99 protein-coding genes and 4 pseudogenes (2 of these 103 cut by a window edge) are annotated in these 113,911 nt (G+C 73.7%); 44 read left to right on the top strand and 59 right to left on the bottom strand.

What is annotated here, in order from left to right; all coding sequences use genetic code 11:
* The 5 genes in view from ACQ614_RS25730 to ACQ614_RS25710 are tightly spaced (at most 14 nt apart) and all read left to right on the top strand, a layout consistent with a single transcriptional unit that may run on beyond the window.
* Positions 1-723, top strand: partial view of a cobalamin biosynthesis protein gene (locus ACQ614_RS25730; protein WP_431681048.1) — the 3' portion only. 366 nt of this gene lie to the left of the window's left edge; only the last 723 of its 1,089 coding nucleotides appear in the window; its start codon lies beyond the left edge, outside the window; it ends in the stop codon at positions 721-723.
* Positions 720-2,216: a cobyric acid synthase gene (locus ACQ614_RS25725; RefSeq protein WP_431681047.1), complete on the top strand. Its 1,497-nt coding sequence runs from the start codon at positions 720-722 to the stop codon at positions 2,214-2,216. Before ACQ614_RS25730 ends, ACQ614_RS25725 begins: the two co-directional genes overlap by 4 nt.
* 14 nt (positions 2,217-2,230) lie before the next feature.
* On the top strand, positions 2,231-4,288 hold the full coding sequence (locus ACQ614_RS25720; RefSeq protein WP_431681045.1) for a putative cobaltochelatase: 2,058 nt from the start codon (positions 2,231-2,233) through the stop codon (positions 4,286-4,288).
* Positions 4,289-4,291: 3 nt separating this feature from the next.
* Positions 4,292-4,888 (top strand): cob(I)yrinic acid a,c-diamide adenosyltransferase, encoded by a 597-nt coding sequence (gene cobO, locus ACQ614_RS25715; protein WP_431681044.1) that lies wholly within the window; start codon positions 4,292-4,294, stop codon positions 4,886-4,888.
* A 4-nt stretch (positions 4,889-4,892) separates the two neighbouring features.
* The gene (locus tag ACQ614_RS25710; protein WP_431681043.1) at positions 4,893-6,242 is read left to right on the top strand and encodes a cobyrinate a,c-diamide synthase; all 1,350 of its coding nucleotides are present in this window, start codon (positions 4,893-4,895) and stop codon (positions 6,240-6,242) included.
* Between the two features lie 19 nt (positions 6,243-6,261).
* Here the strand turns inward: ACQ614_RS25710 and ACQ614_RS25705 are convergent, their stop codons facing one another.
* Positions 6,262-6,702: a nitroreductase family deazaflavin-dependent oxidoreductase gene (locus ACQ614_RS25705; protein ID WP_431684025.1), complete on the bottom strand. Its 441-nt coding sequence runs from the start codon at positions 6,700-6,702 to the stop codon at positions 6,262-6,264.
* Positions 6,703-6,870: 168 nt separating this feature from the next.
* On the opposite strand from ACQ614_RS25705, the gene ACQ614_RS25700 reads away from it, so the two are divergent.
* Positions 6,871-7,557, top strand: a complete 687-nt coding sequence (locus ACQ614_RS25700; RefSeq protein ID WP_431681042.1) for a TetR/AcrR family transcriptional regulator — start codon at positions 6,871-6,873, stop codon at positions 7,555-7,557.
* A 153-nt stretch (positions 7,558-7,710) separates the two neighbouring features.
* Here the strand turns inward: ACQ614_RS25700 and ACQ614_RS25695 are convergent, their stop codons facing one another.
* On the bottom strand, positions 7,711-9,204 hold the full coding sequence (locus tag ACQ614_RS25695) for a DUF4190 domain-containing protein (protein WP_431681041.1): 1,494 nt from the start codon (positions 9,202-9,204) through the stop codon (positions 7,711-7,713).
* 163 nt (positions 9,205-9,367) lie between these two features.
* On the opposite strand from ACQ614_RS25695, the gene ACQ614_RS25690 reads away from it, so the two are divergent.
* A complete protein-coding gene (locus ACQ614_RS25690) occupies positions 9,368-10,117 on the top strand; it encodes a metallophosphoesterase family protein (RefSeq protein WP_431681040.1) in 750 nt (249 codons plus the stop codon).
* Positions 10,118-10,148: 31 nt separating this feature from the next.
* Here the strand turns inward: ACQ614_RS25690 and ACQ614_RS25685 are convergent, their stop codons facing one another.
* Both ACQ614_RS25685 and ACQ614_RS25680 read right to left on the bottom strand, forming a co-directional pair.
* Complete coding sequence (locus ACQ614_RS25685; protein WP_431681038.1) at positions 10,149-11,738, bottom strand: ABC transporter permease; 1,590 nt, start codon at positions 11,736-11,738, stop codon at positions 10,149-10,151.
* Positions 11,735-12,655, bottom strand: coding sequence for an ABC transporter ATP-binding protein (locus tag ACQ614_RS25680; RefSeq protein WP_431681037.1), 921 nt, complete (start codon positions 12,653-12,655; stop codon positions 11,735-11,737). The genes ACQ614_RS25685 and ACQ614_RS25680 overlap by 4 nt, the downstream gene beginning before the upstream one ends.
* 119 nt (positions 12,656-12,774) lie before the next feature.
* Here ACQ614_RS25680 and ACQ614_RS25675 point away from each other — a divergent pair, with 119 nt between their 5' ends.
* Positions 12,775-13,293 (top strand): GbsR/MarR family transcriptional regulator, encoded by a 519-nt coding sequence (locus ACQ614_RS25675; RefSeq protein WP_431681035.1) that lies wholly within the window; start codon positions 12,775-12,777, stop codon positions 13,291-13,293.
* Here the strand turns inward: ACQ614_RS25675 and ACQ614_RS25670 are convergent.
* A complete protein-coding gene (locus ACQ614_RS25670) occupies positions 13,266-13,844 on the bottom strand; it encodes a TetR/AcrR family transcriptional regulator (RefSeq protein ID WP_431681034.1) in 579 nt (192 codons plus the stop codon). The two genes, ACQ614_RS25675 and ACQ614_RS25670, sit on opposite strands and share 28 nt — an antisense overlap.
* A 114-nt stretch (positions 13,845-13,958) precedes the next feature.
* Between ACQ614_RS25670 and ACQ614_RS25665 the strand changes: the two genes are divergently transcribed.
* The gene (locus tag ACQ614_RS25665; RefSeq protein ID WP_431681033.1) at positions 13,959-15,122 is read left to right on the top strand and encodes an FAD-dependent monooxygenase; all 1,164 of its coding nucleotides are present in this window, start codon (positions 13,959-13,961) and stop codon (positions 15,120-15,122) included.
* Positions 15,123-15,188: 66 nt separating this feature from the next.
* On the opposite strand, the gene ACQ614_RS25660 is transcribed toward ACQ614_RS25665, so the two are convergent.
* From ACQ614_RS25660 to ACQ614_RS25650, 3 genes are read right to left on the bottom strand one after another with little or no spacing between them, the layout of a single operon-like run.
* On the bottom strand, positions 15,189-16,214 hold the full coding sequence (locus ACQ614_RS25660; protein ID WP_431681031.1) for a TolB family protein: 1,026 nt from the start codon (positions 16,212-16,214) through the stop codon (positions 15,189-15,191).
* Positions 16,211-17,521: an MFS transporter gene (locus ACQ614_RS25655; protein WP_431681029.1), complete on the bottom strand. Its 1,311-nt coding sequence runs from the start codon at positions 17,519-17,521 to the stop codon at positions 16,211-16,213. Before ACQ614_RS25655 ends, ACQ614_RS25660 begins: the two co-directional genes overlap by 4 nt.
* A gap of 5 nt (positions 17,522-17,526) precedes the next feature.
* The gene (locus ACQ614_RS25650) at positions 17,527-18,423 is read right to left on the bottom strand and encodes an alkaline phosphatase family protein (RefSeq protein ID WP_431681028.1); all 897 of its coding nucleotides are present in this window, start codon (positions 18,421-18,423) and stop codon (positions 17,527-17,529) included.
* 236 nt (positions 18,424-18,659) lie between these two features.
* Here ACQ614_RS25650 and cobC point away from each other — a divergent pair, with 236 nt between their 5' ends.
* Positions 18,660-20,138, top strand: a complete 1,479-nt coding sequence (gene cobC / locus ACQ614_RS25645; RefSeq protein WP_431681027.1) for an Rv2231c family pyridoxal phosphate-dependent protein CobC — start codon at positions 18,660-18,662, stop codon at positions 20,136-20,138.
* Positions 20,139-20,147: 9 nt separating this feature from the next.
* Here the strand turns inward: cobC and ACQ614_RS25640 are convergent, their stop codons facing one another.
* From ACQ614_RS25640 to ACQ614_RS25595, 10 genes are all read right to left on the bottom strand, one after another.
* Positions 20,148-20,711, bottom strand: coding sequence for a hypothetical protein (locus ACQ614_RS25640; protein ID WP_431681025.1), 564 nt, complete (start codon positions 20,709-20,711; stop codon positions 20,148-20,150).
* 104 nt (positions 20,712-20,815) lie between these two features.
* The gene (gene dacB, locus ACQ614_RS25635; RefSeq protein WP_431681024.1) at positions 20,816-22,408 is read right to left on the bottom strand and encodes a D-alanyl-D-alanine carboxypeptidase/D-alanyl-D-alanine endopeptidase; all 1,593 of its coding nucleotides are present in this window, start codon (positions 22,406-22,408) and stop codon (positions 20,816-20,818) included.
* A 187-nt stretch (positions 22,409-22,595) separates the two neighbouring features.
* Positions 22,596-23,333, bottom strand: coding sequence for a polyprenol monophosphomannose synthase (locus ACQ614_RS25630; protein WP_431681023.1), 738 nt, complete (start codon positions 23,331-23,333; stop codon positions 22,596-22,598).
* A gap of 198 nt (positions 23,334-23,531) precedes the next feature.
* Complete coding sequence (locus ACQ614_RS25625) at positions 23,532-24,686, bottom strand: M48 family metalloprotease (protein ID WP_431681022.1); 1,155 nt, start codon at positions 24,684-24,686, stop codon at positions 23,532-23,534.
* 105 nt (positions 24,687-24,791) lie between these two features.
* Positions 24,792-25,814: a glutamine synthetase GlnII gene (glnII, locus tag ACQ614_RS25620; RefSeq protein WP_431681021.1), complete on the bottom strand. Its 1,023-nt coding sequence runs from the start codon at positions 25,812-25,814 to the stop codon at positions 24,792-24,794.
* A 183-nt stretch (positions 25,815-25,997) separates the two neighbouring features.
* Positions 25,998-26,912: an SCO1860 family LAETG-anchored protein gene (locus tag ACQ614_RS25615; protein WP_431681020.1), complete on the bottom strand. Its 915-nt coding sequence runs from the start codon at positions 26,910-26,912 to the stop codon at positions 25,998-26,000.
* 233 nt (positions 26,913-27,145) lie between these two features.
* The gene (locus ACQ614_RS25610; protein WP_431681018.1) at positions 27,146-27,823 is read right to left on the bottom strand and encodes a uracil-DNA glycosylase; all 678 of its coding nucleotides are present in this window, start codon (positions 27,821-27,823) and stop codon (positions 27,146-27,148) included.
* Positions 27,824-27,905: 82 nt separating this feature from the next.
* Positions 27,906-28,997, bottom strand: coding sequence for an amidohydrolase family protein (locus ACQ614_RS25605; protein WP_363492384.1), 1,092 nt, complete (start codon positions 28,995-28,997; stop codon positions 27,906-27,908).
* Positions 28,998-29,088: 91 nt separating this feature from the next.
* On the bottom strand, positions 29,089-30,300 hold the full coding sequence (locus ACQ614_RS25600; protein ID WP_431681016.1) for a hypothetical protein: 1,212 nt from the start codon (positions 30,298-30,300) through the stop codon (positions 29,089-29,091).
* Positions 30,301-30,483: 183 nt separating this feature from the next.
* Positions 30,484-31,251, bottom strand: a complete 768-nt coding sequence (locus tag ACQ614_RS25595) for a GntR family transcriptional regulator (protein WP_431681015.1) — start codon at positions 31,249-31,251, stop codon at positions 30,484-30,486.
* A gap of 286 nt (positions 31,252-31,537) precedes the next feature.
* Between ACQ614_RS25595 and ACQ614_RS25590 the strand changes: the two genes are divergently transcribed.
* The 8 genes from ACQ614_RS25590 to ACQ614_RS25555 all read left to right on the top strand — a co-directional run bounded on the left by ACQ614_RS25590 (position 31,538) and on the right by ACQ614_RS25555 (position 40,292).
* A complete protein-coding gene (locus tag ACQ614_RS25590; protein ID WP_431681013.1) occupies positions 31,538-32,710 on the top strand; it encodes an ABC transporter substrate-binding protein in 1,173 nt (390 codons plus the stop codon).
* 8 nt (positions 32,711-32,718) lie between these two features.
* Positions 32,719-33,690, top strand: coding sequence for an ABC transporter permease (locus ACQ614_RS25585; protein WP_431681011.1), 972 nt, complete (start codon positions 32,719-32,721; stop codon positions 33,688-33,690).
* Positions 33,678-34,523, top strand: coding sequence for an ABC transporter permease subunit (locus ACQ614_RS25580; protein WP_431681010.1), 846 nt, complete (start codon positions 33,678-33,680; stop codon positions 34,521-34,523). Before ACQ614_RS25585 ends, ACQ614_RS25580 begins: the two co-directional genes overlap by 13 nt.
* A gap of 12 nt (positions 34,524-34,535) precedes the next feature.
* Positions 34,536-35,618 carry an ABC transporter ATP-binding protein gene (locus ACQ614_RS25575; protein ID WP_431681009.1) on the top strand — a complete coding sequence of 361 codons (1,083 nt, stop codon included), beginning with the start codon at positions 34,536-34,538 and terminating at the stop codon, positions 35,616-35,618.
* Between the two features lie 169 nt (positions 35,619-35,787).
* Positions 35,788-36,453, top strand: coding sequence for an HAD family hydrolase (locus ACQ614_RS25570; protein WP_431681008.1), 666 nt, complete (start codon positions 35,788-35,790; stop codon positions 36,451-36,453).
* Entirely contained in the window at positions 36,453-36,773 is a 321-nt protein-coding gene (locus tag ACQ614_RS25565; RefSeq protein WP_431681007.1) for a DMT family transporter, read from the top strand. Before ACQ614_RS25570 ends, ACQ614_RS25565 begins: the two co-directional genes overlap by 1 nt.
* A gap of 148 nt (positions 36,774-36,921) precedes the next feature.
* Positions 36,922-38,328 carry an endonuclease/exonuclease/phosphatase family protein gene (locus ACQ614_RS25560; RefSeq protein WP_431681006.1) on the top strand — a complete coding sequence of 469 codons (1,407 nt, stop codon included), beginning with the start codon at positions 36,922-36,924 and terminating at the stop codon, positions 38,326-38,328.
* An 11-nt stretch (positions 38,329-38,339) separates the two neighbouring features.
* Positions 38,340-40,292 carry a phosphocholine-specific phospholipase C gene (locus tag ACQ614_RS25555; RefSeq protein ID WP_431681005.1) on the top strand — a complete coding sequence of 651 codons (1,953 nt, stop codon included), beginning with the start codon at positions 38,340-38,342 and terminating at the stop codon, positions 40,290-40,292.
* 87 nt (positions 40,293-40,379) lie between these two features.
* Here the strand turns inward: ACQ614_RS25555 and ACQ614_RS25550 are convergent, their stop codons facing one another.
* The 4 genes from ACQ614_RS25550 to ACQ614_RS25535 all read right to left on the bottom strand — a co-directional run bounded on the left by ACQ614_RS25550 (position 40,380) and on the right by ACQ614_RS25535 (position 44,571).
* A complete protein-coding gene (locus tag ACQ614_RS25550; RefSeq protein ID WP_431681004.1) occupies positions 40,380-41,873 on the bottom strand; it encodes a transglycosylase family protein in 1,494 nt (497 codons plus the stop codon).
* 157 nt (positions 41,874-42,030) lie between these two features.
* A complete protein-coding gene (locus ACQ614_RS25545) occupies positions 42,031-43,731 on the bottom strand; it encodes a CHAP domain-containing protein (protein ID WP_431681003.1) in 1,701 nt (566 codons plus the stop codon).
* A 352-nt stretch (positions 43,732-44,083) separates the two neighbouring features.
* Complete coding sequence (locus tag ACQ614_RS25540) at positions 44,084-44,404, bottom strand: hypothetical protein (RefSeq protein WP_431681002.1); 321 nt, start codon at positions 44,402-44,404, stop codon at positions 44,084-44,086.
* Between the two features lie 11 nt (positions 44,405-44,415).
* Entirely contained in the window at positions 44,416-44,571 is a 156-nt protein-coding gene (locus tag ACQ614_RS25535) for a hypothetical protein (RefSeq protein ID WP_431681001.1), read from the bottom strand.
* A gap of 403 nt (positions 44,572-44,974) precedes the next feature.
* Here ACQ614_RS25535 and ACQ614_RS25530 point away from each other — a divergent pair, with 403 nt between their 5' ends.
* On the top strand, positions 44,975-45,946 hold the full coding sequence (locus tag ACQ614_RS25530; protein ID WP_363498154.1) for a helix-turn-helix transcriptional regulator: 972 nt from the start codon (positions 44,975-44,977) through the stop codon (positions 45,944-45,946).
* Between the two features lie 63 nt (positions 45,947-46,009).
* Here ACQ614_RS25530 and ACQ614_RS25525 read toward each other — a convergent pair whose 3' ends face one another.
* Positions 46,010-47,242, bottom strand: coding sequence for a glycoside hydrolase family 3 N-terminal domain-containing protein (locus ACQ614_RS25525; RefSeq protein WP_431680999.1), 1,233 nt, complete (start codon positions 47,240-47,242; stop codon positions 46,010-46,012).
* Positions 47,243-47,333: 91 nt separating this feature from the next.
* On the bottom strand, positions 47,334-47,753 hold the full coding sequence (locus ACQ614_RS25520; protein WP_431680998.1) for an ATP-binding protein: 420 nt from the start codon (positions 47,751-47,753) through the stop codon (positions 47,334-47,336).
* Between the two features lie 199 nt (positions 47,754-47,952).
* Here ACQ614_RS25520 and ACQ614_RS25515 point away from each other — a divergent pair.
* The 3 genes and pseudogenes from ACQ614_RS25515 to ACQ614_RS25505 all read left to right on the top strand — a co-directional run.
* Positions 47,953-48,837, top strand: a pseudogene (locus ACQ614_RS25515) (hypothetical protein); the annotation flags it as partial.
* Between the two features lie 2 nt (positions 48,838-48,839).
* Complete coding sequence (locus ACQ614_RS25510; RefSeq protein ID WP_431680996.1) at positions 48,840-49,013, top strand: hypothetical protein; 174 nt, start codon at positions 48,840-48,842, stop codon at positions 49,011-49,013.
* Positions 48,977-49,819 (top strand): annotated as a pseudogene (locus ACQ614_RS25505) (hypothetical protein); the annotation flags it as partial. The gene ACQ614_RS25510 and the pseudogene ACQ614_RS25505, both read left to right, overlap by 37 nt.
* Before the next feature lie 16 nt (positions 49,820-49,835).
* On the opposite strand, the gene ACQ614_RS25500 reads toward ACQ614_RS25505, so the two are convergent.
* The 5 genes from ACQ614_RS25500 to ACQ614_RS25480 all read right to left on the bottom strand — a co-directional run bounded on the left by ACQ614_RS25500 (position 49,836) and on the right by ACQ614_RS25480 (position 54,464).
* Entirely contained in the window at positions 49,836-50,513 is a 678-nt protein-coding gene (locus tag ACQ614_RS25500) for a phosphonatase-like hydrolase (protein ID WP_363492368.1), read from the bottom strand.
* Between the two features lie 11 nt (positions 50,514-50,524).
* On the bottom strand, positions 50,525-51,646 hold the full coding sequence (locus tag ACQ614_RS25495) for a TIGR03364 family FAD-dependent oxidoreductase (protein WP_431680995.1): 1,122 nt from the start codon (positions 51,644-51,646) through the stop codon (positions 50,525-50,527).
* A 105-nt stretch (positions 51,647-51,751) separates the two neighbouring features.
* Positions 51,752-52,642 (bottom strand): PhzF family phenazine biosynthesis protein, encoded by an 891-nt coding sequence (locus ACQ614_RS25490; RefSeq protein ID WP_431680994.1) that lies wholly within the window; start codon positions 52,640-52,642, stop codon positions 51,752-51,754.
* A gap of 56 nt (positions 52,643-52,698) precedes the next feature.
* Positions 52,699-53,391 (bottom strand): ABC transporter ATP-binding protein, encoded by a 693-nt coding sequence (locus tag ACQ614_RS25485; RefSeq protein WP_431680993.1) that lies wholly within the window; start codon positions 53,389-53,391, stop codon positions 52,699-52,701.
* The gene (locus ACQ614_RS25480; protein WP_431680991.1) at positions 53,388-54,464 is read right to left on the bottom strand and encodes an ABC transporter permease; all 1,077 of its coding nucleotides are present in this window, start codon (positions 54,462-54,464) and stop codon (positions 53,388-53,390) included. The genes ACQ614_RS25485 and ACQ614_RS25480 overlap by 4 nt, the downstream gene beginning before the upstream one ends.
* 171 nt (positions 54,465-54,635) lie before the next feature.
* On the opposite strand from ACQ614_RS25480, the gene ACQ614_RS25475 reads away from it, so the two are divergent.
* From ACQ614_RS25475 to ACQ614_RS25465, 3 genes are all read left to right on the top strand, one after another.
* Positions 54,636-55,895: a sensor histidine kinase gene (locus ACQ614_RS25475; RefSeq protein WP_431680989.1), complete on the top strand. Its 1,260-nt coding sequence runs from the start codon at positions 54,636-54,638 to the stop codon at positions 55,893-55,895.
* Complete coding sequence (locus ACQ614_RS25470; RefSeq protein WP_363492361.1) at positions 55,892-56,524, top strand: response regulator transcription factor; 633 nt, start codon at positions 55,892-55,894, stop codon at positions 56,522-56,524. Before ACQ614_RS25475 ends, ACQ614_RS25470 begins: the two co-directional genes overlap by 4 nt.
* A 219-nt stretch (positions 56,525-56,743) precedes the next feature.
* Positions 56,744-58,060, top strand: a complete 1,317-nt coding sequence (locus tag ACQ614_RS25465) for a GAF domain-containing protein (protein ID WP_431680988.1) — start codon at positions 56,744-56,746, stop codon at positions 58,058-58,060.
* A 194-nt stretch (positions 58,061-58,254) separates the two neighbouring features.
* Here the strand turns inward: ACQ614_RS25465 and ACQ614_RS25460 are convergent, their stop codons facing one another.
* Entirely contained in the window at positions 58,255-58,749 is a 495-nt protein-coding gene (locus tag ACQ614_RS25460) for an SsgA family sporulation/cell division regulator (protein WP_363492359.1), read from the bottom strand.
* 277 nt (positions 58,750-59,026) lie between these two features.
* Between ACQ614_RS25460 and ACQ614_RS25455 the strand changes: the two genes are divergently transcribed.
* Entirely contained in the window at positions 59,027-59,965 is a 939-nt protein-coding gene (locus ACQ614_RS25455) for a hypothetical protein (protein WP_431680987.1), read from the top strand.
* 91 nt (positions 59,966-60,056) lie between these two features.
* On the opposite strand, the gene pepN is transcribed toward ACQ614_RS25455, so the two are convergent.
* Entirely contained in the window at positions 60,057-62,543 is a 2,487-nt protein-coding gene (gene pepN / locus ACQ614_RS25450) for an aminopeptidase N (RefSeq protein ID WP_431680986.1), read from the bottom strand.
* A 165-nt stretch (positions 62,544-62,708) separates the two neighbouring features.
* Between pepN and ACQ614_RS25445 the strand changes: the two genes are divergently transcribed.
* The gene (locus ACQ614_RS25445) at positions 62,709-63,902 is read left to right on the top strand and encodes a TerD family protein (RefSeq protein ID WP_431684024.1); all 1,194 of its coding nucleotides are present in this window, start codon (positions 62,709-62,711) and stop codon (positions 63,900-63,902) included.
* Positions 63,903-64,014: 112 nt separating this feature from the next.
* Here ACQ614_RS25445 and ACQ614_RS25440 read toward each other — a convergent pair whose 3' ends face one another.
* Both ACQ614_RS25440 and pruA read right to left on the bottom strand, forming a co-directional pair.
* Positions 64,015-64,944, bottom strand: a complete 930-nt coding sequence (locus ACQ614_RS25440) for a proline dehydrogenase family protein (RefSeq protein ID WP_431680985.1) — start codon at positions 64,942-64,944, stop codon at positions 64,015-64,017.
* 90 nt (positions 64,945-65,034) lie between these two features.
* Entirely contained in the window at positions 65,035-66,663 is a 1,629-nt protein-coding gene (pruA, locus tag ACQ614_RS25435; RefSeq protein WP_363492355.1) for an L-glutamate gamma-semialdehyde dehydrogenase, read from the bottom strand.
* A 213-nt stretch (positions 66,664-66,876) separates the two neighbouring features.
* On the opposite strand from pruA, the gene ACQ614_RS25430 reads away from it, so the two are divergent.
* The gene (locus ACQ614_RS25430; protein WP_431680982.1) at positions 66,877-68,490 is read left to right on the top strand and encodes a PucR family transcriptional regulator; all 1,614 of its coding nucleotides are present in this window, start codon (positions 66,877-66,879) and stop codon (positions 68,488-68,490) included.
* A 61-nt stretch (positions 68,491-68,551) separates the two neighbouring features.
* Here ACQ614_RS25430 and ACQ614_RS25425 read toward each other — a convergent pair whose 3' ends face one another.
* Entirely contained in the window at positions 68,552-70,003 is a 1,452-nt protein-coding gene (locus tag ACQ614_RS25425; protein WP_431680981.1) for an alkaline phosphatase PhoX, read from the bottom strand.
* A 191-nt stretch (positions 70,004-70,194) separates the two neighbouring features.
* A complete protein-coding gene (locus ACQ614_RS25420) occupies positions 70,195-71,319 on the bottom strand; it encodes a hypothetical protein (RefSeq protein WP_431680980.1) in 1,125 nt (374 codons plus the stop codon).
* Positions 71,320-71,499: 180 nt separating this feature from the next.
* Between ACQ614_RS25420 and ACQ614_RS25415 the strand changes: the two genes are divergently transcribed.
* Positions 71,500-71,943, top strand: a complete 444-nt coding sequence (locus ACQ614_RS25415; protein ID WP_431680979.1) for a VOC family protein — start codon at positions 71,500-71,502, stop codon at positions 71,941-71,943.
* A gap of 62 nt (positions 71,944-72,005) precedes the next feature.
* Here ACQ614_RS25415 and ACQ614_RS25410 read toward each other — a convergent pair whose 3' ends face one another.
* On the bottom strand, positions 72,006-73,637 hold the full coding sequence (locus tag ACQ614_RS25410) for a hypothetical protein (protein WP_431680977.1): 1,632 nt from the start codon (positions 73,635-73,637) through the stop codon (positions 72,006-72,008).
* A 365-nt stretch (positions 73,638-74,002) separates the two neighbouring features.
* Between ACQ614_RS25410 and ACQ614_RS25405 the strand changes: the two genes are divergently transcribed.
* A complete protein-coding gene (locus ACQ614_RS25405) occupies positions 74,003-75,340 on the top strand; it encodes an MFS transporter (RefSeq protein ID WP_431680976.1) in 1,338 nt (445 codons plus the stop codon).
* Here the strand turns inward: ACQ614_RS25405 and ACQ614_RS25400 are convergent.
* From ACQ614_RS25400 to ACQ614_RS25360, 9 genes are all read right to left on the bottom strand, one after another.
* Positions 75,235-76,092, bottom strand: a complete 858-nt coding sequence (locus tag ACQ614_RS25400) for a DUF4389 domain-containing protein (RefSeq protein WP_431680974.1) — start codon at positions 76,090-76,092, stop codon at positions 75,235-75,237. The two genes, ACQ614_RS25405 and ACQ614_RS25400, sit on opposite strands and share 106 nt — an antisense overlap.
* A 170-nt stretch (positions 76,093-76,262) precedes the next feature.
* Positions 76,263-76,649 carry a metal-sulfur cluster assembly factor gene (locus ACQ614_RS25395; protein WP_431680973.1) on the bottom strand — a complete coding sequence of 129 codons (387 nt, stop codon included), beginning with the start codon at positions 76,647-76,649 and terminating at the stop codon, positions 76,263-76,265.
* Between the two features lie 15 nt (positions 76,650-76,664).
* Positions 76,665-77,117 (bottom strand): Fe-S cluster assembly sulfur transfer protein SufU, encoded by a 453-nt coding sequence (gene sufU / locus ACQ614_RS25390; protein WP_431680972.1) that lies wholly within the window; start codon positions 77,115-77,117, stop codon positions 76,665-76,667.
* 9 nt (positions 77,118-77,126) lie between these two features.
* Positions 77,127-78,401, bottom strand: a complete 1,275-nt coding sequence (locus ACQ614_RS25385) for a cysteine desulfurase (RefSeq protein ID WP_431680971.1) — start codon at positions 78,399-78,401, stop codon at positions 77,127-77,129.
* The gene (gene sufC, locus ACQ614_RS25380) at positions 78,398-79,162 is read right to left on the bottom strand and encodes a Fe-S cluster assembly ATPase SufC (protein ID WP_431680970.1); all 765 of its coding nucleotides are present in this window, start codon (positions 79,160-79,162) and stop codon (positions 78,398-78,400) included. The genes ACQ614_RS25385 and sufC overlap by 4 nt, the downstream gene beginning before the upstream one ends.
* Positions 79,163-79,168: 6 nt before the next feature.
* Positions 79,169-79,486, bottom strand: coding sequence for a bifunctional 3-phenylpropionate/cinnamic acid dioxygenase ferredoxin subunit (locus ACQ614_RS25375; RefSeq protein ID WP_363492340.1), 318 nt, complete (start codon positions 79,484-79,486; stop codon positions 79,169-79,171).
* Positions 79,483-80,721, bottom strand: a complete 1,239-nt coding sequence (gene sufD, locus ACQ614_RS25370; protein WP_431680968.1) for a Fe-S cluster assembly protein SufD — start codon at positions 80,719-80,721, stop codon at positions 79,483-79,485. The genes ACQ614_RS25375 and sufD overlap by 4 nt, the downstream gene beginning before the upstream one ends.
* Before the next feature lie 57 nt (positions 80,722-80,778).
* Positions 80,779-82,191 carry a Fe-S cluster assembly protein SufB gene (sufB, locus tag ACQ614_RS25365; RefSeq protein WP_431680966.1) on the bottom strand — a complete coding sequence of 471 codons (1,413 nt, stop codon included), beginning with the start codon at positions 82,189-82,191 and terminating at the stop codon, positions 80,779-80,781.
* Entirely contained in the window at positions 82,184-83,038 is an 855-nt protein-coding gene (locus tag ACQ614_RS25360; RefSeq protein ID WP_263103268.1) for a helix-turn-helix transcriptional regulator, read from the bottom strand. The genes sufB and ACQ614_RS25360 overlap by 8 nt, the downstream gene beginning before the upstream one ends.
* 165 nt (positions 83,039-83,203) lie before the next feature.
* Here ACQ614_RS25360 and ACQ614_RS25355 point away from each other — a divergent pair, with 165 nt between their 5' ends.
* Positions 83,204-84,124, top strand: coding sequence for an ABC transporter ATP-binding protein (locus ACQ614_RS25355; RefSeq protein WP_431680964.1), 921 nt, complete (start codon positions 83,204-83,206; stop codon positions 84,122-84,124).
* A 41-nt stretch (positions 84,125-84,165) separates the two neighbouring features.
* Positions 84,166-84,885, top strand: coding sequence for an ABC transporter permease (locus tag ACQ614_RS25350; protein ID WP_431684023.1), 720 nt, complete (start codon positions 84,166-84,168; stop codon positions 84,883-84,885).
* A 99-nt stretch (positions 84,886-84,984) separates the two neighbouring features.
* Here ACQ614_RS25350 and ACQ614_RS25345 read toward each other — a convergent pair whose 3' ends face one another.
* Entirely contained in the window at positions 84,985-86,079 is a 1,095-nt protein-coding gene (locus ACQ614_RS25345) for a glycoside hydrolase family 26 protein (RefSeq protein WP_431684022.1), read from the bottom strand.
* Positions 86,080-86,332: 253 nt separating this feature from the next.
* Between ACQ614_RS25345 and ACQ614_RS25340 the strand changes: the two genes are divergently transcribed.
* Both ACQ614_RS25340 and ACQ614_RS25335 read left to right on the top strand, forming a co-directional pair.
* A complete protein-coding gene (locus ACQ614_RS25340; protein WP_431680963.1) occupies positions 86,333-86,806 on the top strand; it encodes a hypothetical protein in 474 nt (157 codons plus the stop codon).
* 45 nt (positions 86,807-86,851) lie between these two features.
* Positions 86,852-88,114 (top strand): annotated as a pseudogene (locus tag ACQ614_RS25335) (bifunctional polysaccharide deacetylase/glycosyltransferase family 2 protein); the annotation flags it as partial.
* Here ACQ614_RS25335 and ACQ614_RS25330 read toward each other — a convergent pair.
* A complete protein-coding gene (locus ACQ614_RS25330; protein WP_431680961.1) occupies positions 88,015-88,659 on the bottom strand; it encodes a hypothetical protein in 645 nt (214 codons plus the stop codon). The pseudogene ACQ614_RS25335 and the gene ACQ614_RS25330 overlap by 100 nt on opposite strands.
* Positions 88,660-88,661: 2 nt before the next feature.
* Between ACQ614_RS25330 and ACQ614_RS25325 the strand changes: the two are divergent.
* From ACQ614_RS25325 to ACQ614_RS25315, 3 genes and pseudogenes are all read left to right on the top strand, one after another.
* Positions 88,662-89,696: pseudogene (locus ACQ614_RS25325) on the top strand (glycosyltransferase); the annotation flags it as partial.
* Positions 89,697-90,082: 386 nt separating this feature from the next.
* A complete protein-coding gene (locus ACQ614_RS25320; protein WP_431684021.1) occupies positions 90,083-91,615 on the top strand; it encodes an acyltransferase family protein in 1,533 nt (510 codons plus the stop codon).
* A gap of 82 nt (positions 91,616-91,697) precedes the next feature.
* Complete coding sequence (locus ACQ614_RS25315; protein ID WP_431680960.1) at positions 91,698-92,651, top strand: COX15/CtaA family protein; 954 nt, start codon at positions 91,698-91,700, stop codon at positions 92,649-92,651.
* A gap of 117 nt (positions 92,652-92,768) precedes the next feature.
* Here ACQ614_RS25315 and ACQ614_RS25310 read toward each other — a convergent pair whose 3' ends face one another.
* The gene (locus ACQ614_RS25310) at positions 92,769-93,101 is read right to left on the bottom strand and encodes a hypothetical protein (protein WP_431680959.1); all 333 of its coding nucleotides are present in this window, start codon (positions 93,099-93,101) and stop codon (positions 92,769-92,771) included.
* An 85-nt stretch (positions 93,102-93,186) separates the two neighbouring features.
* Here ACQ614_RS25310 and ACQ614_RS25305 point away from each other — a divergent pair, with 85 nt between their 5' ends.
* Both ACQ614_RS25305 and ACQ614_RS25300 read left to right on the top strand, forming a co-directional pair.
* Positions 93,187-93,828 carry a DUF2461 domain-containing protein gene (locus tag ACQ614_RS25305; protein WP_431680958.1) on the top strand — a complete coding sequence of 214 codons (642 nt, stop codon included), beginning with the start codon at positions 93,187-93,189 and terminating at the stop codon, positions 93,826-93,828.
* A gap of 82 nt (positions 93,829-93,910) precedes the next feature.
* Positions 93,911-95,509: a phytoene desaturase family protein gene (locus tag ACQ614_RS25300; RefSeq protein ID WP_431680957.1), complete on the top strand. Its 1,599-nt coding sequence runs from the start codon at positions 93,911-93,913 to the stop codon at positions 95,507-95,509.
* An 83-nt stretch (positions 95,510-95,592) separates the two neighbouring features.
* On the opposite strand, the gene ACQ614_RS25295 is transcribed toward ACQ614_RS25300, so the two are convergent.
* Positions 95,593-96,534 carry a heme o synthase gene (locus tag ACQ614_RS25295; protein WP_431680956.1) on the bottom strand — a complete coding sequence of 314 codons (942 nt, stop codon included), beginning with the start codon at positions 96,532-96,534 and terminating at the stop codon, positions 95,593-95,595.
* A 457-nt stretch (positions 96,535-96,991) separates the two neighbouring features.
* Between ACQ614_RS25295 and tkt the strand changes: the two genes are divergently transcribed.
* The 5 genes from tkt to pgl all read left to right on the top strand — a co-directional run bounded on the left by tkt (position 96,992) and on the right by pgl (position 103,849).
* Positions 96,992-99,091: a transketolase gene (gene tkt / locus ACQ614_RS25290; protein ID WP_431680955.1), complete on the top strand. Its 2,100-nt coding sequence runs from the start codon at positions 96,992-96,994 to the stop codon at positions 99,089-99,091.
* A gap of 94 nt (positions 99,092-99,185) precedes the next feature.
* Positions 99,186-100,325 (top strand): transaldolase, encoded by a 1,140-nt coding sequence (gene tal, locus ACQ614_RS25285; RefSeq protein WP_363492322.1) that lies wholly within the window; start codon positions 99,186-99,188, stop codon positions 100,323-100,325.
* Between the two features lie 106 nt (positions 100,326-100,431).
* A complete protein-coding gene (gene zwf, locus ACQ614_RS25280; RefSeq protein ID WP_431684020.1) occupies positions 100,432-101,955 on the top strand; it encodes a glucose-6-phosphate dehydrogenase in 1,524 nt (507 codons plus the stop codon).
* Complete coding sequence (gene opcA / locus ACQ614_RS25275; RefSeq protein ID WP_431680954.1) at positions 101,952-103,064, top strand: glucose-6-phosphate dehydrogenase assembly protein OpcA; 1,113 nt, start codon at positions 101,952-101,954, stop codon at positions 103,062-103,064. The genes zwf and opcA overlap by 4 nt, the downstream gene beginning before the upstream one ends.
* Positions 103,061-103,849: a 6-phosphogluconolactonase gene (gene pgl / locus ACQ614_RS25270; RefSeq protein ID WP_431680952.1), complete on the top strand. Its 789-nt coding sequence runs from the start codon at positions 103,061-103,063 to the stop codon at positions 103,847-103,849. Before opcA ends, pgl begins: the two co-directional genes overlap by 4 nt.
* 133 nt (positions 103,850-103,982) lie before the next feature.
* Here pgl and ACQ614_RS25265 read toward each other — a convergent pair whose 3' ends face one another.
* From ACQ614_RS25265 to ACQ614_RS25220, 10 genes are all read right to left on the bottom strand, one after another.
* Entirely contained in the window at positions 103,983-104,270 is a 288-nt protein-coding gene (locus ACQ614_RS25265) for an RNA polymerase-binding protein RbpA (protein WP_030266405.1), read from the bottom strand.
* A 194-nt stretch (positions 104,271-104,464) separates the two neighbouring features.
* Positions 104,465-104,701: a preprotein translocase subunit SecG gene (secG, locus tag ACQ614_RS25260; RefSeq protein WP_431680951.1), complete on the bottom strand. Its 237-nt coding sequence runs from the start codon at positions 104,699-104,701 to the stop codon at positions 104,465-104,467.
* 88 nt (positions 104,702-104,789) lie between these two features.
* Positions 104,790-105,575 (bottom strand): triose-phosphate isomerase, encoded by a 786-nt coding sequence (gene tpiA, locus ACQ614_RS25255; RefSeq protein ID WP_431680949.1) that lies wholly within the window; start codon positions 105,573-105,575, stop codon positions 104,790-104,792.
* A gap of 4 nt (positions 105,576-105,579) precedes the next feature.
* Positions 105,580-106,785 (bottom strand): phosphoglycerate kinase, encoded by a 1,206-nt coding sequence (locus tag ACQ614_RS25250; RefSeq protein WP_431680948.1) that lies wholly within the window; start codon positions 106,783-106,785, stop codon positions 105,580-105,582.
* 157 nt (positions 106,786-106,942) lie between these two features.
* The gene (gene gap / locus ACQ614_RS25245; RefSeq protein ID WP_363492316.1) at positions 106,943-107,947 is read right to left on the bottom strand and encodes a type I glyceraldehyde-3-phosphate dehydrogenase; all 1,005 of its coding nucleotides are present in this window, start codon (positions 107,945-107,947) and stop codon (positions 106,943-106,945) included.
* 457 nt (positions 107,948-108,404) lie between these two features.
* Entirely contained in the window at positions 108,405-109,385 is a 981-nt protein-coding gene (whiA, locus tag ACQ614_RS25240; protein WP_431680946.1) for a DNA-binding protein WhiA, read from the bottom strand.
* Positions 109,376-110,452, bottom strand: coding sequence for a gluconeogenesis factor YvcK family protein (locus tag ACQ614_RS25235; protein ID WP_431680945.1), 1,077 nt, complete (start codon positions 110,450-110,452; stop codon positions 109,376-109,378). Before ACQ614_RS25235 ends, whiA begins: the two co-directional genes overlap by 10 nt.
* A gap of 72 nt (positions 110,453-110,524) precedes the next feature.
* Positions 110,525-111,403: an RNase adapter RapZ gene (gene rapZ, locus ACQ614_RS25230; RefSeq protein WP_431684019.1), complete on the bottom strand. Its 879-nt coding sequence runs from the start codon at positions 111,401-111,403 to the stop codon at positions 110,525-110,527.
* A gap of 124 nt (positions 111,404-111,527) precedes the next feature.
* Positions 111,528-113,564, bottom strand: coding sequence for an excinuclease ABC subunit UvrC (gene uvrC, locus ACQ614_RS25225; protein WP_431680944.1), 2,037 nt, complete (start codon positions 113,562-113,564; stop codon positions 111,528-111,530).
* Between the two features lie 65 nt (positions 113,565-113,629).
* Positions 113,630-113,911 carry the 3' portion of a Rieske (2Fe-2S) protein gene (locus ACQ614_RS25220; RefSeq protein ID WP_363492313.1) on the bottom strand. The gene runs 213 nt beyond the window's last position, so the window shows 282 of its 495 coding nt (coding positions 214-495); its start codon lies off the right edge, out of view; its stop codon occupies positions 113,630-113,632.

Here is a 113,911-nt window from a genome sequence, read left to right as displayed (position 1 = left end):
CTGCCGCACCTGTGCGGCCGCGACCCCAGCGCCCTGGACGGGCAGCAGATCGCCCGCGCCGTCGTCGAGTCCGTCGCCGAGAACACCGCCGACGCCGTGGTCAACGCCCTCACCTGGGGCGCGCTGGCCGGCACCCCCGGGCTGCTGGCCTTCCGGGCCGTCAACACCCTGGACGCGATGGTCGGCCACCGCTCGCCGCGCCACCTGCGCTTCGGCTGGGCCTCCGCCCGGCTCGACGACGTGGCCGGCTGGCCCGGTGCCCGGCTGACCGCACTGCTGACGGTCGCCGCCGCGGAGCACCCGCGGGCCGCCTGGAAGGTCTGGCGGCGCGACGGGTCGTCACACCCCAGCCCCAACGCCGGACAGGCGGAGTCGGCCTTCGCGGGCGGGCTCGGCGTGCGGCTCGGCGGCACCCTGCGGTACGGCGACGGGGTTCCCCCGGAGACGGGGGTCCCCCCGGCCGAAGGCTGGGGGAGGGTGGAGCACCGGCCCGTCCTCGGCGCCGAACTCCGGCCGGTGGACGTCCCGGACATCGAGCGCGCCTGCCGGCTCTCCCGCCGCGTGGGAATGCTGGCGCTGGCGGTGACGACGGCCGCCCACGCCCTCGGACGCACCTCACTCGGCCGGGCCGCCCCGGGGCGCACCGGTCTGATCGGAGTACGCGCCCCTGGGTGGCCCATTCCCGTCCCCGGGTTTGCACGCATGCGAAGGAGTGTCACGTGACGAAGGCTCTGCTGGTGGCGGGGACGACCTCGGATGCGGGGAAGAGCGTGGTCACGGCGGGGATCTGCCGGTGGCTGGCCCGGCAGGGGGTGCGGGTGGCGCCGTTCAAGGCGCAGAACATGTCGCTGAACTCCTTCGTCACCGCTGACGGCGCCGAGATCGGCCGCGCCCAGGCGATGCAGGCCCAGGCCGCCCGGGTGGAGCCCGAGGCGGCGATGAACCCGGTGCTGCTGAAGCCGGGGGCGGACGGCCGCAGCCAGGTGGTGCTGCTCGGCAGACCGGTGGCCGAGGTCGGGGCGCTGGACTACCGCGAGCGCAAGCCCGTCCTGCTGGAGCGGGCGCTGGAGTGCCTGGCGGACCTGCGCAGCCGGTACGAGGTGGTGGTCTGCGAGGGCGCCGGCTCCCCCGCCGAGATCAACCTGCGGGACCGGGACATCGCCAACATGGGCCTGGCCACGGCCGCGAACCTGCCGGTGGTGGTGGTCGGCGACATCGACCGCGGCGGGGTGTTCGCGGCGATGTACGGCACGCTGGCGCTGCTGTCCGCGCAGGACCAGTCGCTGGTGGCGGGCTGGTTCGTCAACAAGTTCCGCGGGGACGCGCGGCTGCTGGCGCCGGGGCTGGAGATGCTGCGGGAGCTGACGGGCCGTCCGGTGCTGGGCACGCTGCCGATGCTGCCCGGCCTGTGGCTGGACGCCGAGGACTCGCTGGACCTCTCCACCGCCGTGGAGAACCGTCCGACCGCGGCCCCGCACGGCGCGGACGTGCTGCGGGTCGCCGTGGTGCGGCTGCCGCGGCTGTCGAACTTCACCGACGTGGACGCGCTGGCCCAGGAGCCGGGCGTGCTGGTGCGCTGGGCGACCCGGCCGGAGGAACTGGCCGACGCCGACCTGGTGGTGCTGCCCGGCACCCGGGCGACCGTCGCCGACCTGGCCTGGCTGCGCGAGCGCGGCCTGGACACCGCCCTGCAGGCGCGCGCCGCGGCCGGGCTGCCCGTGCTCGGCGTGTGCGGCGGCTACCAGATGCTGTCCCGGGAGATCGTCGACGCGGTGGAGTCGAAGGCGGGCGCCGTCGAGGGCCTCGGGCTGCTGCCGACCCGGGTGGAGTTCGGCGCGGAGAAGGTGCTGGGCCGGCCGGTCGGCGAGGCGTACGGGGAACGGGTCGAGGGGTACGAGATCCACCACGGCGTGGTGTCCGTCGAGGGCGGGGAAGCCTTCCTGGACGGCTGCCGGGTCGGTGCGGTGTGGGGGACGACCTGGCACGGCGCGCTGGAGAACGACGGCTTCCGGCGGGCGCTGCTGCGCGAGGTGGCGGCGGCGGCCGGACGGGCGTTCGTGCCTGCGCCGGACACCTCGTTCGCCGCGGCGCGCGAGGAACGGCTGGACCGGCTGGGCGACCTGATCGAGGAGCATGCGGACACCGACGCGCTGTGGAAGCTGATCGAGGGCGGGGCACCGCAGGGGCTGCCGTTCGTGCCGCCGGGTGCGCCGTGAGCAAGGGAGAGCAGATGAGTGACGCCCGTTATCCGTTCACCGCGATCGTCGGCATGGCCGACCTGCGGCTCGGGCTGCTGTTGAACGCGGTCTCGCCCGCCGTCGGCGGTGTGCTGGTGCGCGGCGAGAAGGGCACCGCCAAGTCGACGATGGTGCGCGCCCTGGCGGGGCTGCTGCCGTCGATCGGCGCGGTCGCCGGCTGCCGGTTCGCCTGCGACCCGGTGGCGCCGGACCCGCAGTGCCCGGACGGCGCGCACACCGGCGCCGATTCGCTGGAGCGGCCCGCCCACCTGGTGGAGCTGCCGGTCGGCGTCTCCGAGGACCGCATCGTCGGCTCGCTGGACCTGGAGCGGGCGCTCGCCGAGGGCGTCAAGGCGTACGAGCCGGGCCTGCTGGCCAAGGCGCACCGCGGCGTGCTCTACATCGACGAGGTCAACCTGCTGCAGGACCACCTGGTCGACCTGCTGCTGGACGCGGCGGCGATGGGCCGCTCGTACGTGGAGCGGGAGGGCGTGTCGGTGCGGCACGCGGCACGCTTCCTGCTGGTGGGCACCATGAACCCGGAGGAGGGCGAGCTGCGTCCGCAGCTGCTCGACCGGTTCGGCCTGACGGTGGAGATCGCGGCGACCCGGGACCCGCAGGAGCGGGCCGAGGTGGTGCGCCGGCGGCTCGCGTACGACGCCGACCCGGCCGGCTTCGCCGAGCGGTTCGCCGGGGAGGAGCAGGCGCTCGCCGAGCGGATCACCGCCGCCCGGGAGCTGCTGCCGAAGGTGGAGCTGACCGACACGGCGCTGCGTCAGATCACCGCGGTCTGCGCCGCCTTCGAGGTCGACGGCCTGCGCGCGGACATCGTGATGGCCCGCACGGCGGTCGCGCTGGCGGCCTGGGCGGGCCGCACCGAGGTGCTGGAGGAGGACGTCCGCAAGGCCGCACAGCTGGCGCTGCCGCACCGTCGGCGCCGCAACCCCTTCGACGCGCCCGGCCTGGACGAGGAGCAGCTGGACCGCACGCTGGAGGAGCACGCGGGCTCCGAGGAGGACGGCCCGGACGACAGCGACCCGAACGGCAGCGGGCCGCAGGACGACGGCCCGGACGGCGGCGGCCCGGACGGCCCCGGCGGCGCCCCCGCGCCCGCGGACGCGCCGGACGGCTCGGCGGCCTCCGACCCCGCACAGGCCCCGGAGCAGACCCCGCCGCAGCCCCGCCAGGCGCCCGGCACCGGCCGGGAGGCCGCCCCGGTGGCCAGCGCCGCCCCGTACCGGACGCGGCTGTTCAAGGTGCCCGGCACCGGCCGGGGTGCGATGGGCCGCCGCTCGGCCGCGGAGACCGACGGCGGGCACACCGTGCGGGCGCGCCGCCCGCAGGGCCGCCTGGCCCGGCTGCACCTGACCGCGACGCTGCAGGCCGCCGCCCCGCACCAGGCCGCCCGCGGCCGGTCCGGGCGGGCCCTGGTGCTGGCCAAGGACGACCTGCGGGAGCAGGTGCGCCGCGGCCGGGAGTCCAACCTGGTGCTGTTCGTGGTGGACGCCTCCGGCTCGATGGCCGCCCGGCAGCGGATGGGCGCGGTCAAGGGCGCGGTGATGTCGCTGCTGACGGACGCCTACCAGCGGCGCGACAAGATCGGCATGATCACCTTCCGCGGTACCGGCGCCGAGCTGGCGCTGCCGCCGACCTCCTCGGTGGAGGTCGGGGCGGCCCGGCTGGAGCAGCTGCCGACCGGCGGGCGGACCCCGCTGGCCGCCGGGCTGCTGCGCGCCCACGAGGTGCTGCGGATCGAGCGGATGCGCGACCCGGACCGCCGCCCGCTGCTGGTCGTCGTCACCGACGGCCGGGCCACCGGCGGCCGGGACGCCCTGGCGCAGGCCGAGCGGGCCGCGGGCCTGCTGGCCGGGCAGGGCGTGGCGAGCGTGGTGCTGGACTGCGAGTCCGGCCATGTCCGGCTCGGTCTGGCCCGCACCCTGGCGGCCCGCCTCGGCGGCCCCGCCGTCACCCTGGACGAGCTGCGCGCCGAGGGCGTGGCGGCACTCGTCCGCGACCACCGTTCCGTCTCCACCCAGCGAAAGGCGGCCTGAGCCGTGCCCAAGGGAGTGCCCGAGAGTGTCCCCGACGACGGCCTGACGACACGTCAGCGCCGCACCCTGCCGATCACCGCGGTGCACACCGGCCCCGGCAAGGGCAAGTCGACCGCCGCCTTCGGCATGGCGCTGCGCGCCTGGAACCAGGGCTGGCCGATCGGGGTGTTCCAGTTCGTCAAGTCCGCCAAGTGGAAGGTCGGCGAGGAGAACGCGCTGCGCGTCCTCGGCGCCTCCGGCGAGGGCGGCACGGTGGCCTGGCACAAGATGGGCGAGGGCTGGTCCTGGGTGCAGCGCGGCATGGAGTCCAGCGAGGAGGCGGCCAAGGAGGGCTGGGAGCAGGTCAAGCGCGACCTCGCCGCCGAGACCTACCGCTTCTACGTGCTCGACGAGTTCACCTACCCGATGCACTGGGGCTGGGTGGACGTCGACGAGGTGGTGTCGGTGCTCAAGGACCGCCCGGGCAGCCAGCACGTGGTGATCACCGGCCGGTACGCCAAGGAGCCGCTGACCGGATTCGCCGACCTGGTCACCGAGATGACCAAGGTCAAGCACCCCATGGACGCCGGCCGCAAGGGCCAGCGCGGTATCGAGTGGTAGCCCGTTGAACATCCCCCGTCTCGTCGTCGCCGCGCCCTCCTCGGGCGCGGGCAAGACCACCGTCGCCACCGGCCTGATCGCCGCGCTCGCCGCACGCGGCCTCGCGGTCTCCCCGCACAAGGTCGGCCCGGACTACATCGACCCGGGCTACCACGCGCTGGCCGCCGGCCGCCCGGGCCGCAACCTGGACGCGTACATGTGCGGCGAGGGGCGGATCGCCCCGCTCTTCCTGCACGGCGCCGCCGGGGCCGACGTGGCGGTGGTCGAGGGCGTGATGGGGCTGTTCGACGGGGCGGCCGGACGCGGCGAGCTCGCTTCCACCGCGCAGGTCGCCAAGCTGCTCAAGGCACCGGTGGTGCTGGTGGTGGACGCCTCCTCGCAGTCCCGCTCGGTGGCGGCCCTGGTGCACGGCTTCGCCTCCTGGGACCCGCAGGTGCGCCTCGCCGGGGTGATCCTCAACCGGGTCGCCTCCGACCGGCACGAGCAACTGCTGCGCGAGGCGCTGGAGGAGGGCTCCGGGGTGCCGGTGCTCGGCTGCGTGCGGCGCGCCGCCTCGGTGGCCACCCCCTCCCGCCACCTCGGCCTGATCCCGGCGGTGGAACGCTCCGCGGATGCCCTGCGGGCCGTCCGCGACATGGGCGAACTCGTCGCCGCCTCGGTGGATCTGGACGCACTGCTGGCGCTGGCCCGCAGCGCCCCGCCGCTGGACGCCGAGCCGTGGTCCGCCGCCGCGGAGGTCTCCCCCGTCGCCGGCCGGCCGCGGATCGCCGTCGCGGGCGGCGCCGCGTTCTCCTTCTCGTACGCGGAGAACGCCGAACTGCTCACCGCGGCGGGCGCGGAGGTCGTGTCGTTCGACCCGCTGCGGGACGAGGAACTCCCCGCCGGCACACGGGGATTGGTGGTCGGCGGCGGCTTCCCCGAGATGTACGTGGGCGAGCTGAGCGCCAACGCGTCGCTGCGGACGGCGATCGCCGGGCTGGCCGCGGGCGGTGCGCCGATCGCCGCCGAGTGCGCCGGACTGCTCTACCTGGGGCGGGAGTTGGACGGCAAGGAGATGTGCGGGGTACTGCCGCACACCGCCCGGATGACCGAGCGGCTCACCCTCGGCTACCGGGAGGCGGTGGCCCTGGCGGACAGCCCGCTCGCCGCGGCCGGCACCCGGGTGCGCGGCCACGAGTTCCACCGGACGGTCTGCGAGCCGGGCGCGGGCGAGCAGCCCGCCTGGGGCTGGCGCGCGCCTTCCGGGCCCGCCGTCGAGGGCTTCGTGCAGGGCTCGGTGCACGGCTCGTACCTGCACCTGCACTGGGCCGGGGCGCCGCAGCTCGCGGAGCGCCTCGTCCGCGCGGCGCTCTGACGCCCGGGACGCGCCGCGGTCAGGCGGAGGCGAGCCGGAAGACGGGGTAGCCGGGCGCGATCCGCAGCAGGTCGGCGTCGGAGGCGTCCGCGTCGATGCCGTCGAAGAAGACGCCGACCTCGAACTTCCAGCGCTTGAGGTAGGCGCGGAGCACGGCCGGCTTCTCGGCGTCGGGGAGTTCGACCGCGCTGAAGGCCTCGGCGCGACGGCCGAGCCGGAGTTCGCCGGCGCCCGCGGCGCGCAGGTTGCGCACCCACTGGGTGTGGCCGCGCGGCGCGACCAGGTAGCGCTGCCCGCCGTGGGTGAGCAGGTTGACGGGGGTGGTGCGCCACTCGCCGCTCTTGCGGCCGCGCACCGCCAGCACCCGGGAGCCCCAGAGGCTGAGGCCCGCCTGGGTCAGAGCGGCGACGGTGCGGTTGGACAGGGCGAGCAGGGCGGCACTGAGGCGGCCGGTGGGCATCACATAGCGGCTGGCGTCGGACACGGGGACCCCCTGGAGTGCGAGCGGCGGACGCTTCGGAGAGCAGTGCTCTCACTTCTGCCCACGACTGTGCCACCGTCCTCGCGCGCGGTCAAGAGCAGTGCTCTCGTTTCGGTGCAGCGCTCGGAAATGTGGGAGGCTGTCCCCATGACCGCCATCAGGACCGCCCGCGAACGCGCCCGCGAGGAGCTCACCCGCGAGATCAAGCAGGAGGCCCGCCGGCAGCTCGCCTCCGAGGGCGCCCAGCGGCTCTCACTGCGTGCCGTCGCCCGCGAGCTCGGCATGGCCTCCTCCGCCATCTACCGGTACTTCCCGAGCCGCGACGAACTGCTCACCGCGCTGATCGTCGACGCCTACACCGATCTCGCCGACGCCGCCGACGCGGCCCTCGCCGATGCCCCCGCCGCCCCGCGGCCCCGCTGGCGGGCCCTGTGCACCGCCGTACGGGCCTGGGCGCTCGCCAACCCGCACGAGTACGCGCTGGTCTTCGGCACTCCGGTGCCCGGCTACCGCGCCCCGCAGGAGACCGTCCGGCACGCCGCCCGACTTCCCCTCGCCCTGATCGCGGTGGCGGCCGAGGGCACGCCTGCGGCCGAACTCCCGGTACCGGCCGGCCCGCTCGGCGAGCAACTGGCCCGCCTCCGCGCCGAATACGCGCCGGCACTCCCCGAACCGGTACTGGCCCGGGCCGCGATCGCCTGGACACAGCTCTTCGGCATGATCGGCTTCGAGCTGTTCGGACACCTCGTCGGCTCCTTCGACCCGGCCGACGCCTTCTTCGCCCACGCCGTCGAGGAGATGGCCGACCTCGTCGGCCTCCCGGACAGCCCATAGGGGCGCGGGGAACCGCGCAGTCCGAGTGCGGGCGTCACAACAGCATGGGCCAACCATGGTCTGTACGACGGACCGCATCCGAATGGCGCAGTTCTCCCCCAGCCTTCGGCCGGGAGGTGCCCCTCGCGCCCCTGAGGGCTTGGCCTAGTCGACCTAGGCGGGGTGCAGGTCGGAGACCGGGGCGGGGCGGTCCGTCCGGGTGCCGCCGGGCTTGTTCGGGCCGCCCTTGCCGCTGTTGCCCGGGCCGGCGCCGGTGGCCAGGCCGAGTGCGGCGCGGACGGCCTCCGGGCGCTCGAAGCCCAGGAGCTCCTCGCCCTTGGCGAGTTCCTGCTCCATCACCTTCGGGTCGGTGGCGGTCCGGGCCGCCCGCAGGTGGGTCAGGGCCTGCTTCAGCTCGTCCTTGAGCGCGCCGACCGGGCCGGAGGCCACCCCGCCCCAGTCGCGCTTCCCCAGGTCGTCGATCTCCCGGTCCACCGCGACGGACAGCGTGAGCGCCCACGCGCGGTAGGCGGCCGGGTCCTCGGCGGGCTTGGCGTCCGGCTGCTCGTCGAAGGCCCGGTCGATCCGGTGCTCGGCGCGGAGGTAGGCCAGCTGGGCCTCGCTCAGGGCGGTCCGGTCCTGGCGCGCGGAGCCCCTGGCGAAGGAGCTGGTGTCGGTCAGGAAGCAGGTGGCGTAGTGGTCGTTGTCCAGCGCCCAGGTCTCCTGGTCGGGGTAGAAGAAGTGCAGCTCCAGGTCCTCGGGGATCGCCCAGCTGTCCGGCGCGTAGTCGAAGAGGGCGTCGGCGCAGCTCTTCCTGGCGTCGGCGACCACGCGGTCCTTGCCGGGGTAGACGAAGGCCGTGAGGCGCGGGTTGGCGAACACCTCGCCGTAGTGCGGCTCCGAGCAGTCGACCGTCTCGACGTCGGTGACGTCCTCGCCCTTGCCGCTGCCCAGCTTGACGAAGCACTCGCCGGCCGCGAGGTCGTAGACCCCGGAGACCGAGGTCCGGCCGGTGTCGTCGGTCTCGTACGGGTAGTCCGCCGGGTCCCGGTCGCCGAAGACGACGCCCAGCACCATCACCACGACCAGCACCACCGCCCAGAGGCCGCCCAGCGAGATGCCGGCGATCGCCAGGCCGCGGCCGCGCTCGTTGCGGGCCTTGACGGTGCGCAGGGCCGCCACGCCGAACGCGATCGCGCCGACCCACATGCAGCACGCGAGGCCGAGGACGCCGAGCACGAACGAGGCGATGGCGTAACCGCTCCAGGCGGTCGGCGGCCCCACCGGCTGCTGCCAGCCCGGGTACCCGGGGCCGGCCTGACCCCAGCCCCCGCCGCCCCACGGGGCGACCGGGACCGCCCCGGGCGGAACCGGGCCGGGCGGGACGGCTCCCGGCAGCCCGGGCTGCGGCGGGGCGGCCGACAGCGGCGAGTTCTGCGACGGCGGCGCGAACGCCCGTGCCAGCGCCTCGTCCTGGGCCGCCACCTCCTGCGGCACCCCGAACGGCGGGACGGCGTCCTGGAACGGGGGCGGCGGCGCGTAGGGGTTCTGCGGCTGTGCGCCGTACGGCGGGTCGGCCTGCGGGGACGGCGGCGCGAAGGCCCGCGCGAACGCCTCGTCCTGGGCCGCCCGGTCGTCCGGCTGGGGGCTGTACGGGTCGGACGGCATGCGGGGCTCCCTGTGCGCTGTTCGCCACCGGACACTGGTCGTTCGACGGCGGCGCGAATATAGCGGATCACCCGGACGGCCGTCCGGGCATATCCGGGCGGTGGACGTCCGCAGCGGGCGAACACCCGCGCACGGGCCGGAGGTGCGGAGCAGAGTGGGCGTCATGATGCGACAGGTCGCCGTTCTCTCCGACATCCACGGGGTGCTCCCCGCCCTCCGCGCGGTCCTCGCCGAGCCCGAGGTCGCCGCCGCCGACCGGATCGTGCTCACCGGCGACATCGCCGCCGGACCGCAGCCCGCCGAAGTACTGGACCTGCTCACCGCCCTCGGCGAGCAGGTCGTGTGGGTCGCCGGCAACGCCGACCGGGAACTCGTCGAGCACCGGCGCGGCCTGCGTACCGAGATCCCCGACCCGATCGGGCCGTGGGCCGCGGACGCGCTGCGCGAGGACCAGGTCGAGCTGCTGGCCGGACTGCCGCCGACCGCCCGCCTCGCGGTGGAGGGCCTCGGCGAGGTGCTGTTCTGCCACGCCACCCCGCGGGACGACGAGGAGGTCGTCCTGGTCGACTCCCGCCCCGAGCGGTGGACGGAGGTGTTCGACGGCCTGGACGAGGCGGTGGGCACGGTCGTCTGCGGGCACACCCACATGCCGTACACACGGCTCGCCAACGGCCGGCTGGTCGTCAACCCGGGCAGCATCGGCATGCCGTACGGCCGCGGCGGCGCCCACTGGGCGCTGCTCGGCCCGGGAGTCCAGCTGCGGCGCACGGTCTTCGACGTCCCTGCGGCCGTCGCCGAACTGGTCCGCGACTGCGGCTGGGAGCAGATCGGCCCCTGGGCGGACCACTACCTCAACGCCCGCTCCACGGACACCGACGCGCTCCGGGTGTTCGGGCCGCGGGACGGTCGCTGAGGGCTGCACGCGCAGCACCTCGGCGGTCGGCTCAGCCGATGTCGCGGCGGTGGAGGCCGGCCAGGCCGGCCGCTGCCAGGGCGGCGGCGAGGGCGGCGAGCCAGAGGAGGGGGGTGGGGGTGAAGGCGCCGCCGGGGAGGTGCGGGGTGTGGGTGAAGGGTGAGAGGTCGAGGACCCACTGCGGGAGGCGGAGGACCGGGCCGAGCCAGCCGAGCAGGAGGAAGAGGGCCAGGGCGCCCCAGCCGGCCGTGCTCCACCGCGGTGCCAGGCCGACCAGGGCGAGGGTGACGGCTGCGGTCAGCCACACGGCGGGGAGCTGGGCGAGGGCGGCCGGCAGCAGCCGGGCCACGGCGTGGCCGGTGCCGCCCATCGCGGCACCCTGGCCGAGGCCGGTGAAGACCCCGGCGACGGCGAGCAGGACGGCGCTGCCGGCCAGCGGGAAGAGCAGGTGGCCGGCCGCCCAGCGGAGCCGGGAGACGGCGGTGGCGAGCACCGGTTCGGCCCGGCCGGAGGTCTCCTCGGCGCGCAGCCGCAGCACCGCCTGCACCGCGTACAGGGCGACGACCATGCCGAAGAGGTTGGTCATGGTGCCGAAGTAGGCGTCGAGGACGCCCTGCCGGCCGCCGAGCCGGGCGATCACGTCGGCGACCCGGGCGTTGTCGCCGACCAGGTCGACGACGCCGCGGGAGACCCCGCCGAAGACCAGGCCGGCCGCGGCGAAGCCGGCCGCCCAGCCGAGCAGGGTGCCGCGGTGCAGCCGGACGGCGAGGGCGGCGGCGGTGCGCAGCCCGGGGGCGCCGGCGGCGGGGCCGGGGCGTTGCGGCAGCAGGCCGGCGCCGAGGTCGCGGCGGGCGACCAGGGCGTACGCGGCGGCGACGGCGAGCGCGGTGCCGGCGGCGGGGAGCAGCAGCACCCACCAGCGGTTCTCGGCGAAGGGGCGGACCTGTTCGGCCCATCCGATCGGGGAGAGCCAGCCGACCCAGGCGGGGCCGGCGTCGCCGACGGCGCGCAGCACGAAGGCGGTGCCGAGCAGGGCGCCGGCCAGGCCGTTGGCGGCGCGGGCGGTTCCCGCCACCTGGGCGGTGACGGCGGCGGTGCCGGCGAAGAGCATGCCGCAGCCGGCGAGCGCGAGTCCGAAGGCGAGCGAGCCCGCGGCGGACTGGCCGGTGGCGGTGAGGCAGAGCGCGACGAGGGCGGCGAGCAGCAGGTTGGCGGTGGCGGCGGCGAGCAGGGCGGCGGTGAGCGGGGCGCGGCGGCCGACCGCGCCGGCGCCGACGAGTTCGAGGCGCCCGTCCTCCTCCTCGGCCCGGGTGTGCCGGACGACCAGCAGGGTGCTCATCAGCCCGGCCAGCACGGCGCCGAAGACGCCCATCCGCCAGGCCGTCAGCCCGCCGATGGTGGACGGGTCGTGGAGCGGGCCGTACAGGGCGCGCAGGGAGGTGTTGGCGGCGATGCCGGCGGCGAAGCGCAGGCGGGAGTCCTCGGTGTCGTAGAGGGAGCGGAAGGAGAGCGCGGTGGAGACGACGGAGGCGGCCAGCACGTAGACCCAGGCGGGCAGCGCGATGCGGTCGCGGCGCAGCGCGAGGCGGAACAGCACCGGGGTGCCGGCGAGGGTGTTCACCGGGTCACCGCCGGGTCGGGGGCCCGGTCGCCGCGGGGTGCGCCGGGCTGCTCGTAGTGGCGGAGGAAGAGTTCCTCCAGGGTGGGCGGGCGGCTGGTGAGGCTGCGGACGCCGACGGCGCTCAGGGCGCGCAGCACCTCGTCGAGCCGGTCGGCGTCGACCTGGCAGCGGACCCTGCGGCCTTCGGTGACCAGGTCGTGGACGCCGGTCAGTTCCGGTGGCGGGCCGGCGAGTTCGGCGTCGATCGAGGTGCGGGTGAGGTGGCGCAGCTCGGTGAGGGTGCCGGTCTCGACGGTGCGGCCGGCCCGGATGATGCTGACGCGGTCGCAGAGGGCCTCGACCTCGGACAGGATGTGGCTGGAGAGCAGCACGGTGCGGCCGCGGTCGCGTTCCTCGGCGATGCAGCTGCGGAAGACGTCCTCCATGAGCGGGTCGAGGCCGGAGGTGGGCTCGTCCAGGACGAGCAGTTCGGCGTCGGAGGCGAGGGCTGCGACCAGGGCGACCTTCTGCCGGTTGCCCTTGGAGTAGGCGCGGCCCTTCTTGGTGGGGTCGAGTTCGAAGCGCTCGAGGAGTTCGGCACGGCGGGCCTGGTCGAGGCCGCCGCGGAGCCGGCCGAGCAGGTCGATGGCCTCGCCGCCGGTCAGGTTGCGCCAGAGGGTGACGTCGCCGGGCACGTAGGCGAGGCGGCGGTGCAGGGCGACGGCGTCCCGCCAGGGGTCCCCGTCCAGCAGCCGGGCGGTGCCGCCGTCGGCGCGCAGCAGGCCGAGCAGGATGCGGATGGTGGTGGACTTGCCGGAGCCGTTCGGCCCGAGGAAGCCGTGCACCTCCCCGCGGGCGACGGTGAGGTCCAGCCCGTCGAGCGCGCGCGTCCGGCCGAAGTCCTTGACCAGGCCGGTCACCGTGATGGCGGTCGTCATGGCTCGACGGTACTCTCGATTCACAGATTCGTGAAGTTCGTGAATCCGGTGGATTTCCGGAAGGGCCGTTCGGTCCCCGATGATGGTCCGACAGTCGCAGCGGCACGGGAGGCAGCGCGGTGGAACGGGACGAGGCGGCCGTCGGCGCCTTCATCGAGCGCTTCGCCGCGGTCATGGCCGACGCGGGCTTCCCCCGGATGCCCGCCCGGGTGTTCACCGCCCTGCTCGCCACCGACTCGGGCCGCCTCACCGCCGCCGAACTCGCCGACTCGCTCCGGGTCAGCCCGGCCGCGGTGTCGGGCGCGGTGCGCTTCCTGAGCCAGATCAACCTGGTCACCCGCGAGCGCGAGCCCGGCTCGCGCCGCGACCGCTACCGGGTGCACGACGACGCCTGGTACGAGGCCTCGGTGCACCGCGACCGGGAGCTGGTCCGCTGGGAGGCCGGCCTGCGCGAGGGCATCGAGGCGCTCGGCGTGGAGACCCCGGCCGGGGAGCGGCTGGCGGAGTCGCTCGCCTTCTTCGGCTTCATGCGCGAGGAGCTGCCCGGCCTGCTCGGCCGCTGGCACGACCGGCGCGAACAGCTGCGCGCGGCGGCGGCCCGGGAGACGGCTCAGGGGGCGAGCAGCGCGTCCAGGTAGCGGGCGGCCTCGGCGCGCAGCTCCTGCGGCTGCGGGACACCGCCGGCCCGGCCCGCGCCCGCGGCGGTGTGGAAGATGACGCCGTCGCACCAGCGGACGAGCCTGCGGGCGTCCGCGGCGGCGTCGCGGGAGCCGGCCGCCGCCAGCAGCCCCGCCGCCACCTCCGCGAAGCCCCCGCCCAACCGGTCGTAGACGGCCCGCAGTTCGGGACGGCGGGTGGCCTCCAGGGCGAGCTCCAGCCGGGCCAGGGTGAGCGGCAGCCCGGCGGTCAGTGCGCCGTGCACGCCGGCTGCGAGCGCGTCCAGCAGCATCTCGCGCGGCGGCCGGCCGGGCTCGGGGGCCGCGGCGCCGAGCCCCGCGGTTTCCAGGTCGGCGATCCGGGTGAGCGCGGCGGCCAGCAGGGCGGCCCGGGTGCGGGCGTGGTTGGAGGTGGAGCCGGCCGGCAGCCCGGCGGCCTCGTCGACGGCGCGGTGGGTGAGCCCGCGCAGGCCGCGTTCGGCGATCAGGGCGATGGCGGTGTCGGCGATCAGGGCGGCGCGCGGCGTACTCATGGCACCGATCATCCCGCGTCCGGCAGCCCGTCCCGTGTCCGGCGGTCGCCGCGGACGGCTCACTACAGATGTAGTAGCCTGACACTACAGACGTAGTGACCGAGGAGGTCTGCGATGGAGCAGAAGGCTGTCGTCATCGGCGCGGGCATCGGCGGGCTGGCCGCCGCGCTCGCCCTGCACCGCCGCGGCTGGCAGGTCGCCGTCCACGAACGCGCCGCCTCGCTCGACCCGGTCGGCTCGGGCCTCGGCATCGCCCCCAACGCGCTGCGCGCCCTCGACGTCCTCGGTGTCGGCGACGACGTCCGCAAGCTGGCCGGGCTGCACGGCGAGGCCGCCCTGCGCCGCCCGAACGGCCGCCGGCTCGCCACCGCCGACCAGGAGGCGATCGCCCGCGCCTACGGCGACCCGGTGGTCGCCGTCCACCGCGCCGAACTCGTCGACGCCCTGCACCGGCAACTGCCGCCCGGCACCGTGCGCACCGACTCCCCCGCCGCGCTGACCGACCCCGGCAGCGCCCGCCGCCCGGCCCTGGTCGCGGCCGGCGACCGGGAGACCGGGGCCGATCTGGTGGTCGCCGCCGACGGCCTGCGCTCCGCCACCCGCACCACCCTGCTGCCCGGCCACCCCGGGCCCCGCTACTCGGGCTTCACCACCTGGCGCACCGTCGTACCCGCCCCCGGCCGGCCCGTCCCGGCCGGCGAGACCTGGGGCCACGGCGCCCTCACCGGCGTCATCCCGCTCACCGGCGACCGCGTCTACCTGTACGCCGCCGCCCTCACCCCGCCCGGCGGCAGCGCCGACGACGGCGACGAACGGGCCGAACTGCTGCGGCGGTTCGACACCTGGCACGCCGGGCTGGTCGCCCTGCTCGAGTCGGCCGACCCGGCCCGGGTGCTCCGGCACGACGTGTGGGAACTCGCCGACCCGCTGCCCGCCCTGCACCACGGGCGGGTCGCCCTGCTCGGCGACGCCGCCCACGCCATGACCCCCTTCCAGGGCCAGGGCGCCTGCCAGGCCGTCGAGGACGCCGTCGTCCTCGCGCACGCCCTCGCCGGGACGGACGTCACCGACGCCCTCGCCGCCTACACGGCGGCCCGGCTGGCCCGCACCACCACCGTGGCCACCCGCTCCCGGCAGGTCGGCCGGCTGGTCGCACTGCGAGGACCTTTCCCGGTCGCCCTCAGGGACGCATTCCTCGCGACGGTCGGCCGGCTTCCCGAGCGGACGGCCGTACGGGCGGCCGCGGCGCTGCTGGACTGGCGGCCGCCGGTGGGGTGAGGGGCCCTCCGGGCCCGACAGCGTGCAGCGACCCGCGCCCCCTGAAATGTGCCCGGCGGCGTCCGGTCAGCCGCCCAGGTAGGCGGGGGCGAGGGCGGAGCGGGTGAGGACGGCGGGGGCGCCGGTGCCGTCGGCGGGGACGGTCCAGAGGTCGGCGCCGTAGTCGCCGGCCAGGGCGTAGAGCAGGGTGTGGCCGTCGGCCCAGAGGGCCTGGTCGTCGATGTTGCGCTGCTCGGCGGTGGCTGTCTCGGTCATGGTGGCGAGGTCGAGCACGTAGAGCCGCCACGGGGCGTCCGGAGAGGCGCCGGCCACCCGCTTCTTGTAGGCGACCCGGGTGCCGTCCGGGGAGAGCGAGGGGCACTCGACGTTCTGGTGCAGGGTGGTGAGCGTCCTCGCCGCCAGGTCGCCGCGGACGAGGTACGTGCGGCCGCCGGTGGCGACGGTGGCGTAGAAGCCGTTGTCGTCGGCGAAGGTGACGCCCCAGACGTTGATGTCGGGCGCCTGCAGCGGCCTGCCGCCGTCCAGGACGGTGAAGGCCTCCAGGTTGTCCCGGAGTTCCCAGCTGCGGGTGTCGACGATCGAGGTGCGGGTGGAGAAGTCGGTGCCGGCGTAGGAGTCGCCGCTGACGAAGACCGTCCAGGCGGCGAGGTGCCCGGACGGGGAGACCCGGGCCCGGGTCGGGATGCCGGCGGCCGGGTAGCGCTTGAGCTCGTGCAGGGCGGAGTCCAGGACGACCGCGCTGTAGCGGTCGGTCAGCCCGTCCTGCTCGCCCTGCAGGCAGATGCCGGTGCCCGCCGCGGCGTGGAAGCGCAGGCACTTGACGCCGGAGGCCGTCCGCGGGCCGTCCGGGCGGTCCGCCGGGACGGCGGTGATCTCGTCGCGGTGCGGGCCCCAGGCGGTCGAGCGGAACAGCAGCCGGCGGCCACCGTCCGCGGTGAGCACGACGGCGCCGGGGGTGATCCGCGGACCGCCCGCCTGCTCCCGGTCCTTGCGGCCCGAGCGGTCGGCGGCGTGCAGCACCGCCCCGGTGCCGACCGCGCCGAGCAGGACGACGGCGGCCAGCAGGATCAGCAGGCGGGTGGTGCGCGTCATACAGGGTGCTCCTCGGTGGTGCCGGTGGTACGGGGGGAGTCGGGGGTGCGGATCAGCGGGGTCGCCGCCGCGGCGGCGACGGCTAGGGCGACGGCGGCGGCCGCCAGCACGGTCTGCCCGCCCCAGAGGGTCCAGCCGGCGCCGAACGCCAGCGAGCAGCCGAACCGGGCGAGTGCCTGCCCGGTGCCGACCAGGGCGAGTCCCGCGCCCTGCTGCTCGGCGGGCACCGTGCCGGAGGCGGCCGCGGCCAGCACCCCGTCGGTGGCCGCGTAGAAGCAGCCGTGCAGCAGCAGGACGGCGACGGCCACCCACCCGGCGTGCAGCGGGGCGAGCACCAGGCCGTACCCGGCGAGCAGCACCAGGTGGCCGAGCAGGAACAGCCGGCGGCGCCCCAGCCGGTCGGCGGCCATGCCGAACGGCACGGCCAGCAGCAGGAAGGCCGCCGCGGTGCCCAGCGGCAGCAGCGGGAAGAGGTGCGTCGGCAGGTCCAGCCTGCGCTGCAGCAGCAGGTACAGGAAGGAGTCGCTGACGGTGGTCAGGCCCAGCAGCACGGCGGCCAGCGTCAGCCGCCGCAGCGCCGGCACCTTCAGCAGGGCCAGCGAGTCCCGCAGCCCCGGGCGGGGCCCGTCGGCGGGCTCGCCCGACCGGCCGGGGACGAACAGCAGCAGCACCAGGACGCCGATCGCGGCCACGCAGGCCGAGACCGCGAACACGGCGTCGTAGCCGTCGGCCGCCGCCCGCAGCAGGGCGAAGGCGACCAGCGGGCCGAGCAGCGCGCCGGTGGTGTCCATCGCCCGGTGCACGCCGAAGGCGCGCCCGCGGTGCTCGGGTGCGGTGGCGAGCGAGATCAGGGCGTCGCGCGGAGCGGTGCGCAGGCCCTTGCCGGTGCGGTCGACGGCGAGCACGGCGCCGATCAGCGGGACGGTGTGGACGAGCAGCAGCAGCGGCTTGCAGAGCGCCGACAGGCCGTAGCCGACCGCCGCGACCGCCTTGTGCCGGCCCCGGCCGCGGTCGGCGGCGTGCCCGCCGGCCAGCCGGACGAGGGCGCCGACGCCGTTGTTGATGCCGTCCAGCAGGCCGAAGCCGAGCGGGGACAGGCCGAGGCCGGCGACCACGTACAGCGGCAGCACCGCGCTGACCATCTCCGAGGAGACATCGGTGATCAGGCTGACCGCGCCCAGCGCCAGGACGGTGCCGGGCACGGCGGCGGCGCGCCGCCCCGGGCGGGGGCCCGGGACGGCGGCAGCCTCGGTGCTGCTGCTCGCGGTGCTGCCGGCCTTGCCGGAGCGGGAGTCCGCGAGGTACACGGGCGTCAGTTCCAGATGCCGGTGATGTCGGAGGCGGTGGCGGCGTTGCCCGCGTGGGCGGACAGGCCGGCCAGGTCCTCCAGGGTGCGGAGCACGTTGTAGTGGTTGTAGGTGGTGGCGGTGGAGCTGCCGGGGGTGACGTGCTCGCCGTAGAAGATCGTCGGGATGCGGTTGCCGGAGAGGCGGTTGTCCTCGTCGAAGGTCACCACGAGCATGCTGTTGTGGGTCTTCGCCCAGGTCGCGTAGGCACCCAGCTTGTTCTGGATCCAGGTGTCGCCGGTGGAGACCGAGCAGTCGTGCATGTCGTTGCACAGGTTGGGGACGACGAACGACACCTTGGGCAGGGTCGTGTAGTCGGTCGGGAACTGGGTCATCGTCTTCGCCGTCGAGGTCGGCACGTTGGAGAAGCCGAACCACGGGTTGTGCTTCTGCGCGTACTTGCCCGCGCTGCTGCTGCAGACGGTCGAACCCTGGCTCGGCAGGCCCTCGTTGTAGCTCGCCCAGGTCTTGCCGGCGGCGATCAGCTCGGAGGCCAGGTTCGGCGCGGAGATCGAGCCGACGGGCACGCAGCTGTCGTCCGTGCGGCCCTGGTTGGAGCCGGAGAACAGCTGGTAGTAGTTGGGCTCGCTGGGGTGGGTGAGGCCGTACGACTGGGTCAGGTTCGCCCCGCCGGCCTTGAGGGTGTTGTTGATGTACGGCGCGCTGGAGCTGCCGATGACCTGCGAGTAGGCGTGGTTCTCCATCACCACGACCACCACGTGGTCCGGGGTGGGGAGCGTGGCGGCCTGGGCTGTGGCGCCGGTGACGGCCCAGAGTCCGAGTGACCCGGCGGCCATCGCCACCGCGCCCGCGAGGGCGGTGAAAGTGCGCCGAGTGCGCTTCGGGGTCCGAGCGGCGGTCATGCTGTCCTCCGTACGAGGGGGTGCAGTTGGGGGTGGAGCAGGGGGTACTGCGTGCTGCGACCGGTCGAGCGGCCAAACCCTAGGCCCGGCCCGATGGCCGGGGCCGCGCCGCGGAAATGAAGAACGGGAGAACAGCACCCGACGCCGGTACGTTCCATCTCACATCCGCCCCGATTGACCCGCCCGTCGCGCCCGTGGTGGGATTCCGGGCAGGTCACAGGGGTGCGGAGGACGCGGTGGAGGAGCTGGACGGCCCGCTGGTGGCCGGCGTCGGCGCCCGCCCCGGCACCCCCGCCGAGGAGATCCTCCGCCTGCTCGACGAGGCACTGGCCGGCGCCGGGCTGCACCGCACTGCGCTCGTCCTGCTCGCCACGGTCGAGGCCAGGGCCGCCGAACCGGGCCTGCAGGAGGCCGCCCGCGCCCTCGGCGTCCCGCTGGCCGCCCACCCCGCGGCCGCCCTCGCCGCCGTACCCGTGCCGCACCCGTCCGAGGCCGTCCGCGCCGCCGTCGGCACCCCCGGCGTGGCCGAGGCCGCCGCCTTGGCCGAGGCGCCCGGCGGGGTCCTGCTGGTGCCCAAGACGGCGTCCGCCCGGGCCACGGTCGCGATCGCGCGGCGCAGCACCGCACACCGGCGGGACGCCGGGCAGACACCGCCGACCGAGGAGAGCACCGCGATGAGCACCGAATTCGACCTGCGCCACCACGGCGACGCCGAGGTCCGCTCCGCAGGCCTGGTCGACCTCGCCGTGAACGTCCGCACCGGCACCCCGCCCGGCTGGCTGCGCGACCGCCTCGCCGCCGCCCTGGGCGACCTCGCCGCCTACCCCGACCCGTCGGCCGCCCGCGCCGCGGTCGCCGCCCGGCACGGCCGGCCGGTGCAGGAGGTGCTGCTCACCGCGGGCGCCGCCGAGGCCTTCGTGCTGCTCGCCCGGGTCCTGACGGCCCGCCACGTCTGTGTGGTGCACCCGCAGTTCACCGAACCGGAGGCCGCGCTGCGGGACGCCGGGCACACCGTGCACCGCGCCGTGCTGAGCGCCGCCGACGGCTTCCGGCTGACCCCCGGCGCCGTGCCGGAGGAGGCCGACCTGGTGGTGATCGGCAACCCCACCAACCCGACCTCGGTGCTGCACCCGGCCGAGGACGTGGCGGCGCTGGCCAGGCCCGGCCGGACGCTCGTCGTCGACGAGGCGTTCATGGACACCGTGCCCGGCGAGAGCGCCGCCCTCGCCGCCCGGCGCGACCTGCCCGGGCGGGTGGTCGTGCTGCGCAGCCTCACCAAGACCTGGGGCCTGGCCGGCCTGCGGATCGGCTACGTCCTCGGCCCCGCCGGCCTGATCGCGGAACTCGCCGCCGCCCAGCCGCTGTGGCCGGTCTCCTCCCCCGCGCTGACCGCCGCCGAGGAGTGCTCGGCGCCGGCCGCCCTGGCGGAGGCCGAGGCCGCCGCCAGGGACCTGGCCGGGCACCGGGCGCATCTGCTGGCGGGTCTGGCCCGCATCCCGGGCGTGCGGGTGCACGGCGAGCCCGCGTCCTCGTTCCTGCTGGTCGAGCTGGACGGCGCGGCGAAGGTCCGGGAGCGGCTCCGCGAGGCCGGGTTCGCCGTCCGGCGCGGCGACACCTTCCCCGGCCTGGGGCCGGACTGGCTGCGGATCGCCGTCCGCGACCCCGCCACCAGCGACCGGTTCCTCACCGCCCTGGCCTCGGTCACCGCGCCCTGACGGCGCCCGTCACCGGGTCCCTGCGGCGAGGGAGTCCGCCCAGTCCGCCAGGGCGGTGAAGTCGTCCGGGCGCAGGCCGTGGCGGTGGTCGACCAGCAGGGTCGTCGCCGGGGCGGGATGGTTCGCGGCGATCCAGGCGGTGTCCTGCGGCCCGATCTCGTCGTCCACCCAGGCGAACGGGCGGCCCGCCGCCCACTCGACCAGGTACCGGGTCTTCCAGTGCAGGTCGTCCGGGTCGCCGTGGTGCATCCGGGGCCACGGGACGTACGGCAGCCGCGGCAGCCCGATCTGCGGCGCTATCCACTCGTTGGCCTCGTCCATCCACGTGGTGCACCAGACCAGTCGGAAGGGCAGCGCGAGCAGGGCCGGGCCGTGCCCGGGGTTGAGCCACAGGCGCAGCGGCTTGACGTACGCCGCCGGTGTGCCCGGGTGGCGGGAGATCCAGGAGGCGGGCTTCACCCGGTGGGTGAGGTAGCCCTCCGGGCGGCGGTGCGGCTTCGCCCGGTACGGATTGAGCGGCCCGTCCACGTCCAGCAGCAGCAACGGCCGCCCGTCGTCCTCCGATCGGTCCATGGCCCGATTCTCCGGTGCCCGAGCGCCCGGGCCAATCGATTAACGCGCGGGCACGGAGAGGCGCGGGGCTGCGTGCAGTCCCCGCGCCTCCCGGAGGTCGTCCGTCAGTGGTGGTGGGAGTGGCGGGCGGCCTGCTGCTGGAGGGCGGCGGCGACGTCGGCGACGTCGTCGTCGATCTCCAGGAAGCCGTTGAAGTCGGCGGCCTGGGTGTTGTTGACGCCGGCGAAGAAGGTGTGGAGGCGGCCGTTGCCCGCGTCGAGGTAGCCGGCGATGGTCTCGGCGCCGACGGCGAGCTGCTGGTTGAGGTAGTCGAAGCCGGCGACGGTGCCGGTCTTGGCCCAGACCTTGCCCTTGGCGGGGCAGTCGGTGCAGTTGTCGGCGAGGGTGCCGTCCACGCCCAGGACCGGCAGGGCGTTGCGGAAGGTGTCGGCCTCGGGGGTGCGCAGCCAGTACGCCAGGATCTGGTTGACGGCGACCGGCGTGGCCCGGTCGACGGGGTCGCCGCCGCGGCCGTCCGCGAGCTGGACCTGGGCGAGGTCGACGCCGGCCCGTTCCAGGAAGGCCCGGAGGACGGGGAAGCCGTCGACGCAGTCGTGGCTGCCGGCGGCGACGGCCATCAGGCAGATGCCGAGGTTGGCGCCGAGGTTGTGGCTGACCTTGAGGATGAGCCGGGCGTACTGCTCGTACGGCGGGGAGACGAACGCGGCGACCCGGGAGCCGGCCGGGTAGGAGGCGGGCAGCAGGTCGACGGGGTTGGGGCCGGTGGCCGGGGCGGTGACGGTCACGCCGGCACGGGCCAGGGCCTCGATGAGGGCCGTGCGGGCGAAGGCGTTCGGGTCCTGGATGTGGGAGATCCGCAGCACCGGGTCGGCGTCCGCGGCGATGGTGCCGGACAGGGTGATCCGGGTGCCGTCCGGGTTGGTGGAGACCTGGATGTCGGTGGTGCCGCCGGCCGGCACCGTTCGCACCGTGGAGGTGACCTGGTACGGCGCGACCTGCGGCCGCCAGAACAGCTCGGCGGTCTGCCCGGGGGCGGTCGGGGTGGTGAGCAGGTCGATGACGTTGTCGTTGACGATCATCGGGGTGGGCAGCGGGTCGAGCGGGGGCTCGGCGGTGAACAGCCGCGGGTCGACCACCACATTGCCGCGGACCTGCCTGATGCCGGCCGAACGGACCTCCTGCGCGATGGAGTTCAGACCGGCCAGCGGGTTCTCGGGGGTGAGCGTGGCGCCCGGGATGTCGTTGGCGTAGGTGTGGTCGATGGGGGTGAAGTCGACCGTGCCGTCCGGCTCGGTGCGCCCGCCCATGGTGAGGTCGCCCTGCGCGACCATCGCCAGATTGCCGTCGAGCACGGAGCCGGAGCGGGAGCCGAGGGCGTTCACCGGGGTGGTGAAGCGGTGGTCGCCGCCCAGGGTGTCCCAGGTGCCGGAGACGCTGAACAGCTTGGCCACCGAGCCGGGGAGGAAGAACTTGTCGCCCTGCAGGTCGTGGACCGTCCGGCCGGTCTCCGGGTCCACCTCCAGCACGCCCCACTGGGAGTGCTCGTACCGCGGCTTGTCCAGGATCGCCGTGACTGCCGGGCCGAGGTCCTGGCGCGGGCCGTGGGGCGGGGCGGCCGCGCCGGTCGTCGCCGCCACGCCCAGCAGCGCCGCACCGATGCCGGCCCACACTCGCCGGCCCCGGATCTTCACTCGCATTCGCTCAACCATTCGAGAGTCGGAAGCCGGTCGTACCGGGCCTTTCCGACGCAGAATAGGAACACGGGAAGCACGTATCCGCCGACACCGCCGCAGCGGTGACGCCGTGTCACCCCGGCGGCCACGCAGGTTCCACCGATCGGCGGAACACCTGCGGGACCGCCGGGATGCCGGGGGTGCCGGGCGGTCAGCGGCCGGACTTGCCGAGCAGCAGCTTCCACGGCGCGAGCGCCGACTCCACCTGCACGCCGAAGCTCATCTTCGAGGCGCCCTTGACCCGCTCCTCGAAGCGGATCGGCACCTCCGCGATCCGCAGGCCGCGCCGGACGACACGGTGGTTCATCTCCACCTGGAACGAGTAGCCGTTGCTGTGCACCGACTCCGGGTCGATCGCCCGCAGGGCCTCCGCCTTCCACGCCTTGAACCCGGCCGTGGCGTCCTTCACCTGCAGGCGGAGGATCGTGTTGACGTAGAAGTTCGCCCACGCCGAGAGCGCCTTGCGGTGCCACGGCCACTCCTCGGCCGTCGAACCGCCCGGCACGTAGCGGGAACCGAGGACGACTGCGGCGTCCCCGCCGAGCAGGGTCTCGACCATGGTGGGGATCACCGAGGCCGGGTGCGAGAGGTCGGCGTCCATCTGGACGACGATGTCGGCGCCCTCGGCGAGGGCCCGGGTCATGCCGGCGATGTAGGCGCGGCCGAGACCGTCCTTGTCCGTGCGGTGGAGGACTCCGACGGTCTCCGGGGAGTCCGCGGCGAGCTTGTCCGCGACCTCGCCGGTGCCGTCGGGCGAGTTGTCGTCCACGACGAGCACGTGCAGGTTGGGCATCCCCAGGTCGGCGAGCAGGCCGACGATGACGGGCAGGTTCTCCCGCTCGTTGTACGTGGGTACGACGACGACGACCTTGGGGGCGGCGTCCAGCATGAATCAGTTCCTCTGGTCGGTTCGTTCCGGGACGGCACTTGCGAGTCTACGACCGCCCGCCGAACCCCCTACCGGCAGACCCACGGTGGACGGGCAAGGGGCTACTCAAGGGACAAGCGGGGGTAACCCATAGGGGCGCGTGGGGGCCCCGTCCTCGCACAGTTGGCCCCGCCCCGGGTCGCGCAGTTCTCCGCGCCCCTACGGGTCGGCCGGTCCTTCAACGGGGTGCCAGGTGCGGGCGGCGGTGATGCGGCGGGTGGCGCTGGGGTGGGTGGCGAAGAGGAGGACGAGGAGGCGGGGCGGGTCGACGTCGGAGACGTTGGTGATCGCGAGGCGGCGCTGCATGGCGATGAACTGCGCGGGGTCGTTGGTGAGTTCGAGGGCGTGGCGGTCGGCGCGGGCCTCGATGCGGCGGCTGGCCGCGGCCTGCAGGGGGCCGGTTGCGGCGGCGATCAGGGCGACCAGGGCGGCGAGCAGGGGCAGTGAGCGGGGGTCGGCGGCGCTGTCGGCGCCCGCGGCGTCCAGCAGGGGCTGCCAGGTGGCGGCGAGGCCGGTGACGGCGACGGCCGCGGCGGCCCCGAGGGCGCCGAGCAGGGTGCCGGTCAGGACGTCGCGGTGCTTGACGTGGCCGAGTTCGTGGGCGACGACGAGTTCGACCTCGCGGGGCTCGGCGGTGGCGAGCAGGGTGTCGTAGGCGACGATGCGGCGGGTCGAGCCGAGGCCGGAGACATAGGCGTTGAGGGCGGTGGTGCGCCGCGAGGCGTCCGCGACGAGGACCTCCCGCACCCGGACGCCGTCCCGCTCGGCGAGGCCGAGCAGGGCGCCCCGCAGCGGGCCCTCGGGCATGGGGGTGAAGCGGTTGAAGACCGGTTCGATCAGCAGCGGGTGGAGGAAGGAGAGGGCGGCGACCAGCAGGGCGGCGAGGGCGGCGCCGGGGATCCACCAGCGCGTCGGGGACCGGTCGGTGAGGGCGTAGAGGCCAAGTGCGGCGGGGAGGAGGAGGGCGAGGCCGAGGGCGAGGCCGCGTACGGCGTCGAGGGCCCAGCCGCCCCAGCCCTGGGTGACCAGGCCGTAGCGGGCGCGGACGGTGCGGACCCGGGCGCCGAACGGCAGCCGGACGAGCTGGCCGAGGACGGCCAGTGCGGCGGCGCCGCCGAGCACCTCGGCCGTGCGGGAGCCGCCGAAGAGGCCTCCGGCCCAGGTGACGAGTCCGGCGCCGGCCGGGGTGAGGCCGAGCACCAGGGTGAGGGCGAGCGCGGTGAGGGCGCCGCCGAGCATCCAGGGCAGCTGCTCGCGCCGCAGGGCGCGGCCGCGGGCCACCTGCTCGGGGGTGAAGTCGGGGTCGTCCGCCATGGTTCCCACCCTACGGAAGGCGGAGCACTGCGGGTACGGAAGCGCCCGCCGCTCGCCTCCGGTGCGGAGGGAGCGGCGGGCGGGAAGCTCCGGGAAGAGCGTGGATCAGACCTGGCCGGCCTTCTCCAGGGCCTCGCAGCAGGTGTTCACCAGGAGGCGGGTGACGACGTAGGGGTCGACGTTCGCGTTCGGGCGGCGGTCCTCGATGTAGCCCTTCTGCTCCACCTCGACCTGCCACGGGATGCGGACGGAGGCACCGCGGTTGGAGACGCCGTAGGAGTAGACGTTCCACGGGGCGGTCTCGTGCTTGCCGGTGAGGCGGGACTGGATGTCGTCGCCGTACTGGCTGACGTGCTCCATGACCTTCTCCTCCGAGGCGCCGAGCGACTCGCAGGCGGTGATGATGGCCTCGTAGCCCTCGCGCATCGCCCTGGTGGAGAAGTTGGTGTGGGCACCCGCGCCGTTCCAGTCGCCCCGGGCCGGCTTGGCGTCGAGGGTGGCGTCGATGCCGAACTCCTCGGCGGTGCGGTAGAGCAGGTAGCGGGCGATCCACATGTCGTCGGAGACGGTCAGCGCGTCGACCGGGCCGATCTGGAACTCCCACTGGCCGGGCATGACCTCGGCGTTGATGCCGCAGATGGCCAGGCCGGCGTCGAGGCAGCGGTCCAGGTGGAGCTCGACGATCTCGCGGCCGAAGACCTCCTCGGCACCCACGCCGCAGTAGTAGCCGCCCTGCGGGGCCGGGTAGCCGCCCTCGGGGAAGCCGAGCGGGCGGGAGCCCTTGAAGAAGGTGTACTCCTGCTCGATGCCGAAGATCGCCTCCTGGGAGGCGTACTTCTCGGCGACCTCGCGCAGCAGGGCGCGGGTGTTGGACTCGTGCGGGGTGCCGTCGATCTCGAGGACCTCGCACAGGACCAGGATGTTGTCACCACCGCGGATGGGGTCCTTGACGACCTTCACCGGCTCGAGTACGCGGTCCGAGGCGTGGCCCTCGGCCTGGTTGGTCGAGGAACCGTCGAAGCCCCAGGTGGGGATCTTGTCCGCGTTCGGCAGCACCCGAGTCTTGGAACGGAGCTTGGCGGTCGGCTTGGTGCCGTCGATCCAGATGTACTCGGCCTTGATTGCCATTGCGGTGAACCTCACTGCTTGGGTGGTGGGTGCCCGCGTAGCGTCGCAAGTCGCCGTTTCCCGGTTGTTCCTCCTATGTAACGCCCATGTGAACCAACCGTCCGCGGCGGCACGCTCACCGTCGGACAGTGCACGTCTCAGCATGCGAACGAATCAGTGGGACGGCCGGTTCACCGGAGGCGGTCAGCGGTGCCGCGCCCGGCCCCGGCGGCGCCGGCTCGCCCACACCACCGCACCCCCCGTGACCAGCAGCGTCACGGCCCCGCCGGCCATGAATCCGGTGCCGCTGCTGCCGGTGGCGGCCAGCGCGCCGGTCTGCGCGGCGGGCTCCTGCAGATTGGCCGCGGTGGGCTTCGGGGCGGCCTTGGAGGTCTGGACCACCGGGCTCGGGCCGGGCTTCTCGCAGGAAACGGAGGCCACCGTCACCTTGCCCGTGACGCGGGCCACGTTCAGGTTCAGCGGATTGACGTCCACGGTCACCTCCAGGGCGGAGGCGGCGGCCGTGGCGGAGGTGACCGTCTTCTTGGAGAACTCCACCTCCACGGTGCCCACCGCGGGCACGGTCACCCGGCTCGGGCTGTTCAGGCCGACCGCGACCGGGCGGCCGAGCACCGTCAGCTTCAGCGGGGAGGTGACCTTGGCGGAGGGCTGTCCGTCCACCGGGCAGGTCGCCTCGGCGGAGAGCGCCTGCAGGCCGAGCAGCGTGGTGGCGGGCAGGCCCGGGGCGTGCAGGTCGGCGTCGGCGAGCGTGACGGAGGCGAAGGTGCCGTGCTCGTCGACGCGCGTGACCGAACGGCCGACGTCCGCCTTGACCAGGGTGACCGGGCGCCCGCGGTCCACGCCGTCAACGGCGGCGGTGAGCATCGAGGCGTCCCGCTGCGCCGGGGTCTGCACCTTGTTGAGCGTCGCCTCGACGGGGATGTGCACCGCCTTGTCGAGGAGGGACACGTCCAGGTCGACCTCGGCGGTGACCGCCCTGGCACTGCCCGCGGACGGCGTGGGGCCGGTCGCGTGCGCTGCGGCGGCGGGCAGGGAGACGGCCAGCGCCGAGGCGGCCAGGGATGCGGCGACGGCGCGGACGGACGAACGGGACGGCATGACGGATGGACCCCCACACGTGTACTCGGAAGAGCGCGCCACCGGCATCACCCCGCGCGGGTGCAGCGATGGCGCACACCGGTCCGGGGGAAGGGGCTCGTGCTCTGGACTGACACTCAGTCTCACGCGGACGATCCGTCACATGAGCACCACAGAGCGTCAGTTCACCATTTCGAGTGAGGTTGACGCCGCAGCCTGACACGCCGGGCCGCGGCGCCCAACACTCCGCCGCCCTACGGCAGGCGCCAGTCCACCGGCTGGGCGCCCTGGCGGGTCAGCAGTTCGTTGGCCCGGCTGAACGGGCGGGAGCCGAAGAAGCCGCGGTCCGCGGACATCGGGCTCGGGTGTGCGGACTCGATCGCCGGGATCTCGCCGAGCAGCGGGCGGAGGTTGCGGGCGGCCGAGCCCCAGAGGATCGCCACCAGCGGGCCGCCGCGGGCGGCCAGCGCCCGGATCGCCTGCTCGGTGACGTCCTCCCAGCCCTTGCCCTTGTGCGCGTTGGGCGTGCGCGGCGCCACCGTCAGCACGCGGTTGAGCAGCAGCACGCCCTGCTGCGTCCACGGGGTGAGATCGCCGTTGGACGGCGGCGGGAAGCCCAGGTCCGTCCCGTACTCGCGGTAGATGTTGACCAGGCTGGCCGGGATCGGCCGGACCTCGGGCGCCACGGAGAAGCTGAGGCCGACCGCGTGCCCCGGCGTCGGGTACGGGTCCTGGCCGACGATCAGCACCCGGACCTGGTCGAAGGGCTGCTGGAAGGCGCGCAGCACGTTCGGGCCGGAGGGCAGGTAGGTGCGGCCGGCGGCCAGCTCGGCGCGCAGGAAGTCGCCCATCGCGGCGACGCGGGGGGCTGCCGGCTCCAGGGCGCGGGCCCAGCCGGGTTCGACGATCTCGTGCAGGGGACGGGGTGCCATGGTGATCACCCTAGCGGCCCCCGCCGACACGCCGCCGGGGAGCTTGACGCAGGGCCCGCGGCGGCACTCACCGACCCCGTGCTCAGGCCACCACGCGGCCGCGCAGCACCACGGCCTGCGGGTCGGCCAGCACCCGGACGTCCGCCCGCGGGTCCTCGGCGTACACCACCAGGTCGGCGGCGGCGCCCTCGGTCAGGCCGTCCCGGCCCAGCCACTCGCGGGCCGCCCAACTCGCCGCCGACAGCGCCTCGGTGGCCGACAGGCCGGCCTTCACCAGCTCGGCCACCTCGTCCGCGACCAGCCCGTGGGCGAGCGAGCCGCCGGCGTCGGTGCCGACGAAGACCGGGATGCCCGCGTCGTGCGCGGCGCCCACCGTGTCGTACCGGCGCTCGTGCAGCCGCCGCATGTGCGCGGACCAGGCCGGGAACTTCTGCTCGCCGCCCGCCGCCAGCTTCGGGAAGGTGGCGATGTTCACCAGGGTCGGCACGATGGCCACCCCGCGCTCGGCGAACTGCGGGATCAGCTCCTCGGTCAGCCCGGTGGCGTGCTCGATGCAGTCGATGCCGGCCGCGATCAGGTCCGGCAGCGACTCGGCGGCGAAGCAGTGCGCGGTGACCCGGGCGCCCTCCTCGTGCGCGGCGGCGATCGCCTCGCGCAGTGCGTCCCCGGGCCAGCAGGCGGTGAGGTCGCCCTGCTCGCGGTCGATCCAGTCGCCGACCAGCTTCACCCAGCCGTCGCCGCGGCGGGCCTCGTGCCGGACGAACGCGGCCAGGTCGCCGGGTTCGATCTCGTGCGCGTAGTTGCGGATGTAGCGGCGGGTGCGGGCGATGTGGCGGCCGGCCCGGATGATCCGGGGCAGGTCCTCGCGGTCGTCGATCCAGCGGGTGTCGGCGGCCGAGCCGGCGTCGCGGATCAGCAGGGTGCCGGCGTCCCGGTCGGTGACGGCCTGCTTCTCGCTGGTGGCCTCGTCGACGGCGCCGTGGGCGTCCAGGCCGACGTGGCAGTGCGCGTCGACCAGGCCGGGCATCGCCCAGCCGGTGACCGTCCGGACGTCGGCGGCGTGCGCGGGGCGGTCGAAGGAGACCCGCCCGTCCACCACCCACAGCTCGTCCCGGACGTCCTCGGGCCCGACCAGCACCCGGCCCTTGATGTGCAGCACCGCGCCATCGCTCATGTCCCGCACTCTACCGACGCCCCACCGCGGCCAGGGCGGGAGCGGCACGTGCCACGGCGCCGCAGGCCCGGCAGGATCCGAAAGCCGCTCCTCAGGGGGTGTAGGAGCCGATGACGGGGTGCCAGCTGTCCTCGAGGCGGGGCTGGGTGGAGCCGACCGCCCAGGCGGTGCCGGTGCCGGGCACCGGGGCGACCGAGAAGAAGGAGGCGCCGGCCGCGGACGGGGCGGCCGGGTGGTAGGTCCAGGCTCCGTCGCGGCGGCACAGGACGAAGCCCGGGGTGTCGGCGCCGGGCTGCTCGCCGGCCGCCCAGACGGTGCCGTCGGGGCCGGCCGCCACCGCGTGCAGCTGGCCCTCGGCCTCGGCCGGGGGTTCGGCGGGGCGCCAGGCGGTGCCGTCCCAGTGCAGCAGGTAGGGGTGCGGCGGACCGTCGTCCGTCGTGGTGGAGCCGACCGCCCAGACGTCGTCCGGGGCGACCGCGGCCACCGACTCCAGGGTGGTGCTGCGGCCCTCCGGCCGGGGGACGTCGACGATCCGCCAGGCGGTGCCGTCCCAGTGCTCGGCGAGCGGGCGGGCCGTGCCGTCCGGGTCGTAGGCGGCGCCGACCGCCCACACCCCGCCGGCCCCGTCGGTGGCGGCCCCCAGCAGCAGGGCGTCGCCCTCCGTCCCCGGGGTGGGGACGGTCTGCCAGGCCCTGCCGTCCCAGTGGTGGACCAGCGGGCGGGGCGCCGTCGTGCGGTCGTGGGCGGTCGCGCCGACCGCCCACAGGTCGTGCGGGCCGGCCCCGGCGAGGGCCAGCGGGTGGGAGGAGCGGTCGGCCGGCCCGGCGGGCAGCGGCACCTCGCGCCAGCTGCGGCCGTCCCAGTGCAGGGCGAGGCCGCGGTCCTCGCCGGCGGCCGGGTCGTTGCGGCTGCCGACCGCCCAGACGTCGGACGGGCCGAACGGCAGCACCGCCTCCAGGCTGCCGGTGCCGCGGTGGCCGGGGACCTGCAGCCGGCGCCAGGTGCGCCCGTCGAACCGCTCGACCAGCGGGGCGCCGCCCGCGGCGCTGTCCTCGTAGCCGACCGCCCAGGCGGCGTCCGGGCCGAGTGCGGCGACCGCGCGCAGCTCCTGGTTGCGGACGGCGGGCGGGGTGCGCCACCCGCGCCAGCCCCCGGCGGCGGGGGCCGCGGCCGGGCCGGCCGGCGTGCCGTCGACGGCCGGGAGGGGCGGGGCGGCCGCGGTGGCGGCCGCACAGGCGAGGGCCAGCATCACCGCGCGCCGGAGCAGCCGCCCCTTCCGTCCGGCCGGTGCGGTCCGTGCCATCGGTTCCCCTCCCTCGCCCGCCGGCCCGCCCGGGCCGTGCAGGACGAGTGCACCAATCCGCGGGCGGCGGGGCGAGCCACAGCGGCCGAGTCGCCGCACAGTCGACCCGATCGGGTGACACGGAGGGAGGTTTGGGGCCGCGGCGGCACGGGTCCGGATCGTTCCGGGCCGGGGCCGGGTTCCTCAGTCGCCGTCCCGGGCGTGGCGGGAAAGGGCCGAGGAGGCCAGCGAGTTGTGGATGCTGAAGGCCACGGTGCCGGGGAGGTAGCGGTCCTGCGACCACTCCACGGGGGTACCGGTGGGGTCGGTGGTGCGGCGCTTCTCGCGCAGCAGCGGGCTGCCGCGGCGGCAGCCGAGCAGACGGGCGTCCTCGGTGTTGGCGGCGACCACGTCGATGGTGTGGTCGGCGTCGGTGAACAGGATGCCGTGCTCGCGCAGCGGTTCGGTGTGGGAGACGGCGTCGGCGGGGAGTTCGGCGACGATCTCGCCGACCCGCGGCGGGTAGACGGTGCGCTCCACCATCACCGGGGTGCCGGAGAGCGTGCGCAGACGGAGCATCACGTACACCTCGGCGCCGGGCTCCAGACGGAGCAGTTCGCACTCGGCGGGGTCGGCGGGGCGGCGGACCATCGACTCCAGCCGGCCGCCGGGCTCCTCGCCCATCGAGCGCGCCCAGTGGGTGAAGCTGAGCAGTTCGGAGAAGCTCTGCACCCTGGCGGTGCCGAGCACCACCCGGCGGGTGCCGCGGCGGGAGGTGACCAGGCCGTCGGCGCGCAGCAGGGCGAGGGCCTGCCGGACGGTGCCGCGGGAGACGCCGTACTGCTCGGCGAGGGCGCCCTCCGCGGGCAGCCGGCCGGCCTCGCCGAACCGGCCGGCGGTGATGGACTCCCGAAGGTCGGCCGCCACCGTGCGGTAGAGGGCGCCGGCGGTTCGGTCGGGGTCTGCTGGCACGGCGGCGGGGTCCTCTCTGCGGGGTGTCCGGTGCTTCCGAATTCGGGCGGACGGCACCGACTGTAACCGTTGTGGATCACCGATCGGCGGGCCGGTCTCCACCGTTCCCGAAGCCGCCCCCCGGCCTGGGCCGTCCGTTCACCTTCCCGTCACCGGTCTCCGGCGTACTTACCGGCGTCGCCGAAAGTTGGCTGGCCAACTTGGCCGTCCCGGGCGGCATCACCGAGCGAATCCACGCGCACCCGCGCGAACCCCACCGCAGCACCCTCACCCTGGAGAACCTTCCGTGACCGTGCACCGCGCCCGTGCCGCCGCCCTCGCGGCCGTACTGACCGCCGCAGCGCTCTCCCTGTCCGCCTGCGGCTCCGCGGGCTCCTCCGCGGCGTCCGGCGACGCCGGCAAGGCGGCCGGCGCCAAGGCCGCCAAGGACGCCACCTCGGCGGCCGACCTCGGCGGCATGGACGCCCTCGTGGCCGCCGCCAAGAAGGAGGGGAAGCTGCACGTCATCACGCTGCCCCACGACTGGGCGAACTACGGCAAGCTCCTCGAGGGCTTCAAGGCCAAGTACGGCATCGAGATCGAGGAGGAGAACCCGGACGGCTCCAGCCAGGACGAGATCAACGCGATCACCTCCCGCAAGGGCCAGGACCGCGCCCCCGACGTGGTCGACCTGGGCAGCGCCTTCGCCCTGCAGGCCGCCAAGGACGGGCTGCTCGCCCCGTACAAGGTCGCCGCGTTCGACAAGATCGCCGACACCATGAAGGACCCGGCCGGCCTGCGGGTCAACGACTACGGCGGCTACATCTCGATCGGCTGCGACGCCAAGCGCGTCGGCACCTGCCCGAAGACCTTCGCCGACCTGCTGAAGCCCGAGTACAAGGGCAAGGTCGCGCTCAACGGCAACCCCACCAAGTCGGGTTCGGCCTTCGGCGGCGTGTACGCGGCGGCGCTGGCCAACGGCGGTTCGCTGGACAACATCCAGCCCGGCATCGACTTCTTCGCCAAGCTGAAGCAGTCCGGCAACTTCAATCCGGTCGAGTCGACCCCGGCCACCGTCGAGAAGGGCGAGACCCCGATCTCCATCGACTGGTCGTACCTCAACGCCGGCTACACCGACGAGTTCAAGGGCAAGGGCGTCGACTGGCAGGTCGCCGTCCCCTCCGACGGCTCCTACGCCCAGTTCTACAACCAGGGCGTCAACAAGTGGGCCCCGCACCCGGCGGCCGCCCGCCTCTGGCAGGAGTACCTGTTCAGCCCCGAGGGCCAGAACCTCTACCTGGGCGGCTACGCCACCCCGGCGCTGTTCGACGCCATGAAGAAGGACGGCACGCTGGACACCGCCGCGGCCGCCAAGCTGCCGGCCGTCGAGAAGCCCTTCACCACCTTCCCGAGCCAGGACCAGATCACGGCCGCCAAGAAGGTCGTGACCGAGAACTGGACCAAGGCGATCGCGGGCTGATCGACACCATGACCACGGCTCCCACCCCGGTGCCGGCCCCGGCCGCCGCTGACCCCAGCGGCGGCCCGGGCGCCGTGGCCGCCGGCCCCTCCGCTCCCCCACCCGCGGCACCCGCGCCCGCGGCGCGGGCCCGCCGCCCGCGCCGCGGCCCCTGGCTCGCCGCGCTGCCGCTGCTGGCCTTCTTCGCGGTCGGCTTCGGGCTGCCCGCGATCGCCATCGCCACCGGCGCCTTCACGCTGTCCTCGGACGCCGAGGCCGGCGCCGGCTCGTTCAGCACCGCCAACCTCACCGACTCGGTGCAGGGCGCGTACTGGACGGCCCTGCTCAGCAGCGTCAGGCTCTCCGCGCTCACCGCGCTGATCGGCACCGTCGTCGGCCTGCCGCTGGCGCAGGCGGTGGTGACCTCCCGGTTCCGCGCCGTCCGCGAGGCGGTGCTGACCGCCTCCGGCGTGCTCGCCAACTTCGGCGGTCTCCCGCTGGCCTTCGCCTTCGTCGCCACCCTCGGCAACGCCGGCGAGATCACCAAGCTGTTCCACCTCACCGACCACGGCTGGACGCTCTACGGCTTCACCGGCCTGAGCATCGCCTACCTGTACTTCCTCGTGCCGCTGATGGTCCTCACCATCACCCCGGCCCTGGACGGGCTGCGCAGGCAGTGGCGCGAGGCCGCCGCCAACAACCGGGCCACCGCCCTGCAGTACTGGCGGCACGTCGCCCTGCCGATCCTGCTGCCCTCGCTGCTCGGCGGCTACGTGCTGCTGTTCGGCAGCGCCTTCGCCGCGTACGCCACCGCCGCCGCCATGGTCGGCGCGACCGTGCCGCTGATCAGCCGGTCGATCGCCGACGCGCTCTCCGGCAACGTGCTGGTCGGCCAGGGCAACCTCGCCCTCGCCCTCAGCCTCGACATGATCGTCGTCGCCGTCCTGGTGATGGCCGTCTACCTGCCCCTCCAGCGCCGGAGCGCCCGATGGCTCAGCTGACCCCGAGGGCCCTCGCCGGCCGACGCCCGCGCCTGTGGCGCGGCGCCGTGCTGCTGGTCGCCGGCCTGTACTTCCTCGTACCGATGGCCGCCTCGGTGTGGTTCTCCGTCGACGACCCGGGCGGCGGCATCCACTTCGACGCCTACACCGGCCTGCTGGGCGCCCCCGGCTTCACCGACGCCCTGCTGCTCACCCTCGAACTCGCCGCCGCCACCGTGGTGGTGCTGCTCGTCCTGCTCGTCCCGGCGCTGATCGCCGCCAGGCTCGGCACCCCGCGGATGCGCGCCGTCCTCGAAGTGGTGTGCACCCTGCCGCTGGTGGTGCCGCCGGTCGCCTTCACCGCCGGCGTGATCGGCGTGCTGCGCTGGGGCCCGGACCACCTGATGGACACGCCGTTCTTCCAGACGATCGTCTTCGTCCAGCAGCCCGAGTTCCCGCTCGTCCTGGTCGTCGCGTACGTGCTGATGTCGCTGCCGCTCGCCTACCGGGCCCTGGACTCGGGGCTGCGCGCGGTCGACGTCCGCACCCTGGTCGAGGCCGCCCGCAGCTGCGGCGCGAGCTGGCCGCGCGCCGTCATCACCGTCGTGCTGCCCAACCTGCGCGGCGCCCTGCTGAACGCCGCCTTCCTCACCCTGGCCCTGGTGCTCGGCGAGTTCACCGCCGCCTCCATCCTCGGCTACCAGCCCTTCGCGGTCTGGGTGTACTCGGTCGGCAACAGCCAGGGCCAGATGTCCGTCGCGGTCTCCGTACTGAGCCTGCTGATCACCTGGGTGCTGCTGCTCCTGCTCGCCGCCGCCGGCCGCGAGCGCCGCCCCGCGCCCGCCCAATCCTGACCGGAGACCCGCATGAGCACCGCCACCCCGCACGCCCCGTCCGCCGAGACCGCCGTGGGCGGCGCCACCGTCGAATTCCGCGGCCTGCGCCGCGCGTTCGGCGCCACCACCGCCCTGGACGGCCTCGACCTGGACGTCCGGCCCGGTGAACTCCTCGCCCTGCTCGGCCCGTCCGGCTGCGGCAAGACCACCGCGCTGCGCATCCTGGCCGGCTTCGAGACCCACGACGCGGGCGACGTCCTGGTCGACGGGCAGCCCGTCACCGGCATCCCCGCACACCGCCGCGACGCCGGCATGGTCTTCCAGTCGTACAGCCTCTTCCCGCACCTCACCGCGCTCGACAACGTCGCCTTCGGGATGCGGATGCGCGGCACCGCCAAGGCCGAACGCCGCTCCCGCGCACAGGAGTTGCTGGAACTCGTCGGCCTGCCGCAGCACGCCGCCCGCTACCCGCACCAGCTCTCCGGCGGCCAGCAGCAGCGGATCGCGCTCGCCCGCGCCCTCGCCCTCGAGCCCCGCGTGCTGCTGCTGGACGAGCCGCTCTCCGCCCTGGACGCCAAGGTCCGGCTCACCCTGCGCGAGGAGATCCGCCGCCTGCAGCGCGAACTCGGCATCACCACCCTGTTCGTGACGCACGACCAGGAGGAGGCCCTCTCCATGGCCGACCGGGTCACCGTCCTGCGGGCCGGCCGCCTGGAGCAGTGCGCGGCCCCCGCCGAGCTGTACGCACGCCCGGCCACCGCCTTCGTCGCCGAGTTCGTCGGCACCATGAGCCGCATCCCCTGCGAGCGCTCCGGCGACGGCGTCGCCCTGCTCGGCCGGACGCACCCGGTCGACGGCACCCTGCCCGCCGACGGGCCGCTCGACGTGCTCGTCCGCCCCGAGAACGTGGCGCTGGCGCCCGCCGCCGACGGCCCCGCCCGGGTCACCGGCGCCTCCTTCCTCGGCGCCGTCACCCGGCTCACCGTCCGCCTCCCCGACGGCACCGAGGTCAAGGCCGACCTCACCACCGAGGCCGCCGCCACCCTGCCGCCCGGCAGCCGCGCCGACATCGCCCTCCCCGACCGCCCCGTCCTCGTCGACCGTCGGCGGTAGGACCACCCGACCCGGACCTGACGGGGCAGCCCCAGGGGCGCGGGGACTGCGCAATCCGGATGCGGGTCACCGTACGGATCCGGGCTCGGCCCGTGCTGTCGCGACACCCGCACCCGGACTGCGCAGTCCCCCGCGCCCCTCATTTCATCCGACTGCGTAAGGTGCACCCATGCCGCACACCCCCGCCGCCGTCCTGTTCGACATGGACGGCACACTCGTCGACACCGAGCCCCTCTGGTGGCAGGCCGCCGCCGAGACCGCGGCCGAGCTCGGCCTCTCCCTCGACGACGCCGACCTCCCGCACGTGCTCGGCCGGGCCGCCGAGCACACCGCCGCCCACCTGCACCGGGCGAGCGGCACCGACCGCGCCGAGGCCGAGCTCGTCGAGCGGCTGAACGGCGTCTTCGCCGGCAAGGTCGCCGCCGAGGTCGTCCCCCGGCCGGGCGCCCTCGACCTGCTCGCCGCGCTGCGGACCGCCGCCGTCCCGACCGCCCTGGTCTCCGCCTCGCCGCGGCGGGTCGTCGACCTGGTGCTCGGCGCGATCGGCGACCGCTGGTTCACCACCACACTGGCCGCCGAGGACACCGAACGCACCAAGCCCGAGCCCGACCCGTACCTGGCCGCGGCCGACCGTCTGGGCCTCGACCCGGCGGCCTGCGTGGCCGTCGAGGACAGCCCGGCCGGAGTGGCCTCGGCGGTGGCCGCCGGCTGCGCGGTGCTGGCCGTCCCCTCCACCGTGCCGATCGCCGCGGACGGCCGGATCACCCTGCTCGACAGCCTGGAGCACGCCGACCTGGACCTGCTGGGCAGCCTCGCCGCCGGCCGGCGGGCCTGATGCCGTACCTGCTGCTCGCACTGGCCATCGCCAGCGAGGTCTGCGCCACCAGCCTGCTCAAACTCACCGACGGGTTCAGCAGGTTGTGGCCCAGCGTGGGCGTGGCGATCGGTTATGCGCTCTCCTTCCTGCTGCTCGGCCGCGCCCTGAAACACATCCCGGTGTCGGTGGCCTACGCGGTCTGGTCCGGCGCCGGCACCGCCGCGGTGGCCGCGATCGGCGCGACCTTCTTCGCCGAACCCCTGGGCCGCCTCCAGTGGCTGGGCATCGCCCTGGTGATCGCCGGCGTCGTCGTCATCAACCTCCGCGGCGGCCACTGAGCACCGCCTGCCGCCAGGGTTCGCGGTTCTTCCGACGGGGCGTCATGTCGTGTTCACGCGCACGCCGCCGGGGGCCGGGTCAATGGTGCGAGTTGTTCAGCCAACTCGAACCAGCCGCACCAACGGCGGTGCGGCGGACAGGACTTCCGTGGCGGCAGGCTCGACGCTCGTCATTGCGACACCGGCGGACCCGACCGAGGGCGACCGGATCACCTTCCACTGGACGACCGGCTCCCCCGACCCGAAGAACTGGGTGGGGATCTACGACGGCACCCGGCTGCCCGGCAGCGGGTCCTCGCTGCTGTGGAAGTACACGCCGGGCGGCTCCGGGGACGTCCAGCTGGACACCTCGGCGCTGACCGGCGGCCCGTACACCGCGTACCTGCTGGCGAAGGACGGCTACGGCATCCTCGCGCAGACCGCACCGTTCAGCTTCCGCCCCAGGCCGGCGGCGCCCCGGCCGCACGCCGCGGTGGACGCCCTGACGGCAGCTCAAGCGGCGCCGGGGGCCGCCGTCTCGGTGCGGACGGCCGGACTGTGGATGAAGGGCACCGGCACCGCCGCGTACCGCAAGGTGTCCGGTGACGCCTGGCTGTCGGTCGCTGCCGACGGCACCGTCGGCGGCACCGCGCCGGCCGCACAGGCGCACCCGGCGGTGGTGGCCGTCGGCATCAAGGACCCGTCCGGTGCCACCGACACGGTGACCGTACAGGTCCCGGTCCGCGACCCGGCCGGCCCGCTCACCCTGAAGACCGCGACCTGGAACCTGGCCAAGGCCGGTGCCGCGTTCACCGACGCGGTGGAGAAGCAGCTGCGCGTCGTGCTCACCCAGGGCCTGGACGTCCTCGCGCTCCAGGAGACCGAGGGGACGGCCGCGCAGACCCTGGCGACCGCACTCGGCTGGTACGCCCACCAGAGCTCCGGCAGCGTCGGCATCCTCAGCCGCTGGCCGCTCACCGCGGTCACCGCACCGACCGCCTCGCTGCCCGCCGCCGGCGCCACCGTGCAGCTGCCGGGCGGCCGCACCGTGCGCTTCTGGTCGGCGCACCTGGACGAGGGCGGCTACGGCCCGTACGCGATCCAGGACGGGCAGAGCGCCGCCCAGGTGCAGGCCGCCGAGGCCGCCTCCACCCGCGGCAAGCAGGCGGCCGCACTGGCCGCCGCGGTGAAGGCCGACATCGCCGCCGGACAGCGGGTGGTGCTGGCCGCCGACCTCGCCTCGCCCTCGCACCTGGACTGGACGGGCCAGGGCGGCCGCCCGGCCCTCGCCTGGCCGGTCACGGTGGCCCTGCAGGACGCCGGCCTGACCGACGCCTACCGCAGCGCGCACCCCGACCCGGTGGCCTTCCCCGGGAACACCTGGTCGCCGACCCGGCGGGTGCGCGGCAGCAAGCCGGAGCCGCAGGACCGGATCGACCAGGTCCTCTTCGCGGGCGCGCTGACCCTCGTCGAGGCGCACACCCTCGCCACCGGCTGGCCGCTGGCCGAGCCGAACGCCGCCGCCAACGGCTGGCCGAGCGACACCGCCGCCGCCGTCGCCACCTTCACCCTCTGAGAGGCCGTGCCATGACCCCCCAGCTCAGCCGCCGCAGCTTCGTCGCTGCGACGGCGGCCACCGGCGCGGCCGCCGCCGTCGGCCTGCCCGCGTCCGCCGCCCGGGCGGCCGGTGCGGCCGGTTCGATCGCCGATGTGAAGCACGTGGTGATCCTCATGCAGGAGAACCGCTCCTTCGACCACTACTTCGGCACCCTGAACGGCGTCCGCGGCTTCGGCGACCGGCAGGCGCTGCAATTCCCGGACGGCACCGACGTGTTCCGCCAGCCCGACGCGGGCCGCAGCGACGGCGGCGCCATGCTGCCGTACCGGATGGACACCACCAGGTACAACGCGCAGAACGCCGGCGGCCTCCCGCACGACTGGGCCACCGGCCACCAGGCGATCAACAACGGCGCGATGAACAAGTGGATCGCCGCCAAGGGCGAGCGCGCCATGGGCTACTTCACCCGCGAGGACATCCCCTACCAGTACGCGCTGGCCGACGAGTTCACGCTCTGCGACGCCTACTTCTGCTCGATGGCCGGCCCGACCGACCCCAACCGCCTCTACCTGTGGACGGGCACCGCCGGCCCCGGCCGCGACGGCACCACCGGCCCGTGGATCGACAACACCCCGGTCACCGACAACCCGGTGGCCGACTGGACGACCTACGCCGAGCGGCTGCAGACCGCCGGGGTGAGCTGGCGGGTCTACCACAACCCCAGCAAGGACGACCGCACCGGCGACTACGACGACAACGCGCTCTCCTACTTCAAGCAGTTCCACAACTTCCCCGCCACCGACCCGCGGTACGTCAACGCGATGACCAAGTGGGACCAGGCCGCCTTCGACCGGCACTGCAAGGACGGCACCCTGCCGACCGTCTCCTGGCTGGTGGCGCCCTACCTGTTCTGCGAACACCCCAGCGCCAGCCCGGACTACGGCGCGCACTGGGTCAACACGGCGCTGCAGTCGCTGATGTCCAACCCGGCGGTCTGGCAGCACACCGTCTTCCTGGTGATGTACGACGAGAACGACGGCTACTTCGACCACGTCGTCCCGCCCACCCCGGAGCCCGGCACGCCCGAGGAGTACACCCAGGGCCGGGCGATCGGCCTCGGCAACCGGGTGCCGCTGTGGGTGGTCTCGCCGTGGTCGCGCGGCGGCTGGGTGAACTCGCAGGTCTTCGACCACACCTCGGTGCTGCGCTTCCTGGAGCTGGTGACGGGCGTCCAGGAGCCCAACATCTCCCCCTGGCGGCGGGCCGTCTGCGGCGACCTCACCAGCTGCCTCGACTTCACCGCACCGGACTTCAGCCTCCCCTCGCTGCCCGACACCGTCGCCCTGATGGCCAAGGCCGACGCCGGCGCCGAACTGCCCGCGGTCAGACTGCCCGCGACCGGCGCCCAGGCGATGCCCGTCCAGGAGCCGGGCAGCCGCCCGCACCGGCGGCTCCCCTACCGGCCGTGGGCGGACGCCGCGGTCGACCGCACCACCGGCGCCGTCACCTGCACGATGGCCAACTCCGGTGCAACGGGCTTCCCGTACACCGTCTACCCGAACATCCTGCTGCCCTTCGCCGGCACGCCGTTCACCGTGCCCGCGGGCGGGAGCCGGACGTACACCTGGGACGCCGCGGCCACCGACGGGCGCTACGACTTCACCGTGCACGGCCCGGACGGCTTCGTCCGCCGCTTCGCCGGCGCCGTCGTCCGCGCCCCGCAGGACGACGTCGCCGTGCCCTCGGTGACCGCCACCGCCGGCACCACCGGCATCACCCTGCGGCTCGCCAACGGCGGCCCCACCGAGTGCTCGTTCATGTTGACCCCGAACGACTTCGCCGGCACCGCCCGGACGGTCTGGGTCGCCCCCGGTACGGAGACCACCGTCGACTGGCCCCTCGACCAGGGCCGCTACGACGTCGTGGTCACCGCCGGCACCGGCACCCGCCTCCTCCACCGCTACGCCGGCACCCTGCACTGACGTTCCGCCCGCGGGGCGGCCCGGGAACCCGTGGACGACGAAGGGGCGGTGCGCACCCGGTGGTGCGCACCGCCCCTTGTCCGCGTGTCAGCCGGCGGCGGGGGTGCCGACGTAGCTGGTCATGTCGGTGGTGGCCCAGCTGGTGCCGGCGTAGGTGGCGCTGAGGTGGCCGCCGTTGGTGGAGCCGACGGTGAAGATGTAGTGCATGCCGTCGGGGGCGATGGCGTTGCTGATGCTGCCGCCGGTGACGGGCGTGCCGGCCAGGGTCGTCATGTCGGCACCCGTCCACTGCCCGCCGCTGGGCAGGTAGGTCATGTAGACGTGACCGTTGGCCGCATTCGCCGTGACGACACCGACGGTGCCGTCCTTCTGCAGGAACGCGGAGGGCGCGCCGCCGGCCGAGGCGGGGGTGCCGACGTAGCTGGTCATGTCGACGGTGGCCCAGCCGGGGGCCGCGTAGGTGGCGCTGAGGTGACCGCCGTTCATCGAGCCCCGGCTGAAGATGTAGTGCGTGCCGTCGGCGGCGTTCACGTTGCTGATGTTGCCGTCACTGACCGGGGTGCCGGCCAGGGTGGTCATGTCGTCACCCATCCACTGCCCACCGTTCGGCAGGTAGGTCATGAAGACGTGACCGTTGGCCGCATTCGCCGTCACCACACCGACCGTGCCGTCCTTCTGCACGAACGCCGAGGGCGCGCCACCGGCGGAGACGGGCGTGCCCACCGTGGCGGTCATGTCGGCCGTCGCCCACGTGCCGGCGCTGTTGAGGTAGGTCGCGCTGAGGTGGCCGCCGTCCGCGGAGCCCCGGCTGAAGATGTACAGGGTGCCGTCGGGGGCGACCGTGTTGCTGACGCCGCCTCCGGTGACGGGGGTGCCGATCTGCCCGTTGAGGTCGACCGTCGCCCAGTTGCCGCCCTTGGGCAGGTAGGTGATCCGCAGGTGGCCGTTCGCGGCGTCGGCCGTGGTGACGCCGATGGTGCCGTTCTGCTGGATGAACGTCGCCGGTGCGCCGCCGGCGGAGGCCGGAGTGCCGACCTGGTTGGTGAGGTCGGCGGTCGCCCAGTTGCCGCCCTTGGGCAGGTAGGTGACCTGCAGGTGGCCGTTGGCGGCGTCACGGGTGAAGGTGTACTGCGTGCCGTCCTCGGCCACCACCGAGCCCGTGTCGCCGAGGGAGGGAGCCGGAGCGGCGGCCGGCGGCGGGGTGGTCGACGGGTAGGGGTCGGTGTGGTCGGAGCCGAGGCCGGCCTTGGGGCCGCACGTCGGCCACGCGCCCTGCCCCTGACCGGCGAGGACCTTCTCCCCGATGAGGATCTGCTGCTGCTTGGTCGCCTGGTGCGGGTACGCGGCGTACTGGCCGCCGCCGTAGCTGAGCCAGGTGCTCCGCGAGAACTGCAGGCCGCCGTAGTACCCGTTGCCGGTGTTGATGGCCCAGTTGCCGCTGCTCTCGCAGTCGGCGACCTTGTCCCAGGTGGCCACCGAGGCGGCCGAGGCCTCGCCGGTGGCGAGAACGGGTGTGACGCAGGCGATGAGGCCGGTTGCGACCAGGGCGAGGGCGGGAATCCGGCGGCGGCGGGTGGTCACGGTCTGCTCCGTTGGGGTGGCGTGGCGGCGGTGGCGGTGGGAGGCGCCGGCCGGGGAAGGTTCCCGGCCGGCGGTTGGCAGGGCGGCAGCTCGGGGCCGCCGGCTGCTCCCCGCCCGGGCGGACGGGGGCGGGGAGCGACCTGATGGGACCGGTGTGTCAGCCGGCGGCGGGGGTGCCGACGTAGCTGGTCATGTCGGTGGTGGCCCAGCCGGGGGCGGCGTAGGTGGCGTTGAGGTGCCCGCCGTTCATCGAGCCGACGGTGAAGATGTAGTGGGTGCCGTCGGGGGCAACGGCGTTGTTGATGCTGCCGCCGGTGACGGGGGTGCCGGCCAGGGTGGTCATGTCGTCACCCATCCACTGCCCGCCGCTGGGCAGGTAGGTCATGTAGACGTGACCGTTCGCCGCGTTCGCCGTCACCACGCCGAAGGTGCCGTCCTTCTGCACGAACGCGGAGGGCGCACCACCGGCGGAGGCGGGGGTGCCGACGTAGCTGGTCATGTCGACGGTGGCCCAGCCGGGAGCGGCGTAGGTGGCGCTGAGGTGACCGCCGTTGGTCGAGCCCCGGCTGAAGATGTAGTGCGTGCCGTCGGGAGCGTTGACGTTGCTGATGTTGCCGTCACTCACGGGGGTACCGGCCAGGGTGGTCATGTCGTCACCCATCCACTGCCCGCCGCTGGGCAGGTAGGTCATGAAGACGTGACCGTTCGCAGCGTTCGCCGTCACCACACCGACCGTGCCGTCCTTCTGCACGAACGCCGAGGGCGCGCCACCGGCGGAGACGGGCGTGCCGACGTAGTCGGTCATGTCGGCGGTGGCCCAGGCCCCGGCGCTGTTGAGGTAGGTGGCGCTGAGGTGACCGCCGTCGATGGAGCCGCGGCTGAAGATGTACAGGGTGCCGTCGGGAGCGACCGTGTTGCTGACGCCGCCTCCGGTGACCGGGGTGCCGACCTGCTCGGTGAGGTCGGAGGTGGCCCACTGGCCGCCCTTGGGCAGGTAGGTGATCTGCAGGTGGCCGTCGGCCGCGTCGGCCGTGGTGACACCGATGGTGCCGTTCTGCTGGATGAACGTCGCCGGTGCGCCGCCGGCGGAGGCGGGGGTGCCGACCTGGTTGGTGAGGTCGGAGGTGGCCCACTGGCCGCCCTTGGGCAGGTAGGTGACCTGCAGGTGGCCGTTGGCGGCGTCACGGGTGAAGGTGTACTGCGTGCCGTCCTCGGCCACCACCGAGCCCGTGTCGCCGAGGGAGGGAGCCGCGGCCGGCGGCGGGGAGGAGGCCGGCGGGGTGCTGCTGCCGCCCTGCGGGGAGACGTAGCCGCTGATCTGCTGGCCGCCCCAGTAGGAGCCGACTTCGGAGCTGTGGGTGGACTGGCGGACGGAGGAGGTCGCCGACCAGTTGCCCGCGACCCCGCCCTCGTTGCCGCCCACGGTGGTGACGGTCCCCTTGCCGACCGCCGTCACGATGGCGACGTGGTTGGCGTAGCCGTCGCGGCTGTTGTAGTCGAAGAGCAGGGCGTCGCCGACCTGCGGGGTGGAGTGCAGCCCCGACCCGTACCGGCCGAAGCTGCCCGCGCCGGCGGTCAGCCCGGAGACGTTGTAGCCCGACCTGGCCCACACCCACTTGGCGAAGTCCGCGCACCACGCCTCCGGCTTGCCGTTGGCGCCGGTGCAGCTGGAGTAGTAGCCGGTCCCTCCGGCGCTGTTGGTCGAGCACGCCTTCTTGCCCAGGTTGGCGTTCGCGATGCTCACGATGGTGTTCGTGTCGGCGTGGGCGGTCGGCGTCAGCAGTCCGCCCAGCATCGCGACGGACGCGAACAGGGTGGCCGAGGACTTGGCGGCGATGCGGCGGGAACGCACGGACATGGAAGGACTCCTGATGTGTCGTGGAAGAAGAGGGGGGGTGCGCACGCTGGGGTGCGGGGCCGGCGCGCTGTGATCACGCAGGGCCGGGTGGCGCCGAGCCGGACGGGGCCGGACGCCCGGTGCACCGCACGGCGCGACGGCCGGCCAGCAGCGCCCGTCGGGGCTGTGCGGGTCGCGGCGGCATCGCGGGGCGCGAGACGGTGCTGGTGACGTTCTGAAAGAGGTGGGGCGGCCCGTGGTCGCCTGCCGGATCCCGGCAGGGGCGGGGGACGGCTGTCCTGCAGGAACAGCGGTCACGGCTACGGGTGCGCCGGGGTGGGCCCGGGAGGGCGGATGCCGGTGGCCTGCCGGTTCAGGGCAGGGCGGGCCGGCCGGTCGCCGGAGCGGGTGCCGGCGGCAGGTACCGCCGGTGCAACAGGGGTGAGGCTTGCCGGCTCCGGCTGATCAGGGCGTGGGCGCGGTCCGGGCCGGGCTCCGCGCCGACGGGGTCGGGGGTGCGGGTGAGGAGGTAGAGCAGGAGGTCGATGCGGTCGTCCTCGCTGCGGGCGGAGACGTGCTGGAGGCCGTCGTCGGGCCGGGCGTGCGCCCACAGTGCGGCGAGGACCTCCGCCGCCTCACCGGGCGGAACCGGCCCGGAGCACCTGCGACGCAGGCTGGCGTAGACGATGTCCATGGGGGTGGGGATCAGCCGCCCCAGCCGAGGCTGTCGGAGGTCCGCACGCCGGTCTGCGCGGCGGCAGTGGCGGTGGCGGCGCCGACAGCGGCGGTGGGGGCGATGACGAGAGCGGTCAGGGCGACGGCGGCGACCGCGGCGGCCTGGGCGAGACGGGTGCGCATCATGATGGAGTCCTCGGTGTTTCGAAGTGGGGTACGGAAGTCCGTTGAGGTGTCCCGCGGTTGACGCCTCGTCCGGGTGCCGCCCGGTCTGTCTTCCTGGCGGCGATCAATAGCTTCGCCGCTCGCGGAAGCGGCCGGAAGGGTTTCGGGGTGTCGCCAATCGGCCAGTCCGACTCCGGACATGCAGTCATGTCCACGTCAGTCCTGTCCCCAGGTCGACCCGCCCGGATCCCGCGTCGGCACGGCAGTCGATCGGGGGCGATGCGGCACAGGACGGAATCCGCCGACATATCCCCTGACCTGCGGCGAAAGGCCGCCAATTGATCTTGAAAGGGCGCCGTCCGGGCTGCGAGGATGCCGTTCTGCCGCCACCGCGGCGCCCGAACCATCGATCCGGGGGGATCTCATGTTGGAGGCACTGGGCCTGTCGGCCGCTGCCACCGCGGTCTACCAGACCATGCTCGACCACCCTGCCGACGGCGTGGACGAGTTGGCCGCCCGCTGCACGCTGACGGCCGTCCAGGTCCACGGCTGCCTCGACGAACTCGGCGAGCTCATGCTCGTACGCGCCTCGGCCGACCACCCGGGGCAGATGCGCGCCATCGACCCCGCGATCGGCCTCGCCGACATGGTCGCCCGCCAGGAAGCCGACCTCGCCGCCCGCCAGGCCGCTCTCGCCGCCTCCCGCGCCGCCGTCAGCCGCATGGTGGCCGAACGCGCCGAGCACCGCGCCGGACACGGCGAACGCCTCCTGGGCATGGACGCCATCCACGCCCGCCTCGAACAGATGGGCCGCGCCACCACCACCGAAGTCCTCAGCAGCCAGCCCGGCAACCAGCGCACCGAGGACCTCGACGCCTCCCGCCGCGCCGACGCCGAGGTCCTCGCACGCGGCGTCACCATGCGCACCCTCTACCAGGACGCCACCCGCCACCAGCCCCACGTCACCGCCTACGCGCACTGGCTCCTGGGCCGGGGAAGCGAGGTACGCACCGCCCCCGCCGTCCCCCAGCGTCTGATCATCACCGACCGCAGCCAGGCCCTCGTCCCCATCGACCCCGCCGACAACCGCAAGGGCGCCCTCCACATCACCGAACCCGGCATCCTCCACGCCCTGCTCGACCTGTTCGAACAGGCCTGGAACACCGCCGTCCCCCTCGGAGCCACCAACCCCACGGACCCCGCCAGCGGTCTCACCCCCACCGAACGCCACCTCCTGCGCCTGCTCGGTTCCGGACTCACCGACGACACCGCGGGCCAGCGGCTCGGCATCTCCTCGCGAACCGTCGGCCGCCACATGGCCTCCATCATGGAACGCCTCAACGCCACCAGCCGCTTCGAAGCCGGCATCAAAGCCGCCCAGAAGGGCTGGCTCTGACCCCACCCACCCGGGTCTTCAAAGGCCATGGGTGCACCACAAGGGGCGCTGGGGGCACCTGGTTCAGCCGAGCGTCCCCCGCAGGGCGTTGATGCGGGCCGTGGCTGCGGTGAAGCCGGTGCGGTCCAGGGTGCCGTCGGCCAGGGCGCGGGCGAGTGCGGCGGCCGCCTGCTCGCCCTGTGCGGTGTCCCGGGCCGAGCACAGCAGCAGGTCCATGCCCGCTGCGGCGGCCGCCACCGCCCGCTCCCCGGTGCCGCCGAAGGCGTCGAGTGCGCCGGCCTCCAGTGCGTCGGTCACGGTCACTCCGCGGAAACCGAGGCGGTCGCGGAGTTCCCCGCCCACCACCGCGGGCGACATCCCGGCGGGGCGCTCGGCGTCCAGGGCCGGGTAGACCGCCCAGGAGAGCATCACCAGCGGCACGCCGACCGCGAGGGCCGCCCGGTACGGTGCCTCGTCGACCGCGCGCAGCCGCTCCAGCGGCACCGGCAGGGTCACCGGCCCGGTGTCGGTGTTGCTGCCGGCCGGGGCGGTGCCGAGGCCGGGGAAGTGCTTGGCGGTGGCCAGCACGCCGCGCTGCCGCTGGGCGACGGCGAAGGCCGTGGCGAGGTCGGCGACGACGGCCGGGTCCTGGCCGTAGGAGCGCTGCTTGGTGTCGATGAAGTTGCCGGGGGTCTCGTACACGTCGAGCACGGGGGCGAGGTTGGTGTTCAGGCCGGCCGCGGCGATGTTGTCCCCGGCCTCGGTGCCGGTGCGGGCCGCGGTGGCGACCGCGTCGGGCGACTCGCCGACCTGGCGGGCCGACAGTTCGGGTGCTCCGGGGAGCCGCCGCACCTTGCCGCCCTCCTGATCGGTCATCAGCAGCAGTGGCGCCCGGACGGGGCTCTGCCGCCGGGCCTCGCGCAGCTGGTCGACGGCCGCCCGGAGGGTGGCGGTGTCGGGGATGTTCTCCTTGAAGAAGATCACCCCGGCGGCGCGGCCGGCCCGGACGGCCGCGAGCAGCGGCTCGGGCACGGTCGGGCCGGGGTAGGACCAGATGATCCGCTGCCCGGCGAGCTGCGCGTCGTCGGCGGGCTCGGCGCCCGGCCCCGGCTCGGTGCGCCACGAGGGCTTGGGCTCGGGCCTGCCGTTCTGCGCGTCACCGGCCGAGGGCGGCTGTGTGGGGCTCGCGGCGGTGGAGCCCCCGGACGGCACGGCCCGGGCGGCGGAGGACTGCCCGGCCCGGGTCTGCGGCGCGGTCGCGCACGCGGCCGCCAGCAGGACGAGGCAGACGATCACCCAGCGGGTATGCAACGACACCGGCGTTCTCCTCTGCCGCGACCGGACCCGACCTGTTCCTGCAGGCTAGGGCCTGTCCGACAGTTCGCGCCGCAACGGCGCGCGGCACCGGTCAACAGTCGCGCAGGTCGGCCCAGGTGACCTTGCCGTACGGGGTGGGGGCGGCGCCCCAGCGGTCGGCGAGGGTGTCGACCAGGGCGAGGCCGCGGTGGCACTCGTCGTCCTCGGCGGCGGTCAGCAGGGTGGGCGGGGTGCGGCAGGCGTCCTCGACGCTCAGCCGTACCCGGCCGTCGAAGCGGCGGCGGACGGCCACCGTGATCCGGGGGCCGCCGCAGTGCCGGACGCTGTTGCCGACGAGTTCGGAGACCAGCAGCTCGGCGTCCTCGACCAGGTCGGCGAGGCCGAGGTGGGCGAGGCGGGCCCGGACGAGCCCCCGGGCGAGCTGCGCCGAGCGCTCCTCGCACGGGAGTTCGGCGGCGGCGGGCGGCGCGTGGCCGGTCACGGCGGTCGCGGCTTTCGCGGCGGTCGTCATCGGCGCGCTCCTGCTCTCCCGGGACGGCGGGCGGAATGCGGCCCGCCGCCGGTGGGGGGGAAACCGGGGCAGGCCGCCGAGAGCCGCAGGAACCAGTCCCTCCAACGGCTCACGTTCAGTCAACGCGTTTACGCGGCAGTAGAGAACGGTCCATGCTGTGGTCAGGGTTGAACCGGTTGAACACAGTCGGGGGCCGACTATGGGACGACGCACGCGCACACCGAACGCCGCCCTTGCCGCGCTGATGCGCGAGGCGGACTGGGGCAACGACCAGCTCGCCAGAGCCGTCCGCCGCACGGGTGCGGAGGGCGGCCTGCGGCTGACCTACGACAAGACCACCGTGTCGCACTGGCTGGCCGGCTCGCGGCCGCGCCCCGAAGTGGCCGGGGTGGTGCGGGAGGCGTTCGCCCGGCGGCTCGGCCGGCCGGTGGCGGCGGAGGAGACCGGGCTGGGCGACCGGGACGGGACGGACCCGGTGACCGGGCTGGTCGCGCTCGGCCGGGCCGACATGGACCCGTCCCGTCGGAGCATCCTCACCGCCGGGCTGTACTCGGCCGCGCTGGCCGTGCCCGGTTTCGGGGAGGCCGCCGGGCGGATCGACCGGGTCACGGCCGGCCGCACCGTGCGGATCGGCGACGGCGAGGTGACCACCGTCCGGACGATGACCGACCGGCTGGCCGGCATCCTGGACGAACTGGGTGCGGCGCACGCCCGCCCGATGATGGCGAGTTTCCTGGTGAACAGCGTCGGCCCCTGGCTGCAGGCGTCCGGCACCGAGCGGGCGAAGAGCGGGATGCTCGCCGCGGCCGCCGACCTGACCTACCTGGCCGGCTGGTCCGCGGTCTACGAACTCGCCCAGGGCCTCGGCCAGTCGTACTACGTCCAGGCGCTGCGGCTGGCCGACCAGGCCGGCGACCACGCGACCTACTGCCGCACCCTGCGCGGCATGTCGCTGCAGGCGTCCAGCCTCGGGCACGGCCCGCGGGCGCTGGAGTACGCGGACTCCGCCGCCCAGGCCGCGCCCGCCGCCGGCCCCCGCCTCACCGCGTTCCTGCGCGGCCAGCAGGCGCACGGCGCGGCGATGGAATGGAATGGAATGGAATGGAATGGAATGGAATGGAATGGAATGGAATGGAATGGAATGGAATGGAATGGAATGGAATGGAATGGAATGGAATGGAATGGAATGGAATGGAATGGAATGGAATGGAATGGAATGGAAACTGGACGAACTGGGTGCGGCGCACGCCCGCCCGATGATGGCGAGTTTCCTGGTGAACAGCGTCGGCCCCTGGCTGCAGGCGTCCGGCACCGAGCGGGCGAAGAGCGGGATGCTCGCCGCGGCCGCCGACCTGACCTACCTGGCCGGCTGGTCCGCGGTCTACGAACTCGCCCAGGGCCTCGGCCAGTCGTACTACGTCCAGGCGCTGCGGCTGGCCGACCAGGCCGGCGACCACGCGACCTACTGCCGCACCCTGCGCGGCATGTCGCTGCAGGCGTCCAGCCTCGGGCACGGCCCGCGGGCGCTGGAGTACGCGGACTCCGCCGCCCAGGCCGCGCCCGCCGCCGGCCCCCGCCTCACCGCGTTCCTGCGCGGCCAGCAGGCGCACGGCGCGGCGATGGTGAAGGACCGGCGGCAGGCCTTCGCCCGGCTCTCCGAGACCGAGACGGCACTGTCCCGGGCGGACGGGCAGAACGAGGCGGTCGGCGGCTACGACCTGGCGGCGTACCAGTTCCACGTCTCGCACGTGCTGTACGAACTCGGCGACCTGTCGGGCTCGATCGCCGCGCTGCAGACCTCCAACCGGGTCCGGCCGACGACGGAGCGACAGGGCCGGGTGCACGGGCTCGGCCTGCTGGCCCGCCGTCAGATGGAGTACGGCCACGTCGAGGCGGCGGCCGCGACCTGGTCGTCCTTCCTGGACGACTACGCGGGGATCAGCAGCGTCCGCGGCGACGAGCACTTCGGTGCGCTGCGCAGCGGCATCCGCCCGCACCTGGGCAACCGGACGGTCGCCCACCTCGACCAGCGGGCCCGCGAGGTCGCCCGGCTGAAGTCCGCCTGACGCACTTGCGAGTCCGTCAGCCGGCCAGCAGATCCGGCAGCCCGGCGACCGAGGGGAGGACGTGGGTCGCCCCGTCGGCACGCAGCCGCGGCTCGTCGTGGGCGCCGGTGAGGACGCCGGCGACGACCGCGGCACCGGCCCGGGTGCCGGTGAGCATGTCGTAGCCGGTGTCGCCGGCGACGGCGATCTGCCGGACGGACTCGGTGCCGGTGCGCAGCAGCGCGGTGAGCACCATGTCCGGGTAGGGGCGGCCGCGGCCGGCGTCGGCGGGGCAGAGGGTGAGGTCGGCGAGGTCCTGCCAGCCGAGCGCCTTCAGGATGCGGTCCTGGGTGGCACGGGAGAAGCCGGTGGTGAGGACCACCCTGCGGCCGTCCGTGCGCAGCCGTTCGATCGCCTCGGCGGCGCCGGGCAGCGGGGTGCAGTGCCCGGCGTCGACGAGGTCGTGGTAGGCGGCCTCGAAGGAGCGGTTGGCCCGCTGCGCGCGGTCCTCGTCGCCGAAGAGGTGCCGGAAGACGGAGATCTTGGACTCGCCCATGGTGGCGCGGACGTGGTCGAGCATGCGGGCGTGCTCGGCACTGCCGCCGGCGACGCCGAGGTCGGCCGCGGCGGCGCGGAAGGCCTGCTCGACCAGGCCGCCGTCGGCGACGGTGGTGCCGGCCATGTCGAGGACGACGAGGCGGATGTCGGTGCTCATACGGGTGTTCCTCACAGGTCGGCGAGGTCGGCGGTGGTCTCGGCGATCGCCGGGGAGCAGGTCATGCCGCGGCCGCCGGGCCCGGTGACCAGCCAGACGGCGTCGTTCGGCCGCTCGCGGTGGACGACCCGGCCGGCGTCGAGGCACTGGGCGTACACGCCGGCCCAGCGGCGGCGGATGCGGGGCAGCGGCCGGCCGAGGAGCTGCCCGGCGACGGCGGCGAGGTGCTCGTATGGCTCCTCGACGGTGTCGAAGCCGAACGGCTGCTCGTACTCGTGGGTGTCGCCGACGGTCAGGCCGCCGTCGGTGCGCTGGACCATCAGCAGCTGCATGCGGTGCTCGGCGGCGACCGGGCCCTGCGGCTGCACGGCCTGCAGGGCGTCGAGGGCGGTGCCGGCGTAGGCCGGGTAGTAGCGGAAGCTGTCGCCGTCGGCGACGGAGGTGGTGAGCGGCTCGCCGAGCGGATCGGTCTGCATCATCTGCAGGCGGACCCGGCGGACGGGGAGTTCGGGGGCGAGTTCGCGGACGAGGCCGCCCGTCCAGGCGCCGGTGCAGAGCAGTACGAGGTCGCCGTGGTGCACCTCGCCGTGGTCGTCCCGGACGCCGGCGGTGCCGACCAGGTCGCGGACCTCGCGGCCGGGCAGGAAGGTGTACCGGCCGCTCGCCTGCAGGGCGGCGCGCAGCGCGGGCTGGGCGGTGCGGGGTTCGACGGCGGCGTCGCGGGTGCAGTGCAGGGCGCCGAGGTGGTCGCCGCGCAGGGCGGGGTTGACGGCGCGGGTCTCGGCCGCGTCCAGCAGGCGGTAGCCGCGGTCGGCGGCGTCCTCGCGCTTCACCACCTCTTCGGCGACCGCGAGTTCGGCCTCGGTGCGGAGCACGGTGAGCGAGCCGTTGGCCCGGAAGTGCAGGCCGGGGACGCGCTCGCCGATCCGCTGCCACAGGTCGCGGGCGCGCTGGGCGGCAGCGAGCTCCTCCCCCGAGGCGCGGCCGCCGACCCAGACCAGGCCGAAGTTGCGGACGGACGCGCCGCGGGCCTCCGCCTCGCGCTCCAGGTGGACGACCTCGTGGCCGCGCTCGACGGCCTGCCAGGCGTGCATGGTGCCGAGCACCCCGGCTCCTACGACGATGACTCTCATGCGGCCAGCCTGGGGCGCCCCGGTGTCCGCGGGCCGTCCGGCGGGCGGACTGCGCATGAACCGGTCGAAAAGTTGTACAGACAAGATGGTCGGGCCGGGCCTCCGTCAGCGCAGCCGGACGGTGCGTGCCACCGCTGCGGCACCGCCGACGCGGACCGGCGAACCGGGCACGTTCCCGCGTACCGCGGCCGTGACGGCGGCCGGGGCGCCGAGGGCGTCGCCCATGTCGACGGTGATACCGGGGAGGCCGGTACGGGCCAGGTGGGCGGCGAGGCAGGCGGTGCTGTTGGCGTTGGCGATGTCCTCGGGGACGCCGATGGACGGGGCGAACATCCGGGCCGCCAGGCGGCCCCCGGCCGTCGGCGCGCTGTAGACGTAGCAGCCCAGCAGTCCGAGGTGGTCGCAGGCGGCGCGGAGCCGGTCGGCGTCCGGGGCCAGGGCGGCGAGCACGGACCGTGCGGGCACGGGGACGAGCAGCCGCGGTCGCCCCGCCGAAGCGACCCGGACACCGCCGGCGAGCCCGCCCGGGGCGAGGCCGAGCGCGTCCAGGACCGCGTCGTGCTCCCCGGCCGCCGCCGGCCCGCGCACCTCGACGGCCCCGACGTCGAACGAGGCCGTGAGCGCACCGCCGGCCCGGGCGGCCCGGCCGGCGGAGACACCGCCCGCTGTCCGGACGGTGGCCCGGTACTCCCCGCCCCCTGCGTGCTCGGCCAGGAGGGCCAGCGCCGCCAGCGTCCCGTGGCCGCACGCGGGCAGCTCCCCCGCGGCGGTGAAGAAGCGCAACGACACGTCGGGGCCGCCCGGGCCGCCGCCCTCGACCGACACGAACACGGCGTGCGAGGTCCCGGTCCGGGCCGGGACGGTGCGGCACTGGTCGTCGGGCGGGGTCGCCCCGACCACCACCGCGGTCGGACTGCCGCCGCGCCCCTCCCGCAGACAGGCCTGCACGATCGCTACGGGCAGACCACGCCCGCCCCCGGCAACGGCATCGACCATCGGACCAGGACAGCACCCGCCCCCGGCCCCCGGCAAGACCGCCGACGCGCTGCGGGCTAGTGCGGTGCGCCTGATTCGGCGAGCAGCCGGAGGCGGCCGTCCGTGACTTCGGCGACGTGGTCGGCGACGGCGAGGTGGGTGCGGTCGTGGGTGACCAGCACGGTGGCGGTGGAGCGTTCACGGGTGAGTGCGGCGAGGAGGCCGATCACGGCGGCGCCGCGTTCGTGGTCGAGGGCGCTGGTGGGCTCGTCCACCAGGAGCACCGTCGGCTCGTTCATCAGCGCGCGGGCGATGTTGACGCGCTGGCGCTGGCCGCCGGAGAGCCGTCCCGGGCGGCGCCCGGCCAGGTCGGCGAGGCCGACCGCGTCGAGGAGTTCGAGGGCCCGGGTGCGGGCCGCGCGGGCGGGCCGGCCGGCGAGGTGGGCCATCACCTGGAGCTGTTCGGCGGCGGTGAGCGAGGGCAGCAGGTTGGGCTGCTGGAAGACGATGCCGATCCGGTCGCGGCGCAGCGCGGTGCGTTCGGCGGCGCCGAGGCCCGCGGTGTCGGTGCCGTCGACGAGGACCCGGCCGCTGTCCGGGGCGATCAGGGTGGCGGCGACGGCGAGCAGGCTGGACTTGCCGGAGCCGGACGGGCCGACCACGGCGGTGAGGCTGCCGCGGGGGACGTCGAGGCCGACCCGGTCGAGGGCGGTGAGGCGGCCGTCGCCGTCGGGGTAGGTGAGGGTGACGTCGGCGAGGTGCAGGCTCATCGGAGGCTCCCGAGGGCGGTCAGCGGGTCGACGGAGGTGATGCGGCGGACGGCGAGGGCGGCTCCGGCCGAGCCGAGGGCGATCATCACCAGGGCGGGCAGCAGCAGCGTCGGCGCGTCGAGGACGAACGGCACCGTGCCGGCGACCAGGGCTCCGGCGCCCGCGGCGACGGCGCTGCCGAGGGCGGTGCCGAGCACCAGCAGGACGGCGGCCTGGCCGAGGGCGTCGAGGGTGAGGCGGCGGGTGGAGGCGCCGAGCGCCTTGAGAACGGCGATGTCGCCGGTGCGCTGGATCGTCCAGACGGTGAAGAAGGCGCCGATGACCAGGGCCGAGATGGCGAACAGGAAGCCGCGCATCAGCTGCAGCGAGCCGTTCTCCGAGGTGTAGGCGCCGATCGCGGCGAGCGAGTCCTCGCGGCCGAGGGTGCGGGTGCCGATCCGGTCGTCGGCGGCGGCGAGGTCGGCGCCGGCGGTGGTGCGCAGGGCGACGACGGTGGCGTGCGGGGTGTCGCCGGCCGTGCCGGGGGCGATCCGCTGCCAGTCGGCGAGGCTCGTCCAGATCACGGGGGTGTGGTTGTAGGCGGCGTCCCCGGCGACCGCGGCGACGGCGAGGGTGCGCCGGGTCAGGGTGACGGTGTCGCCGGGGCGGACGCCGAGCTCCTCGGCCGCGGCGGCCGAGAGCACCGCGGAGCCGTCCTGCACCGGCGCGGGGGCGAGCCCGGCGCCGGGCCGGGAGCCGAAGGCGGAGACGGCGGCGGTGCGGGTGCCGGCGGCGGCCTTGGCGGGGGCGATGCCCAGCGGTTCGGCGGCGGTGACGCCGGGTGTCCGTGCCCACTCCTGCCAGGCCTGTTCGGGCAGGGCGGAGTCGCCGAAGGAGGGCTTGCGGCCGTCGGCGGGGGCGGCGAAGGCGAGGTGGTCGGCGGGCAGGCCGATGACGGCGGAGGTGTTGCCCCGGGCGAGGCCCGCGGTGAGGCCGGACAACAGCCCGACCAGCACGGTGATCAGGACGACCACCGTCCCCATGAGGGCGAACCGCCCCTTGGCGAACCGGAGGTCCCTCCAGGCGACGAACATGACGGCGCGGGCTCCTTCCGCGGTGTGCCGGCAGATGTCCTCCACTCTGGTGATCGCGCCTTGCCTTCACATCGCGCCGGGGTTCGATCCTCCGGAATCGAAGGGTGGTGACCGGAATCAACCTTTTGATCGATCGGCGGCCGGGGTGTTGCCGGGTACCGTGGGGGCACCATGAACCCCCGTGCCCTGACCCCCGTGCTGCGCGTCGTCAACCGGTGCCTGCACCTGCTGGTGGCCGGGCTGCTGGCGCTGGCCGCCGCCCGCGCGCTCGCCGGCGGCGGTCCGGGCGCCCCCGGGGTGCTGCTGGCCGCCGTGGGCTTCGGCGCGGTGTACGCGGCGGGGCCGCTGACGCCCGCGGTGGGCCGGCGTCGGGGGGCGACGGCGCTGTGGCTGGCCGCGGTGGGCGCCGTGTGGCTGGTCCTGCTGGTCCTCACCAAGGACGCGCTGTGGCTGGCCTTCCCGCTGTACTTCGTCGAACTGCACCTGCTGCCGCGCCGGCCCGCCCTGGCCGCGGTGCTCGCCACGGCGCTGGCGGCGGCCGGCGCGTTCGCCCTGCACCAGGGCGCCGTGCAGCCGGCCGCGTTCATCGGCCCGGTGCTCGGCGGGGCCGTCGCCACCGCCACCGTGCTCGGCTACCAGGCGCTGTACCGGGAGAGCGAGGAGCGGCGGAGGCTGATCGACGAGCTGACCGCGGCCCGCGCCGACCTGGCCGCGGCCGACCACGCCGCGGGTGTGCTCGCCGAACGCGAGCGGCTGGCCCGGGAGATCCACGACACGCTGGCGCAGGGCCTGTCCTCGATCCAACTGCTGCTGCGGGCGGCCGAACGGGCGCTGCCGGCCGATCCGGAGGCCGCCGGGCGGCACGTCCGGGTGGCCCGGGAGGCGGCGCAGGACAACCTGGCCGAGGCGCGCCGCTTCGTCCGCGCGCTGGCCCCGCCGGTGCTGGACGACCTGCCGCTGGCGGGTGCGCTGGAGCGGCTGTGCGCGACCGCCGCCGACCGGTACGGGCTGCCGGTGCACTTCACGCTCTCCGGGGACGCCGTGCCGCTGCCCGCCGCGTACGAGCCGGCGCTGGTGCGGGTGGCGCAGTCGGCGCTGGCCAATGCGGCGCAGCACGCCGGGGCCGGACGGGTCGAGGTGACCCTCAGCTACATGGGGTCGGAGGTGGCGCTGGACGTGGTCGACGACGGGGCCGGTTTCGACCCGGCCGCCGTGCCCGCCGGCCGCGGGAGCACCGCGGGCGGCGGCACCGGCGGCTTCGGGCTGGCCGCGATGCGGGCCCGGATGCACGCCCTCGGCGGCACCCTGACCGTGGAGTCGGCCGCCGGTCGGGGCACCGCGGTCGCCGCCCAGCTCGCCGTGCCCACCGACACTGCCGTGCCCGCCGTGCCCGCCGCGGGCGGCCGCGTACCCGTGGAGGACCGCCCGTGACCGCGCGCATCCGGCTGCTGCTCGCCGACGACCACCCGGTGGTCCGGGCCGGGCTGCGGGCCGTCCTGGAGACCGAGCCCGACCTGGAGATCGCCGCCGAGGCCGCCACCGCCGAGGAGGCCGTCCGGCTGGCGGCCGAGGAGCGGGTCGACGTGGTGCTGATGGACCTGCAGTTCGGTGCGGGCATGAACGGCGCGCAGGCGACCGCGGAGATCACCGCGCGGCCCGGGGCACCCCGGGTGCTGGTGGTGACCACCTACGACAGCGACGCGGACACGCTCGGCGCGATCGAGGCGGGCGCCACCGGGTACCTGCTGAAGGACGCCCCGCCGGCCGAGCTGGCCGCCGCCGTCCGGGACGCGGCCGCAGGCCGCACCGCGCTCGCCCCCGCGGTGGCCGACCGGCTGCTGCACCGGATGCGCACCCCCGCGACCGCGCTCAGCCTGCGCGAGGTGCAGGTGCTGGAACTCGTCGCCCGCGGTCTGGCCAATCTGGACGTCGCCCGCGAACTGCACATCAGCCAGGCCACCGTGAAGTCCCACCTGGTACACATCTATGCCAAGCTCGGGGTGGACTCGCGCACCGCCGCGGTGGCCGCAGCCACCGACCGGGGCCTGATCCGGCGCTGACGGCCGCAGGGCGCGCACAACTCCTGACACACCGTCACCAGGTGTGCACGCGCGCCGCCTTCCCTCCCCCGCACCCGGTCCTTCCACCGTGCGAACCGGCCATCATGGCCGATCCCCGACGGGAAAAATGAGAATTCCGACTCCCTCGGCATGTCCAGATCGAGCGGTCGTACCCTGTCTGCGGACCGGGGAGACACGACGACGGGGCGGGGGACGGGAATGCACAGCACACACCGGGCTGTCCGTGCACACCGCACGCCGCTCACCGCCGCCCTCACCGCCACCTACGACCTCGCCCTCGGCGGCGGCCCGGACCTCCGCGGCGCCGCCCCCAGACCGGAGATCACCGACTCCTGGGAACGGCTGCGCCGGCTCGGCCTCGACCCGGACGCCGGGCGCAACGTCCGCCGGATCGGCGTCGCCGAGGTCCAGCACCGGCGCCACCAGTCGCAGCTGGACACCGTGCTGCCCATGCTCAGGACGACCCTGCTCGCCTCCGACGACGCCCCCGTCCTGCTCGCCATCACCGACCCCGAGGGCCACCTGCTCTGGCTCGACGGCGCCCGCCACCTGCGCCGCAACGCCGACGGCATCGGCTTCGAGACCGGCGCCCGCTGGACGGAGGACGAGGTCGGCACCAACGGCATCGGCATGGCCCTGCGCATCGAGCGCCCCACCGCCGTCCACTCCGCCGAGCACTACCTGCGCAGTCACCACACCTGGACGTGCGTCGCCTCCCCCGTCCACGACCCGCGCACCGGGCGGCTGCTCGGCATCCTCGACCTCAGCGGCCCGGCCCACCAGGTGCAGCCGCACCTGATGCGGCTCACCGCCACCGCCGCCCGCCTCGCCGAGGCCGAACTGCGCGCCGCCCAACTGGAGTCGCTGCACCGGCTGCGCACCCTCGCCACCGGCCTGCTGGCCAGGGTCAGCGGCCCGGCCCTGGTCGTGGACGGCGCAGGGTGGACGGCCGCCGCGGTCGGCGTGCCGCCGGTCCAGCGGCTGCGGCTGCCCGCCGAGGGCTGGGGCAGCCGGCCGGTGGAGTGGCTGCCCTCGCTGGGCGAGTGCGCCGTCGAACCGCTCGGCGGCGGCTGGCTGGTCCGCCCGCTCGGCGCCTCGCCCGGCGCGGTCGCCGAGCAGAACGCCGGCGCCCGCATCCGGCTCGACCTGCGGCTGCCCGGCCGGCCCGAACTGCACGTCGCCGGGGCGGCCGGCAGCTGGTCGCACGTGCTGACCCCGCGCCATGCCGAGGTGCTGCTGCTGCTCGCCGTCCGCCGCACCGGGATGAGCGCCGCCCAGCTCGCCGAGGCGCTCTTCGGCGACCCCGCCCGGACGGTCACCGTCCGGGCCGAGATGTCCCGGCTGCGCCGCTACCTGGGCGCGCTGCTCGACCACCGGCCGTACCGGCTGAACGCCTCCGCGGCCGTCACCGTCACCGGGCCCGCCGAGCCGCTGGACCTGCTGGCGACCTCCTCGGCCCCGGCCGTCCGCGAACTGCGGTCCGCCCTGCACGCGGGCACCGTCCGGCTGCCTTGATTCGCCCACTCGCCTCCGGGCCCTCTTGACCCGGCGCCGACGGTCTCCCCCAGCCTGACGGCTGGGAGGTGCCCCCATGCTCCGTCGCTCCTTCGTCGCTCCCGCGCTCGCCCTCCTTGCCCGCCGACGGGCAGGAGGGGCCCACCCTTTCGGCACCGGCGGGCCCTTCGGCTCGGGGCGGGTGTCGCCCGCGCTCAGCCGGCGAGCAGGGCGGCGAGCTCGGCGTCGGTCGGGCCGGCGCCCAGCTCCTCCTCGGCGGAGATCAGCGCGTAGGTGCGGTCCAGCCAGGAGCGCACCCGGGGGCGTGATGCCTCCAGCATGGCGCTGCCGTGCGGGGAGTCGAGGGCGATGTGCAGGGTCGAGCCGTGGCACGGGCAGTAGGCCGGCCACAGTTTGATGTCGCCCTGCCCGCTGATCGTGCCGAGCCCGTCGCGGAGCAGTTCACGCGAGAACACCCAGTCCGCCTCGTCGGGACGGCCCAGGTGGAAGGTGAGCAGCACCTCGCAGGGCCGCACGGTGTCGTACCTGAACCGGGTACGCACCTCTCCCACCTGGTCGTCGTCGAGCGCGATCCGCAGTGTCATCACCTCGTCCAGCACCGCCCTCGCGGTGGTGAGTCGGCCCAAGTCGTCGCCCGTGGGGGTGGCGGCGATCGGGTCGGAGGGTACGGACAGCGGGTCGCGCGGCATGACGGTCTCTCCGAGGCGGCTGGGGTTCGCTCCAGCCTGCGGCACCGCCGGGCCCGCGGCAACGGTTGCAAGGGGTTGCAGCGCGCGGGGAACCGTACGATTGGACGGTGCGTCAATTATCCGCCACAGTACGTCATTACGGTTAACACATCCGTTGCGTTCCGGGTCTGGCGGAGATGTCGGTCACCGCTGGTACATTCGTCCCCCTGTCACCGCGGTCGGGGGCCGGTGACGACACCGGGGGGCAGCGGCGTCGGGTGGGGAGGAGGGGAGCCGGTTGGCGCTCCGCGAGGACACCGGGCCGGTCCGCACGGCCGTCAGGTACGGCCGGCACAGTCGGCCCAAGCCGATCGGGGGCAGGTTCCGGCTGCCCACCATCCGTTTCTCCGGTGCGGCGATGGCGATGTCCACCGTCGTCGGGATCAGCGTCGCCACCACGTGGCTGCTGAACGAGCAGCAGGGCGTCGGCCGCCGCCCCGGCATGTCCAACGTCGGTGCCAGCCCGCCGCTGCCCAGCCAGGACGGCCAGGGCACGGCCACCGCCGCCCCGGCCTCCGACACGCACACCGCGCGCAGCGCGCCGGCCCGCAGCTCGCACACCGGCACCGCCCCGGGCCGTCCGGCCGGCACGCAGTCGCCCGCCGCGCCGTCCGGCAGCAGCTCGCCGTCCGCCCCGGCGCCGAGCGGCTCGCCCTCGCCGTCGGGCTCCGCCACCACCGGTGCCCCGCCGACCGCGCGCCCCGTCGCCCCGGAGCCCGGCCGGCCCACGGCCCAGCCGCCCACCGGCGCCCCGACCCCGGTCAAGCCCACCGGCATCGACCCGCTCTCCGGCCGCGCGCACGTGGAGCTCCTCGGGCCGGCCGGCACCCGGCACACCGTCGTCCTGGAGGTCCGCCGGGAGCTGACCGCACTCCAGGTGGAGCTGCGGCTGGTCCGCCCGGACGTGCTGCCCGGCACGGTCCCGTCGAGCACCCTGCCCGGCGTGGTCACCACCGTCTCCCAGGAACGCGGCGTGCTCGTCTACCGGTACACGCTGCCCGCCGGCCTGGACGTCGAGCCCGGCGAGTACGCCTTCGAGGTCCTCGGCGCCCGCCTGCCGGGCACCGACCGGCCCGGTGCCACGGGCCAGGAGACGTGGAGCGCCGCCGCATTCGTCCCCGACGGCCGCAACCCGCACGCGGTCGCCGTCCGCGGCACCTTCGACACCGCCCGCTGACGGGCTGACCCCGGGGGCGCTGGGGTACCCCCCGACCGAAGGCCGGAAAGTACCCCCCGCATCCCTGGAGCCTGCCCATCTGCCCTGGCGGTCAGACGCGGTGGGCGAGGGCGCGGCGCAGGTCGTCCAGTTCGTCGGCGAGCTTCCGCCTCAGGGTGGGCGAGAGGTCCGGCTTGGCCAGGCAGGCCTCGGCGGCCTTCACCGTGCCCGGCAGCGCGAGGCCGGCCGGGAAGAGCGACTGGCCGAGCACCCTGGCGACCTGTCCGCCGCGTTCCCCTGTGGTCGGCACCTGCTCGAAGTACCGCCGCATGTAGGCCTGCTGGAGGTCGGGCCGGCCGGAGTGCCAGAAGCCTTCGGCGGTCGCGGCCAGCAGGTGGTTGGACAGGCCGTCCGGGGTGAACATCTCCTGCCAGGCCCGTTCCTTGGCGGCCGGGTCGGGCAGCGCGGCCCGGGCCCGGGCGGCGCCCTGTTCGCCGATGTTGCTGGCGTCGGCGGCGAGCTCCTCGGCGATCCGCTGTTCGTCGACCGCCCCGGCGGCGGCCAACTGCAGCAGGGCGGCCCAGCGGAGGTCGGCGTCGAAGGGGACGCCGCCGGGCAGGTCCCGGCCGTCCAGCCAGCCGGCCAGCTCCGCGAGCCGCTCCTGGCCGGACGCGGTGGCGACGGCGCAGCGGAGGGCGGCGATCCGCAGGCTCTCCCCGGCGTCCGGCCGGGCCAGCACCGCGCGGGCGGTGTCGCCGAGCAGGACGAGCGCGGCGGGCCGCTGCTCGGGTGCCAGGTAGCGGGCGACGACGTGGTCGGCGGCGAACTTGAGCACCGCCTCGACGATGGTCACGGCGGTCTCGGCGGGCAGGTGGTCGGCGACCAGCTGCAGGTAGCCGTCGGCGGGCAGTTCGGCGGAGCGGACCAGGTCGCGGGCGTGCTCCCAGAGCACGGCGCGGGCGAGCTCGTCCTCGATGCGGGAGAGCGAGGCGGCGACCGTGGCGGCGGAGTGCTCGTCCAGGCGGATCAGCGCCCAGGTGAGGTCGCCGTCGTTGGGCAGCAGCAGCGCGGGGCGGGGTGTGCCGGCCAGTTCGGGGATCACCGTGCGCCCGCCGGGTGCGACGTCCGCGTCCACCCGCTCGCGCAGCACCACCGCGTCGCCGACCCGGTCGTAGGCGCCGATCCGCACCCGGTGGGGCCGGGTGCCGTCGTTGACCAGGACCACCGAGCGGAGGGTGTCGCCGTCCGCCTCGACCTCCAGGCGCAGGGTGTCGACGCCGCTGGTGCGCAGCCAGGCCTCGGCCCAGCCGGCCACGTCGCGGTCGGTGGCGGCGCCGAGCGCGGACAGGAAGTCGCCGAGGTCGGCGTTGCCCCAGCGGTGTTCGGCGAAGTAGGCGTTGAGGCCGGCGAAGAACGCCTTGTCGCCCAGCCAGTGGACGAGCTGGCGCAGCGCCGAGGCGCCCTTGGCGTAGGAGATGCCGTCGAAGTTGACCAGGGCCTCGGCGACCGAGCCCATGGCGATGGCGGCGACCGGGTGGGTGGAGCCGCGCAGGTCGGCGTCGTAGCCCCAGCCCTTGCGCTTGACCGCGAAGGACGTCCAGGCGCCGGTGAAGCGGGTGGACTCGGCGGCGATCCGGTAGCCGAGCATCTCGGCGAAGGACTCGTTGAGCCACAGGTCGTCCCACCAGGCCATGGTGACCAGGTCGCCGAACCACATGTGCGCCATCTCGTGGCAGACCACCATGGCCCGCATCTCGCGCTGGGCCTCGGTCGGCGCGGAGCGGAACAGCAGTTCGTCGCGGAAGACCACACAGCCCGGGTTCTCCATCGCGCCCCAGTTGAACTCGGGGACGAAGGCCTGGTCGTACTTCCCGAAGGGGTAGCGCTCGTCGAAGAGGCCGTGCAGCCGGTCGAAGGAGGCCCGGGTGACCTCGAACAGCTCCTCGGCCTCGCGGTCCAGTTCGGCGGCGAGCGAGCGGCGGGCGTACAGGCCGAGCGGGATGCCGTCGTGCTCGGCGTGCACCGCGTGCAGCGGGCCGCCGACCACGGTGATCAGGTAGGTGGAGATCGGGCCGACGGGGGCGATCTCCCAGCGGCCGTCGGGCAGCCGGGAGGAGGTGCCGTTGCCGATGACCGTCCAGTCGTCCGGCGCGGTCACGGTGACGGTGATCGGGGCCTTGAGGTCCGGCTGGTCGAAGCAGGCGAACATCCGGGGGGCCAGGTCGGGGCCGCAGCTGGCGTAGACGTACTCGGCGCCGTCCGCCGGGTCGGCGAAGCGGTGCAGGCCCTCGCAGGTGTGCGAGTAGGGCATGTCGGCCTCGACCAGCAGCTCGTTCTCGGCCGCCAGCCCGGGCAGTGCCAGGCGGTTCCCGTCGAGTGCGGCGGGGTCGAGCGGTCTCCCGTTCAGCTCGGCCCTGAGCAGCGCGGCGGGGTCGATGTCCACGAAGGAGTCGCGGCCCGGCTCGGCGCAGCCGAACCGGATCATGGTGGTGCTGCGGAACAGGCGGTCGCCGCGGGTCAGGTCGAGGTCCACGGAGTACGACCGGACATCGAGCAGCTGGGCACGGACGGCGGCCTCGGTACGTTGCAGAGCTGGCATTCCAGCATGCTTTCCCAGCCGGACGGGCACCACAAGCCTGTTCTCTGACAGCAGGAAGCCGCTGACAGCGGGTCACCCGGCGTCGGACGGCCGGGGTGCCCTAGGGTGGCCGGGAAGAGAGCCCGGACGCCGCGAGGAGCGAGGAGGAGCACCGTGACCACGGTCCTGACCCAGGGCGGAAACGCCCCACTCAACGCCGCCCGGGTGACGGTGGAGGTGACGGCACCCAAGGCGCTGGACGTCTCCGGCCTGCTGCTGACCGAGGCCGGCAAGGTCCGCTCGGACGACGACTTCGTGTTCTTCAACGCGCCGAACGGCCCAGGGGTGACGCACCGGCCGGCCGCCGCCGGTACGCCCGACGCGATCACCGTGGACACGTCCTCCGTCCCGGCCGGCATCGAGAAGATCGTCGTGACCGCGAGCCTCGACGAGGCCGGCGCCACCTTCGCCGGCACCGAGCCGACCGCCACCGTACGGGACGCCGCCAGCGGCGAGGTGCTGATCACCTTCACCCCGCCCCGGCTGAGCACCGAGACCGCCCTGGTGGTCGTCGAGGTCTACCGCCGCGGCGGCGCCTGGAAGGTCAGAGCCGTCGGCCAGGGCTACGCCAACGGGCTGGCGGGCATCGCCACCGACTTCGGCGTCTCGGTGGAGGACCCGGGGCCGGCCGCCGCCGCCCCGCCGGTGGCCGCGGCACCGCCCGCCCAGCCGATGCAGAAGCCGGCCGTGCCCCCGCCGCCGGCCGCCCCGCCCGCTCCCCCGGCCGCCGCGCCGTCGATGACGAAGGTGACCCTGGACAAGGGCCGGGTCAGCCTCACCAAGGGCGGCTCGGTCTCGCTGGAGAAGGGCGGCAAGCCCTTCCTGTCCGCCGTCCGGATGGGCCTCGGCTGGGAGCCGGCCGGCCGCGGCCGCAACGTCGACCTGGACGCCTCCTGCATCGCCTTCGACGCGCAGCGCAAGCGCATCGAGACCGCCTGGTTCATGAAGCTGTCGATCTTCAACGGCGCGGTCGCCCACTCCGGCGACAACCTCACCGGCGCCGGCGCGGGCGACGACGAGTCCATCACCGTCCACCTGGACGGCCTGCCGCCCGAGGTCTCCGGCCTGGTCTTCGTCGTCAACTCCTTCTCCGGGCAGAAGTTCACCGACGTCAAGAACGCCTACTGCCGCCTGCTCGACGCCGGCAGCGGCCAGGAGCTGGTGCGCTTCGACCTCACCCACGCCGAGCCGCGGACCGGCGTCGCCATGTGCAAGCTGGTCCGCCAGTTCTCCGGCGAGTGGGTGATGACCGCCCTCGGCGAGTACGTCGACGCCAAGACCGCCCGGGGCATGGTCGACCCCGCCGCCCGCATGCTGTAGCGCGGCACGACGGAGGGGACGGGCGCCCACACGCCCGTCCCCTCCTTGGACCGACCGGCAATTGGGACTCCAATTGCCGACCCGTCTCACATACCCGCGGCAGACGGTGCGATCAGCCGCGGGTGGCCATGGCGCGCAGGAAGAACGCCAGGTTGGCGGGGCGCTCGGCGAGGCGCCGCATGAAGTAGCCGTACCACTCCTGGCCGTACGGCAGGTAGACGCGCATGGTGTTGCCCTCCTCCGCGAGGCGCAGCTGCTCCTCGGGGCGGATGCCGTACAGCATCTGGTACTCGAAGCTGTCGGTGTCGCGCTTGTTCCACTCGGCGAGCTGGCCGGCGATGCGGACCATGCGCGGGTCGTGGCTGGCGATCATCGGGTAGCCCTCGCCGCCCATGAGGACCTTGAGCGCGCGGACGTAGGCGAGGTCGACCTGCTCCTTGCCCTGGAAGGCGACCGACTCGGGCTCCTTGTAGGCGCCCTTGCAGAGGCGGACGCGGGAGCCGGCGTGCGCGAGGTCGCGGCAGTCGGCCTCGGTGCGGCGCAGGTAGGCCTGGAGGACGACGCCGAGCCACGGGAAGTCGGCGCGCAGTTCGCGGGCGATCTCCAGGGTGGAGTCGGTGGTGGTGTGGTCCTCCATGTCGAGGGTCACCGTGGTGCCGGCCGCGGCGGCGGCCTCGCAGATCCGCCGGGCGTTCTCCAGGGCGATCTTCTCGCCGTCCGCGGGGAGGAACTGGCCGACCGCCGAGAGCTTGACCGAGACCTCGGCGTTCGCCGCGAGGCCGGTCTCCTTCAGCGCCGCGAGCAGGTGCTCGTAGGCCTCCGCGGTGCCCGCCGCCTGGGTGGCGTCCAGGGTGTCCTCGCCGAGGTGGTCCAGGGTCACCTTGCGACCGCTGGCCACGAGTTCGGCGGTGGCGTCGATGCCCTGCTCCAGGAGGTCGCCGGCGACGAAGCGCTTGACGAGGGCCTGGGTGGGCGGGAACTTCTCGACGACGGTCCGCACCTGGGCGGAGCGGGAGGCGGCGAGGAGGGCGGAACGGAGCATCGGTGACTCCTGGGCTTTCTTCACGGGTGTTGGAGAGGGCGGGACGGCGGCCATGGGGTGTCGGCCGCCGTCCCGGGGTGCACGGGGAGGTCAGCCCATGTGCGGGTAGCGGTAGTCCGTCGGCGGGACGAACGTCTCCTTGATCGAGCGGGTCGACGTCCAGCGCATCAGGTTCTGCTTGGCGCCGGCCTTGTCGTTGGTGCCGGAGGCGCGGCCGCCGCCGAAGGGCTGCTGGCCGACGACGGCGCCGGTCGGCTTGTCGTTGATGTAGAAGTTGCCGGCGGCCTGGCGCAGCACGTGCATGGCGTGCTGCACGGCCTCGCGGTCCTGGGCGATGATCGAGCCGGTCAGGGCGTACGAGGCGACGGACTCCATCTGCGCGAGCATCTCGTCGTACTTCTCGTCCTGGTAGACGTGCACGGCGAGGATCGGGCCGAAGTACTCGTCGCGGAAGTACTCGCTCGCCGGGTCCTCGCAGACCAGGACGGTCGGGCGGACGAAGTAGCCGACCGAGTCGTCGTACGTGCCGCCGGCCAGGACCTCGACCTTCGGGTCGGCCTTGGCGCGGTCGATCGCGGCCTTGTTCTTCGCGAAGGAGCGGTCGTCGATGACGGCGCCCATGAAGTTGGACAGGTCGGAGACGTCGCCCATGGTGAGCCACTCGACCTCGTCGCGGAAGTCGTCCTTCAGCTCGGCCCACAGGGAGGCCGGGACGTAGGCGCGGGAGAGCGCCGAGCACTTCTGGCCCTGGAACTCGAAGGCGCCGCGGGTCATCGCGGTCTTCAGCACGGCCTTGTCGGCGGACGGGTGGGCGACCAGGAAGTCCTTGCCGCCGGTCTCGCCGACGATCCGCGGGTAGGTGCGGTAGCCGGCGATGTTGGTGCCGACCTCGCGCCACAGGTGCTGGAAGGTGGCGGTGGAGCCGGTGAAGTGGATGCCGGCCAGGGCGGGGTGCTTGAGGGCGACCTCGGAGACGGCCAGGCCGTCGCCGGTGACCATGTTGATGACGCCCTTGGGGAGGCCGGCGGCCTCCAGCAGCTGCATCAGGTAGTGCGCGGCGAACTGCTGGGTGGGGGACGGCTTCCAGATGACCACGTTGCCCATCAGCGCGGGCGCGGTCGGCAGGTTGCCGGCGATCGCGGTGAAGTTGAACGGGGTGATCGCGTAGACGAAGCCCTCCAGCGGACGGTGGTCGCTGCGGTTCCACACGCCGTCCGAGGAGATCGGCTGCTCGGAGATGATCTGCCGGGCGAAGTGCACGTTGAAGCGCAGGAAGTCGACCAGCTCGCAGGGGGTGTCGATCTCGGCCTGCTGGGCGGTCTTCGACTGGCCGAGCATGGTGGCGGCGGCCAGGGTCTCGCGCCAGGGGCCGGCCAGCAGGTCGGCGGCCTTGAGGAAGATCGCGGCGCGGGAGTCGAAGGAGAGCGCCTGCCACGCCGGGGCGGCGGCGAGGGCGGCCTCGACGGCGTCCTTCGCGTCGTCCCGGGTCGCGTTGCGCAGGGTGCCGAGGCGGGCGGCGTGGTTGTGCGGCTGGACGACGTGGATCTCGTCGCCGCCGCCCATGCGGTGCTCGCCGCCGATGGTCATGGTGAGCTGGAGGGGCTCCTGGCCGCCCAGCTCCTTCAGCTTGGCCTCCAGGCGGGCCCGTTCCGGGCTGCCGGGGGCGTAGCTGTGGACCGGCTCGTTCACCGGCGCGGGGACCTGGGTCACAGCATCCATGGCGCGCACGCTCTCCTTCTCGTCATGGGGCCGGCGAGGGTCGCACGTCGGCCATGCGGCAACGCTATGCCGCGGGACGGGGCCACTTGATTGGCCGGGCCGCCAAAGTGCGGCCGATACCCTTGTACGTGTGAACAGACCCGCCGACCGGCCGAAGCCAGCCGCCCCGGTGCCGGCCCCGCCGCTGCGGGCCGCGCCGACGGGCGCCGTCCGGTGACCGCCGCCCCCGGCCTGCCGCTGCGGCAGCTGCTGATGTCCCTCGGCGAGCCGCTGGTCGAGCTGCAGGCCGCCCCCGCCGGCCTGGACGTGCCGGTGCGCGGCGTGGCGATCCTCGACCCGGAGGAGCCGCCCTCGGCCGGCCCCGGCGAACTGGTGCTGGCGATCGGTGTCCGCGGCCGGGCCGCGCTGCCCGTGCTGCGCGAGGCCGGCCGGGCCGGGGCCGCCGCGGTCGCCGTCAAACTGGACGCCGGGGGTCCGGCGGACGCGCTCCGCGAGGCCGCCGCGGAAGCCGGGGTGGCGCTGCTGTCGGTGCGCCCGGAGACCCGCTGGGACCACCTCGACGGGCTCGCCCGGATGCTCGTCGCCGGCCCGGACGCCCCGGAGGCGGCCGACTCCGACGCCGGCGACCTGTTCTCCCTCGCGCAGACGGTCGCGGTGCTCACCCACGGCGTGGTCTCCATCGAGGACACCACCAGCCGGGTCCTCGCCTACTCGCGCTCCTCCGACTCCGACGAGCTGGACGACCTGCGGCGGCTGACCATCCTCGGCTGGCAGGGCCCGGAGCCGTACCTGTCCAAGCTCCGCGAGTGGGGCGTCTTCCAGCACCTGCGCGGCTCCGACGCGGTCATCGAGATCGAGGCCCACCCGGACCTGGGCATCCGCCGCCGGCTGGCGATCGGCATCCGGGCCGGCGCCCAGCCGCTGGGCACCATCTGGGTGCAGGAGAGCGCACAGCCGCTCGCCGAGCAGGCCGAGCAGGCGCTGGTCGGCGCGGCCCGGGTCGCCGCCGGGCAGCTGGTGCGGCGGCGGCGCGAGCTGTCCGCGGACGTCCGGCTCACCCGCACCCTGCTCACCGGCCTGCTGGAGGGCTCCACCGGGCCGCAGTCGCTCGCCACCCACCTGGGCCTGGGGCTGCACCGCCCGGCGACCGTGCTCGCGTACGCGGCGGACTCCCCCTCCGAGGGCTCCGACCTGGAGCTGACCCGGGCCGAGGTGACCGGTCTGATCTCGGTGCACGCCGCGGCCCGGCACCGCGGCGCACTCCTCGCCCCGATCGAGTCCCGGGTGTACGTGCTGCTGCCCGAGCTGCCGCCGGGCCTGCCCGCGGCGACGCTGCGCGGCTGGGCGCAGGAGGTGGTCGACGCGGCCCGCGAGCACCTGGGGGTGCGGCTGCTGGCGGCGATCGGCTCCACGGTGGAGACGCTGGCCCGGGTGCCCGACTCCCGGGAGCAGGCCGACCGCATCCTGGACGCGATGGTCCGCGGCGGCGTCCCGAACCAGGTCGCGGCGCTCTCCGACGTACAGGCGGAGGTCCTGGTCAGCGAGGTGCTGGCGCTGCTGCAGGACCACACCCACCTGCGCGACGCGCGGCTCACCGCGCTCGCCGAGCACGACCGGAGGCACGGCACCCGGCTCGCCGAGTCCGTGCTCGCCTGGCTGGACGCCCTCGGCGAGGTGCGGGTCGCCGCGGACGCCCTGCACATCCACCCCAACACCCTGCGCTACCGGGTCCGCCGCGCCGAACAGCTCACCGGCCTGGACCTCGCCCAGCCGCAGCAGCGGCTGCTGGCGATGCTGCAACTGCGGCTGCCCGCCGAGGACGCCTGACGGGCGTCGACGACGGGCAGCGCACAGAGGGAGGGTCACCGGCCCCGCGGGGCGGCGGCGGTCAGTGGCGGCGCAGGCGGTGCCACGGACCGGTGATGGCGAGCATGATGCCCGGCTCCTGGATGTTGGCGAACAGCGTCTCGCCGTCGGCGGAGAAGGTGACGCCGGTGAACTCGCTGAACTCCGGCTCCTCCGCGGTGCCGAGGTTGAACTCGTTGCGGGCGATCGGGAAGGTCCGGCCGTCGTCCGTGGTGCCGAACAGGTGCTGCTGGCCCTCGCCGTCCTCGGCGATCACCAGGCCGCCGTGCGGGGAGACGGTGATGTTGTCCGGGCCGTCGTAGTTGCCGTTGTCCGCCCAGACGTCGGAGTTGACGCCGAGCAGCACCTTCAGGGTGACGGTGCGGCGGGCCGGGTTGTAGAACCACACCTGGCCGTCGTGCTGGACGGGGCTCTCCTCACGGGCGTAGCTCGCCACGAAGTAGGTGCCGCCGTCGCCCCACCACATGCCCTCCAGCTTGCGGGAGCGGGTGACCTCGCCGTCCTTGAACTGCTTGCGGACGGAGACCGTCTTCGCGTCGCGGTCCGGCACCTTCACCCAGTCGACGCCGTAGGTGGTGCCGATCTTCGTGGCCCGGGACAGGTCGTCGACCAGCTTGCCGTGCGAGTCGAAGCACTTGAAGGCCTCCAGCACGCCGGCGTCGTCGGCCAGGGTGCGGAGCTTGCCCCGGCCGTGGTGGAAACCGGTCGGCGGGGTCCAGCGGTACAGCAGGCCGTTCGGGCCCGACGCGTCCTCGGTCAGGTAGACGTGGCCGCGCTTGGGGTCCACCACGGCCGCCTCGTGCGGGTAGCGGCCGAAGGCCTTGATCGGCTTCGGGTCGCGGTTGGCGTCCTGGTCGTACGGGTCCACCTCGAAGATGTAGCCGTGGTCCTTGGTCATGCCGTTCTTGCCGGCCTTGTCCTCGGTCTCCTCGCCGGACAGCCAGGTGCCCCACGGGGTGGCGCCGCCCGCGCAGTTGGTGGAGGTGCCGGCCAGGCCGACCCACTCGCGGACCTGCCGGCCGCGCTTGGCCACCTCGACCACGGTGCAGCCGCCGGCCGCCGCCGGGTCGTAGACGAAGCCCTCCAGCAGCGGCACCGGGTGCGGCCAGCTGCTCCGCCCGCCCTTGAGCTCGTGGTTGTTGACGAGCAGGGTGGCGCCGTGCCGGCCGGGGAAGGCCGCCGTGCCGTCGTGGTTGCTCGGCGTCGACTCGCCGGTGACCAGCGTGGTCTTGCCGGTGTGGGTGATGATCCGGTACTTGAAGCCCTTGGGCAGGGCCAGGACGCCCTCCGGGTCCGGCACCAGCGGGCCGTAGCCGAGCGCGGTGTGCGCACCCTTCTCGGCCGGGGCGTCGCCGCCGGCCGGGGCCGCGATCGCGCCGGGCGCGGTGGCCAGTACCTCGGCGCTGCCGGCGATGAGGACACCGGCCCCGAGCATGGTCGAGCGGTTCACGAAGTCCCGGCGGGACAGCGACATGGTCGGTCACTCCTGAGGGTGGTGGCGTACGGGTGGGACGCGCAGCAGACTCGATGCGGCGGGTGAACCGAGCATGAATCAGGCACGGCTCCCCGGTGGTGTTTTGCCGTCCTCATTCGAAGGACGTCCTCAACCGGAGCACCGGCCCCGTTCCGGCTCGCCGGCCGTGCCGGGGCGACCCAAGCAGGCCCTCAGCGGCGCGCGCCCCGCCAGTCCTCCCACGCCTCCAGCCAGGCCTCCTCGGCCGCGTCCGCGCCGCCCGGGGCGCCGCCCGCCCACAGCCGCCCCCAGGCCCGCTGCGCGGCCAGGCTCGGCACCTCGCTGTCGAACGCCGTGTACCGGACGGACTCCGCCACCGCCGCCTCGCCCTCGGCGGTGCCCACCAGCCAGTCCGTGCGCTGCGCCAGCCTGGTCAGCTGGTTGACCATCGCGGACACCGCCTCCACGGCCTCCTCGCGGCTCTCCGAGGCCAGCCGCATCTGCTGCCGCACCGCGGCCTCCCAGCGCTCCGCCCCGGCCTCCCCGCGCAGCCTGCGGGGTATCCGGCCGGTACGGCGCGAGCACAGCTGCGCCTCCATGGCGAACGCCTCGTGGATGCCGTGCTCGACCACGGCGCGGTGCGCCTCCAGCCCAATGACGGCAGGCAGCTCCCGTTCCTCCACCGGCACGGCACGCCGCTGCTGACGTTCCGCCAGGCTCAGGGCCAGCGCGGTCCGGCCGCGGACGAAGGGCTCGACGTCGGTGACGCGGCGCAGCTCGACCCCGGCCGGCGGCAGCCCCCGCGCGATGACGGTGACGGCCACACCGCCCAGGTGCAGCCGCCCGGCCCAGATCGGGGCTCCCTCGGCGTCCCCGGCGCCGGGAGCGTCCGGGCGGCGGTCCTCGTGGATCTGCACCGGGCAGGGCTCGCCGTCGACGGTGATCCAGCCGCGCAGCGCCCTGGTCCGGCCCGGGCCGTCGCCCTCGTCGACGTCCAACTGGTCGTAGACGCGGTCGCGTTCGTCCTCGACGGCGTCCTCCAGCTCCGGCAGCGCCCGCTCGGGTCCGGCCGGGTCGGCGGGGCGGTGGGTGCGCACCGAGACGTACGGGCCCTGCGGGCGGCCCCAGTCCCCGGAGCGGAGCTCGACCCAGCCGAGCCGGCCGTCGACGACCTCGTACCCGGCCAGGCTGTCCCGGTCCGCGGCTCCGCGGGAGGGCAGGCCCTCGGCGGCGTACAGCGGGAAGTCCGCACCGGCCAGCACCCGGCGGTCCTGTGCCTCGTGCCCGGCCGGGGCGTCCTCGGGGTCGTGGGGCCTGCTCGCGCCCTGCCTCGTCATGCTCGCCGCACCCCCGGGTCCTCGCCGCGCCGTCCGCGGCGCCGCCGGGCCGACCCGACCACCGCACCGCGTCCGCCTACGATACGGGTCGGCGCACCTGGCGGGCCATCAGACCGCACGACCCGCCGACCGGCCGGGAACACCCGCCGGATGTCGGCGACGCTGCCTACCCTGAGCCGCATGACTTCGACCTCCGACTTCCCGGCCCGCATCAGCATCGTCACCCTCGGCGTCACCGACCTGACCCGCTCCACTGCCTTCTACGAGGCGCTCGGCTGGCGCAGGTCGGCGGCGTCCAGCCCGGAGATCGTCTGGTTCCGCACCGCCGACTCGGTGCTCGGCCTCTTCCCCGCCGAGGAACTGGCCGCGGACGCCGGGGTGCCCGCCACCGGCGAGCCGTCCTTCCGCGGGGTGACCCTGGCCGTCAACCTGGAGTCCCCCGCCGGGGTCGACGCCGCCCTGGCCACCGCCGTCAAGGCCGGCGCCACCGTCGTCAAGCCCCCCACCGCCACCTCCTGGGGCGGCTACTCCGGCTACTTCGAGGACCCGGACGGCCACCTCTGGGAGCTGGCCCACAACCCCTTCTTCCCCTTCACCGAGGACGGCAGCCTCGACCTGCCGTAAGCCCGGGGCGTGCGAAGAACGGTCGGGCACCCCCTGCGGGGTGCCCGACGGAGGTCCGGCGCCTACCCGTGCCCCTTCTGGGACTTGGCCTTGAAGGCGGCCTTGCGGGCCTCCTTGGCGACCTGGCGGTCGAGGTGGAGTTCGCCGACGGTGTCGAGGACCTGTGCGGTGTAGGGGTGCGGTACCCGCCAGAGTTCGCCGAAGTAGCTGGCCGGGTTGTCGGTGACCGGGAGGCCGGCGACCAGGTCGCGGAGCTGGGCGGCGTCGCCGCGGGTGGCGAGCAGGACGGCGGCGAAGTGGTCGACCGTCCCCCAGAGGACGTCCGAGCGCTCGGGGGCGGGGTAGTCCTTGCCGTGGGTGCGCAGCAGTTCCCGGGCGATCCCGCCGAGCTCCGGGTCGTCGACGAACTCGGCCAGGGCGGTGTCGCCCGGCTCGCCGAGGGAGATCACCGCGGCCATGGTGTACAGCCGCCGCACCGGGCTGTACGCGTCCAGCCCGCGGGAGGCGGCGAGGAGTTCGCGGGCGGCCGCCACCGGCTCCCGGCGGGCCAGCCACACCTCGATCTCCCGGTCCGGCATGACGTTCGGCGATTCGGCGAGACTGCGCAGCAGGGCCGCGGCGTCGCCCTTGGCGAGGTCGCCGATCAGCGGCGCGTCGTACCCGTCGGCGATCAGCCACTCGCGGACGCCGTACTGGCCGAGCGGGGTGAGGCGGACGAGGCCGAAGCGGGCGGCGTCCTCGGCGGTCGCCTCCCGCTCGGGCACGGCCTCGGCGGGCTCCTCCTCTTCCTCCTCGAAGAGGTCCGGGTCGATCGGCTTGTGCTCGACGACGCCGAGTTCGGCGAGGTCGGCGAGCATGGGGTCGAGGGTGACCATGATGTCGGTGATCTCGCCGAGCATCTCCTCGTCCGGCTCCTCGCCCTCGGGCACCACGAGGAGGGCGGCGAGCACGCCGAGCGGCACGGTCTCGTCGCCGGGCTCGGCGAAGGCGGTGAGCTCGTAGAGGACGTGCATCGCCTCGTCGAGGAGTTCGGCGGCGGCCTCGCTGGCCTCCTCCACCTCGGCGAGGCCGGTCTCGGCGGCGTCCTCGTCCTCCTCCGTGTCCGGGGTCTCACCCTCGGGGTCGAGGGAGTCGGTGTCGACGGCGAGCTCGCGGACGATGCCGGCGGCGGTGAGCCACAGGTCGAGGACGATGGCGGGGTCGCCGGCCTCGGCGTCGGCCGCCTCCTCCATGGTGACGGCGACGTGCTCCCCGGCCTGGGTGGTGCCGAGCTCGATCAGGTCGAGGTCGCAGGCGAGCGACCAGGCCCGCACCACCTCGACCACGGCCTCCTCGGTCACCTCGCCGTCCTCGGGGGCGAGGCCGAGCAGCCGGGCGGCCGGGGCGCGGTCCTCCTCCACCAGGTCGCCGAACTCGTCGACCACGCGGTGCGGGGCGGACCAGCGGGCCAGCTTCACCGCGTGGGCGACCAGCGGGACGGCCAGGGCGGCGGCGGCGAGCTCCTCCTCGGGCGGCAGCGCGATCGGCGGGACGAGCACCGCGGTGTCGTCGAGGTCCTCGTCGTCCTCGTCGCGGCCACCCGCCCCGTACAGCTCGGCCAGGTCGTAGTCGGCCGGCAGCAGGCTCTCGGCGGGTGCCGCCTGCGGCCCGGACCGGGCCGGGTGGTCAGGGGTGTTGCGGCGTCGTCCGGCCATCGTTGGCGATCTCCCGTGTGGCTGTGTTCCGGCCAGGGCCTGTCGCGTGTCGGCCCATCCACTCAGCGTATCGGTCGCCGCGCCCCGCCGCCGTGCCCCGGGGGCGCGCGCCGCCCCGGGTGTGACGGAAAACCGCCGGTGGACGGGGGTTCGAGCGGGCGGAGGGCCGTGCACGACCGCGTAAACTGCTGCGGGCGCCGTGCACACCCCGCGCGGGCCCCCGGGCAACGAAGCCCCCCCTTCCCTCCGCTCCCGGCTCCGGGCCGGAGGGCCAGCATGCCCACCGCTCCCCCGGGCTCCGTGCCGCGGCCGCCACCCCTGGCCCCGTCGGTCCCGGTGGTGCCTTGCCACAGGAGACCCCTGCCATGGCGGACCTCTCCCCCGCCGGCCCCGGCCTGCGCTCCGCGCAGTTCCCCGGGCGCCGACTGTCGGAGGCCCTGCTCCCCCCGGAACTCGCCCCCCGCGCGCAGCTCCGGCTCTCCGCGATCAGCCGCTGGAACGCGCTGCGCGGCATCCGCGTCGGCCTGGTGGCCGGCGCCCTGCTGCTCCTGCTGATCGGCGCCAACCTGGCCACGCCGATCTACCCGCTGCTGCAGCAGCGGCTCGGGCTCACCCCGCTGCACACCACCGTGCTGTTCACGGTGTACGTCTTCGCGATCGTCCCGGTGCTGGCGGTGGTCGGCCACTGGTCGGACCACCTGGGCCGGCGGGCGCTGATCCTGCCGGCGGTGGCCCTCGCCGCGGTCGGCGACCTGCTCTTCGCGAACGCGCAGGGTTTCGCCCTGCTGGTGGCCGGCCGGGCCGTGCAGGGTGTCGCGGTGGCCCTGGCGACCGGTGCGGCCGGCGCCGCCCTCGGCGACCTGCTGCCGGACCGCCCCTCGCTGGCCGCGAAGCTGACCCTGGCCTGTTCGGCGGGCGGCGTGGCGGCCGGCCCGGTGGTCGGCGCCGCCCTGTCGACCGGCGCGGACCCGCTGCCGGCGCCCTTCCTGCTGCACGCGCTGGCGCTGCTGGCGCTGTGCGTGCCGCTGGCACTGGTGCACCCGCGGATGCCCGGCCGGGAGCGCCCGCCGGCCTCGCCGCCGCGCATCACCACCCCGGCCCACCTGCGCCCGCAGCGGCTGCGGCTGCCGCGCCGGGGCCGCCGTACCTTCCTGCTGGCGGCCGGCGCGGGCTTCGTCTCGTACGCGGTGTTCGGGGTGTACCTGTCGCTGGCGCCGGCCTTCGCGGCCCGGCTGCTGCACTCGGACTCGCACCTGACCGGCGCGGTGGTGGCGGCGCTGCTGCTGGGCTCGTCGGCGGCCGCGCAGCTGCTGGTGCCGCCGACCGCGGACCGGCCGGTGATCGCGCTCGGCCTGACCGGCCTGGCGGCCGGGCTGGCGCTGGTGGTGGCCGCCGGGTACTCGGGCACCCCAGCGCTGCTGTTCATCGGCAGCGTGCTGGGCGGGTCCTGCCAGGGGGTGGCGTTCCGGTCGCTGTTCACCTCGGCGGTGGCCGCGATGGACCCCGAGCGCCGGGGCAGCGAGATGTCCGCGCTGTGGGTGATCGTCTACCTGGGCAGTTCGCTGCCGATCGTGCTGGTCGGCTGGCTGACCCAGCGCTACGGCCTGCTGCCCGCGGTGAGCGGGTTCGCCGCGGTGGCGGCGGTGGTCTGCATCGGGCTGGCGGGCGCGGTGCTGCTGCCGCGGGGCGCGCGCAGGCCGTAGTAGTCGTCGTCGTCGTAGTCGACGAAGGACCGGGAGATCCCGCCGATCAGGCCGAGTACCAGGAAGAGCACGACCAGCGCCTTGGCGCCGCCGGAGAGGATCAGCGGCCGGGTCGCGGAACGGGCTGCCGCCACCGGGGGCAGCCCTTCGTCGCCGAAGAGCCGCTTGGGGTAGGCGGAGGTGAGCATCAGCGCGTAGGCGCTGAAGCGCATCGCGTAGCGCAGGGTCGCTGCCGTCGCGGCGAACAGCGGCTCGGGCATCCGGCCGAGGATCAGCGCGATCAGCCAGATGATGAGGGCGATGGCGTACCAGCCGCTGAGCGCCAGGCTCTGCACGATCGCCGCGGGGATCATCAGGATCAGGCGGAAGAACACGGCGAGCCGGTTCAGCTCGCCGGGCCGCAGTTCCACCCGAACGGGGTACTCCTCGGGCCGCCAGGCGAACGGCGGGTAGTCGTCGACCAGCAGCATGGCGGAGGCCCGCACCCGGGTGTCCCAGCCGACGAAGCCGGAGAGGTACTCCTCGATCGGGTCGGGCAGCCGGCCGATGAACAGGGCGCCGAACCAGCCGACGATGACGGCCGGGATCGCCAGCACCGACAGCACCCACACCACGATGAACTGCGGGATCAGCAGCAGCCAGCGCAGCAGGATCGTCCACCGGCGCTGCGGTGCGGCCTTGGGGACGTCCAGCTCGGGGAGGAACTCCGTCGGGCCGACGCCCTGGGGGACCTGCCAACTGCCCGTCGTCACGGTGTGCTCCCTGTACGTCGACCGGTGCGGACGAGGGAATGACATTCCCGGTCGGCACGGGCGGCGACACCTGACCGGACCCGTACGGCCCAAAGCCGGGAAGCAGGAACGCCGCCGCCCCCGGCCCTGGTGGGCGGGGGCGGCGGCGTTCACCGCATGGCGGCGCGGACTCAGACGTTGAAGCCGAGCGCGCGGAGCTGGTCGCGGCCCTCGTCGGTGATCTTGTCCGGGCCCCACGGCGGCATCCAGACCCAGTTGATCCGCAGGTCCTTGACGAGGCCGTCGGTGGCGGTCTTCGCCTGGTCCTCGATGACGTCGGTCAGCGGGCAGGCCGCCGAGGTGAGCGTCATGTCGACGGTCGCCGTGTCGTCCTCGTCGATGTGGATGCCGTAGATCAGGCCGAGGTTGACCACGTCGATGCCGAGCTCGGGGTCGACGACGTCCATCAGGGCCTCGTGGAGGTCCTCGACGGACACCGTGCCGGCGCTGGTGAAGGCGACCGGGGTGTCGGCCTGGGGCTCGGCGGCCTGCTCGGCCGGGGTCTCGCTGTCACTCATGGGAGTCCGTCCGTTTCAGTCGTTGATGGCGGGCTGCTCGCCCAGGGCCTTGGCCGTGGCGTCCTTCCAGGCCATCCAGCTGAGCAGCGCGCACTTGACCCGGGCCGGGTACTTGGAGACGCCGGCGAACGCGACCGCGTCCTCCAGCACCTCCTCGTCGCCCTCGGCCTGGCCCTTGCTCTGCATCAGCTCCAGGAAGGCCTCCTGGACGGCCTGGGCCTCGCCGACGGTCTTGCCGACCACCAGGTCGTTCAGCACCGAGGCGCTGGCCTGGCTGATCGAGCAGCCCTGCGACTCGTAGCTGACGTCCGCCACGGTGGCGCCGTCGAGCTTCACCCGCAGGGTGATCTCGTCGCCGCAGGTCGGGTTGACGTGGTGCACCTCGGCGTCGCCCTCCCGCAGCCCCTTGCCGTGGGGGTTGCGGTAGTGGTCCAGGATGATCTCCTGGTACATCGAGTCGAGCTTCATCCCGTCACCTCAGCCGAAGAAGTTGCGGACGTGGTGCAGGCCGTCGATCAGCGCGTCGACCTCGCCCGGCGTCGAGTACAGGTAGAACGACGCCCTGGTGGTCGCCGGAATTCCGTACCGCAGGCAGACCGGCCGCGCGCAGTGGTGGCCGACGCGCACCGCGATGCCCTGCTCGTCGAGCACCTGGCCCACGTCGTGCGGGTGGATGTCGCCGAGCGTGAAGGAGATCGCGGCACCGCGGTCCACGGCCGTGCGCGGGCCGATGATCCGCAGGTCGGGGACGTCCAGCAGGCGCTCGATCGCGTACTCGGTGATCGCGTGCTCGTGCGCGGCGATCTTGTCCATGCCGATGGCCGACAGGTAGTCGACGGCCGCGCCGAGGCCGACCGCCTGGGCGATCGGCGGGGTGCCGGCCTCGAACTTGTGCGGCGCCGGGGCGTAGGTGGACGAGCCCATGGTGACGGTCTCGATCATCTCGCCGCCGCCGAGGAACGGCGGGAGGTCCTCCAGCAGCTCCTGGCGACCCCACAGCACGCCGATGCCGGTCGGGGCCAGCATCTTGTGGCCGGTGAAGGCGACGAAGTCGGCCTCCAGCGCCTGCACGTCCAGCACCATGTGCGGGGCGGCCTGCGAGGCGTCGATCACGACCAGCGCACCGACCGACTGGGCCTTGCGGACGATGGTCTCGACCGGGTTGAGCGTGCCCAGCAGGTTGGAGACCAGGGTGAAGGAGACCACCTTGGTCTGCTCGGTGATCAGCTCGTCGATGTTCGACAGGTCGAGCCGGCCCTCGTCGGTCAGCCCGAACCACTTCAGCTTCGCGCCGGTGCGCTGCGAGAGCAACTGCCACGGGACGATGTTGGAGTGGTGCTCCATCTCGGTGATCACGATCTCGGCGTCCGCGTCGACGCGGTAGGGCTCGTCGGCCCAGCCGAGCATGTTGGCGACCAGGTTGAGCGACTCCGAGGCGTTCTTGGTGAAGATCACCTCGTCCCGGCTCGGCGCGTTGACGAAGGCCGCGACCTTGTCGCGGGCGCCCTCGTACAGCGCCGTGGCCTCCTCGGCCAGCACGTGCACACCGCGGTGCACGTTGGCGTTGTGCCGCTCGTAGTACGCGTTCAGCGCCTCCAGCACCTGGCGCGGCTTCTGCGAGGTGGCCGCGTTGTCCAGGTAGACCAGCGGCTTGCCGTCGTGCAGCATGCGCTGCAGGACGGGGAAGTCCTTGCGGATCGCGTCGGTGTCGAGGAGCCCGGTCAGCGCCGAGCCGGTATGAGTCGTCGTCACTCGGAAGCGCCGCCCTTCACGTAGCTCTCGTAGCCCTCTTCCTCCAGCTTGTCGGCCAGCTCCGCACCGCCGGACTCGACGATGCGGCCTGCCGCGAAGACGTGGACGTAGTCGGGCTTGATGTACCGCAGGATGCGGGTGTAGTGGGTGACCAGCAGGGTGCCGACCTCGCCGGTCGAGCGGACCCGGTTGATGCCCTCGGAGACGATGCGCAGCGCGTCGACGTCGAGGCCGGAGTCGGTCTCGTCGAGGATCGCGATCTTCGGCTTGAGGAGCTCCAGCTGGAGGATCTCGTGCCGCTTCTTCTCACCACCGGAGAAGCCCTCGTTGACGTTGCGCTCGGCGAAGGCCGGGTCCATCTGGAGGGCGGCCATGGCCTCCTTGACCTCCTTCACCCAGGTGCGCAGCTTGGGGGCCTCGCCGCGGATCGCGGTGGCGGCGGTGCGCAGGAAGTTGGAGACGGAGACGCCGGGGACCTCGACCGGGTACTGCATGGCCAGGAAGACGCCCGCGCGGGCCCGCTCGTCGACGGACATCGCCAGCACGTCCTCGCCGTCCAGCAGCACCGAGCCGCCGGTCACGGTGTACTTCGGGTGCCCGGCCAGCGAGTAGGCGAGGGTGGACTTGCCGGAGCCGTTGGGGCCCATGATGGCGTGGGTCTCGCCCTGCTTCACGGTCAGGTCGACGCCGCGGAGGATCTCGCGCGGGCCGGACTCGGCCTCGACGGAGACGTGCAGGTCGCGGATTTCAAGCGTTGCCATGTGTACTCAGGACTCCTGGTTGACGGAGACGAGCACATCGTCCCCTTCGATCTTTACGGGGTAGACGGCGACCGGCTTGGTGGCGGGCAGCCCGGACGGCTTGCCGGTGCGCAGGTCGAAGCTCGATCCGTGCAGCCAGCACTCGATCATGCAGTCGTCGACCTCGCCCTCGGACAGCGAGACGTTGGCGTGCGAGCAGGTGTCGTTGATGGCGAAGACGCCCTCGTCGGTGCGGACCACCGACACCGGGACACCGTTGAGCTCGACCCGGCGGGGGACGTCCTCGGCCAGGTCGCTCAGCGAGCACGCACGGAGGAAACTCATGCGACGGTCGCTTCCAGCTCGGCCTCGATCTTCTCCATGAGGTGCTCCTGGATCTCGGCGACCCCGATCTGCTGGACGAGCTCGGCGAAGAAGCCGCGGACCACCAGGCGGCGGGCCTCCTCGGCCGGGATGCCGCGGGCCTGCAGGTAGAACAGCTGCTCGTCGTCGAAGCGGCCGGTCGCGGAGGCGTGGCCGGCGCCGACGATCTCGCCGGTCTCGATCTCCAGGTTCGGGATCGAGTCGACCCGGGCGCCGTCGGTGAGCACCAGGTTGCGGTTGTGCTCGTAGGTGTCGGTGCCGACGGCGGCGGCGCGGATCAGCACGTCGCCGACCCAGACCGCGTGCGCGTCCTGGCCCTGCAGGGCGCCCTTGTACACCACGTTGGAGCGGCAGTGCGGGGTGTCGTGGTCGATGACCAGACGGTGCTCCAGGTGCTGGCCGGCGTCGGCGAAGTACAGGCCGAACAGCTCGGCCTCGCCGCCGGGGGCCGCGTAGGTCACCCGGGGGTGGAGGCGGACCAGGTCGCCGCCGAAGGTGACCACGACGGACTTGAAGGTGGCGTCGCGGCCGACCAGGGCGGTGTGCTGGGCGGCGTGCACCGCGTCGCGCTCCCAGTCCTGGACGGAGACGAAGGTCAGCTTCGCGCCCTCGCCGACGAGCAGCTCGACGTTGGCGGCGCGGGTGCCGGTGCCGGTGTGGTTGATCACCACGACGGCCTCGGCGAACGGCTTGACGTCGACCACCACGTGGGCGAAGCGGACGCCGCCCTCGCCGTGCACGTCGATCTTCACCGGCTCGGTGAGCACCGCCTCCTTGGGGACGGTCACCACCAGGGCCTGCTCGAAGGCGCTGAACGCCTGGGCGGCGACCCGGTCGACCGGCTTGCCGGCGGTGCCCAGGCGGGCGTCGTCGCGGCCGACGGTCTCGGCGGTGACGCCGTCCGGCAGGGCCAGCTCCAGCTTGTCCTGGCCGGTGGCGCCCTCGGCGGCGGTGCCGTCGTGCAGGCCGTTCAGGCGGTGCAGCGGGGTGAACCGCCAGTCCTCCTCGCGGCCGTGCGGCACGGGGAAGTCGTTCACGTCGTAGGACGGCTCGACCGAGACGCGGGCGTCGATCGGCTGCTGCACGGCGGTGCTGCGGCCGGTGCCGGGGCCGGCCAGCTGCGCGCCGGCGCCGGCGGTGCCGACCTCGATCGAACCGGCGGTGGTGGCACCGCTAGGGGTGTTGACGTCAGCCATGGCTGTCGTAGTGCTCTCTTCCTGGGAAACGGGACGGACGGGGGCGGCGGGGCGGCGTCAGCCCACCGCACCTTCCATCTGCAGCTCGATCAGCCGGTTGAGCTCCAGCGCGTACTCCATCGGCAGCTCGCGCGCGATCGGCTCGACGAAGCCGCGGACGATCATCGCCATGGCCTCCTGCTCGGTCATGCCGCGGCTCATCAGGTAGAAGAGCTGGTCCTCGCTGACCTTGGAGACCGTCGCCTCGTGGCCCATGGAGACGTCGTCCTCGCGGACGTCGACGTACGGGTACGTGTCGGAACGGGAGATGGTGTCGACCAGCAGCGCGTCGCAGAGCACGTTGGACTTGGCGCCGTGCGAGCCCTCGCCGATCTCGATCAGGCCGCGGTACGAGGTGCGGCCGCCGCCGCGGGCCACCGACTTGGAGACGATAGACGACGAGGTGTTCGGCGCCATGTGCACCATCTTGGCGCCGGCGTCCTGGTGCTGGCCCTCGCCGGCGAAGGCGATGGACAGGGTCTCGCCCTTGGCGTGCTCGCCCATCAGGTAGACGGCCGGGTACTTCATGGTGACCTTGGAGCCGATGTTGCCGTCGACCCACTCCATGGTCGCGCCCTCGTACGCCACGGCGCGCTTGGTGACCAGGTTGTAGACGTTGTTCGACCAGTTCTGGATGGTCGTGTAGCGGCAGCGGCCGCCCTTCTTGACGATGATCTCGACGACCGCGGAGTGCAGCGAGTCCGAGGAGTAGATCGGCGCGGTGCAGCCCTCGACGTAGTGGACGTAGGCGTCCTCGTCGACGATGATCAGCGTCCGCTCGAACTGGCCCATGTTCTCGGTGTTGATCCGGAAGTAGGCCTGCAGCGGGATGTCGACGTGCACGCCCTTCGGCACGTAGATGAACGAGCCGCCGGACCACACCGCGGTGTTCAGCGCGGCGAACTTGTTGTCACCCGCGGGGATGACGGTGCCGAAGTACTCCTTGAAGAGCTCCGGGTGCTCCCGCAGGGCGGTGTCGGTGTCCAGGAAGATGACACCCTGCTGCTCCAGGTCCTCGCGGATCTGGTGGTAGACGACCTCGGACTCGTACTGGGCGGCGACACCGGCGACCAGGCGCTGCTTCTCCGCCTCCGGGATGCCCAGCTTGTCGTACGTCGCCTTGATGTCGGCGGGCAGGTCCTCCCAGGACTCGGCCTGCTTCTCGGTGGAGCGCACGAAGTACTTGATGTTGTCGAAGTCGATGCCCGACAGGTCGGAGCCCCAGGTCGGCATGGGCTTCTTGCCGAAGAGCTTCAGGCCCTTGAGACGCAGGTTGAGCATCCACTCGGACTCGTTCTTCTTCGCCGAGATGTCGCGCACGACCTCCTCGCTGAGACCGCGCTTGGCGACCGCGCCGGCCTCGTCGGAGTCGGCCCAGCCGTACTCGTAGGTGCCCAGGCCCTCGAGCTCGGGGTGTGCGATGTCAGTCATGCGAATTTCCTCCGCGCGGACGAGCCGTTTCATTGGGGGACGTACCGGCAGTCGGCACGGCACCGGGCGCCCGCTCGGCGGACGACGGTGCGGCACCGGATGCCGGCACATAGGTGGTGCAGACCCCGTCGCCGTGGGCGATCGTGGCCAGCCGTTGCACATGGGTGCCCAGGAGCTGCGAGAAGACCTCGGTCTCGGCCTCGCAGAGCTGCGGGAACTGCTCGGCGATGTGCGCGACCGGGCAGTGGTGCTGGCAGAGCTGGGCGCCCGCCGGGGCTTTCGCCGCCGCGGCGGAGGGCACACGCCGCACCGTCGCAGCGTACCCGTCGGCGCTCAGTGCCTCGGCGAGCGCCTCGGCGCGATGGCCGGCCGCGGCCTGCTCCAGGCTGCTCAGGTACTTCTGGCCCTGCTTGGCGAAGCGGGCCCGGGCGAAGGCGGCGACCGCCTCCTCGCCCGCCTTGCCGCCGCCCACCGACTCCGAGATCCAGCGCAGGGCGTCGGCGGCGATCTGGTCGTACGCCTGGTAGAAGGCGTCCCGGCCGGATTCGGTGAGGGCGAACACCTTCGCCGGACGGCCGCGGCCGCGGCTGCCGTACACGCGCTGCTCACGGGACTCGACCAGGCCGGAGGCGGCCAGCGAGTCGAGGTGGCGGCGGACGGCTGCGGCGGTCAGGCCGAGGCGGCTGGCCAGGTCCGCGGCCGAGGACGGGCCGTGGTCGAGGATCGAGCGGGCGACCCGGTCCCGGGTCGCCCGATGGCCCTCCAGCAGGACCTCTGCCGCCGTCGCGGGCACGGCGCAGCCCGGGGCCGTCTCGGCCGCCCCGTCCTGTGCTGAGTACTCGCGCATGTTTTTCACAACACCATTGTTGCGTAATTCGTTCCGGCGGAACAAGCCGTGATCCACGCCTCAGCGGTGTCCTCAATCACGCAGGTAAGGCTTACCTGAGCTGCGCCGACGGGGTCGGCGGCCCGGTGTCCGGGGCCCGGTGGGCCGCCTCTTACACTCGCCGGTATGCGACTCGAACCCGCCGTAGAGGTGGCCGGGCTGGTCAAACGGTACGGCGAGAAGACGGCCGTCGACGGCCTCGACCTCACCATCGCCCGCGGCACCGTCACCGCCGTGCTCGGCCCGAACGGCGCCGGCAAGACCACCACGATCGAGACCTGTGAGGGCTACCGCCGCGCCGACGCCGGCACCGTCCGGGTGCTCGGCCTCGACCCGGTCGCCGACGCCGCGGCACTGCGCCCGCGGATCGGAGTCATGCTCCAGGCCGGCGGCGTCTACCCGGGCGCCCGCGCCGTCGAGATGCTGCAGCACACCGCGAAGCTGTACGCCGACCCGCTGGACGTCCCCGAACTGGTCGAACGCCTCGGCCTCGGCTCCTGCGGGCGCACCGCCTACCGCCGGCTCTCCGGCGGCCAGCAGCAGCGGCTCGCCCTCGCCATGGCCGTGGTCGGCCGCCCCGAGCTGGTCTTCCTGGACGAACCCACCGCCGGCCTGGACCCGCAGGCCCGCCGCGCCACCTGGGAGCTGGTCCGCGAGCTGCGCCGCGACGGCGTGACCGTGGTCGTCACCACCCACCACATGGACGAGGCCGAGGAGCTCGCCGACGAGGTCGCCATCGTCGACCACGGCAGGGTCGTCGCCACCGGCACCCCCGAGGAGCTGTGCCGCTCCGAGGCCGGGGTGCGCTTCGGCGCGCCCGGCGGGCTCGACCTGGCCGGCCTGCGGGCCGTGCTGCCGGCCGGCGCGGTCGCCGTCGAGCACGCTCCCGGCGCGTACCGGGTGGACGCCCCGGTCGACCCGCAGCTGCTCGCCGCCGTCACCGCCTGGTGCGCGGAGGCCGGCGTGATGCCGGAGGGGCTGGCCGTCGGACGGCGCAGCCTGGAGGACGTCTTCCTGGAGCTGACCGGACGGGAGCTGCGCTCGTGACCGACTACTCGCCGCGGTCGGGCGCCGCCCCGGTCGGCCGGATGCTGCTGGCGCAGACCGCGCTGGAGACCCGGATGCTGCTGCGCAACGGCGAGCAGCTGCTGCTGACCGTGATCATCCCGACCGTGCTGCTGGTGCTGTTCAGCGCCGTGGACATCGTCGCCGCGGACGGTCCCGGCAGGCGGGTCGACTTCCTGGCGCCCGGGCTGCTGGCGCTGGCCGTGATGTCCACCGCCTTCACCGGGCAGGCCATCGCCACCGGGTTCGAGCGCCGCTACGGCGTGCTGAAGCGGCTCGGCGCCACCCCGCTGCCGCGCTGGGCGCTGCTCACCGCGAAGACCGGCTGCGTGCTGGTCACCGAGGTGCTTCAGGTGGCGCTGCTGACGGTGATCGCGCTGGCGCTCGGCTGGTCGCCGCAGGGCAGCCCGCCGGCCGTGGCGGGGCTGCTGGTGCTCGGCACCGCGGCCTTCTCGGGCCTCGGCCTGCTGATGGCGGGCACGCTGAAGGCGGAGGCCACCCTGGCCGCGGCGAACCTGGTGTTCGTCCTGCTGCTGCTGGTCGGCGGCGTGGTCGTGCCGCTGTCGCGCTTCCCGGAGGCCGTCCGGCCGGTGCTGGAGCTGCTGCCGATCAGCGCCCTGTCGGACGGGCTGCGCTCGGTGCTGCAGTACGGCGCCGGGGTGCCCTGGTCGGACCTCGGTGTGCTGGCCGTCTGGTCGGTGCTGGGGCTGGCCGCGGCGGCGCGGTTCTTCCGCTGGGAGTGACTCCCGGTGCGGCGGCGCCCCCGTACCTCTGAGGTACGGGGGCACCGGTGCGTCCGGGGCCGGTCGTGCCCCGGTTCCGGGCCGCCGCCCGACCTGCCGTCAGTCGCGCGGCGCCGGGTGGCCGAAGGAGTGCGCGCCGACCGCCTTGCCGACCGCCGCGGCGGCCGGTGACGAGCTGTCGATCCGCCAGTCCGTCCGGTACTTGCTGCCCGGCCAGGTCTTCTGCAGGTCGAACCAGACCAGCCCGATCAGCCCCTGGGTGCCGGCCGCGCCGCGGAAGAGGTCGTCGACCTGCTGCACCTTCTGCGGCCCCTCGGCCACCCCGGTCTCCGAGATCAGCAGCGGCTTCTTGGTGAACCCGCGGAGGTTCTTCACCATCGGCGCGAACAGGCTTCCGTAGGAGCTGCCGTCCTCCGGGCCGTAGTAGCCGACCATGCCGACCCAGTCCACGTAGGCGTCGCCCGGGTAGTACGGGCGCGGGGCGACCGAGGAGTGCTGGTCGGACACGTGCGGCGCCCACACCCAGAGCACGTTGGTGACGCCCTGACTCTTGAAGAGGTCGTGGACGTGCTTCCAGGCAGCGACGAAGTCGGCCGGGGTGGCCCGCTCCGCACCCCAGGAGTTCCAGCCGCTGTTCATTTCGGGCGCGAGAGCCAGCGCGAGCGGGCCGCCGTACTGCGCCACCTTGCCGGCGAAGCCCGACAGGTACTCGTCCTGGCTGCCGTCGGCGATCTCGGTGAGCCTGGTGTCGCCCGGCACCCAGGACACCAGTGGGAGCTGCCCGTTCGCCCACAACGCGGCGTTGTCCGCCGGCTCGAAGGCCGCCCCCCAGAGCAGGTAGTACTCCCGCAGGTCGGGCGCCTTCCCCGTCTTCGCCGCGAAGGCCTTGACCGGCGCCAGGTCGCCGGGCCCGCCCTCGGAGGCCACGCCGAACATCCGCCCCTGCGGGGAACGCAGCGCGGACACGTCGTACGGCTCGCCGGTGGCCGCGGGCGCCGCGGACTCCCCGGCGTCCTCGCCGTCCCCCGCGTCGTCGCCGTCGCCGCCACCCTTCGGCTTCGCCCCGGCGGGCACCGCGTCCGGCACCAGCCGCTCGCCGGAGCAGCCGGTCGCCACCAGCAGCAGCGGCAGCAGCAGTGCGGCGAGCAGGCGGGCCGGGGCGGCGGGGCGGCCGCGTGCCGGAAGTCGTCTCATCACGGGCCGTCCGCTCCTGTACAGGGGGTCTGGGCGAGGGCCGACCGGGCGGATCGGTCGGCGTGTCCGGGCATCCTACGAGGTGGTCATGGACGGGCTAAAGCCGCCTGCCCCACGTCTCGATACGGTCACAAGCTCCCCGCATATCTCCCCGTATCGGACATTGACTCCGATTCAGGTCTACCGGGTGCACTACGGTCTGGCACGCGGCGGTTCTGCCCGCACGCGCCGACCTCGAAGGGCCCGGAGCTCGATGCCCACCTCCCAACTGCAGACCGACGACCAACCGGTCATACCCGCCGGAGCCGAACCGGCCCCGGTCTTCGTCGACCAGTCCGGCATCCGCGGGCGCCGGCTGCGACACCTGGGCTGGCTGGTCGGCGGCGGCGGCCTGCTCTTCGCCGTCGGCATGGTCGTCAGCCTCTTCGGCGCCGTCGCCCAGGCCCCTCCGCTGGAGCTCCCGGCCTCCCTCGGCTCGCCCGCCGCCGAGGCCTCGCCGAGCCCCTCGCCCTCGGCGTCCGCTTCCCCGTCGGCCTCCGCGTCCGGCTTTCCCAAGCCGACCACCGTCCGCCACTCGGGCAGCGCCTCCGCGAAGCCGAGCGGCTCCGCCACCAAGGCCGGCACCGCCAAGGCGACCGCGACCCGGTCCGGTACGACGAAGACGACGACCACCCCCAAGCCCGGCACCGCCACCGCCGGCACGACCACCACCACCGTGCGCCGCTGAGTCGGCCCCGCCGTCCGCAACCTGTACCGGTCACCAGGAAAGCCCATGTCCCGCAGTCAGCACCGTCGGCAGTCGGTCCTCCGATCCCGCCGGGTCGCCGCCCCGCCGCTGAGATTCTTCCTGCCGGTGACCCTCCTGGTCTGCCTGCTGGGCCTGATGGTGCTCCGCGGCATGGCCACCAACGAGGTGTTCCACGACACCCGCAAGACCGAGTCGACGGACAGCGACACCGTCCCGGAGAACCTGCTCACCGGCGGCCCGATCATCGATGCCCGCGGCGACAAGAACGACGAACCGGTCAGCTACCGGATCCCCGACCACACCATCGTGCTGAGCTTCGACGACGGCCCGGACCCGACCTGGACGCCGCAGCTCCTCGACGTCCTCAAGGACCGCGGGGTGCACGCCAGCTTCTTCATCACCGGCGCGATGGCCGCGCACCACCCCGACCTGGTGCGCCGGATGGTCGACGAGGGCCACGAGATCGGCCTGCACACCTTCAGCCACCCCGATCTCTCCCTGCAGTCCAAGGCCCGGCTCACCTACGAGCTGAGCCAGACCCAGCTCGCCCTGGCCGGCGTCGCCGGCGTCCACAGCTCGCTCTTCCGCCCGCCGTACTCCTCCACCGCCGCCGCCCTGGACGACTGGACCTGGCCGGTGATCAAGGAGATCGGCGACCGCGGCTACCTCACCACCTTCATCGACACCGACACCGAGGACTGGCAGCGCCCCGGCGTGGACGCCATCGTGAAGGCCGCCATCCCGAAGAAGGACGGCGAGGGCGCGATGGTGCTGATGCACGACGCCGGTGGCGACCGCTCGCAGACCGTCGCGGCCGTCGGCAAGCTCATCGACACCCTGGAGGAGCGCAACTACCGCTTCGCCACCACCGCCGAGGCGCTCGGCAGCTCCGACACCATGGTCAAGGTGCACGGCTACCAGCTGTGGGCCGGCAAGGCGTACATCTGGGCCACCCAGCTCTCGGTGGACCTGCTGCCCTGGCTCATCTCGCTGCTCGCCGTCGCCGGCGGCCTGGTCTTCGGCCGGTTCGCCCTGATGCTGGTGCTCGCCACCCTGCACGTCCGACGCACCCGCAAGGCCGACTTCAGCTGGGGAGCACCGGTCACCGAGCCGGTCACCGTTCTCGTGCCCGCCTACAACGAGCAGGAGTGCATCGCCAACACCCTGAACTCGCTGATGGCCGGCGATCACCCGATCGAGGTCATCGTCATCGACGACGGCTCCAGCGACGACACCTCGAAGATCGTCCGCGAGCTCGACCTGCCCGGCGTCCGCCTGATCACCAAGCCCAACGGCGGCAAGCCGCAGGCCCTGAACACCGGCATCGCCAACGCCTCGCACGACCATTCCATTCCATTCCATTCCATTCCATTCCATTCCATTCCATTCCATTCCATTCCATTCCATTCCATTCCATTCCATTCCATTCCATTCCATTCCATTCCATTCCATTCCATTCCATTCCATTCCATTCCATTCCATTCCATTCCATTCCATTCCATTCCATTCCATTCCATTCCATTCCATTCCATTCCATTCCATTCCATTCCATTCCATTCCATTCCATTCCATTCCATTCCATTCCATTCCATTCCATTCCATTCCATTCCATTCCATTCCATTCCATTCCATTCCATTCCATTCCATTCCATTCCATTCCATTCCATTCCATTCCATTCCATTCCATTCCATTCCATTCCATTCCATTCCATTCCATTCCATTCCATTCCATTCCATTCCATTCCATTCCATTCCATTCCATTCCATTCCATTCCATTCCATTCCATTCCATTCCATTCCATTCCATTCCATTCCATTCCATTCCATTCCATTCCAGTGCATCGCCAACACCCTGAACTCGCTGATGGCCGGCGATCACCCGATCGAGGTCATCGTCATCGACGACGGCTCCAGCGACGACACCTCGAAGATCGTCCGCGAGCTCGACCTGCCCGGCGTCCGCCTGATCACCAAGCCCAACGGCGGCAAGCCGCAGGCCCTGAACACCGGCATCGCCAACGCCTCGCACGACATCGTCGTGATGATGGACGGCGACACCGTCTTCGAGCCCTCCACCGTCCACGAGCTCGTCCAGCCCTTCGGCGATCCCACCATCGGCGCGGTGGCGGGCAACGCCAAGGTCGGCAACCGCAACAGCCTGATCGGCGCCTGGCAGCACATCGAGTACGTGATGGGCTTCAACCTGGACCGCCGGATGTACGACGTCCTCAACATCATGCCGACCATCCCCGGCGCGGTCGGCGCCTTCCGCTGCTCCGCCCTGGAGCGCGTCGGCGGCATGAGCGAGGACACCCTCGCCGAGGACACCGACGTCACCATGGCGCTGCTCCGCGACGGCTGGCGGATCGTCTACGCCGAGAAGGCCCGCGCCTGGACGGAGGCCCCGGCGAGCATGGGCCAGCTGTGGTCCCAGCGCTACCGCTGGAGCTACGGCACCATGCAGGCGATGTGGAAGCACCGGCACGCACTCGTCGAGCGCGGCCCCGGCGGCCGCTTCGGCCGGGTCGGTCTGCCGCTGGTCGTCCTCTTCGGCGTCCTGGCGCCGCTGCTCGCCCCGGTGATCGACCTCTTCCTGCTCTACGGCGTCCTGTTCGTCGACGCGCCCAGGACACTCACCGCGTGGGCCGGCGTCCTCGCCGTCCAGGGCCTGCTCGCCTACTACGCCTTCCGGCTGGACAACGAGAAGCCCTTCCACCTGATCACCCTGCCGGTCCAGCAACTCGTCTACCGGCAACTCATGTACCTCGTGCTGCTGCAGTCCTCGATCACCGCACTCACCGGTGGCCGGCTGCGCTGGCAGAAGCTGCGGCGCACCGGCGAGGTCTCCGCCCCGATCGTGGAGGTCTGACCGTGCCCGAACCCACCGAGCCCGCTGACAGCTTCTTCACCCCGCGCAAGCGTCCCCGGCCCGCCGAGGACGCCGCCCCTCCGAGCGGCCCGGGCCGTCCCGGCACCCGGGACGGCGCCGGTCCGACGGCGCCGGAGGGCATGCCGGGCCGACCGCATTCGCCGCATGCGAACGACCGGCCCCGGCAGACACCGGGCAGTCCGAACCATGCCCCGGGAACGGACGCCGGAAGCCGGCCGCGACCTTCGCAGCGGCCCGGCACCGCCGACGTCCCGCCCGGCCCCGAGGGCCGCACACCGCGCCCGCAGACACCGCCGTACCGCGCGCCCGAGCGCCCCGGTGGGCCCGACCGCAGCGCTCGCAACGGCTCCTCCCCCGACGAGACCATGGCCCTGCGCGTCCCGCCGCCGCCCGGCTCCCACGCCGGGGCGACGCCGCAGCGACGCACCCCGGACGCCGCGAACCTGCCCGGTCCCCGACGTTCCCCGGAACGCACCGAGGCGCGTCCCGAGGCGCGTCCGGCACCGACCGCGCAGCGCACCGCCGAACGGCCCTCCTTCGAGAAGCCCGCCGCACCGGAGCCCGACTGGACCTCCGCCCCCGCCGCGGGCCGCAGCACCGTGCCCCGGCACGAGGAAACCCTCAAGCTGCGCGTCCCGGACGAGTTGGCGGCGCTCGCCAAGGCCTTCGACGCCCAGTACGCCCGCCCCCCGGGCACGCCCGGCGAGGAGGCCGTGCACGAGGCCGAGGCCGCCGAGGAGGCCAAGCCCGCCCGCCGCGGCGGTGGCCGCGACCGTTACCTCGATCTGCTGCGCGCCCTGGCGATCGTCCGCGTCGTCCTCTACCACCTGTTCGGCTGGGCCTGGATGCCGCTGCTCTTCCCGTCGATGGGCGTGATGTTCGCGCTGGCGGGCTCCCTGATGGCGCGCTCGCTGAGCCGCCCGGCACTGGGTGTCATCCGCGGCCGTCTGCGCCGCCTGCTGCCGCCGATGTGGCTGTTCGGCGCGATCGCCATCACCGGCATGGTCCTGGACGGGTGGCGCCCCACGCCGAACCACGAGACGACCTGGTGGGCGGACCTCGCCTTCTGGATCGTGCCGTTCAGCGACCCGCCGTTCGCGCACACGCTGCACGGGTTCCACGGCGTCCTGGAGACCACCTGGGGTTCACCCGCGGTCGAACCGCTCTGGTACCTGCGCGCCTACCTCTGGTTCGTGCTGCTCTCCCCGCTGCTGCGGAAGGCGATCCACCGGTTCGGCTGGCCGGCCGTGCTCGTGCCGGTCGCCGTGTCGATCACCTTCGCGCTCACCGGCTTCGACGAGGGCGGCCGCTTCTGGGACGTCGTCTTCGACATCACCACCTACGGCTCCTGCTGGATGCTCGGCATGGCCCGCCAGGAGGGCCTGATGGCCCGCATCCCGCAGTACGTCATCCCCTCGGTCGCGCCGCTGGTGATGGTCGCAGGCATCTGGTACTTCCTCTCGCTGCCCGAGGAGGAGCCCGGCATCCCGCTCGAACTCGACGGTGTGCCGACCGCGCAGGCCGTCTGGTCCTTCGGCTGCGTCCTGCTCCTGCTGTTCCTGAGCCCCTCCTGGGAGCAATGGCCGCCGCGCCTGGAACGCTTCAACGGCATCATCAGCCTGCTCAACTCCCGCGCGGTGACCATCTACCTCTGGCACAACATCACCCTGACCTTCGCCGTCGGAATGATCCAGAAGCTGTGGACGGTGGACCTCGTGGTGGACAACACGCCGTGGCTGATCGACAGCGACTGGTTCGCCCTCACCGTGACCGTCCTGTTGATCACGCTCTGCGTGGCCTCCTTCGGCTGGGTCGAGGACCTCGCCGCCAAGCGCCCGCTGCGGCTCTTCCCCTACCCGCGGCGCCGTCCCGGCGGCCGGCGGAGGGCGGCCGTCTGACGGCGGCGGGGCCGTCACCCGGCATCGGCCCGGTGGCGGCCCGGCGGTCGGTGATCGGATAAGGGCAATCTAGGATGAAGCGGTGTTCACCCCCACCGCCATCCTCGCCGACCGCTGGCACCCGTCGGCCGCGACCGTCCGCCGCGCGGCGCTGTCCGCGCTGGTGATGAGCGTGGTCATCGTGGTCACCGGCGGCGCCGTCCGCCTCACCGCCTCCGGCCTCGGCTGCACCACCTGGCCCCGCTGCACCGGCGAGAGCCTGACGCCCACGCCCGAGATGGGCGTGCACGGCGTCATCGAGTTCACCAACCGGATGCTCACCTACGTGCTGTGCGCGGCGATCGCCTGGGCCACCCTGGCCGCCCGCTGCGCCAAGCCGTGGCGGCGCTCGCTCACCCGGCTCGGCTGGGCCCAGTTCTGGCTGGTGATGAGCAACGCCGTGATCGGCGGTATCACCGTGCTCACCGGGCTCAACCCGTACGTGGTGGCGGTGCACATGGTCGCCGCGATGGGCCTGGTCTGGGTCGCGGTGCTGCAGTGGGAGCGCACCAAGGAGGGCGACGGCGCACCCGAACTCCTCGTCCCGCGGCCGCTGCACCAGCTCTCGTACCTGCTGGTGACGGTGGTCGGCCTGCTGGTCGCCGCCGGCACCCTGGTCACCGGCGCGGGCCACCACCCCGGCTCCTCCAGCGACGTCTGGCGCATCCCGGTCGACTACGACCGCCTCGCCCAGGCCCACGCCGACCTGGCCTTCCTCTCGGTCGGCCTGGCGCTCGCGGCGGTGTTCGTCCTCGCCGCGGTGAAGGCCCCGAAGGCGGCCCGTGCCCGGGTCAGGGACCTGCTGGTCCTGCTGCTGCTGCAGGGCGTCCTCGGCTTCGTCCAGTACTTCACCGACGCCCCCGAACTCATGGTCGGCCTGCACATGTTCGGCGCCGCCCTCACCTGGGCCGCCGCCGTCCGCATCCCGCTGGCGCTCCGCACCCGCCCCACCCCCGACCCGGCCCCCGTCCCCGCCCAACTCGTCCAGGCCACCTGAGGCCACGCCCCCGAGGGGCGAGCACAGAACAGGGGCGCGGGGAACTGCGCGAATCGGAAGGGCAGATCGCCGTCTCTTCCGTTGCGCGCAGTTCCCCGCGCCCCTGCGTGGTTTGCCTCAGATCTGGATGCCCGCCATGCGCTTCCACTCGTAGGCGCCGGTCTTCACCTTGAGGCCGAGCTCGCCCTCGAAGGTGTCGTGCAGGGTGACGCCGGCCAGCTGGGCGGCGCGCTGCCCGATGGCGTAGGTCGGGGCGACCTGGTCGCCCCACGCACCGTCCGCCCCGACGAGGACGATCCGGGTGGCGGTGCGGCCGACGTACTCGACGACGCCGTCCGCGCTGCCGCCGTGCTGCGCGGCGAAGGCGGTGATGTGCTTGGCGATGCGCTTGGCGCGGCGCTCGGCGCGGGCGTCCTGCGCGGCGGGGGTGGCGGTCTCTGCGCTGGTCATGCCCGCATGCTACCGAGCGGTAGACATGCTGGCGACGCCGACAAGGTGTGCAGCGGGCCACACCGCCGCGCCCTAGGGTGTGGGGATGACCTTCGATGGCTGGCCCGCCGAGGCGCTCGAGTTCTACGAGCAGCTGGAGGCGGACAACTCCAAGACCTTCTGGACGGCCCACAAGGACCGGTACGAGCGGACCGTGCGTACACCCATGGCCGATCTGCTGGACGCCCTGGAGGACGAGTTCGGCCCCGGCAAGATCTTCCGCCCCAACCGGGACGTCCGGTTCAGCGCCGACAAGTCGCCGTACAAGACGCACATCGGCGCGTTCCTGGAGGCCGGCGGCTACGTCCAGCTGTCGGCGGACGGCCTGGCCTGCGGCAACGGCATGTACCAGCTCGCCCCCGACCAGCTGGCCCGCTACCGGGAGGCGGTCGCGGAGGACGTCACCGGCGCCGAGCTGGAGCGGGTGATCACCGCCGTGGAGGAGGCCGGGCCATCGGTGGTCGGCCGCGACCCGCTGAAGTCCGCGCCGCGCGGCTACCCGAAGGACCACCCGCGGATCGGACTGCTGCGCAACAAGGGCCTGATCGCCTGGCAGGAGTGGGAGCCGGAGCCCTGGCTGGGCACCGCGGAGGCGTACGACCGGATCGCCGGCTTCCTGCGGGCGTCCCGGCCGCTCAAGGACTGGCTGGACGGCCACGTCGGCCCCAGCGAGCTGCCGCCGCGCTGACGTCCGCCCGACATCCGCGCACCCTCACGACACTCCTGTCCGCACTCTGGCCGCCCCGCGCCGCCTCTGGTAGGACTGCCGCATGCAGCCCGTTCGAGGTGACGCGCCCTCCCCCCGGACCCCTTCCCGCGGCCGCTACGACGTGGTCGTGGTCGGCGGCGGCCACAACGGCCTGGTCGCCGCCGCCTACCTGGCGCGTGCCGGGCGGAGCGTGCTCGTCCTGGAGCGGCTGGGCAGAACGGGCGGCGCGGCGGTCTCCACCGAGGCGTTCCCGGGGATGGCGGCCCGGCTGTCCCGGTACTCGTACCTGGTGAGCCTCCTGCCGCAGAAGATCGTCGACGAGCTGGGGCTGCGGTTCGAGGTGCGCCGACGGCGGATCTCCTCGTACACGCCGGCCGTCCGCGGCGGGAAGCCGACGGGCCTGCTGGTCGACCAGGCGGACGGGGCCCGCACCGCCGCCTCCTTCCGCAGCCTCACCGGCTCCGACCGGGACTTCACGGCCTGGCAGGAGTTCTACGCGAGGACCGGCCGGGTCGCCGAGCGGGTCTTCCCCTCGCTGACCGAACCGCTGCCCACCCGGGACGAGCTGCGTCGGCGGATCGACGACCCGGCGGCCTGGGAGGCGCTGTTCGAGCGGCCGATCGGCGAGGCCGTGGAGGCCTCGCTCACCGACGACCTGGTGCGCGGCGTGGTGCTGACGGACGCCCTGATCGGCACCTTCACTCACGCCCACGACCCCTCGCTGCGGCAGAACCGCTGCTTCCTCTACCACGTGATCGGCGGGGGCACCGGCGACTGGAACGTGCCGGTGGGCGGCATGGGCGCCCTCACCGACGCCCTCGCCGACGCGGCGCTGGCCGCCGGCGCGGAGATCCTCACCGGCTGCGAGGCGACGGCGGTCGACCCGGGCAGCCCGGGCGGAGCCGCCGAGGTCGCCTACCGCGACGCGGCGGGCGAGCACCGGGTGGGTGCCGGGACGGTGCTGTGCAACGCAGCCCCGCACACCCTCGCCGCCCTGCTCGGCGAGGCACCGCCGGAGCCCGCCCCGGTCGGCTCCCAGCTGAAGGTGAACATGCTGCTGCGGCGGCTGCCCCGGCTCCGGGACACCTCGGTGGACCCGCGCGACGCCTTCGCCGGCACGCTGCACCTCGCCGAGTCGTACACCGAACTGGAGACCGCCTACCGGCAGGCCGCCGACGGCAGGCTGCCCGCCCCTGCGCCGTCGGAGATCTACTGCCACTCGCTGACCGACCCGTCGATCCTCGGACCCGACCTGGCCGCGCAGGGCTTCCACACGCTGACCCTGTTCGGCGTGCACCAGCCCGCCCGGCTCTTCGCCGGCGATCCGGAGGGCGCCCGGGCGGCCGCCCTGGAGGCGGTGCTGCGCCCGCTGCAGGACGCCCTCGACGAGCCGCTGGAGGACTGCCTGGCCGTGGACGCCGACGGCCGCCCCTGCATCGAGGCCAAGAGCCCGCTCGACCTGGAGGCCGACCTCGGCCTGCCCGGCGGCAACATCTTCCACCGGGACCTCGCCTTCCCCTACGGCGACGACCCGGCCGACCGCTGGGGCGTGGCCACCGGACACCCGAACGTCCTGCTCTGCGGCGCCGGCGCCGTCCGCGGCGGCGGCGTCAGCGGCATCCCCGGTCACAACGCCGCGATGGCCGTCCTCGGCCGGTAGGGCGTCAGGACGCAGGAACGGCGGGAACGACGGAGCCCCGGGGCGCAGGCCCCGGGGCTCCGGTGTGTTCGGGTCGGTCGCCGTTACTTGACGAACGGGTCCACCGCGATGACCACGAAGAGCAGGGTCAGGTAGGTGATGGACCAGTGGAAGAGGCGCATCTCCTTGAGCTTGGCGCCCACGACCCCGGCCTTGGCGCGGGCGTGCAGGCCGTGCGCCTCCTTCAGCCAGAAGCCGCCGAGGACGACCGCGGAGACCGGGTACAGCCAGCTGGTGTGGCCGAGCGGCCACAGGGCCAGCGAGACGGCCACCATCACCCAGGAGTAGGCGACGATCTGCCGGGCGACCGCGAGGTTGCCCTTGATCACCGGGAGCATCGGGACGCCGGCCTTGGCGTAGTCCTCGCGGACCTTCATCGACAGCGGCCAGTAGTGCGGCGGCGTCCAGAAGAAGATGACCAGGAAGAGGACCAGCGCGGACCAGGAGAGCGAGTTGGTCACCGCCGCCCAGCCGACGAACACCGGCATGCAGCCGGCGATGCCGCCCCAGACGATGTTCTGCGCCGTCCGGCGCTTGAGGCCGAGCGTGTAGACGAAGACGTAGAAGAGGAGTGCCGCGAGGGCGAGCGCCGAGGACAGCGCGTTGACCAGGGCTCCCAGCCACACCGTGGAGCCGATCGCGAGGGCGATGCCGAAGACCAGCGCCTCGCGCGGCGACACCATGCCGGTGACGATCGGCCGACGCTCGGTCCGCGACATCACCGCGTCGATGTCGCGGTCGATGTACATGTTGAGTGCGTTGGCGCCGCCCGCGGAGAGGTAGCCGCCGATCACGACCTTGACGACCAGCCACGGGTCCGGTACACCCTGCTCCGCGAGGAACATCACCGGCACGGTGGTGATCAGCAGCAGCTCGATGATCCGAGGCTTGGTCAGTGCGACGAACGCCCCGACACGGGCCCCGAACGGCCGGTGCGCAGGCGTCGCCCCGACCGCCCCGGCAGGGCGGGTTTCGACGGCGGTCACGAACACCCCAACTCACGATGAACTTCCACAGGCGTCCTCTGGGCCCGTGGGCTCCGGTGCGTCCGCGCTGCGCGTACCACGCCACCTTAGACGCTCCATATGTCCCGTCCGGCCCCGGGGTGCCCCGGCGAGCCGGAGCCGCACACCCGCGGGTGAATCGCCGCAGATGACGCCGGGCGCGGGCGCCCCGCGCGTCTTGCCCCTCGGACGAGCGGACCGTTCGCATCCGCGTGAGGGTAGGACAGAGGGCTGCGCAGCCTTTCGGGAATGCCGATACCGCCACCCCGGTTGTCCCGGCACGCAGGGTGAGGGCCCTCCCGGGCGGTAGGCTCGCACAGAGAAGCGGGATCAACCCTCCGTGACCGGCACCAGCGAACGTCAGGACCACAGCGACGTGGCCGACCCGGTCCCCTTCACGGGGTCACTCTTCACCACCAGGAAGGAGCCCTGAGACAGGGTGAGCACCACGCCGACGAACGCTTTCGAATGGACCGAACTGGACCAGCGGACCGTCGACACGGCCCGGGTCCTCGCGATGGACGCCGTGCAGAAGGTGGGCAACGGCCACCCGGGCACCGCGATGTCGCTGGCCCCGGCCGCGTACGTGATCTTCCAGCGCTTCCTGCGGCACGACCCCACCGACCCGGCCTGGGTCGGCCGTGACCGCTTCGTCCTCTCCCCCGGCCACACGTCGCTGACTCTCTACACCCAGCTGTACCTGTCGGGCTACGGTCTGTCCCTGGACGACCTGAAGGCCTTCCGGGTCGCCGGCAGCCGCACCCCGGGCCACCCGGAGCACGGCCACACCGCCGGTGTCGAGACCACCACCGGCCCGCTCGGCCAGGGCGTCGCCAACGCGGTGGGCATGGCGATGGCCGCCCGCTACGAGCGCGGCCTGTTCGACCCGGAGTCCCCGGCGGGCGAGTCCCCCTTCGACCACACGATCTGGGCGATCGTCTCCGACGGCGACCTGGAGGAGGGCGTCTCCGCCGAGGCGTCCTCGCTGGCCGGCCACCAGAAGCTGGGCAACCTGGTCGCGCTCTACGACGACAACCACATCTCCATCGAGGGCGACACCGAGACGGCCTTCTCCGAGGACGTCCTCGCCCGCTACGAGGCGTACGGCTGGCACGTCCAGCGGATCACGCCGAAGTCCGACGGCGACGTCGACGTGCACGCGCTGGCCACCGCGCTGGCGGCGGCCAAGGCGGAGACCGAGCGCCCGTCCATCATCGCGATGCGCACCATCATCGCCTGGCCGGCACCGAACGCCCAGGACACCGCGAAGGCGCACGGCTCCGCGCTCGGCGACGCCGAGATCGCCGCCACCAAGAAGGTCCTCGGCTTCTCGCCGGAGAAGACCTTCGAGGTCACCGAGCAGGTCGTCGAGCACGCCCGCCAGGTCGTGCACCGCGGCAAGGCCGCCCGCGCCGAGTGGGAGGCCTCCTTCCATGCGTGGCGTGCCGCGAACCCGGAGCGCGCCGCCGAGTTCGACCGCATCCAGATCGGCGAGCTGCCCGACGGCTGGGAGAAGGCCCTCCCGGTCTTCCCGGCCGGCAAGGACGTCGCGACCCGCAAGGCCTCCGGCGACACGCTGAAGGCCGTCGGCAAGCACATCCCGGAGCTGTGGGGCGGTTCGGCGGACCTCGCCGAGTCCAACCTCACCACCATCGACGAGGAGTCGTCCTTCCTCCCGGCGAGCAACCCGCTGAAGACCGCCTCGCCGTACGGCCGGACGATCCACTTCGGCATCCGCGAGCACGCCATGGGCGCGATCATGAACGGCATCGCGCTGCACGGCCGCACCCGCATCTACGGCGGCACCTTCCTGGTGTTCTCCGACTACATGCGCCCGGCCGTCCGCCTCGCCGCCCTGATGAAGATCCCCGTCACCTACGTGTGGACGCACGACTCCATCGGCCTCGGCGAGGACGGCCCCACCCACCAGCCGGTCGAGCACCTGGCCGCGCTGCGCGCCATCCCCGGCCTCGCGGTGGTCCGCCCCGGCGACGCCAACGAGACGGCCGTCGTCTGGCGCACCATCCTGGAGCGGCAGACCAGCCACCCCGGCCCGGTCGGCCTGGCGCTCACCCGCCAGGGCGTGCCCACCTACGACCGCGAGGTGTTCGGCTCCGCCGAGGGCGCGGCCAAGGGCGGCTACGTGCTGGCCGAGGCCGAGGGCGCCTCGCCGAAGGTGATCCTGATCGGCACCGGTTCCGAGGTCCAGCTGGCCGTCCAGGCCCGCGAGGCCCTGGAGGCGGACGGCATCCCGACCCGCGTGGTCTCCATGCCGTCGATCGAGTGGTTCAACGAGCAGGACCAGGCGTACCGCGACAGCGTCCTGCCGCCGAACGTCCGCGCCCGGGTCTCCGTCGAGGCGGGCATCGCCCAGGGCTGGCGCGAGCTGGTCGGCGACGCCGGCCGGATCATCAGCCTGGAGCACTTCGGTGCCTCCGCCGACTACAAGGTGCTGTTCCAGGAGTTCGGCCTGACCGCCGACGCCGTGGCCAACGCCGCCCGCGCCTCGCTCCGCACGGTCGAGGCCGTCTCCCGCTAGCTGCGCTCCAGGCCGGGTGTCCGACCGCACATCGGATGCCCGGCCTGTCTGACGACCCCACAGCAGACGTACGAAACAAAGAGGATGTAGCACCATGACTGACGCTCTGAAGCGCCTCAGCGACGAAGGCGTGGCGATCTGGCTGGACGACCTCAGCCGCGACCGGCTCAACAGCGGCAACCTGGCCGAGCTGGTGCAGGAGAAGCACGTCGTCGGTGTCACCACCAACCCGACCATCTTCCAGAAGGCCATCGGCGGCGGCAGCGCCGCGTACGACGGCCAGCTGAACGACCTGGCGGTCCGCAAGGTCACCGTGGACGAGGCCGTCCGCATGATCACCACCTCGGACGTGCGCGACGCGGCCGACGTGCTGCGCCCGGTCTACGACGCCTCCAACGGCCGCGACGGCCGGGTGTCGATCGAGGTCGACCCGCGCCTGGCGCACGAGACCGCGGCCACGATCGCCGAGGCCAAGCAGCTGTGGTGGCTGGTGGACCGCCCGAACGTGTTCATCAAGATCCCCGCCACCAAGGCCGGCCTGCCCGCCATCACCGAGGTCATCGGCCGGGGCATCAGCGTCAACGTCACGCTGATCTTCTCGCTGGAGCGCTACCGCGCCGTGATGGACGCCTACCTGGCCGGCCTGGAGAAGGCCAAGGCCGCGGGCCTCGACCTCTCGCAGATCGAGTCGGTCGCGTCCTTCTTCGTCTCCCGCGTGGACACCGAGATCGACAAGCGCCTCGACAAGGTCGGCGGCGACGCCAAGGAGCTGCGCTCCAAGGCCGGTGTGGCCAACGCCCGCCTCGCCTACCAGGCGTACGAGGAGGTCTTCGGCTCGGTCGACGCCAAGCGCGACGGCTCGGACCGCTGGAAGGCCCTGGAGGCCGCCGGCGCCAAGCCGCAGCGTCCGCTGTGGGCGTCCACCGGCGTCAAGGACCCGAACCTGCCGGACACCCTGTACGTGACCGAGCTGGCCGCCCCGGGCACCGTCAACACCATGCCGGAGGCCACCCTCAACGCCACCGACGACCACGGCGTGGTCACCGGTGACACCGTCACCCCGAACTACGCCGACGCCAAGGCCGTGATGGACGCCGTCGCCGCGGCCGGCGTCGACTACGACGACGTCGTCCAGGTGCTGGAGGACGAGGGCGTCGAGAAGTTCGAGGTCTCCTGGAAGGAACTGCTGGAGACCGTCTCGGCCTCGCTCGCCGCACACGGCGACCAGAACTGACGTCACTGCTCACGACCAAGCGCACGGAGAGCGGAGCCAAACACCAGTGAGCACCACCCCTGCTTTTCCCGATGTCGAGGGGGCCGAGGTCGGGCAGGGCGATCCCCTGCAGCCCTCCAACCCGCTGCGCGATCCGGCGGACCGCCGGCTGCCGAGGATCGCCGGGCCGTCCGGCCTGGTGATCTTCGGCGTCACCGGCGACCTGTCGCGCAAGAAGCTGATGCCGGCCATCTACGACCTGGCCAACCGCGGCCTGCTGCCCCCGGGCTTCTCGCTCGTCGGCTTCGCCCGCCGCGAGTGGGAGGACGAGGACTTCGCCCGGGAGGTGCACGACGCGGTCAAGGAGCACGCGCGTACGCCGTTCCGCGAGGAGGTCTGGCAGCAGCTCGCCAAGGGCATGCGGTTCGTCCAGGGCGACTTCGGCGACGACGACGCCTTCGACACCCTGCGGAAGACCATCGAGGACCTCGACCGGGCCCAGGGCACCGGCGGCAACTTCGCCTTCTACCTGTCGGTGCCGCCGAAGTTCTTCCCCACCGTCGTCCAGCAGCTCAAGAAGCACGGTCTGACCGACCCGCCGAAGGGCTCCTGGCGCCGCGCGGTGATCGAGAAGCCGTTCGGCCACGACCTGGAGAGCGCCCAGGAGCTGAACCGGATCGTCCACGAGGTCTTCCCGCGGGACGAGGTCTTCCGGATCGACCACTACCTGGGCAAGGAGACCGTCCAGAACATCCTGGCGCTCCGCTTCGCCAACCAGATGTTCGAGCCGATCTGGAACCGGTCGTACGTCGACCACGTGCAGATCACCATGGCCGAGGACATCGGCATCGGCGGCCGCGCCGGCTACTACGACGGCATCGGCTCGGCCCGCGACGTCATCCAGAACCACCTGCTCCAGCTGATGGCGCTGACCGCCATCGAGGAGCCGGCCTCGTTCCACCCCAAGGCCCTGGTCGCCGAGAAGCTCAAGGTGTTCAGCGCCGTCAAGCTCCCCGCCGACCTCGGCGCCCACACCGTGCGCGGCCAGTACGCGTCCGGCTGGCAGGGCGGCGAGGAGGTCGTCGGCTACCTGGACGAGGACGGCATCAACCCCGAGTCCACCACCGACACCTACGCCGCCATCAAGCTGGAGATCAACAACCGGCGCTGGGCCGGCGTCCCGTTCTACCTGCGGACGGGCAAGCGCCTCGGCCGCCGGGTGACCGAGATCGCGGTGGTCTTCCAGCGTGCGCCGTACCTGCCGTTCGACTCCTACGCCACCGAGGAGCTGGGGCAGAACGCCCTGGTCATCCGGGTGCAGCCGGACGAGGGCGTCACCGTGCGGTTCGGCTCCAAGGTGCCCGGCACCGCGCTGGAGGTCCGCGACGTGACGATGGACTTCGCCTACGGCGAGTCCTTCACCGAGTCCAGCCCGGAGGCGTACGAGCGGCTCATCCTCGACGTGCTGCTCGGCGACGCCAACCTCTTCCCGCGGCACCAGGAGGTCGAGCTCTCCTGGCAGATCCTCGACCCGATCGAGCGGTACTGGGACACCCACGGCAAGCCCGCCCAGTACCCGGCGGGCACCTGGGGTCCCGTCGAGGCTGACGAGATGCTCGCACGAGACGGCAGGAGCTGGCGCCGGCCATGAAGATCGACCTCACCAACACCACCTCCAGCAAGATCAACGCGGCGCTCATGGACGCCCGCCGGGCGAGCGGCTCCACCGCGGCCGGCATGGTGCTCACGCTGGTGATCGTGACCGACGAGGGCAGCGCGTACGACGCCCTCAAGGCCGCCAACGACGCCTCCCGCGAGCACCCGTCCCGCACCCTGGCGGTGATCAAGCGGGCCGGGCGCTCGCCCCGCGCCCGCGCCGAGACCCGGCTCGACGCGGAGATCCTGGTCGGCAGCGACGCGGGCTCCGGCGAGACGGTCGTCCTGCGCATGCACGGCGAGCTCGCCTCGCACGCCCAGTCGGTCGTCCTGCCGCTGCTGCTGCCGGACGCCCCGGTGGTGGTCTGGTGGCCGGACAACGCCCCGCTGCACCCGGCCAACGACCCGCTCGGCGCGATCGCCCAGCGCCGCATCACCGACGCGGTCACCGCCGAGTCCCCGGTCGGCCAGCTCGCCCAGCGGGCAGCCAGCTACACCCCTGGCGACACCGACCTCGCCTGGACCCGCATCACCGGCTGGCGCTCCATGCTGGCCGCCGCCCTCGACCAGCGGCCCACCAAGATCACCGGTGCGGTCGTCGAGGGCGAGTCCTACAACCCCAGCGTCGAGCTCCTCGGCCTGTGGCTGACCAACCGACTGCGGGTGCCGGTCGAACGGATCGTCACCGGCGGCCCCGGCATCACCGCCGTCCGGCTGCGCACCACGGACGGCGACGTCGTCCTCGACCGTCCGGACGGCCTCATGGGCACCCTGTCCATGCCCGGCGCCCCCGACCGGATGGTCGCGCTCAAGCGCCGCGACACCGCCGAGCTCATCGCGGAGGAGCTGCGCCGGCTCGACCCGGACGACATCTACGCGAACGCCGTCCGCACCCCCGTGGACCGGCTGCGCGAGCGGCTCGCCGAGGCCGAGCCGCCGGCCTCCCCGGAGGCCGTCCCGGCCGAGGCCGCGGCCCCGGCGCGGGTGACCGCCAAGCTGCCGGAGGCGGCCCCGGCCGCGGAGGAGGCTGCCCCGGCGAAGAAGGCCCCCGCCGGCAAGGCCGCCGCGAAGAAGGCCGCCCCGCAGAAGCGGAGCGCCTCGTGACCGCGGCCACCCCGCAGCTGGTGGTCCACCGGGACAAGGAGCTGATGGCGCAGGCCGCAGCGGCCCGGCTGATCACCCGCATCGTCGACGCCCAGTCCGCCCGCGGCACCGCCTCGGTGGTGCTGACGGGCGGCCGCAACGGCAACGCTCTGCTCGCCGCGATCGCCGCCTCCCCGGCGCGCGACGCGGTGGACTGGGCACGGCTCGACCTCTGGTGGGGCGACGAGCGCTTCCTCGCCGCCGACGACCCGGAGCGCAACGCCGTGCAGGCCCGCGCGGAGCTGCTCGACCGTGTCCCGGTCGACCCGGCCCGGGTGCACGAGATGCCGGCCGCGGACGGTGTGGACGGCTCGGACGTCGAGGCGGCCGCCGCCCGGTACGCCGAGGAGCTGGCCAAGGCCGCGGGCCCCGGCGAGCACGCCGGTGTGCCGGCCTTCGACGTGCTGCTGCTCGGCGTCGGCCCGGACACCCACGTCGCCTCGCTCTTCCCGGAGCACCCCGGTGTCCGGGAGGCCGGGCGCACGGTGATCGGCGTCCGCGGGGCGCCCAAGCCGCCGCCCGTGCGGATCTCGCTCACCCTCCCGGCGATCCGGGCGGCCCGCGAGGTGTGGCTGCTCGCCGCCGGCGAGGACAAGGCGGGGGCCGTCGCCCTCGCCCTGAGCGGCCCCGGGGAGCTCCAGGCGCCCGCCTCCGGCGCGTACGGCACCGCCCGGACCCTCTGGCTGCTCGACCGCTCCGCGGCGGCCGATCTGCCGCCCCAGCTGTACCCGCCCGCCTCCGCCTGAGGCGCGGCACGCACGAGGCCCGGCCCCCGCTCGGGGGCCGGGCCTCGTCACGTCTCCGGGGTGCTCCCGGCCGCGGTGCGCAAACACCGAGGGCGCCGCGGGGGCGGTGCCCCGCGGCGCCCTCGGCGACCGCTCAGATCTCGCCGCGGAGCTTGGCCAGCGCCTCGGCGAGGATGGCCTCGCCGTCGGCGTCGGTGCGGCGCTCGCGCACGTACGCGAGGTGGGTCTTGTACGGCTCGTTGCGGGCCGGGGCCGGGGGGTTGTGCTCGTCCTGGCCGGCCGGGAACCCGCAGCGCGGGCAGTCCCAGGTCTCCGGGATCGCCGCCTCGGCGGCGAAGCTGGGGCGCGTCTCGTGCTTGTTCGCGCACCAGAAGGAGATCCGGGTACGGGGGGCGGACTCGCCGCGCTCCGCCTCGCCCATCGGGCCTGCGCCGACTCTGCTTCCTCGGATGGCGTTGCCACTTGCCACGGTTGGACTCCCTGCGTGCTGGTGCCGCCCGGCCGCGGCTGTGCGGACGGTGGCGAAGTCGTCCTAGTGTAAGCGGCAGTTAAAGCTCTGCCACCACCGCCTGCGGAGCCGGGCCCCGACCTGCACGGCCGGGCCCGGAGGCGGCGTCAGCTCTGGTACTTGAGCAGCAGGCTCAGCACCACGATGCAGACGAACCAGGCGAGGCCCACGATGATGGTGATGCGGTCGAGGTTCCGCTCGGCCACCGCGGAGCCGCCGCCGGTGGACATCGCGCCACCGCCGAACATGTCGGACAGGCCGCCGCCCTTCCCCTTGTGCAGCAGCACCAGGAGGATCATCAGCAGGCTGAAGATGATCAGGGCAATCGAGAACCCGAGAACCACGGCGGGACCAACTCTCTCGTATCTTCGGCGAAGGGGCCGGGCCGCGTGGAAGCGGTCCGGCCCCAAAGCCTACGTTGCTGCGGCGGCGTTAGCCTACTGCCTGCTCGCGGTACCGCACGATCTTGACGAACTCGTCGGCGTCCAGCGACGCGCCGCCGATCAGGCCGCCGTCGACGTCCGGCTTGGCCATCAGGCCGGCCGCGCTGGAGGACTTCACCGAGCCGCCGTACAGGACGCGGACCTTGTCGGCCAGCTCCGCCGAGTACAGCTCGGCCAGGCGGGCGCGGATGGCACCGCAGACCTCCTGGGCGTCCTCCGGGGTGGCCACCTCGCCGGTGCCGATCGCCCAGACCGGCTCGTACGCGACCACGATGGTCTCGGCGTCGGAGGCCGGGACACCGTCCAGGGCGCCGTCCAGCTGCGCCAGGGTGTACTCGACGTGGGTGCCGGCCTTGCGGATGTCCAGCGGCTCGCCGATGCACAGGATCGGGGTGATCCCGCTGCGGTACGCGGCCTTCACCTTGGCGTTGACGATCTCCTCGTTCTCGCCGTGGTACTGGCGGCGCTCGGAGTGGCCGATCACCGCGTAGGTGCACTTCAGCTTGGAGAGCATCGGGCCCGAGATCTCGCCGGTGTAGGCACCGGAGTCGTGCGCCGAGATGTCCTGCGAGCCGTACTTGATCTTCAGCTTGTCGCCGTCGACCAGGGTCTGCACCGAGCGGAGGTCGGTGAAGGGCGTCAGGACGGCGACCTCGACGGCCTCGTAGTCCTTGTCGGCCAGCGCGAAGGCCAGCTTCTGGGTGTGCTGGATGGCCTCGAGGTGGTTGAGGTTCATCTTCCAGTTGCCCGCCATCAGCGGGAGACGCTCAGTCATGTACTCAGCCTTCCAGGGCGGCGAGACCGGGGAGGGTCTTGCCCTCCAGGTACTCGAGGCTTGCGCCACCGCCGGTCGAGATGTGCCCGAACTCCGTCTCGTCGAAGCCCAGGATGCGAACGGCCGCGGCGGAGTCGCCGCCGCCGACCACGGTGAACGAGTCGCTGTCCAGCAGCGCCTGGGCCACGGCCCGGGTGCCGTCGGCGAACGCCGGGTGCTCGAACACGCCCATCGGGCCGTTCCAGAACACGGTCTTCGCGTCGGCGATCTTCTCCGCGAACAGCTGCGCGGTCCTCGGGCCGATGTCCAGGCCGAGCGCGCCGTCCGGGATGGCGTCCGCGTCGACGACCTCGTAGTCGTCCACCGGGGCCTGGTTCTTGACGTCCGGGAACGAGCGGGACACCGCGGTGTCCACCGGGATCACGAACTCCACGCCCTGCTCGGCGCCGCGCTTCAGGTAGTCCTGGACGACCGGGATCTGGTCCTCCTGCAGCAGCGAGGCGCCGACACCGTGGCCCTGGGCCGCGATGAAGGTGTACATCATGCCGCCGCCGATGAGGATCTTGTCGGCCTTGCCGAGCAGGTTGTCGATCACGCCGACCTTGTCGGAGACCTTCGAACCGCCGAGCACCACCACGTAGGGGCGGGCGACCTCGTCGGTGAGGCGCTTCAGCACGCCCACCTCGGTGGCGATCAGGTCGCCGACGGCGTGCGGCAGGCGGGCCGGCAGGTCGTAGACCGAGGCGTGCTTGCGGTGCACCGCACCGAAGCCGTCGCCGACGTAGAGGTCGGCCAGGGCGGCCAGCTCGTCGGCGAAGGCGCCGCGCTCGGCGTCGTCCTTGGCGGTCTCGCCGGCGTTGAAGCGCAGGTTCTCCAGCAGCGTGACCTCGCCGTCGGCCAGGGCGGCGACGGTGGCCTTCGCGCTCTCGCCGACGGTGTCGGCGGCGAAGGACACCGGGACCCCGAGGATCTCGCCGAGGCGGACGGCCACCGGCGCGAGGGAGAACTGCGGGTCGGGCTCGCCCTTGGGGCGGCCCAGGTGCGAGGCGACGACCACCTTGGCGCCGGCCTGGACCAGCTTGGCGATGGTCGGCGCGACGGCGCGGATGCGGCCGTCGTCGGTGATCTCGCCGCCGGACAGCGGCACGTTGAGGTCGGCGCGGACGAACACCCGCTTGCCGGCGACCTGGAGGTCTTCGATCGTCTTCACGGTCTTGGGTCTCCCCGGGAGGTGGTGGTGCATGTCGGCGGCACGGCAACGGGCCGCCCGAGACACGGCGGACGAGGGTCGGGCGCGAAGCGAGGGCCCGGACGGCACGAAGCCTTCCGGACCCTGCGCCCCACGTCCAATCAGGTCCCGCTGGGTGTCAGAGCTGGCCGCCGACGAGCGTGGTCAGGTTGACGAGGCGGTTCGAGTAGCCCCACTCGTTGTCATACCAGCCGAAGACCTTGACCTGGTTGCCCTGGGCCATGGTCATCAGGGAGTCGAAGATGGTGGAGAACGGCGAGTTGACGATGTCGGAGGAGACGATCGGGTCCTCGGTGTACTGCAGGATGCCCTTGAGGTCGCCCTCGGCCGCCTTCTGGAAGGCCGCGTTGACCTCCTCGACGGTGACCTCGCGCTCCAGGGTGACGACCAGGTCGGTGATCGAGCCGGTCGGGACGGGGACGCGCAGCGAGGTGCCGTCCAGCTTGCCCTTGAGCTCGGGCAGGACCAGGGCGGTGGCCTTCGCGGCACCGGTCGAGGTCGGGATGATGTTCAGCGACGCGGCACGGGCACGGCGCAGGTCCTTGTGCGGGAAGTCCAGCGTGACCTGGTCGTTGGTGAACGCGTGCACGGTGGTCATCAGACCCTTGACGATGCCGAAGTTCTCGTTCAGCACCTTCGCCAGCGGGGCCACGCAGTTGGTGGTGCAGGAGGCGTTGGAGATGACGGTGTGCTTGGCGGCGTCGTACTTGTCGTCGTTGACGCCCATGACGATGGTGACGTCCTCGTCGGTGGCGGGCGCCGAGATGATGACCTTCTTGGCACCGGCGGTGACGTGCTTCTTGGCCTGGTCGGCCTTGGTGAAGATGCCGGTGGACTCGATCACGATGTCCACGCCCAGCTCGCCCCAGGGGAGGTTGGCCGGGTCGCGCTCGGCGATGACCTTGAAGGTCTTGCCGTCCACCGTGATGCTGTCGGCGGTGTGGGAGACCTCGGACCGGAGGGTGCCGAGGATCGAGTCGTACTTGAGCAGGTGCGCCAGCGTCTTGGTGTCGGTCAGGTCATTGACACCGACGATCTCGATGTCCGCGCCCTGGGCCTGAACCGCACGGAAGAAGTTGCGGCCGATGCGGCCGAATCCGTTGATGCCTACCCGGATCGTCACGAACCGATCTCCTCTTAGGTACGCCGGACTGATGCCGACGGGGGTGGAAATGGGATGTCCCCGACCACCCATGACCCTACCTCCCTGCGGCTCCGCCGGACACATCGCCTCTCCGGCTGTGCCCGCCGCAGAGAGCGATCGGAAACGATCAGAAGCAATCGGACATGGCCGATTTCGGGCTAGACAAATGCCGAATTCCACTCATAGTGCCTGGTCAGAGAGGTGCGTTCGGAGCGGGCCGACGCGGAGGGCCGTCGGCGGGGCGGAGGAGGAGGCGCGACGGGCGCGCGGGGAACGGCGCAACTCGGAAGGGGCGACGCGCCGCCCTTTCCGCCCCCGGCCGCCCGCGCAAGAGCGAGACGCGCACAGATCGCGCCCCGGATCGCCGCATTCCGGACACCGGGCACGCCGGAACAGCCCGACCGCACCCGGCGGCGGGCTCCGGCTTCGAGGGGTGTTAGTTGAGGGCCATCTCGTCGGTGAGGCTGGCCTCGGTGCTGGGCAGGCCGAGCTCTGCGGCGCGCTTGTCGGCCATCGCCAGCAGCCGGCGGATGCGGCCGGCCACGGCGTCCTTGGTCAGCGGCGGGTCGGCGAGTGCGCCGAGCTCCTCCAGCGAGGCCTGCTTGTGCTGCATGCGCAGCTGGCCGGCGGCGGCCAGGTGCTCGGGCACCTCGTCGCCGAGGATCTCCAGCGCGCGCTGCACGCGTGCGCCGGCCGCGACCGCCGCGCGCGCCGAGCGGCGCAGGTTGGCGTCGTCGAAGTTGGCGAGGCGGTTCGCGGTGGCCCGGACCTCGCGCCGCATCCGGCGCTCCTCCCAGGCGAGCACCGCCTCGTGCGCCCCCAGACGGGTCAGCAGCGCGCCGATCGCGTCGCCGTCCCGGATCACCACCCGGTCCACGCCGCGGACCTCGCGGGCCTTGGCCGGGATGCCGAGCCTGCGGGCCGCGCCGACCAGGGCGAGGGCCGCCTCGGAGCCGGGGCAGGTGATCTCCAGGGAGGAGGAGCGGCCGGGCTCGGTCAGCGAGCCGTGCGCGAGGAAGGCGCCGCGCCAGGCCGCCTCCGCGTCGCAGGTCGCCCCGGAGACGACCGCCGGGGGCAGGCCGCGGATGGGGCGTCCGCGGCCGTCCACCAGGCCGGTCTGCCGGGCGAGCAGGTCGCCGTCCTTGACCACGCGCACCACGTAGCGGCTGCCGCGGCGCAGGCCGCCGGGCGCCATCACCACGAGGTCGGAGGAGTGCCCGAAGATCTCCAGCAGGTCCTTGCGCAGGCGCCGGGCCGCGATGGCCGTGTCCAGCTCCGCCTCGATCACGATCCGGCCGCTCACGATGTGCAGGCCGCCGGCGAACCGCAGGATCGCCGAGACCTCCGCCTTCCGGCAGCAGGCCCGGGTGACCGGGAGCCGGGAGATTTCGTCCTTCACCGCAGGAGTCATCGCCATGGGCCGATCCTTCCATGTGTCCGGAAAATCCGGTCGTACGCAGCCGCCAGGAGCTCCGGGTCGTGTCGCGGCGAGCCGTCGGCCCGTGCCACCCTGCCGAGCACCAGTGCGGCACCCATCCGCTCGGCGGCCTTCTCCAGGCCGGCCAGGTCGGCCAGGCCGAAGGCCCCGCCGGTGACCGCCCGCTCGTCGACCAGCACGGCGTCGACCTCCAGGTCGGGGGCGTGGTCGGCGATCACGTCGAGGTGCCGCTGCGGGGTGAAGCCCTCGGTCTCGCCCGGCTGCGGGGCGAGGTTGAGGGTGAGCAGCCGGCGCGCGCGGGTCTCGACCAGCGCCTTGGCGAGCTCGGGCACCAGCAGGTGCGGCAGCACGCTGGTGAACCAGGAGCCGGGGCCGAGCACCACCCAGTCCGCCTCCAGGACGGCGGAGACCGCCTCGGGGACGGCCGGCGGCTCCTCGGGGAGCAGCCGGACCGACTGCACGGTGCCCGGGGTGACGGCGACGTCGGCCTGGCCGCGGACGGCGGTGAGCTCGTGCGGGTGCGCCGGGTCGTGGCCGCGGACCTCGGCCTCGATGTCCAGCGGGACGGCCGACATCGGCAGCACCCGGCCCTGGACGTTGAGCAGCCGGCCGACCCAGTTGAGCGCCTCGACCGGGTCGCCGAGCTTCTCCCACAGGGCGACGATCAGCAGGTTGCCGACGGCGTGGCCGCCGAGCCCGCCGTCGCCGGTGAAGCGCTGCTGGAGGACCTCGGACCAGGTGCGGCCCCACTCGTCGTCCCCGCAGAGCGCGGCGAGCGCCTTGCGGAGGTCGCCGGGGGGCAGCACGCCGAGCTCGGTGCGGAGCCGGCCGCTGGAGCCGCCGTCGTCGGCGACGGTGACGACGGCGGTGAGCTCGTTGGTGAGCCGGCGCAGCGCGGACAGCGAGGCGGACAGGCCCTGGCCGCCGCCGAGGGCGGTGATCCTGGGGGCGCCGGGGCGGGACTTCTGGGCAGCCGGACTGCTTCCGGCCGGGGCTCGCTCGCCAGACCTCTGCTGGAACTGCCGTGCTGGCGAGTATCCCGTCACACCGACCCCACGTTCCTGTCTCGTGATCCCTCGGGCGGGCGGGGAACGGCCGGCCCGGTCAGCGCCGGCCGGTCACTCCCTGCCCATGTCGCGGTGGACGAGCACCGTTTCGACGCCGTCCGCGATCAGACGCCTGGTCAGCCGTTCGGACATGGCGACGCTCCGGTGCTTGCCACCGGTGCAGCCTACGGCAAGAGTCATGTAGCGCTTGCCTTCGCGGCGATACCCTTCGGTCACGATCCGCAGCAGCTCGGCGTAGCCGTCCAGGAACTCCTGGGCGCCGGGCTGCTTGAAGACGTAGTCGGCGACGTCGCTGTCGGTGCCGGTGTGGGCCCGCAGCTCGGGAACCCAGTGCGGGTTCGGCAGGAAGCGGCAGTCCACCACCAGGTCGGCGTCGACCGGCAGGCCGTACTTGAAGCCGAAGGACATCACGGTGGCGCGCAGCTCGGGCTCGTCGTGGTCGGCGAACTGCGCGTCGAGCTTGGCGCGGAGCTGGTGGACGTTGAGGTTGGAGGTGTCGATCACCAGGTCGGCCTCGCCGCGGAGGTCGCGCAGCAGCTCGCGCTCCTGGGCGATGCCGTCGACGATCCGGCCGTCGCCCTGCAGCGGGTGCGGGCGGCGGACCGACTCGAAGCGGCGCACCAGCGCCTCGTCGGAGGAGTCGAGGAAGACCACGCGGAGCCGCACGCCGCGCTTCTCCAGCTCCTCCAGGGAGGTCAGCAGGTCGTCGAAGAAGCTGCGGCCGCGGACGTCGACGACCGCGCCGATCCGCGGGACGGAGCCCTGGGAGCGGGCGCCGAGGTCGACCATGGTCGGGATCAGCGCGGGCGGCAGGTTGTCCACCACGAACCAGCCGAGGTCCTCCAGGCACTTGGCCGCGGTGCTCCGGCCGGCGCCGGACATCCCGGAGATGATCACCAGCTCCGGTGCGTTCTCGCCCACGTCGGACACAGTCACTTCGCTTCCCCGCTCTCGGTGGTTCGCTTCGGAAGAACGCCCCGGGCCGTGCCGTGCTTCCCGGGCCCGCCGGCAGGGGCGGGCCGAGGTCGCCGGTGCTGACGGGCGGCGTCGGCCGTCATGGCGTCTCCAGGGGCGTGCCGGCCCCGGCCGGGGCGGCGCTGTCGTCAATGATCTCGCCGGTGGCGGTGTTCACGGCGGGTGCAGCAGGTGTCCGGGAGGCCAACACCGCCGCAACGGTTTCCGCCGTGCGGCGGCCGATGCCGGGCACCTCGCACAGTTCGTCGACGGTGGCGGCCCGCAGGCGCTTCAGCGAGCCGAAGTGCTTGAGGAGCGCCTGGCGGCGGGTCTCGCCGAGCCCCGGCACCGCGTCCAGCCCGCCGGCAGTGAGCCGCTTGGAGCGCTTGGAGCGCTGGTAGGCGATGGCGAAGCGGTGCGCCTCGTCGCGCACGCGCTGCAGCAGGTAGAGGCCCTCGCTGGTGCGGGGCAGCACCACCGGGTCGTCCTGGCCGGGCAGCCAGACCTCCTCCAGGCGCTTGGCGAGGCCGCAGAGGGCGACGTCGTCGATGCCGAGCTCGTCGAGGGCGCGGCGGGCGGCGGCGACCTGCGGGGCGCCGCCGTCGACGACGAGGAGCTGCGGCGGGTAGGCGAAGCGGCGGGGGCGGCCGGTCTCCGGGTCGACCGGGCCGCCGGGCGCGGCCGCTCCGTCCTCGGCGGTGTCGGCGCCGTCCTCGGGGACAACCCACTCGCCGGTCTGCTCGCGCTCCCGGAGGTAGCGGCGGAAGCGGCGGCCGATCACCTCGTGCATCGAGCGGACGTCGTCCTGCCCGGAGAAGCCCTTGATCTGGAAGCGGCGGTACTCGCTCTTGCGGGCCAGGCCGTCCTCGAAGACGACCATCGAGGCGACCACGTCCTCGCCCTGTAGGTGGGAGATGTCGAAGCACTCGATCCGCAGCGGGACGGAGTCCAGCTCCAGGGCGTCGGCGATCTCCTGCAGGGCACGGCTGCGGGTGGTGAGGTCGGAGGCGCGCTTGGTCTTGTGCAGTGCGAGGCCCTGCTGGGCGTTGCGCTGCACGGTGGCCATCAGGTCCTTCTTGTCGCCGCGCTGGGGGACGCGCAGGTCGACCTGGGCGCCGCGCAGGCCGGTGAGCCACTCGCGGACGGGGCCGGCCGGCTCGGGCAGGGCGGGGACGAGGACCTCGCGGGGCACCGACTCGCTGCCGGAGCCGTAGAGCTGCTGGAGGGCGTGCTCGACCAGGGCGGGGGTGTCGACGTCCTCGACGCGGTCGGTGACCCAGCCGCGCTGGCCGCGGACCCGGCCGCCGCGGACGTGGAAGATCTGGACGGCGGCCTCCAGCTCGTCCTCGGCGAGGGCGAGCACGTCGGCGTCGGTGCCGTCGGCGAGGACGACCGCGTTCTTCTCCATGGCGCGCCGGAGGGCGCCCAGGTCGTCACGGAGCCGGGCCGCCTTCTCGTACTCCATGTCGGCGGCGGCCTCCTGCATCTGCTGCTCCAGGCGGCGCAGGTACCCGCCGGTGCGGCCGGCCATGAAGTCGCAGAACTCCTCGGCGAGCTCGCGGTGCTCCTCGGCGGTGACCTTGCCGACGCAGGGCGCCGCGCACTTGCCGATGTAGCCGAGCAGGCAGGGCCGGCCGACCTGGCCGGCACGCTTGAAGACGCCGTTGGAGCAGGTGCGGACGGGGAAGACCCGGAGCAGCAGGTCGACGGTCTCGCGGATCGCCCAGGCGTGCCCGTACGGGCCGAAGTAGCGAACGCCCTTCTTGTGCGCACCCCGCATGACCTGTACGCGGGGGAACTCCTCGTTGAGGGTGACCGCCAGTTCGGGGTAGCTCTTGTCGTCCCGGTACTTGACGTTGAACCGGGGGTCGAACTCCTTGATCCAGGAGTACTCCAGCTGCAGCGCCTCGACCTCGGTGCCGACCACCGTCCACTCCACGGAGGCGGCGGTGGTCACCATCGTCGCGGTGCGCGGGTGCAGGCCGGCGATGTCCTGGAAGTACGAGGAGAGCCGCGGGCGCAGGCTCTTCGCCTTGCCGACGTAGATGACCCGGCCGTGCTCGTCGCGGAAGCGGTACACCCCGGGTGAGAGCGGGATCGCACCGGGTGCCGGACGGTAGGTGGACAGGTCTGCCATGCCCCTACCGTACCGACTGCCGACGACCGCCCGTGGCGCTTTCCCGGGGTGCTGCCGCGAACCGGTCAGGCGGGTGTGACCTGGACGTTGTCGTTGACGACGGCCACCTTGTAGGAGGGCAGCGGCTTGGGCGCCGGGCCGGCCTCGACGGCGCCGTCGGTGATCGAGAACCGGCTGCCGTGGCAGGGGCAGTCGATCAGCTTGTCCTTGACCGCGTCGACGACGCAGCCGGCGTGGGTGCACTTGGCGCTGAACGCCTTGTACTCGCCCGCGGCGGGCTGGGTGACCACGATCTTCTGCTCGCGGAAGACCTTGCCGCCGCCGACCGGGATGTCGGCGGCCGGGCC

This window comes from Kitasatospora dryopteridis (assembly GCF_050749075.1).
Classification (GTDB): domain Bacteria; phylum Actinomycetota; class Actinomycetes; order Streptomycetales; family Streptomycetaceae; genus Kitasatospora.
The sequence above is the reverse complement of the archived record's forward strand: the minus strand, read 5'-3'. Positions and strand labels throughout refer to the sequence as shown.

Coding starts and splice junctions, on each gene's coding strand:
- ACQ614_RS25300 (WP_431680957.1), top strand. CDS start 93,911: ATGCAGCCCGTTCGAGGTGACGCGCCCTCCCCCCGGACCCCTTCCCGC.
- ACQ614_RS25350 (WP_431684023.1), top strand. CDS start 84,166: ATGCTGCTGGCGCAGACCGCGCTGGAGACCCGGATGCTGCTGCGCAAC.
- ACQ614_RS25665 (WP_431681033.1), top strand. CDS start 13,959: ATGGAGCAGAAGGCTGTCGTCATCGGCGCGGGCATCGGCGGGCTGGCC.
- ACQ614_RS25720 (WP_431681045.1), top strand. CDS start 2,231: ATGAGTGACGCCCGTTATCCGTTCACCGCGATCGTCGGCATGGCCGAC.
- ACQ614_RS25355 (WP_431680964.1), top strand. CDS start 83,204: ATGCGACTCGAACCCGCCGTAGAGGTGGCCGGGCTGGTCAAACGGTAC.
- ACQ614_RS25395 (WP_431680973.1), bottom strand. CDS start 76,649: ATGAGTGACAGCGAGACCCCGGCCGAGCAGGCCGCCGAGCCCCAGGCC.
- pepN (WP_431680986.1), bottom strand. CDS start 62,543: ATGCCAGCTCTGCAACGTACCGAGGCCGCCGTCCGTGCCCAGCTGCTC.
- ACQ614_RS25625 (WP_431681022.1), bottom strand. CDS start 24,686: ATGGCGGACGACCCCGACTTCACCCCCGAGCAGGTGGCCCGCGGCCGC.
- sufC (WP_431680970.1), bottom strand. CDS start 79,162: ATGGCAACGCTTGAAATCCGCGACCTGCACGTCTCCGTCGAGGCCGAG.
- ACQ614_RS25605 (WP_363492384.1), bottom strand. CDS start 28,997: ATGAGCGATGGCGCGGTGCTGCACATCAAGGGCCGGGTGCTGGTCGGG.
- ACQ614_RS25500 (WP_363492368.1), bottom strand. CDS start 50,513: ATGAGCACCGACATCCGCCTCGTCGTCCTCGACATGGCCGGCACCACC.
- ACQ614_RS25545 (WP_431681003.1), bottom strand. CDS start 43,731: ATGTCCGTGCGTTCCCGCCGCATCGCCGCCAAGTCCTCGGCCACCCTG.
- ACQ614_RS25360 (WP_263103268.1), bottom strand. CDS start 83,038: ATGCGCGAGTACTCAGCACAGGACGGGGCGGCCGAGACGGCCCCGGGC.
- ACQ614_RS25440 (WP_431680985.1), bottom strand. CDS start 64,944: ATGCTCCGTTCCGCCCTCCTCGCCGCCTCCCGCTCCGCCCAGGTGCGG.
- ACQ614_RS25485 (WP_431680993.1), bottom strand. CDS start 53,391: ATGAGCCTGCACCTCGCCGACGTCACCCTCACCTACCCCGACGGCGAC.
- sufB (WP_431680966.1), bottom strand. CDS start 82,191: ATGACTGACATCGCACACCCCGAGCTCGAGGGCCTGGGCACCTACGAG.
- ACQ614_RS25420 (WP_431680980.1), bottom strand. CDS start 71,319: ATGACGAGGCAGGGCGCGAGCAGGCCCCACGACCCCGAGGACGCCCCG.
- ACQ614_RS25705 (WP_431684025.1), bottom strand. CDS start 6,702: ATGCCCACCGGCCGCCTCAGTGCCGCCCTGCTCGCCCTGTCCAACCGC.
- ACQ614_RS25700 (WP_431681042.1), top strand. CDS start 6,871: ATGACCGCCATCAGGACCGCCCGCGAACGCGCCCGCGAGGAGCTCACC.
- ACQ614_RS25465 (WP_431680988.1), top strand. CDS start 56,744: ATGCACAGCACACACCGGGCTGTCCGTGCACACCGCACGCCGCTCACC.
- ACQ614_RS25695 (WP_431681041.1), bottom strand. CDS start 9,204: ATGCCGTCCGACCCGTACAGCCCCCAGCCGGACGACCGGGCGGCCCAG.
- ACQ614_RS25530 (WP_363498154.1), top strand. CDS start 44,975: ATGTTGGAGGCACTGGGCCTGTCGGCCGCTGCCACCGCGGTCTACCAG.
- ACQ614_RS25630 (WP_431681023.1), bottom strand. CDS start 23,333: ATGCTGGACGCCGCCCCCAAGGTCGTCGTCGTCGTACCCACGTACAAC.
- ACQ614_RS25555 (WP_431681005.1), top strand. CDS start 38,340: ATGACCCCCCAGCTCAGCCGCCGCAGCTTCGTCGCTGCGACGGCGGCC.
- ACQ614_RS25600 (WP_431681016.1), bottom strand. CDS start 30,300: ATGGCACGGACCGCACCGGCCGGACGGAAGGGGCGGCTGCTCCGGCGC.
- ACQ614_RS25425 (WP_431680981.1), bottom strand. CDS start 70,003: ATGTCGCTGTCCCGCCGGGACTTCGTGAACCGCTCGACCATGCTCGGG.
- ACQ614_RS25415 (WP_431680979.1), top strand. CDS start 71,500: ATGACTTCGACCTCCGACTTCCCGGCCCGCATCAGCATCGTCACCCTC.
- tal (WP_363492322.1), top strand. CDS start 99,186: ATGACTGACGCTCTGAAGCGCCTCAGCGACGAAGGCGTGGCGATCTGG.
- ACQ614_RS25660 (WP_431681031.1), bottom strand. CDS start 16,214: ATGACGCGCACCACCCGCCTGCTGATCCTGCTGGCCGCCGTCGTCCTG.
- ACQ614_RS25670 (WP_431681034.1), bottom strand. CDS start 13,844: ATGAGTACGCCGCGCGCCGCCCTGATCGCCGACACCGCCATCGCCCTG.
- ACQ614_RS25565 (WP_431681007.1), top strand. CDS start 36,453: ATGCCGTACCTGCTGCTCGCACTGGCCATCGCCAGCGAGGTCTGCGCC.
- sufD (WP_431680968.1), bottom strand. CDS start 80,721: ATGGCTGACGTCAACACCCCTAGCGGTGCCACCACCGCCGGTTCGATC.
- opcA (WP_431680954.1), top strand. CDS start 101,952: ATGAAGATCGACCTCACCAACACCACCTCCAGCAAGATCAACGCGGCG.
- ACQ614_RS25340 (WP_431680963.1), top strand. CDS start 86,333: ATGCCCACCTCCCAACTGCAGACCGACGACCAACCGGTCATACCCGCC.
- tpiA (WP_431680949.1), bottom strand. CDS start 105,575: ATGACTGAGCGTCTCCCGCTGATGGCGGGCAACTGGAAGATGAACCTC.
- ACQ614_RS25320 (WP_431684021.1), top strand. CDS start 90,083: ATGGCCCTGCGCGTCCCGCCGCCGCCCGGCTCCCACGCCGGGGCGACG.
- ACQ614_RS25265 (WP_030266405.1), bottom strand. CDS start 104,270: ATGGGCGAGGCGGAGCGCGGCGAGTCCGCCCCCCGTACCCGGATCTCC.
- ACQ614_RS25650 (WP_431681028.1), bottom strand. CDS start 18,423: ATGACCGCCGCTCGGACCCCGAAGCGCACTCGGCGCACTTTCACCGCC.
- ACQ614_RS25520 (WP_431680998.1), bottom strand. CDS start 47,753: ATGACGACCGCCGCGAAAGCCGCGACCGCCGTGACCGGCCACGCGCCG.
- ACQ614_RS25585 (WP_431681011.1), top strand. CDS start 32,719: ATGACCACGGCTCCCACCCCGGTGCCGGCCCCGGCCGCCGCTGACCCC.
- ACQ614_RS25540 (WP_431681002.1), bottom strand. CDS start 44,404: ATGGACATCGTCTACGCCAGCCTGCGTCGCAGGTGCTCCGGGCCGGTT.
- ACQ614_RS25475 (WP_431680989.1), top strand. CDS start 54,636: ATGAACCCCCGTGCCCTGACCCCCGTGCTGCGCGTCGTCAACCGGTGC.
- ACQ614_RS25305 (WP_431680958.1), top strand. CDS start 93,187: ATGACCTTCGATGGCTGGCCCGCCGAGGCGCTCGAGTTCTACGAGCAG.
- ACQ614_RS25375 (WP_363492340.1), bottom strand. CDS start 79,486: ATGAGTTTCCTCCGTGCGTGCTCGCTGAGCGACCTGGCCGAGGACGTC.
- ACQ614_RS25580 (WP_431681010.1), top strand. CDS start 33,678: ATGGCTCAGCTGACCCCGAGGGCCCTCGCCGGCCGACGCCCGCGCCTG.
- ACQ614_RS25480 (WP_431680991.1), bottom strand. CDS start 54,464: ATGTTCGTCGCCTGGAGGGACCTCCGGTTCGCCAAGGGGCGGTTCGCC.
- ACQ614_RS25570 (WP_431681008.1), top strand. CDS start 35,788: ATGCCGCACACCCCCGCCGCCGTCCTGTTCGACATGGACGGCACACTC.
- ACQ614_RS25615 (WP_431681020.1), bottom strand. CDS start 26,912: ATGCCGTCCCGTTCGTCCGTCCGCGCCGTCGCCGCATCCCTGGCCGCC.
- ACQ614_RS25640 (WP_431681025.1), bottom strand. CDS start 20,711: ATGGACCGATCGGAGGACGACGGGCGGCCGTTGCTGCTGCTGGACGTG.
- ACQ614_RS25405 (WP_431680976.1), top strand. CDS start 74,003: ATGGCGGACCTCTCCCCCGCCGGCCCCGGCCTGCGCTCCGCGCAGTTC.
- ACQ614_RS25490 (WP_431680994.1), bottom strand. CDS start 52,642: ATGGTCGATGCCGTTGCCGGGGGCGGGCGTGGTCTGCCCGTAGCGATC.
- ACQ614_RS25510 (WP_431680996.1), top strand. CDS start 48,840: ATGGAATGGAATGGAATGGAATGGAATGGAATGGAATGGAATGGAATG.
- whiA (WP_431680946.1), bottom strand. CDS start 109,385: ATGGCGATGACTCCTGCGGTGAAGGACGAAATCTCCCGGCTCCCGGTC.
- ACQ614_RS25330 (WP_431680961.1), bottom strand. CDS start 88,659: ATGGAATGGAATGGAATGGAATGGAATGGAATGGAATGGAATGGAATG.
- ACQ614_RS25575 (WP_431681009.1), top strand. CDS start 34,536: ATGAGCACCGCCACCCCGCACGCCCCGTCCGCCGAGACCGCCGTGGGC.
- ACQ614_RS25410 (WP_431680977.1), bottom strand. CDS start 73,637: ATGGCCGGACGACGCCGCAACACCCCTGACCACCCGGCCCGGTCCGGG.
- ACQ614_RS25345 (WP_431684022.1), bottom strand. CDS start 86,079: ATGAGACGACTTCCGGCACGCGGCCGCCCCGCCGCCCCGGCCCGCCTG.
- pruA (WP_363492355.1), bottom strand. CDS start 66,663: ATGGATGCTGTGACCCAGGTCCCCGCGCCGGTGAACGAGCCGGTCCAC.
- ACQ614_RS25690 (WP_431681040.1), top strand. CDS start 9,368: ATGATGCGACAGGTCGCCGTTCTCTCCGACATCCACGGGGTGCTCCCC.
- ACQ614_RS25610 (WP_431681018.1), bottom strand. CDS start 27,823: ATGGCACCCCGTCCCCTGCACGAGATCGTCGAACCCGGCTGGGCCCGC.
- ACQ614_RS25310 (WP_431680959.1), bottom strand. CDS start 93,101: ATGACCAGCGCAGAGACCGCCACCCCCGCCGCGCAGGACGCCCGCGCC.
- ACQ614_RS25460 (WP_363492359.1), bottom strand. CDS start 58,749: ATGCCGCGCGACCCGCTGTCCGTACCCTCCGACCCGATCGCCGCCACC.
- ACQ614_RS25495 (WP_431680995.1), bottom strand. CDS start 51,646: ATGAGAGTCATCGTCGTAGGAGCCGGGGTGCTCGGCACCATGCACGCC.
- dacB (WP_431681024.1), bottom strand. CDS start 22,408: ATGCGAGTGAAGATCCGGGGCCGGCGAGTGTGGGCCGGCATCGGTGCG.
- glnII (WP_431681021.1), bottom strand. CDS start 25,814: ATGGCAATCAAGGCCGAGTACATCTGGATCGACGGCACCAAGCCGACC.
- uvrC (WP_431680944.1), bottom strand. CDS start 113,564: ATGGCAGACCTGTCCACCTACCGTCCGGCACCCGGTGCGATCCCGCTC.
- sufU (WP_431680972.1), bottom strand. CDS start 77,117: ATGAAGCTCGACTCGATGTACCAGGAGATCATCCTGGACCACTACCGC.
- ACQ614_RS25680 (WP_431681037.1), bottom strand. CDS start 12,655: ATGACGACCGCCATCACGGTGACCGGCCTGGTCAAGGACTTCGGCCGG.
- ACQ614_RS25535 (WP_431681001.1), bottom strand. CDS start 44,571: ATGATGCGCACCCGTCTCGCCCAGGCCGCCGCGGTCGCCGCCGTCGCC.